Here is a 112,256-nt window from a genome sequence, read left to right on the forward strand (position 1 = left end):
GTAGTCGACGTAGCGCTTGTCGTCTTCATCGATCACATAGGCGCCTTCGGCGTGCTTGATGAACAGCGGCGCGCCGCCGACGCTCTTGAAGGCGCGCACCGGCGAGTTGACGCCGCCGGGGATGTGTTTCTGGGCGTTGCTGAAGAGAATTTCGGAACGGGACATGAGGGGCCTCGTAAAGGGCCGGCGGACATTATCGTCTGCCGGCTCAGGATCAGGGGGTCGCAAACAAAGCGGAAAACGCACGGGCGCGGCGTTCGACTTCAATGGCCGAATCGGCGCTGAACAAGGCATTGATCACCGCCAGCCAGTCGGTGCCGTGCTCAATCAGCAAGGGTGCGGTGGCCAGAGTAATGCCACCGATGGCCACGATCGGCGCGTCGAAACGCTCGCGTGCCTGCTGCAGCAGCTCGAGGGTGGCTGTGACCTCGCCGGGCTTGGTCATCGACGTGAAGAAGCGGCCGAACGCAATATGGCTGGCACCTGCTGTAAGGGCCTGCTCCGCCAGTTCAAGGCTGGCATGGCAGCTGGAGCCCAGGTGCAGGCCGGCACCGAGGCGGGCGCGCGCCGCGCTCAGCGAGCCGTCTTCCTGGCCCAGGTGCAGACCGACGCCCAGGCGTTCGGCCAGCGACAGGTCATCGTTGATGATGAGTTCGGCGCCGTAGCGACGGCACAGCTCCAGCAAGGCGCTGGCTTCATCGAAGCGCCGCGCCTGGTCGCGTGATTTCTCGCGGTACTGCAACAGCCTGGCGCCGCCTTCAAGGGCGGCTTCGACGTAGGTCAGCAGGCGTCCATCGGCGAGCAGCGTGCTGTCGGTGATGGCATAGAGACCGCGTGTCATCGTGCCCTCCATTACTGGGCATCCAGCGGCAGGCGACGAGGAATGTATTGGCCATGGCCGGGCGCTTCAGCGTCGCGCAGGCAGCGCCAGGTGTAATCCAGAGCGGTTTTTACCGCGCTGACCATGTTTTCACCCAGCGCCAGGCGACCCGAGAGGGCGCTGGCCAGCGTACAGCCGGAGCCGTGATAGCTGCCCGGCAAGCGCGCGCAGCTGAAGCTGTGTTGGCTGCCGTCGCGGCAATACAGGCGGTTGACGACTTCTTCTTCATCGCCATGGCCGCCAGTGATCAGCAAGTTGTGAACGTAAGGCAACAATTTTTCGGCACATTCGTCGGCCGTGCCGTTGGGCAGTTCGGCGAGGATCTGTGCTTCCGGCAGGTTTGGCGTGGCAATGGTCGCGACCGGGAACAGTCGTTCGCGCATGGCGTAGCCGACTTCATCCTTGCCCAACGTACCGCCGCCCCCGGCGCGCAGCACCGGGTCGCAGACCAGCGGCACGCCAGGTAGTTTTTGCATGATTTCCAGCACGGTTTCGACCATCTCCACCGAGCCGAGCATGCCCAGCTTGACGGCCGAAATCGGCAGGTCGGCGATTACCGCATGGGCCTGGGCGAGCACCCACTCGCGGTCGAGTACGCGGAAATCGGTAACGTCGACGGTATCCTGCACCGTCAGCGCGGTGACGGTCGGTGCAGCGTGGCAACCCTGGGCAATCAGGGCTTCGATGTCCGCCTGCAGACCGGCACCACCACTGGGATCGTGGCCGGAAAGACAGAGGACGACGGGGCGAGAGTTATGTCTGTTCATGGCGCGCGAGCTTAGCATTTTTCGCCGCGACAGGCTCTACGCCACGGCTGGCTCGTCAGACTGATGGGGAGGGTAAGGAGTGCTGTTCAGCTTGCAGGATCTTCGCGTTGCAGCCCGCTTCACGTCCCATCTGCCCTCGCTTTTGTCCGCTTTCCCGCTCCCGGCCGGCTGATCAGCCATGCTTCACTCAGGTGCATTGCTGATCGCCTTGCCACAGGAGCCCGCGATGAATCCGCATCACTATGCCGAAACCCATGAGGTGTTCAACCAGGTGCCGCCGATGGACGGCGCCAACCTCTATCGTCTCGACCTGCCCCTGCAGGAGTGGATTCGCCGTTACCACGGCAGCTGGGGCGAGACGCGGCTGAATGCCTACGGCGCCCTGGCCGGCGGCCCGTTGATGGCGGCAGGGTTTTTGGCCAACGAACACAAGCCGGAGCTGCGCACCCACGACCGCTACGGCCACCGCATCGATCAGGTGGATTTCCATCCGGCGTATCACCAACTGATGCAAACCGCCATTGAACATGGCCTGCCATCGCTGCCCTGGACCGATCCCCGCGATGGCGCCCATGTGGTGCGTGCCGGTCTGACCTACCTGCACAGTCAGGTTGAAGCGGCCAGTGGCTGCCCGCTGACCATGACCTTCGCCAGCGTGCCGGCGCTGAAAATACAGCCGGATATCGCCGAGCAGTGGCTGCCGAAAATCCTCGCCACCACCTACGACCCGCGCAACGTGCCGATGGAGCAGAAGGCCGGGGTGACCATCGGCATGGCCATGACCGAGAAGCAGGGCGGCACCGACGTGCGCGCCAACACCACGCGCGCCTATCCGGTTGGCGCTTCCGGGCCGGGGCAGGCCTACGAGCTGGTCGGCCACAAGTGGTTCTGTTCGGCACCGATGTGCGATGCCTTCCTTACCCTGGCGCAGACCGACAAGGGCCTCAGTTGCTTCCTGTTGCCGCGCCATCGCCCGGACGGCACACGCAATCAGTTCTATATCCAGCGCTTGAAGAACAAGCTCGGCAACTGGGCCAACGCCTCGAGCGAAGTCGAGTATCGCGGCGCCCTGGCCTGGATGCTCGGCGAGGAAGGCCGCGGCGTGCCAACCATCATCGAAATGGTCGCCATGACCCGGTTCGACTGCATGGTCGGCTCCAGCGCGTTGATGCGCCAGGCGCTGACCCAGGCCACGCACCACTGCGCGCACCGCAAGGTCGGTGGCAAGTTGCTGATCGACCAGCCGCTGATGCAGAACGTGCTTGCTGACCTCGCACTTGAAAGCGAAGCCGCGCTGGCCCTGACGATGCGCATGGGCCGCGCGCTCGACCATCCCCGGGATGCGCACGAGGCGAAATTCGCTCGCCTGGTTACTGCCATCGGCAAATACTGGATCTGCAAGCGCGCCCCGGAAATGATCTACGAAGCCAGCGAATGCCTGGGCGGCGCCGGCTACGTGGAAGAAACCATCCTGCCGCGCCTGTACCGCGAGGCGCCGGTCAACTCCATCTGGGAAGGCTCCGGTAACGTGCAGTGCCTGGACGTGCTGCGCGCCCTGTCCAAGGAGCCCGGGGTGCTCGATGCGCTGTTCCACGAACTCGGCGACAGCCATGGTGACGTGCGCCTCAAGGCGCATATCGAGCGCCTCAAGGCCGGTTTCTTGGACACCGCCGATATCCAGTTCCGCGCCCGCCAACTCACCGAGGACACGGCTATTGCCCTGCAAGCAACGCTGCTGCTGCAAGCCGGCAACGTGACGGTGTCCGACGCCTTTATCGCCAGCCGGCTGGAAGGGCATGGCCGGGTGTACGGCACCTTGCCGCGTGGTGTGGATGTGGAGGCGCTGGTGGAGCGCAGTGCGCCGCACGCGGAATAGGCCCGCCTTGTTAGTTTCCTGCCGAGGCGGCCGATAACCGGTTACATCGCAAGGAGTGCAACCATGATCGTCCGCCTCGATTCCATCCCTGTTTTGCCGAAGCTGCCTGACGCCCGACGCTTTGATGAAGCCGAGCGTGAGGTGGCGACGCGTGGTACTGCGTTGACCGCTGCGCCTGTCGAGGCGAAGACTTCTACGCAGCAGAGCCTCGGCGCCGTTTTGAAGAAAGCCGGCGAGGAGGCTCGCGCGTTTGGCGATTCGCTGACTGCGCGCTTCGACGAAGCCCGCAAGAACAGCGCCCGAGAACAGGTCGCGCAGATCCGCGAACGCATCAAGATGCTTAAGCAACTGATCCTGCTGTTCGGCGGCTCCAAAGCGCTGCTGCGGGAACTCAAGCAACTGGCCGGAACACTCGCCTCGGCCGCCGATGTGCTCAAAGAGGGCGGCGGTGGCGGTTCGGCCGCCTCCAGGGCGGAGGGCTTTTTGTACACCGAAACGGGCGTACCTGCCGAAACCGGCAAGACAGGCGTACCGGCCGACGGCGGCTCGCAAACTTACATGAACGAGGCGCAATCGGAGCCCGAACAGCAGGCCGCCCAGGTCCTTGCGGCGCAGGCCAAGAGCGAACTGGTCAGCCTGAAGGCCGAACCGCAGTCACCGGTCGAAGCGACAGACGAACCGCAGGTCTTCGACCCGCAACCCACCCTGGCCTTCGCCCCGGTATCTGGCACCCAGCAGGATGCCCAGCGCCGCGCCGATGCCGAGCAGCTCGCCAAGGCGCTGAGCGAACTCAAGGCTCTGGTCACCGCCGCCAAGGCCGCCCAACGCAAGCGCGACCGCGACGACCAGAAGCGCTTCGCGGAAATCGACGAACACCTGGAGCAGATCGGCGCGGCGGTGCACGCCCTGAGTGAGCCGGCGCCGTTAGTGGAGGGTGGGTTTTCGGTGCGGGCATGAGCTGGGCGGCGCGCAGTAGCACCGTCACTGGGCTGCCATCGTGGATGCGCTCCCCAGGAGTCAGGCAGGTGGATGCCGGGCGGTTTCAGCCTTGGCCTAAACATGACCCTGCTCCTGAGGCAAAAGAGCGGGCTCTGTGGGATTAGCCCAAGAGGCGTCGGGCCAGGAGCCTCTGCATGTCGCGGCGGCCATCGGCAACCAGGTAAATCGGCACGTGTCGGTCGAGAGTCTGGTAGATGAAACGATACGGTTTGTAAAAGACCTGCCGGTAATCGTGAATACCTAGTTCGGCCAGTTCATGGGGATGAGTCCCGCGCTCCGGTTGGGTCGCCAGACTGCGGATGTTTTGCAGAAGCTGGCTCAGCACGTGGTCCGCGTTGGTTGGCGAATCCTGTTGAGCGATGTAGTCGTAAATCGAAGCGAGATCCCGCTCGGCGCCAGCGGGTTACCAACACCTGGTACGACTTCCCTTCATGCTCGAGTCTTGTTCCTGGCGAGAAGGCGAGCCTCTACTTCATTTAATGGGCTGAGTTTGCCGGCTTCCACTTCTTGGGTGCCAAGTGCAAGGACTTTCAGCAGGGCCAGCGTTTCCTGTGTTTGCTCATAGAAGTGCACATCCTGGAGGACCGCTTTGGCTTCACCATTCTGCGTGATGACCAGTGGCTCCTGTTCCTCGGCTAGCTGCTTGAGCACCTCGGCGGCATTGGCCTTGAGATAGCTGATGGGTTTGATATTGGAGGAACGCATGCCAGTCTCCATGATTTTGGCGGAGACTAAATATAGTCCTTAAAAGGCTATCGTTTGGGGTTGTCCGCCGGAGCGTCCAGCTAACCTCATGAACTCCTGCACGCTGAGCTAAGTTGGGCAAATCGACTATCCAGAGCTCCTGAACCGGGCGTTTACTCGCCTATCCTGCGTTGACCATTATGCGACCCTGTTCCCCTGTCATGCCTTCGCCACCCAAAGCAGGCAAGATACGCGCATGCGAACTGCCAGGAAGCCACTGTTGTGAATACCGACTCCGCACACTTCATCGTCACCGCTACGCCTGAAGAGGCGGTCAATCGCCTTGCCGCATTGCATCAGCGCGCCACTTCGTCGCTGAGTCAAGCGCTCAAGCGTTATCTCAAGGCACGCACCCTGCCCACCGCAGAGGAGCGGGCGCTGTTTCGTTATCCGGCGCTGCGCCTGACCTACCGCTGTCAGGGCGGGGAAGTGCCGACCAGTACACGGGCCTATGCCAAGGTGCAGGTGCCGGGCACCTACAGTGTGACTGTTACCCATCCCCAGGCCTTTCGCGAGTATCTGCTCGATCAGCTGCGGCCATTGATGAGTGAGTTCAGCGTGGTGGTCGAGGTCGGCGTCAGCGAGCAGAACATTCCCTACCCCTATGTGGTGGAGCAGGGCGATGAACTGGCGGGCTCGGGGGTGACGGCCGCCGCTCTGGCGCGAGTGTTCCCCAGTACGGACTTGTCTGCCGCCTCCGATGGCGTGGCGGATGGCTTGTACGAGTGGGAAAACCTCGATCCCATGCCGCTGGCGCTGTTCGACGCGGCGCGGGTGGATTTCTCCCTCAAGCGTATCCAGCACTACACCGGCAGTGACTGGCGCCATGTGCAGCCGTGGATATTGCTGACCAACTATCACCGCTACGTTGACCAGTTTATCCGTCACGGCATTGATCAGCTGTTGGCCGACACGCGCTTCGTGCGCATGGTGTTGCCAGGCAACGTGGTGATCGAGCGGGGCATGCAGGAAGGCGAGATGCAGGCGATCCTCGAAGGGGTGATCTGGCACCGCTACCAGATGCCGGCCTATCACCTGATCGCCGATGATGGCCATGGCGTGACGCTGGTCAATATTGGCGTCGGCCCGTCCAACGCAAAGAACATTACCGACCACCTGGCCGTATTGCGCCCGCATTGCTGGCTGATGATCGGCCACTGCGGCGGCTTGCGTCAGTCGCAGACCATCGGCGATTACGTGTTGGCCCACGCCTATATGCGCCGCGACGGGATTCTCGACCGCGTGCTGCCGCCGAACATTCCATTGCCGGCCTTGGCCGAAGTGCAGCAAGCCCTGCAGGAAGCCGCGGCGGAGATTACCGGCGACAAGGGCGAGGCACTGAAGAAGCGCCTGCGTACCGGCACAGTGCTGACCTACGACGACCGCAACTGGGAGCTGCGCTGGGCGCAGGAACGTCCGCTGATCAACCTGGCCCGCGCGGTAGCGGTGGACATGGAAAGCGGCACCATCGCCGCCCAGGGCTATCGCTTGCGGGTGCCCTACGGCACCTTGTTGTGCGTGTCGGACAAGCCGCTGCACAGCGAGATCAAGCTGCCTGGCGCGGCCAATGCGTTTTACGAGCGGGCGGTGAGTCAGCATTTGCAGATCGGCATTGCGGCGCTGGATCTGTTGCGTGGTCAGCTCGATTCGCTGCACTCGCGCAAGCTGCGCAGCTTCGACGAGCCGCCGTTCCGCTGATCGCTACCGCTTGGTATTGGTTCAGCGCAGCTGTTGGCGGCGCCAGGTTTTTGGGCTGACCCCCTGCCACTGACGGAAGGCGCGGCTAAAGGCGCTTTGTTCGGAGTAGCCGAGCAGCGCGGCGATCTCCCCGAGCGGCAGGTGCGGATCGCGCAGGTAACCCGTAGCCAACTGGCGGCGGGTTTCCTCCAGCAAGACGTGAAAGTTCAGGCCTTCGTTGGCGAGGTGACGCTGCAGGCTGCGCGGTGAGCGATGCAGGCGATTGGCCAAGTGTTCCAGGCTCGCCTCGCCGTTGCGCAGCAGCGGAATCAGCACCTGTTGGCACTGCTCCACCAAGGTGCTGCGCCGCTGTAGCAGGAAACGCTCGGCCTGGTCATCCATCAGCGCCAGCAGAGCGGGATCGGCTTGGCGCAGGGGCAACTCAAGGTACGCCAGGGGCAGCATCAGGCGCGTGCTGGGTTGCGCGAAGCGCACGGGGCCGCCGAAAAAGTTCTCGTAGGGGGCGAGGTCCGCGGGCGCTGGATTGACGAAATCCAGCCCCAGCACCGCCAGCGGTTGTTCGGTCATGTTGCGCGCCAGTTGCACCAGCGCGGCAAGGCCGGTTTCGTCCACCAGTTGGCCAGGACGGCCATGGGCGATGCGCCATTCCACCACCAGTCGGTCGTCTTCATGGCGCAACTGCACGGGGTTCACGTCGTAGACCAGCGCGTGATAGCGCTCCAGTCGTTGCAGGGCTTCACCCAGGGTGGTGCAGGCCAGAGCCGCGTAACCGACCACACCAAAATGGCGCGGGTTGATGCCTTCAGCGATGCGTAGCCCCAATGCCGGCACACCCAGGGCGGCATCGGCACGCTGCAACAGCTGTTGCCAGAGCTGCATGGGCAGCAGGCCCGTTTCGTTGACTGTCAACGGGCCGAGCAGGGCCTCGGCATCCAGCTCCTGGCGGGTCAGGAATTCATAAAGCAGCGGAGCATAACTGGCAGCGATTCGCATGGCGTACCGAGTGGCGTGTTTTGTCAAGAAGTTAGCCGGGTCGGTCAAGCCTGGCTAGAGGGCAGAGGCCATCATTAATGGAGGACTGACCGGAGGAATACCATGGAAATGCTTTCCAGTCTGTGGGCGACGGTGGATCTGCGCCGCGACGTGCTGCTGATTCTAACGCCGTTATTCGTCGCCACCCTGGCGGTGGAGTGGTTGGCCATGCGCAACCGTGGCGTCTATCGGTTGAGTGACTCCCTGGCCAGCATCGGCCTGGGCAGTCTTTACCTGGTGGTGGACGCTGTTCTGGTGGTGGCACTGGTGTTGCCGATTTACCACGCGGTGTACGGCCTGACGCCCTGGCGCCTGGAAATGACGCCGCTGATGTTCGGGCTGCTGTTTCTCGGCGTCGAATTGTGCTACTACCTGTTCCATCGCGCCAGCCACCGCATCCGCTGGTTCTGGGCCGCCCATGTGGTGCATCACAGCTCCGAGCAGATGAACATCACCACCTCTTCGCGCCAGAGTCTGTTCTATGGATTCTCTGGCAACTGGCTGTTTTACCTGCCGCTGGTGGTGCTGGGCTTCGCCCCGGAGTGGGTGCTCTTCATGCTGTCGGTCGATCTGGCCTACCAGTATTTCATCCATACCCAGGCTGTAGGCCGGCTGCCACGGCCGATCGAGTGGCTGTTCAATACGCCGTCTCATCACCGTGCCCACCACGGACGCAACCCGCAGTACATCGATCGCAATTACGGCGGCGTGCTGATTGTTTTCGACCGACTGTTCGGCACCTTCGTCGAAGAGCGCGAGAAGCCGGAATATGGCATCCCGCGTCAGCCGAAGGGTTTCAACCCACTGTGGCTGAATCTGCATGAGTGGGTGGATCTCGTGCGCGACATGACTCGGCCAGGACCGTTGTGGCTGCGGCTCAAGCACCTCTGGGCGCCGCCGGAGTGGGAACGGCCGGCCAGTGAGGCGGCGCAGCAGCCGATTGGGGTGCGCAGGACGGACGCGTGATGCCAACGACCCGATTCGAGCATCGCCTGCTTGGGATGCGATTGGACGGTTTGCCGACGATACTCCAGTGACCCGTTACTGTGTCGCTGGAGGTACTCATGGAACTGTCGGTGCATCCTTTCCACAGCCTGTTCGAACAGTTGGGCCTGCCCAACGATAACGACTCGATTCGCCAGTTCATCGAGCAGCATTCGCCCTTGCCCGAAAACGTCCTGCTCGCCGATGCGCCATTTTGGACGCCAGCCCAGGCGGCTTTCCTGCGCGAAGAAATTCTCGATGACGCCGACTGGGCGGTGGTAGTCGACAATCTCAACGTCGCGCTGCGTAAGCCGGACCCCTCTGGGGCGGGGTATTGAGCCAACAGCATGCGGCGCCAACAGTCCGACGGCGACGATATTTTGGCTTCGGCAGACCAGCCAAAGGCGCTCCGTTATGGTGCGCCTGTGGTTAAACGGTCATGTTCGTGGTGTTTTATGGTGCAGGCGAGCTGCCGGTCGCGCTGCGAGGTGCGACTTGCGCTGTAAATGTGTCGGCAAGCTGTTTGCATGCCTCAAAGAGTTGTATGCAATGCCTTTTTTCTCAAGGACGAGTTGGCTTGTATCCGCAGCCTTATCTGCTTTATCACGAGAAGAATAAACATGCATAGAGTTTCACCCACACGCCTGCGTGAGGCCTTTCGCGCCCTATTGAAGTCGGACGCCTGTTATCACTGCGCGTCCGTCTTTGATCCCATGTCCGCCCGCATGGCCGGTGACCTCGGGTTCGAGGCGGGCATTCTGGGTGGCTCAGTGGCCTCCCTTGAGGTGCTGGGCGCCCCGGATATCGCGTTGATTACCCTGACTGAATTCGTCGAACAGGCCACCCGTATTGGCCGGGTCGCCAGCCTGCCAGTGATCGCCGACGCCGACCACGGCTACGGCAATGCGCTCAACGTGATGCGCACGGTGACCGAGCTGGAGCATTGCGGTATCGCCGCGCTGACCATCGAAGACACGATTCTGCCGGCCCGCTTCGGCGGCAAGGCCGTTGACCTGATCGGCATCGACGAAGCCGTCGGCAAGTTGCGCGCGGCACTGGAGGCGCGTATCGATCCGACCTTCAGCATCCTGGCGCGCACCAATGCCGGCAGCGGCCTGGAAGAAACCATCGCCCGCGCCCAGGCCTACCAGGCCACCGGGGTCGATGGAATTTGCCTGGTCGGCATCGAGGATTTCGATCACCTGGAGCAGATCGCCCCACACATCGACGGCCCGTTGATGCTGATCACCTATGGCAACCCCAAGCTGCGCGACAGCGACCGCCTGGCGAGCCTCGGCGTGCGCATCGTGGTCGACGGTCACACCGCCTACTACGCCGCGCTCAAGGCGACCTACGACTGTCTGCGCGAACAGCGCCAGATCGCCACGGGCGAGCTCGGCCCCAAGGCCCTGGTCGCCAAGTATTCCGACGCTGACCAATATCGGGCCTGGGCCCGGGACTTTCTGCATCTCAAGGACTGAGCAGTCCACAAGGCCAGGAGTAGACCCGGCAGAAGAGTTGGCGGAGCGAGTGCGCGGGTTCGGCGCTCGCTCCGCCTTGCGGCCGGACCTGGGTGTCGGTCGAATCGGGTTGCCGCTGAGTTTGGTGCACTCGACTTTAGGTGAAGAACATCTCCGGGTCGGCTTTTGCCGATTGAATGCGTGATAGCCCTGGGCCACTATCACGCATAATAATAAAAATAAGGAATGGCCATGCGGCTGAACACTCCCATCACGGACCGTGAATGCAGCTTTCCGGCCGATCAACGGCTAATTTCAGCCACTGATACCCAAGGCACCCTCCATTACTGCAACGACGAATTCGTCCGTGTCAGCGGTTTTTCCCGCACGGAACTGTTGGGCAGTCCGCATAATATCGTTCGCCACCCAGACATGCCGGAAGCGGTGTTCGCCCACATGTGGAGCTATCTCAAGGATGGTCGGCCGTGGATGGGCATCATCAAGAATCGCTGCCGCAATGGTGATTTCTACTGGGTGAGCGCTTATGTAACGCCCATGCTCGAGGAGGGGCGTGTCGTCGGCTATGAATCGGTGCGGGTCAAGCCGGAAGCCGAGCAGGTGCGTCGGGCCATCGCACTGTATGCCAGCATGCAGGGCGGGGGCGCTCAAGTCAGATCGCAACGCCGCTGGAAACCCATGCTCGCGCCGTTACTGGCCTGTGTGCCGGCCTTGTTGGCCTGGCAACTGGGCGGGCCGGCCCTGGGGATGGGCGTGGCCTTGACCCTGCTGTTTTTGCTGCATGGCTGGCAAGCCTCCCGTCAGGCGCGCCTGCTCGATCAACTGCAGGCCAGCATGCAGGGTGCGTTCGACAGCGAACTGGCGGCTCGGGTCTTCAGCACGATGCACGGCCGACCGGCGCAGATGCAGATGGCGCTGATCAGCGAACAAGCGCGTCAGCGGACCTTGCTCAGCCGTCTCGACGATTATGCCGACCAGGCCGCTGGGCTGGCCGAGCGCAGTGGTGGTTTGACCCGCGAGACCGAGGCCTGTCTGCAGGTCCAGCGCAGCGAAGCGCATCAGGCGGCGGTCGCCATGCAGGAAATGTCTGCGTCGATCGGCGAGGTGTCGGCCATGGTGCAGCGTTCGGCAAACGATGTCGGCCGCGTCAATACGCTGGCCGAGCAAGGCGCGGAGGAGGCGGAGAAGACCCATGGATTGATTGATCGGCTGGCGCAGCGTGTGGCGGGCATCAGCGATACGGTCGAGCGCCTGGCTCGGGAAACCCAGTCCATTGACCAGGCCGCGACAATGATCCGCAGTATTTCTGAACAGACCAACCTCTTGGCGCTTAATGCTGCCATCGAAGCGGCGCGAGCCGGCGATCAGGGCCGCGGCTTTGCGGTGGTGGCTGGTGAAGTACGGGAGCTGGCCTTGCGTACGCGCGAGGCCACCGAGGCGATACAGTCCGTTTTGAAAATCTTGCATACCGGTGCCGGTGAGGCGGTGGCCATTGCCCGCAGCGGTCGCACGGAAGCTGACGCGGGGCTGACCCAGGTAGTTGCCGCACAGCGGGCGCTGCACGACATTCGTCAGGCGATGGGCAGTCTCCGCGACATGGGTTTGCAGATGGCGACCGCGACTGAAGAGCAAACGCGTGTCGTGGAGGAGGTGGCGCGGCAGATCGGCACCATCGCTCAATCCGCCGAAAACAACGCAGCGCTGGCGGTGGAATCCGCCCAGGCCGGGCACGAGCTGGCCGACACCGCGCGCGCCATGCATGCGTTGGTGGAACGCTTTAATCGATAGATGACGTTCCGATGCGTGGCCAGAGTTTTCTGGCCATGCAAAACGGTGGTGGCGCTCGCAGTCTAGGCGTCTTGAAGACCTGATGGGGTACACTGCGCCCCCCCGCTCGTAGCCACAGATCCCGTCATGTCGCGCCCCTCACGTCCCGCTGCTTCCCGTCGTCCCGCCAAGCCCGCACCACGCCGGGTGGCCAAGGCGCCGCCAGCTGAGCCGCGATTGATCCTGCTCAACAAGCCATTCGACGTGCTGACCCAGTTCAACGACGATCAAGGCCGCGCCACACTCAAGGACTTCGTGCCGGTGCCGGGTGTCTATCCGGCGGGGCGACTGGATCGTGACAGTGAGGGCCTGTTGCTGCTGACCAACGATGGACGCCTGCAGGCGCGCATCGCCGACCCGAAACACAAGCTGGCGAAAACCTACTGGGTGCAAGTGGAAGGCGAGCCGAGCGAGGAGCAGCTGCAGCGTCTGCGCGACGGTGTGACATTGAACGATGGGCCGACTCTGCCGGCTGAAGCGCGGCAGATCGAGACGCCGCATTTGTGGGAGCGCCATCCGCCGGTGCGTTTTCGCCAGAGCATTCCCACCGCCTGGCTGGAGCTGGTGATTCGCGAAGGGCGCAACCGTCAGGTACGGCGCATGACCGCCGCCGTGGGCTTGCCGACGCTACGCCTGGTGCGGGTACGCATCGGCCCTTGGGAACTGGAGGGCTTGCAGCCCGGCGAGTGGCGAGAAGTGCCGGCGCAGCTGAGTCGCAACTGAAAGCAGCGGTCTGTCAGGTCTCCAGCATCAACTCGAGAACGTAGCTGATCATCGGCTTGGCCAGAAAGGCGAACAGGCACAGGCCCAGTCCCAGGAACAGGATGGCGGTGCCCAGGCGGCCGGCTTTGGAAGTCTTGGCCAAGTCCCAGATGATGAAGAACATGAACAGAATCAGCCCGCCAACCAGGACGTACATCATCAGGGCTTCGAACTGTTCGGTTTCCATGGGGACCTCGTATAGGGAATAGGATCGGGACGGCGCGGATTATACGCCTCTTGTTCAGCGCCGGGGCAGGCAGCCCCTCTGCCCGCCACCATGGGCTTGGGCATTCAGCCGCGCAAATGGTTGAGCGGCATCTCGGTGCTGCTCACCACCTGCTCGAGAACAAAACTGGAGCGCACGCTGGTCACCCCTTCAATACGTGTCAGCGTGCCGAGCAGGAATTTCTGATAGTGGTCCATGTCCGGTATCACTACCTTGAGTTGGTAGTCGGCATCCATGCCGGTCACGAGGCTGCATTCGAGCACCTCCGGGCACTGGCGGATGACCTCCTTGAAATGATCGAAACGTTCCGGCGTGTGCCGATCCATGCCGATCAGTACATGAGCGGTGAGGGACAGGCCGAGCTTCTTGCGGTCCAGCAGGGCAACCTGGCGCAGGATGTAGCCGTCGTCTTCCAATTGCTTGACGCGTCGCGAGCAGGGCGAGGGGGACAGGCCGATGCGTTCGGCCAGTTCCTGGTTGGAGATGCGCGCGTCGCGTTGCAGTTCGGCGAGGATGCGCAGGTCGTAGCGGTCGAGGGTACTCATGATGGGTCGGTCCTTGGGGCAAATTGCTCGAAATGGTGTGATATTCAACAAATATTGCGCAATAGACCGTTTGTCGCGCAAGGTTTGCAATCACTTTGTGCGGCCGAGGGCGTAAGCTTGTTCTCACATTCAAAGCCCGGACCGTCCAGCAGCGTGCCCAATCAGGCGCGCCGTAGCCACCGATCCTTACCGGATTAGATGTGGCAGCCGGGTGCGCATCGCCCAACCAGGTGAGCGGAACGAGCGGCGTTACCCACGCCCGAAGCGGACCAGGATTCCCAAAAAGGGAGGCCGGAGTCATTCCGGCCTCCCTTTTTGGGTTTTAGAGGCTGTGATTTAACGGCGCTAGACTTGTGCCGACTCTTGACCCACTTCCTCCGGGTCGGCATGCACCAGCACTTCGGCACGCGGGTACTGGCTGTGGATGGCTTGTTCTACTGCGACGCATAAGTCGTGGGCGCGGGACAGGGGCAGGTCGCCGGGCAGCTCCAGATGCAGCTGGACGAACCAGTGGGTGCCGGACACCCGGGTGCGCAGGTCGTGGGCACCAAGGACGCCGGGCACGGCGCACGCCAAGGCATGCATATGTTCGCTGATAGTCGGCGGCAGCTCTTCGTCCATCAGCACGGAGGCGGCTTCGCGAACGATGCTGTAGGCGCTCCACAGGATGTACAAGGCTATACCGACACCAAACAGCGCATCGGCGCGCTGCCAGCCTACGGCGGCGAGTATCAGGGCGAGCAGGATACTGGTATTGAGCAGCAGGTCGGAACGGTAGTGCAGCGAGTCGGCCTGGATGGCGGTTGAGCCGGTGATGCGTACCACGCGCCGCTGAAAACGCAGCAGCACGCCGGTCAGTACCAGTGACAGGACAATGACCGCGATGCCCAGGTGGGTGTGTTCCAGTGGCTGGGGATGCAGCAACCGGTCGATCGCCTGGCCGCCCACCAGCAGCGCGCTGGCGCCAATGAACAGCGCCTGGCCGAGACCGGCCAGGGCTTCGGCCTTCCCGTGACCGTAGCGGTGGTCATCATCAGCGGGTCGCAACGCGTACTGCACGGCCAACAGATTGAGCAGCGAGGCGGCGCCATCCAGCAGCGAGTCGGTCAGCCCCGCCAGCAAGCTGACCGAGCCACTCTGCCACCAGGCCAGCGCCTTGGCCGCCGCCAGGAACAGGGCGGTCGCCAGCGCGGCGCGGGTGGCCAGGCGCATCAGCCGGGCATGATCGTCACGTACGGCCATGGCAGCGCGAGCTCCTAACCTTACGCCGCCGGAGACAGGCCGTAGGCGGCCAGCTGTTCCGGGCCGCCGCGCGATTCGATCAGCCGCGGATGGTCCAAGGGCAGATCATGACCGGTAGCCTCGAGTATCAGCGCGCGCAGTTTGGCTTTGTCCACCTGGCCATCGGCATCAAGGGTGTCCTGCAGGGACTGCGGTGCCAGGGAGTAGGTGCCGTCCGGGAGGTAAATGGCGCCGGTGGCGAAGTCGACACCCAGGGCGATCAGCCCCGGCAACACATAGAACAGAATGCCGACGGCATCCAGAAGGAAGATCGCCGGATCGATCTTGCCATCGATCTGCCCGCGCCGCTCCGGATAAAACAGCGTGCCGCAGGCTGTGAGCTGGGTGAACAGGGCACCGGCCAGGGCACCGCATAACAGGCGAGAGGGAATACGCATGGAACCTCCAGGGCGAAGTGGCGCCACTCTATCGCAAGCGGCGCAACAATATCGGGATGCGGTCAAGATCCGCCAGTAATAGACCGGCGCGGAGCAAGGAAGGTTGTGCACAGGGTTGGCTCGCGCCGTCTCCTTTATAATCGCCGCCCCGAACACGAGCCCTGATCCATGCAGTCGTTACCCATCGATGCCGTATTGCCTAACCTGCGCGCCGCGCTGGCCACCCGAGACGAAACGGTACTGGAAGCGCCGCCCGGCGCCGGCAAGACCACACGCGTGCCACTGGCCTTGCTCGATGAACCCTGGCTGGCAGGGCAGAGCATCCTGATGCTCGAGCCGCGCCGGTTGGCTGCCCGTGCCGCCGCCGAGCGGCTGGCCAGCGAACTGGGCGAAGCGGTTGGCGAGACGGTGGGCTATCGCATTCGCCTGGACAGCAAGGTCGGGCCGCGCACGCGGATCGAGGTGGTCACCGAAGGGATTCTCACTCGCCGGCTGCAGAGCGATCCGGCGCTGGAAGGCGTTGGCCTGGTGATCTTCGATGAATTTCACGAACGCAGCCTGGATGCCGACCTGGCCCTGGCGCTGTGCCTGAACGGCCGCGCGCTGCTGCGCGACACGCCGCTGAAAATCCTGGTGATGTCCGCGACCCTGGAAGGCGAACGCCTGGCCAGACTGCTTGACGACGCGCCCATCGTGCGCAGCGAAGGGCGCATGTTCCCGGTGGCAATGCGCTGGAGTCGCGCAACCCAGCCTGGCGAATTCATCGAGCCGCGGGTGGTGTCCACCGTGTTGCAGGCGGTGGATGAAGAAAGCGGCAGCCTGTTGGTGTTTCTGCCGGGCCAGGCGGAAATTCGCCGAGTCGCCGAGCAGTTGGCCGACAGCCTGGCGGGTTACCCGGACGTGTTGCTCTGTCCGCTGCATGGCGAACTCGAATTGAGCGCCCAGCGCGCCGCCATCGAACCGGCGCCGGCCGGCAAGCGCAAAGTCGTGCTGGCCACCAATATTGCCGAAACCAGCCTGACCATCGACGGCGTGCGCGTGGTGATCGACGCCGGGCTGGCGCGGGTGCCGCGCTTTGATCCGGGCACCGGCATGACCCGCCTGGCGACCCAGCGCATCTCGCGGGCCAGCGCCACCCAGCGCGCCGGACGCGCCGGACGTCTGGAGCCGGGCGTGTGCTACCGGTTGTGGAGCGAAACCCAGCATGAGCAGCTGAGCGCCCATGACAGCCCGGAAATGCTCCAGGCCGATCTGGCCGGTCTGGCCCTGCAACTGGCGCGCTGGGGCGTTGCGCCACAGGAGTTGAGCTGGCTGGATGCCCCACCCGGCGCCGCGTATGCCCAGGCCCGCGAACTGCTGGCGCGCCTCGGCGCCTTCCAGGTCAACGGCAGCCTGAGCAGTCATGGCCAGGCGCTGGCCGAACTGCCGGCGCACCCGCGTATTGCCCATCTGTTATTACGTGGTCACGAATTGGGGTTGACGGAGCTGGCCTGCCAGCTGGCCGCGCTGCTGGGCGAGCGGGACATCGTTCGCGGCGCCGGCGCCGATCTGCACAGCCGCCTGGCGCTGTTGAGCGGCGAAGTGCGCGGCGGCAGTCGCGGCGGGTTGCAGCGCATTCGTCAGTTGGCCCGCCAATACCGGCAACAGCTGCGCGGCACGCCCGGCGAAGCCGTGGCCAACCCCGAGCATCCGCGCTGGCCCGGCGCGCTGCTGGCCTTTGCCTACCCGGATCGCGTCGCCCATCAGCGCCGCGCCGGGGGCGGTGATTACCGCCTGGCCAACGGCCGCGCCGCGCAGTTCGGCGAGCCGGATGCGCTGATGAAGCACGAGTGGCTAGTGATCGCCGACCTGGGCAGTCGTCAGGGCCAGCGCGAAGAACGCATCTACTTGGCCGCCGAGCTTGATCCGACGTTGTTTGAATCGGTGCTTGGCGAGCTGGTGAGCGATCAGAACGTGCTCGACTGGGACGAACGTGAAGGGGTGCTGCGCGCCGAGCGCCAGCGACGGATCGGCGAGCTGGTGCTCAGTCGCGAACCGTTGAGCGGTCTGGATGAGGCCGCGCGGGTGAGTGCCCTGGTCGAGCTGGTGCGCCGCAAGGGGCTGGAGCTGTTGCCCTGGACGCCTGAGCTGCGCCAGTGGCAGGCGCGGGTGATGCTGTTGCGCGGCCTGGACCTTGATCAAGGAGGGGAAAACCCGTGGCCGGATGTGTCCGATGCGGCGCTGCTGGCAAGCCTGGCGGACTGGCTGGGGCCATATCTGGGCAAGGTCAGCCGCCTCAGCCATTTCGCCAACCTCGATCTGTCATCGATCTTGCACAATCTGCTGCCCTGGCCGCTGCCGCAGCGCCTCGACGAACTGGCGCCCAAATCGCTGACGGTGCCCTCCGGCTCGCAGATCCGTATCGACTACAGCGAGTCGCCGCCGGTGCTGGCGGTGCGGCTGCAAGAGCTGTTCGGCCTGGCCGCCACGCCGCGTATCGCCGGGGGCCGGCTCGGCCTCAAGCTGCACCTGTTGTCGCCGGCGCGCCGCCCGGTGCAGGTCACCCAGGATCTGGCGAGCTTTTGGGCCAACACCTATGTCGAGGTGAAGAAAGACCTCAAGGGGCGTTATCCCAAGCATTATTGGCCCGACGATCCCCTGATCGCCGAACCCACGACGCGGGCCAAGCCGCGGCGGTAGGGGCTGAAGTCCCTACCTCGGGCCGAACCTTTTGCCCGGACACGCCCAGATCGGCGCGCCTACCATGCTTCGTGTCACCTACCAATGCCTTGTCTATGCTGCTGGCAAGCCAATAGCCGAGGTGGCGCGCATGTACCGCAAGGTGTTTGCCAGCAAGGTTTTCGAGCGCAAGGTGGTGCTGATTACCGGGGGTTGTTCGGGCATCGGCCGGGCGCTGGTGCTGCGTTTTGCTCAGGCGGGTGCGCGGCTGGTGATTGTGGATATCGACAGCGAAGGGCTGGAGGCGCTGCTCCAGTACTTGCGCGATCACCACAACTGCGATGCGGTGGGGCTGCACTGCGATGTCGCCGATGCCGGCGCGGTGGAGCGGGTGATGGCCCAGGTGCTGGAGCGCTGCGGCGGCATCGATGTGCTGATCAACAACGCCGGTATCACCCAGCGCAGCCGGTTTGCCGACACGCCGCGCGAGGTGTTCGAGCGCGTCATGGCCGTTAACTATTTCGGCGCGCTGTACTGCACCCAGGCGGCGTTGCCCAGCCTGCTGGCGCGGCGCGGGCAGATCATCGTCTTGAGCTCACTGTCCGGCTTCGTGCCGCTGCACTACCGAGCCGCCTATAACGCCAGCAAGCATGCCCTGCACGGTTTGTTCGACACCTTGCGCCACGAGCTGGAAGGCTCCGGGGTCAATGTCATGCTGGTCTGCCCGGGTTTCACCGCCACCGACATGCACCGCAATGCCTTGGAAGGCGACGGCGCGGTCCAGGCGCAACCAGCATTGAGTATCGGCAAGGTGGCCTCGGCCCAGGATGTGGCCGAAGCGATCTACCGGGCAGCACTGAAACGTCGGAGCCTGCTGGTGCTGTCCAATGTGGGCTGGCGCGGCCAGCTGCTGGCGCGCTGGTTTCCCCGGCTGTTTGAGCGATTGGTATTGCCGGAACCGAGTCGTTTGCGCTGAGTCCGGCCCTCGTCAGTCCGCGCTGTTCACCGTTTCGCTGCAGACCATGAAGCAGCGAAACATCACCACGCCGGCAAACAACTGGCCCAGGCCGGTGACGCAGCCGAGCAGCACCTGTGGCGCGCCGGAAGATTCGCCAAGCCTGCCGAACAGCCAGGCCTCCAGGCTCCATACCGGAATGAGGATGCACAACTGCAGCAGCAGAATGGGCCAGAACTGTCCCGTGGTCAGGCGCAGGCTTTCCCGCAAGGCGGCCAGGGGTCGCAGGCCACGCAGCACCAAGAGGTATTCCGCGAACGCCAGTTTGACCATCAGCCACACGCCGGGCAGCACGAACAACGACACGCCGAGCATGATCAGCAGGCTGCTCAGCGCTGTGAGCAACGCCAGCGTTGGCCACAGGCGCAGGGCCATGTTCCAGAGTGCCGGCAAACCGGGCGCCAGTCCCCGGGTGCGCGTATCGAGGTAGAGAATCAGCGCGGCGCTGTAGAGCGGGTAGAACAGCAGGCCGCTGATCAGGTCTCCAGCGCCCTGCAATTGTGCGCTGTAATGCTCGGCCAGCAGCAGTTGGGTCAGGGTTTCCAGGATGATCAGGGGCAGGCAGAGCAGGGCAATGGTGCCCAGATGACGGCTGAAGAAATACCAGGCGTCACGCAGGATCGAAAGCGGGTTCATGTTGATTCGGGACCAGAAAACGAGGGCGGTACTGTAGCCCAGGCCGATGGGCCGCTCCAAATGCCTGGCAATGACGCATAATCCCCATGCCAGCCTTGGGAGGCCGATGTGAAGAAAATCGCGGTATTCGTCGATGTCCAGAATCTCTATTACACCGTGCGTCAGGCCTATGGCTGCCACTTCAACTACAGCGTGCTCATGCAACAACTGCGCACGCGGGGCGAGGTCGTCGAAGCCTACGCCTACGCCATTGAGCGTGGCGATGCCAAGCAGCAACAGTTCCAGCAGATCCTGCGCAATCTGGGCTTTACCGTGAAGCTCAAACCGTTTATCCAGCGCAGCGACGGCTCGGCCAAAGGCGACTGGGACGTGGGGATTACCATTGATGTGCTCGACGCCGCCAACCGCGTGGAGGAGATCGTGCTGGCGTCGGGCGATGGCGATTTCGACCTGCTACTCGATCGGGTGCGCGATTTTGGCGTCGAGGCCAGTGTCTATGGCGTGCCGGCCCTTACCGCGCAGTCGTTGGTTCGCGCCGCCACGCGCTTTGTGCCGATCGACGGCGAGCTGTTGCTGCGGGGCTGACACGCTGGCTGCATAGCTTTGTAGGGTGGATGCCGTTTTCCACCATGGCCCTGCTCGGTGGACAAGAAAAACGTCGTCCACCCTACCTGTTCGATTCGCCCTACTCCGACGGATTGACCCTTGCGGGCTGTTCGCGAATGCATTGTGTCTGGGCGCTTTCGGCTAAACTGTCGCCCCGTTTTTCCCGCCGGTTACCCTGCCCATGACCTTCGCCACCCTCGGCCTGATCGATCCGCTGTTGCGGACCCTGGACGCCCTCGATTACCGCACGCCCACGCCGGTGCAGAAAGAGGCGATTCCTGCCGTGCTCAAGGGGCGTGACCTGCTGGCCGCCGCGCAGACCGGTACTGGCAAGACCGCGGCCTTCGCGCTGCCGTTGTTGCAGCGCCTGACGATGGAAGGCCCACGGGTGACGAGCAATGCGGTGCGCGCGCTGGTACTCACGCCGACCCGCGAGCTGGCCGAGCAGGTGCAGCAAAGCATCCAGACTTATGGCCAGGACCTGCCGCTGCGCAGCTACGCGGTGTACGGCGGGGTCAGCATTAACCCGCAGATGATGGCGCTGCGCAAAGGCATCGATGTGCTGGTCGCCACACCGGGCCGGCTGCTGGACCTGTACCGGCAGAACGCAGTGAAATTCAACCAGCTGCAGGTACTGGTGCTCGACGAGGCTGACCGCATGCTTGACCTGGGTTTTTCCCAGGAGCTGGACGAGCTGTTTGCTGCCCTGCCGAAGAAGCGTCAGACGCTGCTGTTCTCCGCGACTTTTTCCGACGCGATCCGCCAGATGGCCAAGGAGCTGCTGCGCGACCCGCTGTCCATCGAGGTCAGCCCACGCAATGCCGCGGCCAAGAGCGTCAAGCAGTGGCTGATCCCGGTGGACAAGAAGCGCAAGGGTGAGCTGTTTTTGCACCTGCTGGCCGAGAAACGCTGGGGCCAGGTGCTGGTGTTCGCCAAGACCCGCAAGGGCGTCGATCAACTGGTCGAGGAGCTGCAGGCCGCCGGCATTGCCGCCGATGCCATCCACGGCGACAAGCCGCAACCGTCGCGCCTGCGCGCCCTGGAGCGTTTTAAAGCGGGTGAGATGCAGGTGCTGGTGGCCACCGATGTGGCCGCGCGCGGGCTGGATATTCACGACCTGCCGCAGGTGGTCAATTTCGACCTGCCCATCGTCGCCGAGGATTACGTGCACCGTATCGGCCGTACCGGCCGGGCCGGCGCCACGGGCGAGGCGATCTCGCTGGTAGCTGCCGATGAAGTTGATCAGCTGGCGGCGATTGAAACGCTGATCGGCCAGGTGCTGGTGCGTCATGACGAGCCGGATTTCATCCCCGACCACCGCGTGCCGCAGACCACCCTGGGCGGTCAGGTAGTGAAAAAACCGAAGAAGCCGAAAAAGCCCAAGGATGTCCCTGGCAAGGGCAAGATCCACTTGGGCAACTGGTTCGATGCCAGCGAGAAGCCCAACGCCACGCCGATCCGCAAGGTGCCGAGCCTGAGCGGTGGCGCAGCGGGCAAAAAGAAGCGTTGAGAGATCGGGAACGCTTAGGCCTGACCGGTCCCGGTAAATATCCCAGCCCCGCTTCTATTGACGCGCCACGAAAACGGCCGCTATCCCGAAGGATGGCGGCCGTTTTTTATCCGAGTTCAGCGAGTGGGTGGCGCTTAGCCCAGCGACTGCATCAGGATATAAGTCAGCGCACCGGCGCTGTAGCCGGTGAAGGCGAGCAGGCTGACACGCTTGACGTACCAAAAGAAACCGATTTTCTCCATGCCCATCGCGGCAACGCCGGCCGCCGAGCCAATGATCAGGGCACTACCGCCCGTTCCGGCGCAGTAGGCGAGGAACTCCCAGAACCGACCGTCGGTGACGAACTGGCTCGCCCAGCCCGCTTCTTCAGCGGCCGTGGCGGCGAGCATGCCATCACTGAACAGCGGGTACATCTTCATGGCGCCAGCCACCAGTGGCACGTTGTCCACCACGGCGGACAGCAGGCCGATGGCGTAGTTGATGGCAAAGATGTTGCCCAGGCTGTCACGCAACAGGCTGGCGACCTGAGTCAGGTGCCCAGCGGTGGCCAGGGCGGACACTGCCAGCAGGATGCCCAGGAAGAACAGGATGCTGGACATGTCGATGCGGTGCAGAACCCCGACCACTGACAGCGGATGCTTGAACTCGGGCTTCTTGTCACTGTGCAGGAGTTCGGTGACGACCCACATCACGCCCAGGCCGAACAGGATGCCCATGTACGGCGGCAGGCCGGTTACGGTCTTGAATATCGGCACGAACAGCAGGGCACCAATCCCCATGGCCAGCACCATATTGCGCTCGAATGCCGTGGTGGTGGGCGGTATGCGCTCCCCCAGGTGCGTTTGGGTGCGCGGGCGCGGTGCTTCACCACGTAAGCGGAAACTGAGGATCGTCAAGGGGACCAGCAGGCACACCAGGCTGGGGACGAACAGCTGGGTGATCACTCCGGTGGCGGTAATCTGGCCGCCGATCCACAGCATGGTGGTGGTCACGTCACCGATCGGCGACCAAGCGCCGCCGGCGTTGGCGGCGATTACCACGATGCCGACGTACAGCCAGCGCTCGGGACGGCCGCGTATCAGTTTGCGCAGCAACGAGACCATCACGATGGTTGTGGTCAGGTTGTCCAGCACAGCGGAGAGGAAGAAGGTCAGCAGGCCGACGATCCACAGCAGGGAAACCCGTTTGCGGGTGTGAATGCGGTCGGTGATCACCTTAAAGCCGCCATGGGCATCGATCAGTTCCACGATGGTCATCGCGCCCATCAGGAAGAACAGGATCTCAGAGATTTCACCCAAGTGATGGCGCAGCTCGCTGACCACCACAGCGGCAGAATTTGCCGGATCATTAGTGCCCGGTTCCAACAGCGGGAGCAACTGATCGGCTCCCAGTACGAGCACGGCCCAGGTGAGCGCTGCGGTGAGAATCGCAGAAGCAGCTTTATCGAGCTTCAAGGGGTGTTCGAGCGCGATGCACAAATAGCCAACTACGAAGATGGCCGCCATCAGGACGTACATGGACATGACTCTCCAAAGATGAGGAAGCTGCTAGGGAATGGCACGAGCGAGGGCGTGGCCTGGCTGGATCCGCAAGCGGACGGCATGATAGCAGGGTGCCATTCACCTTACGTATAGATTGTCTACTGCCAAAGAGGGTGGGGGATTGTCGCGGGTCAAGATTGCTGCCAGAGCGGGCCGGATCGCGTTGCACGATCCGGCCCGGTGCAGATCAGAGGCTGGCGATACGTCCGCGCTGTTCGGCCAGCTTGGCCAGCGCCTGTTCGGCTTCGGCGAGCTTGGCGCGTTCTTTCTCGATCACCTCAGCCGGGGCCTTGTCGACGAAGCTGGCATTGGACAGCTTGCCGCCGACGCGCTTGACCTCGCCCTCCAGGCGGCCAATTTCCTTGTCCAGGCGGGCCAGTTCGGCGTCCTTGTCGATCAGCCCGGCCATCGGCACCAGCACCTGCATGTCGCCGACCAGCGCGGTGGCGGCCAGCGGCGCGACGGCACCGGCGTCCAGCACGCGGATCGATTCGAACTTGGCCAGCTTGGCCAGTAGCGGTTCGAAGTCGGCCAGGCGGCGCAGGTCATCGGCGTTGGCGTTGGCGAGGATCACGTCGATGCGCTTGGCCATGGAGATGTTCATCTCGCCACGGATCTGCCGCACGCCGAGCATCAGTGTCTTCACCCAGTCGATGTCGGCCTCGGCGGCGGCATCGACCTTGGCGCTTTCGGCTTCCGGCCAGGGTTGCAGCATGATGGTGTCACCGGACGTGCCGGCCAGCGTCTTGATGCGCTGCCAGATTTCCTCGGTGATGAACGGCATGAACGGGTGGGCCAGGCGCAGGATGGCCTCCAGCACGCGCACCAGGGTGCGACGGGTGCCGCGCTGGCGTTCAATGCTGGCGTTCTCGTCCCAGAGCACCGGCTTGACCAGCTCCAGGTACCAGGCGCAGTACTCGTCCCAGACGAACTCATAGAGCGCCTGGGCCGCCAGGTCGAAGCGGAAGTTGTCCAGTTGGCGGGTGACTTCGGATTCGGTGCGCTGCAGTGCGGAGACGATCCAGCGATCCACCGCCGACAGGTCAACGGGCTCCTCGTTGACGCCGGTGTCCTTGCCGTCGGTGTTTTCCAGCACGAAGTTGGTGGCGTTCCACAGCTTGTTGCAGAAGTTGCGGTAGCCTTCGACGCGGCCCATGTCGAACTTGATGTCGCGGCCGGTGGACGCCAGCGAGCAGAAGGTGAAGCGCAGGGCGTCGGTGCCATAGCTGGCAATGCCGTCGGGGAACTCGGCGCGGGTCTGCTTGGCGATCTTTTCCGCCAGCTTGGGCTGCATCATGCCGCTGGTGCGTTTCTGTACCAGGGTTTCCAGGTCGATGCCGTCGACGATGTCCAGCGGGTCGAGCACGTTGCCCTTGGACTTGGACATCTTCTGGCCCTGGCCATCGCGCACCAGGCCATGGACGTAGACGGTCTTGAAGGGGATCTCACCCATCAGGTGGGTGGACAGCATGATCATCCGGGCAACCCAGAAGAAGATGATGTCGAAGCCGGTGACCAGCACGTCGGTGGGGTGGAAGGTTTTCAGGAAGTCGGTCTGCTGCGGCCAGCCCAGGGTGGAGAAGGTCCACAGGCCGGAGCTGAACCAGGTGTCCAGTACGTCTTCGTCCTGACGCAACGCTTCGTCGCTGCGAATGTTGTGCTTGGCGCGCACTTCATCTTCGTCGCGGCCGACGTAGACGTTGCCGGCTTCGTCGTACCAGGCCGGGATGCGGTGGCCCCACCACAGCTGGCGGCTGATGCACCAGTCCTGGATGTCGCGCATCCAGCTGAAGTACATGTTTTCGTACTGCTTGGGCACGAACTGGATTTCGCCGCTTTCCACCACCTTGATGGCTTTTTCGGCCAGCGGCTTGGTGGAAACGTACCACTGGTCGGTCAGCCAGGGCTCGATGACGGTGCCGGAGCGGTCGCCCTTGGGCACTTTCAGCGCGTGGTCGTCGACCTTTTCCAGGAGGCCCATGGATTCGAATTCGGCGACGATGGACTTGCGTGCGGCAAAGCGGTCCATGCCGGCGTAGCTGCCGGGCAGGCTGGTGTCGACGTGGTCGTTGACGCTGCCGTCGATGTTGAACACCTGGGCCTGGGCCAGCACGGCGGCATTCTTGTCGAAGATGTTGATCAGCGGCAGGCGGTGGCGCTTGCCCACTTCGTAGTCGTTGAAGTCGTGGGCCGGGGTGATCTTCACGCAGCCGGTGCCGAACTCGCGGTCGACGTACTCGTCGGCGACGATGGGAATCAGGCGATTGACCAGCGGCAGCAGCACATGGCGACCGATCAGGCCACTGTAGCGCTCATCTTCCGGGTGCACGGCGACGGCGGCGTCGCCCAGCATGGTTTCCGGGCGGGTGGTGGCGACGACCAGGTAGTCCAGGCCGTCGGCGGTCTTGGCGTCATCAGCCAGCGGGTAGCGCATATTCCACAGGTGACCCTTCTCGTCGTGGTTTTCCACTTCGAGGTCGGAAATCGCCGTGTGCAGCTTGGTGTCCCAGTTGACCAGGCGCTTGCCGCGGTAGATCAGGCCGTCTTCGTGCAGACGCACGAAGGCTTCCTTGACCGCTTCGGACAGACCTTCGTCCATGGTGAAACGTTCGCGCGACCAGTCCACGGAGGAACCGAGGCGACGGATCTGGCGAGTGATGTTGCCGCCGGATTCTTCCTTCCATTCCCAGACCTTGTCCAAGAACTTGGCGCGGCCAAGATCGTGGCGGCTGAGGTTTTGCGCGGCCAGTTGACGCTCCACCACCATCTGCGTGGCAATGCCCGCGTGGTCGGTGCCCGGCTGCCACAGGGTGTTGCGGCCCTGCATGCGGCGGAAACGGATCAGCGCGTCCATGATCGCGTTGTTGAAACCGTGGCCCATGTGCAGGCTGCCCGTCACGTTCGGCGGCGGCAGGGCAATGGTGTAGGACTCGCCGCTACCCTGCGGGGCGAAGTAGTTCTTGGCCTCCCATTCGGAGTACCAACGGGATTCAATGGCGTGCGGCTGGTAGGTCTTGTCCATGCGGCGGGACCCTTAACGGCTGATCGGGGAAAAACCGGGGAGTATAAAGGCAAACCGCGCTGTTGAGTGGATTGGCTGGGGGCCGAGGCGCGGAGCCGGGCGCGTGGAGCGTCTGTAGGGTGGACAACGTTTTTATTGTCCACCGAGCGGGGGTGGTGGATGTGAAAAGCGACATCCACCCTACGAAACTGGCTGATGTGCTCATGCCGGGGGCTGCGGCTGTCAGGGCTTGGGTGTACGAATCAGGTGCGCCATGCGCTCCTTGAGGCGCCGCTTGAACTCGAATTCGATTTTGGGCATGTACTCGCGGACCACTTCCTGCAGCACCAGGTCGGCGGCGGCGCGCAGTTCGTCATTGTCGCGGCGTTCGGCGGGCGGCCTTGGCGAGGTGGGTGCGGCCGGGGTTTTGCCGGGTAGGGCATCGGCCGTGCGAGGCGGGGCGGCGGGCGGCGTCTTGGCCGGTCCAACAACATCCGAGAGCAGGGGAATGGTGTCGCTATCCAGGACATCGGTCAGCAGCGGAGGCTCGGTATTTTTATCATCGAGCAGGTCGCGGATCGATTCCAGATCATCGAGAAGGGGCGCGGGGCGATGCGGCGGCTTGCGGTCCATGGGCGTTCCGGCGGGATCAGAGTTCGACACGTTGGGGAGAATAGTCGCGCCGGCGGTATTCGCGAAAGTTGTCGCGGCACAGGGTGAGCAGTTCCGGGGCCTGGTTGACGATTTCGATGACCCGGCTGAACTGGTCGAGATGGGCAGACAGCTGCGGGTGCAGGTTGATCAGCAGACCCTGGTTGGTGGCGGGCGGCGAGTCGATGCCGATCACGACAGGCGCGTGCGGATTGTCGTCGTACAGGTCGTGGGGCACGAAGCTGGCATCGCGAAAGTGCCAGAGCAGGTCGTCCAGCGTGGCGCAGGTCGCGTCGTCCGCGCAGCGCATGAATACCGGCAGTCCCGCTTGCCACGCCTTGCGCGCCAGCTGGCAGGCGGCGCTCAGGCGGCGCTCAGGGCTGGTGTCGGGAAGCACGTAGAACTCGATGCGGGGCATGCTGTTTCCGGTAAGTGAAGTGGTGAGACGTGGCCCTGGTGCCCGCGCGGGGCGGACACCAGGGTCGCAACTATTGAATGGCCAGGTGGCGCATTCAGGCTCCGCTGCGCTCCAGCAGGTACTGGGTCAGCAGGGGCACCGGGCGACCGGTAGCGCCTTTGTCCTTGCCGCCACTGATCCAGGCGGTGCCGGCGATATCCAGGTGCGCCCACGACAGCTTCTTGGTGAAGCGCGCCAGGAAGCAGGCGGCGGTGATGGTACCGGCAGGACGCCCGCCAATGTTGGCGATATCGGCGAACGGGCTGTCCAGCTGTTCCTGGTAGTCATCGAACAGCGGCAGTTGCCAGGCGCGGTCGTCGGCGGCGACGCCAGCGCTCAACAGTTGCTGCATCAGCGCGTCGTCATTGCCCAGCAGGCCCGAGGTCTGATGACCCAGGGCGATGATGCAGGCGCCGGTCAGGGTGGCGATGTCGATCACGGCGCGCGGCTTGAAACGCTCGACGTAGGTCAGTGCATCGCACAGCACCAGACGGCCTTCGGCGTCGGTGTTGAGGATTTCCACGGTCTGCCCGCTCATCGTGGTGACGATGTCGCCAGGACGGGTGGCACCGCCGCTGGGCATGTTTTCCGCGCAGGCCAGCACGCCCACCAGGTTGATCGGCAGTTGCAGTTCCAGCACGGCGCGGAAGGTGCCGAGCACGCTGGCGGCGCCGCACATGTCGTATTTCATTTCATCCATGCCGGCGCCGGGCTTGAGGCTGATGCCGCCGGTGTCGAAGGTGATGCCCTTGCCCACCAGGGCGTAGGGCTGCTCGCTCTTCTTAGCGCCCTGGTAGTTGAGGACGATCAGGCGCGGCGGCTGGTCGCTGCCCTGAGCCACGGCGAGGAACGCGCCCATGCCGAGTTCCTTGAGCTGCTTTTCATCCAGCACCTCGACCTTGAGGCCCTTGTGCTCCTTGGCCAGCGCCTTGGCTTGTTCGGCGAGGTGAATCGGATGGCACAGGTTCGGCGGCAGGTTGCCCAGGTCGCGGGTCAGCGCCATGCCGGCGGCGATGGCCTGGCCCTGGCTGACGGCACGTTCGATATCGGCCTGGCGCGTTTTGTCGGTGAGCAGGGCGATTTTCTGCAGCTTGCCCGGCTTGGCTTTTTCGCTCTTGAAGCGGTCGAAGACATAACCGCCATCGGCCAGGCACTCCACCGCCAGGCGCGCGCGCCCATAGGCGTCACGGTCCTTGACTGTTACATCATCCAGGGCCAGGGTGGCATCGTTGCCACCGAGCTGCTTGAGTGCGCCGAGGGTGGCGCCGAGCAACGTGCGGAACTGCTTCGGGCTGAGGGAGTCTTCCTTGCCTCGGCCTACCAGCAGGATACGTTCGGCCTTCAGGTTGGGCAGCCCCTGCAGCAACAGGGTCTGGCCCAGCTTGCCGCTCATGTCGCCGCGCTTGAGTACCGCGCTCAGGGCGCCTTCGGTGAGGGTATCGACCGCCTGAGCCTGTTCGCCCAGTGGGCGCCCTTCGCCGATGGTGAGCACCAGGGTGGCGGTTTTCAAGGTTTCCGGACGGGCGTTTTTGACAAGGAATTCCATGCAGTGGTGTCCCCAAGACAAAGAACCGGCTTTGCAGGATAATAGCCGGCTGTTTTCAGTGGTCCGCCTGCCGGCGGGCTGGCCATAAAGCGGCTAGTGTGAGCGTTGCCGCCCGAGCCTGACAACCCTGGAGTGTGCGGTTTGATCGTCTTCCGCTATTTGTCCCGCGAACTGTTGGTCACCTTGAGCGCGGTGAGTGCCGTGCTGCTGGTGATCATCATGAGCGGTCGCTTCATCAAGTATCTGGCTCAGGCGGCCCAGGGCATTCTCGACCCTGACGTGCTGATGTACATCATGCTTTACCGCATGCCCGGCTTCTTGCAGCTGATCCTGCCGCTCGGCCTGTTCCTGGGCATTCTGCTGTCTTATGGACGGCTGTACCTGGAAAGCGAAATGACCGTGCTGTCGGCCACCGGCATGAGTCCGCAACGCCTGCTGCTGTACAGCTTCGGCCCGGCCACGCTGGTGGCCCTGCTGGTCGCCTGGCTGAGCTTGGGGCTGGCGCCGCAAGGGGTCACGGCGTCCTGGCGCATCTTCAATACTCAGGACTCGCTGACCGAATTCGATACCCTGGTGCCGGGGCGCTTCCAGTCTATGCGCGGTGGCAGTTCGCGGGTGACGTATGCCCAGGAGCTGTCGGATGACCGCAGTGAACTGGGCGGCATCTTCATCAGCGAAAAACGCTTTTCCGGCGACAGGTCGAAGGAGAAGGGCATTACCGTGCTGGTTGCCGAGAGCGGTCGCCAGGAAATCCAGCCCGACGGCAGTCGCTACCTGATTCTGGAGAATGGCTATCGCTACGATGGCAACCCAGGGGAGGCGGATTACCGGGCCATTCAATACGACACCTATGGCGTGCTGATGCCCAAGCCGGAAATTCGCCAAGAGGTCACGGCCATCGAGGCGGTGCCCACCGCACAACTGTTCAACAGTAATAACCCCAAATATGTGGCCGAGCTGCAGTGGCGCTTCTCGCTGCCGCTGCTGGTGTTCGTGGTAACGCTGTTGGCGGTGCCGCTGGCCAAGGTCAATCCGCGCCAAGGTCGCTACCTGAAACTGTTGCCGGCCATCTTGCTGTACATGAGCTACCTGGCCTTGCTGATCGCGATGCGTGGCTCGCTGGAAAAGAACCGGATTCCGGCCTGGCTGGGCCTTTGGTGGGTGCATGGCCTGTTCCTGTCCATCGGCCTGGCCTTGCTGTACTGGGAAGCGATGCAGCTGAAATGGGCGTCCTGGCGCGCGGCAAAACGGGAGGTGGCGCGTGGTTAAGCTGGACCGCTACATCGGCAGCAGTGTGCTGTTCGCAATCATTGCCGTGCTGGGGATCATCGTTGGCCTGGCCATCTTGTTCGCCTTTATCGACGAGCTGGGCGACATCTCCGAAACCTACACGCTGCTCGATGCGCTCAGCTATGTGTTGCTGACCTCGCCGCGTCGGCTCTACGAAATGCTGCCCATGGCCGGTCTGATTGGCTGCCTGGTCGGCCTCGGCACGCTGGCCAGCAACAGCGAGCTGACCATCATGCGCGCCTCCGGCGTCTCCCTGGGACGGATCGTCTGGGCAGTGATGAAGCCCATGCTGCTGCTGATGATGCTGGGTGTGGTGATTGGCGAATACGTCATGCCCTGGACAGAAACTGTCGCCCAGGCTAATCGCGATCTGGCCCAAGGTGGCGGAGAGGCGCAAACCTCCAAGCACGGGCTCTGGCACCGTCAGGGCGACGAGTACGTGCACATCAACGCTGTGCAGCCCGGTGGCGTGCTGTTGGGCGTGACGCGTTACCGCTTCGACGATGAGCGCCGTCTGGAAACCGCCAGTTTTGCCCGCCGTGCGCAATACCACGACGATTACTGGCAGCTGGATGATGTGGTGACCACCGAGTTTGCCGAGCGTGAAACCCGCGTGAACAAAACCGCCAGCGAGCGCTGGGATGTTGAGCTGACGCCGCAACTGCTCAGCACGGTGGTGATGTCACCGGACGCCTTGTCGATCACTGGACTGTGGAATTACGCCCGCTACCTCAATGAGCAAGGCCTGAACAGCGGCCGCTATTGGCTGGCCTTCTGGGTCAAGGTGCTGCAGCCTCTGGTCACGGCCGCGCTGGTCTTGATGGCGATTTCCTTCATCTTTGGGCCACTACGCTCGGTTACCTTGGGTCAGCGGATTTTCACCGGCGTGCTGGTGGGTTTTGTGTTTCGTATTGTCCAGGACCTGCTCGGACCTTCGAGCCTGGTGTTCGGTTTTCCACCGTTGCTCGCCGTGGTGTTGCCGGCCATGGTGTGCGGAATTGCCGGGGTGTGGATGCTGCGTCGCGCGGGCTGACCGGCCGTTTCAAATTACTTGCGTTGTCGCCGCCAGGCACGGGCGGCGACGATCAACAGGGTCACGATGGTCAGCGGTACGGCATAGCCGAGCATGGCAGTGGCGAATGTGCGTGCCAGCGGTTGGCCCGTGGTAAACAGCGCCAGATAAAGGATGTAGGCCAGGTAATAGCCGAGAAACAGCAGTCCTTCCCAGCGGCTGATGCGGTAGCCGGCAAAGAACACCGGCAAGCAAGCCACCGCCACGGCGGTCATTACCGGGAAATCGAACGCCAGAGCGTTAGGCGAAACCGACAAGCCCGGCGCGGCCAGCGCACTCAGGCCCAGCACACCCAATAAATTGAATAGATTACTGCCAACGATGTTGCCGACGGCGATGTCGCGCTCGTTCCTGAGCGCGGCAAACACCGAGGTGGCCAGCTCTGGCAACGACGTGCCGGCTGCCACCAGGGTCAGGCCGATGATCAGTTCGGACAGGCCCAAGGTCCGTGCCAGCGCCACGGATCCAGTGATCAGCCAGTCAGCGCCGACCACCAGCAAGCCCAGCCCGGCCAGCATGCTGAGCACAGCCTTGAGCGCCGAGGCGTGGGTTTCTTGCGCGGCAGGTGCAGACGCCGGCTGCGGCTGGATGGCGGCGCCTTTGCGAGCATGCACATAGAGCGCCGCCAGGTAGCCCAGCAGGCAGGCGAACAGCACGAGTCCGTCAAGCAGGCTGTAATGCTGGTCCAGGGCGAGCAGCCAGGCGAGCAGGCTGGCTCCGATCATCAGAGGCACGTCGAGGCGTACAAGCTGTCGGCGAACCTGCAGGGGCGCAATCAGTGCGCACAGACCAAGAATCACCAGTACGTTGAAGATGTTGCTGCCCAGCACATTGCCGACGGCGATATCGCCTTGCCCATTGAGGGCCGAGCGCAGGCTGACGGTCAGCTCCGGGGCGCTGGTGCCGAAGGCCACCACCGTCAGGCCAATCACCAGCGGCGGAATGCGCAGCCACCTGGCCAGACGGCTGGCGCTGCTCACCAACAGGTGGGCCCCGACCGCCAGCAGCAGCAAGCCCGCTGGGATAAGCATCAAGAGCGTCAAGGGCATGGGCAAAAAGACTCCAGGCCTGGGCGCGCTGCGCCGCGAGGAGAAAAGAAGGGGTTAGGGGTGCGTCAACGAAGCGACGACCGATCCAAGTCTAGTGGCCTGTACGCGAGTTGATTAATTCAGTTCGGATAATCGGGTTCTAAGAGCACGGCGCTGCGATGAGTCAAAGCAGGCTATGGCGAAGATGCAGCGCAATATCGGACCTTGGGCGCCGAAAATTTAGCCAATTGAACTAACCAGACAGGCTGCTAGTGGTTCAGGCGCTGTAGGCGCACCGGCGCCACGCCCCGGTCGAGCATGCCGAGCTTTTCGGCAGCCTTGCGCGATACATCAATGACTCGGCTGCCGACATAGGGACCGCGATCGTTGATGCGCACCACCACACTGCGCTTGTTGGCCAGGTTGGTAACCCGTACCAGCGTGCCAAACGGCAGGCTGCGATGGGCGGCAGTCAGTGCATGTTGATTGAAGGGTTCACCGCTGGCGGTTTTCTTGCCGTGGAAGCGCTTGCCGTACCAGGAGGCTTTGCCTTCGCGGGTCTTCAGCTGGCCTTTGATGCCTGTGGCATTCGCCTCTGGGGGGAACAGGGAGCCGTGCATGGGGTTGGAGCAGGCAGCAAACAGAGAGAGGGTAAAGAGCAGAACTAAACGCATGGAAACTCCGGGGGCGGCACCGAGGCGGCGCCCTGCACGTCGCAAGCCAGTCAGGCTTAGCGACGTGCAGTCGACGCGCATATGGGCCGCATGCGGCTGAGGTATCAGCTTTCGAGCTTTTTCTTCAGCAATTGGTTCACTTGACCGGGGTTGGCCTTGCCTTTGGAGGCTTTCATGGCCTGGCCGACGAAGAAACCGAACATCTTGCCACGCTTGGCTTCGTCGCTGGCCCGGTACTGCTCGACCTGTTCAGCGTTGGCGGCCAGTACCTCATCGAGCATGGCCTCGATGGCGCCGACGTCGGTGACCTGCTTGAGGCCCTTGTTCTCGATGATCTCATCGGCGGAGGCGCCCTCACCGGCAGCCAGTGCCTCGAACACCATCTTGGCCAGCTTGCCGCTGATGGTGTTGTCCTGGATGCGCTGGATCATGCCGCCCAGCTGTGCGGCGGAGACCGGGGACTGTTCGATATCCAGGCCTTCCTTATTGAGCAGACTGGACAGCTCGCCCATCACCCAGTTGGCGGCCAGCTTGGCGTCGCCGCAGACTTGCTGGACAGCTTCGAAGTAGTCAGCCAGCTCGCGGCTGGCGGACAGCACCGAAGCGTCGTAGGCGGAGAGGCCGAATTCGCGCTCGAAGCGTTCGCGCTTCTGCGGCGGCAGCTCGGGCAGCTCGGCGCGCAGCTCATCGAGGAAGCTTTGCTCGATCACGACCGGCAGCAGGTCAGGGCAGGGGAAGTAACGGTAGTCGTTGGCTTCTTCCTTGCTGCGCATCGAACGGGTTTCGTCCTTGTTCGGATCGTACAGGCGGGTTTCCTGCACCACGGTGCCGCCGTCCTCGATCAGCTCGATCTGACGCTGCACTTCGTGGTTGATGGCCTTTTCGATGAAGCGGAACGAGTTGACGTTCTTGATCTCGGCGCGCGTGCCGAATTCGGCCTGACCTTTTGGGCGCACCGAAACGTTACAGTCGCAGCGCAGCGAGCCTTCGGCCATGTTGCCGTCGCAAATGCCCAGGTAGCGCACCAGGGAATGCATGGCCTTGACGTAGGCGACGGCTTCCTTGGCCGAACGGATATCTGGCTCGGAAACGATTTCCAGCAGCGGCGTGCCGGCACGATTGAGGTCGATGCCGCTCATGCCGTGGAAGTCTTCATGCAGGCTCTTGCCGGCGTCTTCTTCCAGGTGCGCGCGGGTGATGCCGACACGCTTGATCGTGCCGTCTTCCAGGGTGATGTCCAGGTGGCCCTTGCCGACGATAGGCAGGTCCATCTGGCTGGTCTGGTAGCCCTTGGGCAGGTCCGGGTAAAAGTAATTCTTGCGTGCAAAAACGTTCTTTTCGGCGATCTCGGCGTCGATGGCCAGGCCGAACTTGCACGCCATGCGTACCGCTTCGGCATTCAGCACCGGCAGGGTGCCGGGCATCCCCAGGTCAACCAGGCTGGCCTGGGTGTTGGGCTCGGCCCCGAAGGTGGTGGCACTGGCGGAGAAGATCTTCGACTGGGTGCTGAGCTGGGCGTGGATTTCCAGCCCGATCACGGTTTCCCATTGCATCTGTTTAGTCCTCAAAAACCTTCGGGAGCGCGCTGGTGCCAGTCGCTGACCTGTTGATACTGATGCGCCACGTTGAGCAGGCGAGATTCCTGGAAGTAGGGCGCCAGCAGCTGCACGCCCACCGGCAAGCCATCGACGAAGCCGGCCGGCATCGACAGGCCGGGAATACCGGCCAGGTTGGCGGTGATGGTGTAGATGTCTTCCAGATAGGCCGACACAGGATCGTTGGTTTTCTCGCCCAGCTTCCAGGCCGGGTTGGGCGTGGTCGGGCCGAGAATCACGTCGACCTCGTTGAAGGCGGCGACGAAGTCGTTCTTGATCAGGCGGCGAATCTTCTGCGCCTTGAGGTAGTAGGCGTCGTAGTAGCCGGCCGACAGGGCGTAGGTGCCCACCATGATGCGGCGCTTCACTTCGGCGCCAAAGCCTTCACCGCGCGAGCGCTTGTAGAGGTCTTCGAGATTGACCGGGTTCTCGCAGCGGTAGCCGAAGCGCACGCCGTCAAAACGCGACAGGTTAGAGCTGGCCTCGGCTGGGGCGATCACGTAGTAGGCAGGAATGGCGTGCTGCATGTTCGGCAGGGAGATGTCCTTCACCGTGGCGCCAAGTTTCTTCAGCTCCTCGACCACGGCCATCATCTTTTCGGCGATACGCGCATCCAGGCCAGCGCTGAAATACTCCTTCGGCAAGCCGATGCGTAAACCGGCCAGCGGCTGGCTAAGGGCCGCGAGGTAATCGTCCAGCGGCTGCTCGACACTGGTGGAATCCTTGGTGTCGAAACCGGCCATGGCCTGCAGCAGCAGGGCGCAGTCCTCGGCGGTGCGGGCAATCGGGCCGCCCTGGTCGAGGCTGGAAGCGTAGGCAATCATGCCCCAGCGGGAGACGCGGCCATAGGTGGGCTTGAGGCCGGTGAGGTTGGTCAGCGCTGCCGGCTGGCGGATCGAGCCGCCGGTGTCGGTGCCGGTAGCGGCCGGGACCAGGCGCGCCGCGACAGCTGCGGCGGAACCGCCGGACGAGCCGCCGGGCACGCGTTCCAGGTTCCAGGGATTTTTCACCGCGCCATAGAAGCTGGATTCGTTGGAGGAGCCCATGGCGAACTCGTCCATGTTCAGCTTGCCGAGGGTCACGGTGCCCGCGGCGGCGAGTTTCTCCACCACGGTGGCGTTATAGGGCGCCTGGAAGTTGTCGAGCATCTTCGAGCCGCAGCTGGTGCGAATGCCCTGAGTGCAGAACAAGTCCTTGTGGGCAATCGGAGCGCCGAGCAAGGTACCGGTTTCACCGGCGGCGCGCCGGCTATCGGCGGCTTTGGCTTGCTCCAGAGCCAGGTCTTCGGTAACCGTGATGAAGCTGTTCAGTTGTGGGTCGAGTTGCCGGATGCGGGCCAGCAGGTCGCGACTCAGCTCTTCGGCGGAGAATTGCTTGGCGGCCAGCGCACGGGCGATTTCGGCCAGGGTCAGTTGGTGCATGGGAAACCCTTATTCGATGACTTTTGGCACGAGATACAAGCCGCTTTCCACGGCCGGGGCGATCGCCTGGTAAGCGTCGCGGTGGTTGTCTTCGGCGACCAGGTCGGCGCGCAGGCGTTGCGTGGCCTCCAAGGGGTGGGCCAGCGGCTCAACGTCTTGGGTATCGACGGCCTGCATGGCATCGACCAGGCCGAGAATGCTGTTGAGGGTCTCAGTGGTGCGGGGAAGTTCCGCCTCATCCAGGCCTAAACGGGCCAAATGGGCGATCTTTTCCACGTCGGAGCGTTCGAGCGCCATCGGGAGTCTCCAGATAAAGCAGCAAAAAAGTCAGACTAGAACGAGCAGCGGTTTCGTCTGGCAGAGTGTTCGATACAGGTGCGGCGTCGCCTGGCTGATCCGCCAATGCACCGTGTGAAAAAAGGTTTCTGGGGTGCATTGTTAGGGGCGGGACGGGGGACTCTAACAGGTCGCCTTGTCCCGGTTTGCCTTGCCTGAAGCGCTCGAGCCTCTGCTAAAAGCCGTGTTCGCAGGCCCTGCGGCCTGATATGGCCTGGCAATCTAACACAGAGGGAGCCTTGCCCAAAATCCTCGTCATTGTTAGAGTCGGCGCTCTTTTCCCCACGCGTTGCCCTAGGGTCCCTGTCCAATGTTCAAGAAACTGCGTGGCATGTTTTCCAGCGATCTCTCGATCGACCTGGGCACAGCCAATACCCTGATTTATGTGCGCGAACGCGGCATCGTGCTTGACGAACCCTCTGTCGTAGCCATTCGCAGCAGCGGCAATCAGAAAAGTGTGGTTGCAGTGGGCACCGAAGCCAAGCGCATGCTCGGTCGTACGCCGGGCAACATCAATGCCATCCGCCCGATGAAGGATGGGGTGATCGCCGACTTCAGCGTCTGCGAAAAAATGCTCCAGTACTTCATCAACAAGGTGCATGAAAATAGCTTCCTGCAACCCAGTCCGCGTGTGCTGATCTGCGTACCGTGCAAATCCACTCAGGTCGAGCGCCGCGCGATTCGTGAGTCGGCCCTGGGTGCCGGCGCGCGCGAAGTATTTCTGATCGAGGAACCGATGGCCGCTGCCATCGGTGCCGGCCTGCCGGTTGAAGAAGCCCGTGGTTCGATGGTCGTCGACATCGGTGGCGGCACCACCGAAATCGCCCTGATTTCTCTGAACGGGGTGGTCTACGCCGAGTCCGTGCGTGTCGGTGGCGACCGTTTCGACGAAGCCATCGTCACCTACGTGCGCCGCAACTACGGCAGCCTGATCGGCGAATCGTCCGCCGAGCGCATCAAGCAGGAAATCGGCACGGCCTTCCCGGGCGGCGAAGTGCGCGAAATGAATGTGCGTGGCCGTAATTTGGCTGAAGGTGTACCGCGCAGCTTTACCCTCAACTCCAATGAAGTGCTCGAAGCACTGCAGGAGTCCTTGGCGACTATCGTCCAGGCGGTGAAGAGCGCGTTGGAGCAATCCCCGCCGGAACTGGCTTCGGACATTGCCGAGCGCGGTCTGGTGCTGACTGGCGGTGGCGCGCTGTTGCGCGATCTGGACAAGCTGCTCTCCCAGGAAACCGGGCTGCCGGTGATCATCGCCGAAGAGCCGCTGACCTGCGTGGCGCGGGGCGGTGGTCGTGCGCTGGAGATGATGGATCGTCACTCCATGGACCTGCTGTCCACGGAATAAGGCTCCACGCCGCGCCGGCGGTTTCAGGCTTGCTCTGCCTTGCCTGAGATTCGCCGCCTGGAGCCTGCCGTTGTGAGGAGCGAGCCATAAAACCATTATTCGCCAAGGGTCCGTCGCTGAGTGTACGCCTGCTGGCGTTCACCGTGCTTTCGGCTGTGCTGATGGTGGTGGATGCCCGTTTCGATGCGCTCAAGCCGGTGCGCAGTCAGCTGGGCCTGATTCTCACGCCGGTCTACTGGATTACTGACTTGCCGTTGCGCGCCTGGGAAGGCATCAGCGAGCAATTTGCAAGTCGCAGCGAGTTGCTGGCGGAAAACCAGAAGCTCAAGGCTGAAGCCTTGCTGCTGCAACGCCGACTGCAAAAGCTGGCCACGCTCACTGAGCAGAACGTACGACTGCGTGAACTGCTCAACTCCTCCGCGCTGGTGGACGACAAGGTCATCGTTGGCGAACTCATTGGCCTGGACCCTAATCCTTTCACCCAGCGCATCATTATCGACAAAGGCGCCCGCGATGGTGTGTTTGTCGGTCAGCCAGTGCTGGATGCCAGTGGCCTGATGGGGCAGGTGGTGGAGGTGATGCCCTATTTTTCACGGGTGTTGCTGATCACCGATGTCACACACAGCATTCCGGTCCAGATCAACCGCAACGGCTTGCGGGCCATCGCGTCCGGCACCGGCAACACCGAATACCTGGAACTGCGCCATGTTGCGGAAACCGCGGATATTAAAGTGGGCGACTTGCTGGTGAGTTCCGGGTTGGGCCAGCGCTTCCCGGCCGGCTACCCGGTGGCGCAGATCAAGGAAGTCAATCACGACAGCGGTCAGCCTTTCCTGCAGGTACGTGCGGAACCTACAGCGATGCTTAACCGCAGCCGCTATCTGTTGCTGGTTTTCAATGACTCGCGCAGCCCGGAGGAGCGCGCCAGCGCCGCAGCGGAAGCCCAGTTGCGGGCGGATGGCAAACTCTCCGAGCCGGTCGCGCCAGAGCCTGCAGGCTCCAAGCCCGCAGAGCCTGTGGCCGATGACCAGGAGCCTCAACCATGATGTCCGAGCGCCCCAACAATGGCTGGGTGATCTGGACGACCATGGTGCTGGCCCTGCTGCTGAGCATGGCGCCGCTGCCCAGTACCCTGGATCTCGCCCGTCCTCTATGGTTGGCCTTGGTAGTTGCGTACTGGGCGTTGGCCTTGCCCCATCGCGGCGGCATGGCGATGGCCTGGGGCTTTGGCCTGGCGGTGGATGTGCTCTCCGGCTCGTTACTCGGGCAGCACGGCCTGCCGCTGGTGCTGGTGGTGTTTCTCGTGCTCAGCTTGCAGCAGCGGCTGCGCATGTTTCCCCTCTGGCAGCAGGCAACCGTGCTGTTGGTCATTTTCGGTCTGGCGCAGTTGGTGCAGTTGTGGCTCAACACGCTGACCGGCAATCGCCCGCCGACCTTGCTGTTCCTCATTCCTGTCTTGGTCAGCGCAGTGCTCTGGTTCTGGTTGTTCCTGGCCATGCAATGGCTGCGGCTGCGCTTTAACGTACGCTGAAGTTCCTCCGTAATCTGGCCGATATAGCCCGCTGAACCCTGGAAGTTGCGCTTTGCGGGTTCCGGCACCCCCAGGGATATGCGACCCTTGGTCGCGAAATTCGCGCGCCTGATTTCAGCGCAATCCAACCTCAACTGTTTTTAAGGATTCGGCATGCCTGCGCTGATTCTTGCCTCGGCGTCGCCCAGGCGCCGTGAACTGCTCACCCAGATCGGCGTGCCGTTCTCCGTCCTGTCCGTCGATATTGATGAAACCGTCTTGCCGGGCGAAGAAGCGCGAGCGTACGTGCAGCGCTTGGCGCACGCCAAGGCGCTGGCCGCGCTGGCGCGTAGCGAAGATCCCAAGGCTTGTGTGCTGGGGGCGGATACCACGGTAGTGCTGGATGGGCGAATACTGGGCAAGCCGGCTGATCGAAAGCAGGGCCTGGAGATGCTAGGCGCTTTATCGGGACGTGAGCACCGCGTCTTGACGGCCATCGCGCTCGCCGACCGTGCGCGCTGCGAGGTGCGCCTAAGCGAGAGCCGAGTGTGTTTTCGTCCCGTTTCGACTGTCGAAGCCGAACGGTACTGGGACAGCGGTGAGCCGGCCGACAAGGCCGGCGGCTATGCCATTCAGGGATTGGGCGCCGTCTTTGTCCGAGAACTGCAGGGCAGCTACTCGGGTGTGGTGGGCTTGCCGCTCTGCGAGACCGCACAACTGTTGGAAGAATTCGGTATGCAATGCTGGAGCGACACGCGCTGAAGGCGATAGGCTGGCAATGGAAATGCGCAACAGGGCCGGGCGCGACAAGACCGACCTTGAATGTTTTTAACGGGAAACGGCCATGAGCGAAGAAATACTGATCAACATCACGCCAATGGAGTCGCGCGTTGCGGTGGTGGAAAATGGCGTGCTGCAGGAAGTGCACGTCGAGCGCACACAAAAGCGCGGCATCGTGGGCAATATTTACAAAGGCAAGGTTGTCCGGGTGCTGCCCGGGATGCAGGCGGCGTTCGTCGATATTGGCCTGGAACGTGCGGCGTTCATCCATGCCTCGGAAATCTCCACCCGCGAAGGCAGCGCGGTCGAGCCGATCAGCGCGCTGGTGCATGATGGGCAGAGCCTGGTTGTGCAGGTCACCAAGGATCCTATCGGCAGCAAAGGCGCACGGCTGACCACCCACCTGTCGATTCCCTCGCGCTACCTGGTGTACATGCCGCGTACCAGCCATGTCGGCATATCCCTGAAGATCGAGGGGGAAGACGAGCGCGAACGCCTCAAGCAGGTGGTGGCCGATTGCGTGGCGATTGAGGGCATTCAGCAAAGCGGCGGCTTCATCCTGCGCACCGCTGCGGAAGGGGCCGGAAGCGATGAGATCCTCGCGGACATCCGCTACCTGCACCGGTTGTGGGACCAGATCGGCGGACAGACGCAAACCGCCTCGGCGCCGTCAGTGATCTACGAGGATCTACCCCTGGCGCTGCGCACCCTGCGCGACCTCGTGCACCCACGCATCGAGAAGATCCGCATCGACTCGCGGGAAACCTTCCAGAAGGTGAGTCAGTTCGTGGTTGAGCTGATGCCGGAAATTGCTGACCGTCTTGAGCATTATCCCGGTGAGCGACCGATCTTCGATCTGTATGGGGTCGAAGACGAGATTCAGAAGGCCTTGGAACGCAAGGTCCTGCTCAAGTCCGGCGGTTATCTGATCGTCGACCCGGCCGAGGCGATGACCACCATCGACGTCAATACCGGCGCCTTCGTCGGTCATCGTACCCTGGAAGAAACGATCTTCAAGACCAACCTCGAAGCAGCCATGTCCATCGCCCGTCAGCTGCGCCTGCGCAATCTGGGCGGGATCATCATCATCGACTTCATCGACATGGAGGACGAAGAGCATCGTCGCCAGGTGTTGCGCACCCTGGAGAAGCAGGTGGAGCGCGATCACGCGAAGACCAACATCATCGGCATCACTGAGCTGGGTCTGGTACAGATGACGCGCAAGCGCACCCGCGAAAGCCTCGAACAGATTCTTTGTGAACCCTGCGCCAGCTGTCAGGGGCGTGGCAAGCTGAAAACCCCGGAAACCATCTGCTACGAGATTTTTCGGGAGATTTTACGCGAGGCGCGCGCGTTCCAGGCCGAAGGCTATCTGGTGCTGGCCGAGCAGAAAGTAGTTGATCGACTGCTTGATGAGGAGTCGGGCAATGTCGCCGATCTTGAAGCCTTCATTGGCCGCACAATCAAGTTTCAGGTCGAGGCCATGTATTCGCAAGAGCAATACGATGTGGTCCTGCTCTGAAGGTGGCTGAGCCGTCATGATGCTACTGTTGCGACTGTTCACCGGGCTGCTGCGCTGGGGTCTGGTGATATTTGCCGTACTGCTGGTGCTGGCGGCGTTCTACGTCAGCCTCGGCCGGGAACTGATGCCACTGGTGGCCGAGTACCGCGACGAGCTTCAGGACCGCGCCGAAGAGGCACTGCACATGCCGCTGAGCATAGGCCGCCTGGAGGGACATTGGCGAAGCTTCGCGCCGGAGCTGGTGGCTCGCGATGTGGTCGTTGGCGTGCCAGGACAGGAAATTCGCCTGGACAGTGTACGGGTACGTCCGGATCTGCTTGGCAGTCTGTTGAATTGGCAGCCACGCCTGGCCGGTCTCACCGTGGGCGGTCTGCAACTGATCGTACGTCAGGATACCGAGGGTCGCTGGCGGCTGCAGGGCCTGCCCCATCAGGAAAGTACCGGCGTGCTGGATCCGGAACCCTGGTTGCGCCAGCTGCGGCGCTTTCCCCAGGTCACAGTGATGAACAGCCAAGTGGTGCTGCACGCCCAGGGCGAACAGCCGCTCAGCCTTAATTATCTGAATCTCAGCCTGACTGATAGCGGCGGTGGGCGTAAGCGGTTGGATGGACGCGTGCTGTTACCTGATGGCCAGCCGCTGACCTGGCAACTGAACAGCCGGCTGCGACCTGCAACCTGGCGCGATGCCCAACTTGATCTGTACCTGCGTTTGCCGCAGAGCGATTGGTCGCGCTGGTTGCCTCGCGCACTTACCGCGCAGTGGCACGCACAGCAGCTGCGCGCCGGAGGGGAAATCTGGCTGAACTGGGCCGAGCGGGATCTGCAGCATGCGGTGGTCCGCTGGCATGCGCCGAGCGTGGTGGCCGGCTATGCAGAACATCCTGCGCTGCACCTGGAGGACCTGAGCTTCAACCTGTACATGCAGCGCACCGAGCAAGGCCGTCGGCTGTTGATCGATTCGCTGGCGGCTACCCTGGATGGTACGCGCTGGGGGCCGGCGAAACTGTTGATCGACCAACAGGCGCAGGCCCTGCGGATGTCCGCTGATCGTCTGGATCTCGCGCCATTGGTGCAAAGCGTGCGTGCCCTGGCGCCATTGCCCGAGGCCGTGACCGTGGCGCTGGAGGCCTTGCAGCCACGTGGGCGCTTGCACAATCTCCAGGTCACCTACCAGTCCGACGCCGAGCCGCATGCCCGCTGGCGCTATGCGGCCAACCTGACAGATGTCGCGTTTGACCCTTACCACGGCGCACCGGGAGCGGAACAGGTCAGCGGTAGCGTAGAAGGCGACCTGCGTGAGGGCGAGCTGCGCCTGAACAGCGATGGGTTTGCGCTGCATCTGGACCAGCTGTTCAGCGAGCCGTGGCGCTACCGTAAGGCCCAAGCCCGGCTGAACTGGCGTTTCGACGACGAGGCGTTGAGCCTCTGGTCACCGTATCTGCGCGTCGTTGGCGAGGAAGGCCGGCTGGCGGGTGATTTTCTGATCCGTCTGCAGCGTGACCCCGAGGCCGAAGACTACATGGATCTGCGCATCGGGCTGAGCGACGGCCATGCCCGCTACGCCGGCAAATACTTGCCCTCGCGCAGTCCGGCGCTCAGTCCGGCATTGACCACCTGGCTGCAAACGGCGATCCGTGCCGGGAGCATTGAGCAGGGATTCTTTCAATACCAGGGCTCGCTAAACAAGGGCGCTGAAGCTGCGGCCCGAACGCTCAGCCTGTATTTCAAGGTGCGCGATGCTGAACTGGACTACCAGCCGGGCTGGCCAGTCCTGAAGCAAGCACGTGGCGAAGTGTTCGTCGAAGACAGCGGTGTGAACGTCACCATCAGCGATGGACGCTTGCTGGACAGCCAGGTGCTGGAGGCTCAGGCGCGGGTGCCACGGGCCGAGCCTGGCCAGGCGGCGCATCTGCTGCTCGATGCCCATCTGCACAGCAGCGTCGAGGATGGACTGAGAATCCTCCAGGACGGACCTTTGCCCACCGCTGAAACCTTTGCCGGCTGGTCGGGTGACGGCGCGGTGGATGCCCAGCTGCATCTGGATATCGCCTTGGGCGAAGGTCCCGCTCCACATGTGCGCGTCGACTTCGCCCCGCAAAGCGCCAGGCTCAGGTTGCCGCAACCCGAGTTGGAACTCAGCGAAGTAACCGGCGCGTTTCGCTTTGATACCAAGGCCGGCCTGAGCGCGAGCAATGTTCGAGCCCAGGCACTGGGGCAGCGGCTGAGCGGCAAGATCAGCAGCGAAGGACCTGAGCGAACCCTGGTGGATGTGCAGGGGCAGATTCCGGTCAAGACCTTGAGCGACTGGCTGGGTGTGGATCGGCCCTTGCCGGTCAGCGGACGGTTGCCGTATCGCCTGCGCCTGCAGCTGGCCGGTGAACGCAGCCAGTTGCGCGTCGACTCCAGCTTGCAAGATGTAGCCATCGACCTGCCGGCGCCGTTTGGCAAGACCGCCCGCGAGAGTCGCTATGCCGACTGGCGCATGAGCCTAGGTAGTCAGGAACGTCAATACTGGCTGGATTACGCCGATGCCAGTCTGGCTGTGACGCTGCCGGACAATGATCTGCAGCGGCTGCGTGGCGAAATGCGTCTGGGACTCGGGCCGGCGCGGATGATGGCGCAGTCCGGTTTCGTGTTGCGCGGGCAACTGGCCGAACTGGATGTAAGTGCCTGGCAAGCGGTACGCGAGCGTTACTTTGACGAGGCGACCGAACAGGGGGGACAGCTGCCTCTGCAAGTCGAATTGTATGTCGAGCGTTTTATCGGCTTTGGGCAGGAGCTGCAGGATCTGATGCTGCGCCTCAAGCGTGATGGCGCCGCCTGGGGCGTGGAGATGGACAGTCGACGCATTGCTGGCAGCATCCGTCTGCCGGATTCACCGCAGGCGCCGATCGGAGTCAACCTGCAGCATCTGCGCCTACCGGCGGCGAGTGGTGAGACGCAGCGGCGCGATCCGCTGGCGGACATCGACCCGCGCAACCTGCCTGCGCTGGACCTCATGATCAGTCAGGTGATGCTAGGCGATTCCCCGTTGGGTGCCTGGGCATTCAAGGCTCGCCCCACGTCCAGTGGGCTGCGCTTGCAGGAGCTGGATCTCAACCTCAAAGGCCTGAAAATTGGCGGCGATGCGGGCTGGGAAATGGCGGCCGGTGCACCGCGCACCTGGTACAAGGGCCGTCTGCAGGGCGAGGACCTGGGACGCGTGCTGCTGGCCTGGGGGTTTGCACCCACCGCCAGCAGTGAACGTTTCCGGCTCGATGCGGATGCTCATTGGCCAGGGTCGCCCGCGGCCTTTAGCATGAATACCCTATCCGGGACCTTGAACGCCGATTTGCGCAAAGGACAATTTTCCGAAGTGCAGGGCTCGGCTTCCGCGCTGCGCGTGTTCGGCTTGCTCAATTTCAACGCCGTTGGCCGGCGCCTGCGTCTGGATTTCTCCGATCTGCTCGGTCGAGGTCTCAGCTATGATCGGGTCAAAGGCGTATTGGCGGTGCGCAATGGGGTCTATACCAACATAGAGCCACTGACGATGACAGGGCCTTCTGCCGGCCTGGAGTTCACCGGTACGCTGGACATGCCCCGTGATCGCATAGACGGCACGCTGCTGGTGACCTTGCCGCTGACCAATAACCTGCCCCTGGCCGCGTTGATCGCGGGTGCGCCGGCCATTGGCGGCGCCCTGTTTCTGGTGGACAGGCTGCTCGGCGACCACGTCGCACGCTTTGCTGGCGTGGAGTATGAGGTCAGCGGCTCGGTGCAGTCCCCGCAAATCACCTACGGCAAACCCGTCGATCGCAAATCAGGAACGCCATGAAGGAGCCGCTAAGCCTTGCCGTAATTCAAATGGTCAGCCAGGCCGAAGTGTCGGCCAATCTGGTCGTTGCACGGCGCTTGCTTGAGCAGGCGGCGGAGCGGGGCGCACGCCTGGCCGTGTTGCCGGAAAACTTTGCCTGCATGGGCCATCCCGACCTGGCGTCGCTGGCACGCGCCGAACATGCAGGCCACGGGCCGATTCTGCCCTGGTTGCGACAGACAGCCCGCGACCTTGGTTTGTGGGTGGTCGCTGGCACCTTGCCGCTGCCGCCCGACGATCGGCCCGGGGATAAGCCGCGTGCTTGTTCACTGTTGGTCGATGACCGCGGCGAACGGGTGGCCCGTTACGACAAATTGCACCTGTTCGATGTCGATGTGGTCGATAATCGTCGACGCTATCGTGAGTCGGATGACTATGCCGCCGGTGATCAGGTGGTAGTCGCGGACACGCCCGTTGGACGGCTGGGGATGACGGTGTGTTATGACGTGCGGTTTCCCGAACTGTATGGCGCGCTGCGTGCCCAAGGTGCTGAACTGATCAGCGTGCCGGCCGCCTTCACCGCGGTAACCGGCGCCGCGCACTGGCATGTGCTGATTCGCGCGCGGGCAATTGAAACCCAGTGCGTCATGCTGGCCGCCGCGCAGGGCGGTGTACATCCTGGGCCGCGTGAAACCTTTGGCCATTCGGCGATCGTCGATCCTTGGGGTAGCGTGCTCGCCGAGCAGGCCCAGGGTGAGGCAGCGCTGGTGGCCGAGCGCGATGAAAGCGCGCAGGCGCAAGTGCGCCAGAGCATGCCGGTGCAGGCGCACCGGCGAATTTCAGTGGCGTGCGCAGTGACGCGGGCGCATCTCTCGGAGTGAATATGAGCGACCTCTTGCTACCCGTAAGCGAACACCTTCTGTCTCCCGGCGGATTGAGCGTGGATGACTTGCCGGGCATTCTCGGCGAGCTGTCCGGGCCGGGCATCGATGCTGCCGACTTGTATTTCCAGGGGCAGATCTCCGAGTCCTGGACACTGGAGGACGGCATCGTCAAGGAAGGCAGCTTCCACCTTGATCAGGGGGTGGGCGTACGGGCCCAGTCTGGCGAAAAAACCGGCCTGGCCTACAGTAACGCGATCAGCGCCCAGGCCCTGGCCGACGCTTCGCGAGCGGCGCGCTCCATCGCCCGTGCCGGCCAGCAGGGCCGCGTGCAAGCCTTTGCCGGCGTGCCGCTGAAGCGCCTGTATATCCGTGACAACCCGCTGGATGTGTGGGACCGGCCCGCCAAGGTCGAGCTGCTCAAACGCATCGACGTCGCCACCCGTGCGCTGGATTCGCGTATTAAGCAGGTCACAGTAAGTCTCGCCGGTCTTTGGGAACATATCCTGATCGCCGCCAGCGACGGCAGCCTGGCGGCGGATATTCGTCCGCTGGTGCGTTTCAATGTCAGCGTCATCGTCGAGCACAACGGTCGTCGTGAACGCGGCAGCCAGGGCGGCGGCGGACGTACCGACTATGACTATTTCCTGCAGCCAGGCAACACGGGCGAAGAACGCGCCATGAGTTACGCCCGTGAGGCGCTGCGCCAGGCGCTGGTCAACCTGGAGGCGGTGGCCGCTCCGGCGGGAACCTTGCCGGTGGTCCTGGCGCCCGGCTGGTCCGGCGTGCTGCTGCACGAGGCGGTGGGGCACGGCCTGGAAGGCGACTTCAACCGTAAGGGCAGTTCCGCGTACAGCGGCCGCATCGGTGAGCGCGTCGCTTCCCATCTGTGCACCATCGTCGATGATGGCACGCTGGCCAACCGTCGCGGCTCGCTGAGCGTGGACGATGAAGGCACGCCGACCCAGTGCACCACCTTGATCGAAAACGGCGTGCTCAAGGGTTACATGCAGGACAAACTCAACGCCCGCCTGATGGGTGTGGCTTCCACCGGCAACGGTCGTCGCGAATCCTATGCGCACCTGACCATGCCGCGCATGACCAATACCTACATGCTGGCTGGGGAGAGCGACCCGGAAGAGATCATCCGTTCGGTGAAAAAAGGCATCTTCTGCGCCAGCCTGGGTGGTGGCCAAGTGGACATCACCAGCGGCAAGTTCGTGTTCTCCACCAGCGAGGCTTACCTGATCGAGGACGGCAAGATCACCACGCCGGTCAAGGGCGCGACGCTGATCGGCAACGGCCCGGAAGTGATGAACAAGGTGTCGATGGTCGGCAACGACCTGGCGCTGGACAGCGGCGTCGGCACCTGCGGCAAGGAAGGCCAATCGGTGCCGGTGGGCGTGGGTCAGCCGACGCTGAAGATCGACGGGATTACCGTGGGTGGGACGGGAGCTTGAGGGCAGATACAAGCGGCAAGCTGCAAGCGAAAGCCATAGCGTGCTTGAGGCTTGCAGCTGCTGTTAGCGTAATCCGCGCTGGGTTTCGTCCATTTCGCGGATGTATTTGAAGATTTTGCGCGCGGCGGTTGGAACCTTGTTACGAGCCGCTTCGTGCTGGGCATGACGAATAAGGCCGCGCAGGTGCTGGCGGTCGGTGTCGGGGTAGTCGTTGACGAAGGCTTCCAGGACTTCATCGTCACCCGCGATCAAGCGGTCGCGCCAGCGCTCCAGGGCGTGGAAGCGCTCGTTGTACTGGCGGGTGGAGGCGTCCAGTTGATCGATCAGGGCGGTTATCCCTTCGATGTCCTGCTCGCGCATCAATTTGCCAATGAACTGCATGTGGCGTTTCTTGGCGGAGTTGGCGGTGTGCTTAGGGGCTTCAGCCAAGGCGCGGCGCAGGACGTCAGTCAGGGGCAGCTTGTCCAGTACGTCCGGCTTGAAGGTCGTCAGGCGCTGACCGAGATCCTGTAAGGCATGCAGTTCGCGTTTGATCTGGGATTTGCTTTTCTCTTCGGAGAAATCGTCGAGGAATTCAGACATGGGGCGGGTCCAATGGATAATGCCGCCATGATAACAGCAGCGGTGTGCCGGGGCTTCCACGGGCGATAGTCGTGAGGTGCACGCTGAATCACTTGTTTACTTGCAAGCCGTTGCTTGCAGCTTAGGAGTAGCCATGAGTTCAGTCGATAAGGTCGGTCCGCAAGCCTTGCCGCACCTGGAAGAAAAGGTCGAGCGCATCCTGGCCGAGGCCAAACGCCAAGGCGCCAGCGCGTGTGAAGTGTCGGTTTCGGCCGGGCAAGGGTTGAGCACCACGGTGCGCCAGGGCGAGGTGGAAACCGTCGAGTTCAATCGTGATCAGGGCTTTGGCATCATTTTGTACAACGGTCAGCGCAAAGGCGCAGCAAGTACCTCGGCGGGTGGCGACGAGGCGATTCGCGAAACCGTGGCCGCCGCACTGGCCATCGCTCAGCATGCGTCTGAAGATGAGTGTGCGGGGCTGGCCGATGCAGCACTGATGGCCCGTGAGCTGCCAGATTTGGACTTGTATCATCCGTGGGCTATCGAGCCGGATCAGGCGGTGGAACTGGCGCTGCGTTGCGAAGCGGCGGCGTTTGCCAGGGATTCGCGCATTCGCAATGCCGATGGCGCCAGCCTTAACAGCCATCAAAGCTGCCGGGTGTATGGCAACAGCCATGGTTTCATAGGCGGCTACGCCAATACGCGGCACAGCCTCAGCTGCGTGATGATTGCTGAGGCAGACGGCCAGATGCAGCGCGATTATTGGTATGACGTCAGTCGCCGTGGCGAAGATTTGAAAGACGGCGTATTTATCGGCCAGCGCGCCGCCGAGCGTGCTGTCAGCCGACTGGGCGCCCGTCCGGTACCTACGTGCGAGGTCCCGGTGCTGTTTGCAGCCGAACTGGCGACTGGATTGTTCAGTCATTTCCTCGCGGCGATTTCCGGAGGCAACCTGTATCGCAAGGCGTCCTTTCTCGAAGGTGCACTCGGTCAGCGTCTGTTCCCTGAGTGGCTGAGTCTCGATGAACAGCCGTTGCTGGCCCGCGGCCTGGGTAGCGCGAGCTTCGATAGCGATGGCCTGGCCACTTATGCAAAACCCTTCGTACTCAATGGCGAGCTGGTGTCCTATGTGCTGGGCACCTATTCCGGACGCAAGCTGGGCATGCCAAGCACGGCCAATGCCGGTGGTGTGCACAATCTTTTCGTTACGCATGGTGAAGATGATCAGGCTGCACTGATCAAGCGCATGGGTCGTGGACTGCTGGTAACCGAGTTGATGGGGCAAGGGTTGAATCTGGTCACCGGCGACTATTCACGCGGTGCGGGGGGCTACTGGGTCGAGAACGGTGAAATTCAGTTCCCGGTGCAGGAGGTAACTATCGCCGGCAACCTGCGCGATATGTTCCGGCAGATCGTCGCGGTGGGCAGCGACCTGGAGACCCGCAGCACTATCCGGACCGGGTCGGTGCTGATTGAAAAAATGACGGTGGCTGGGAGCTAAGCGCTCAAGCCGCGCCGGTGCAGCAGGGAGAATCTAAGGTGACCTCCCTGCTGTTTATTCCCCTTCGCCAAAGCAATCGTTGATCAAGTCGCTCAGCGCGTCGAGGGCTTCGTCATCCTGTTCGCCTTCGGTATGCAGGTGCAAAGGCGTACCCTTGCCGGCGGCAAGCATCATGACCGCCATGATGCTCTTGCCATCGACCAGGCTATCTGGAGCGTGGCCAACGCGCACCTGACAGGGATAACGCCCGGCAGTGCCTACAAATTTGGCAGCGGCGCGGGCGTGCAAGCCCAGTTTGTTGACGATGGTGATATCGCGGCAAGGCATTGCAGGTCCCTATGGCAGATCGCGGTGGCGAACCTGGACGTTCTTCAATTGCGTCTTGAGCGTGGCACCGAGTCGTTCAGCCAGATAGACGGAGCGGTGATGGCCGCCCGTGCAGCCGATGGCGATCGTGACATAGGCACGGTTGCTGGCGGCAAAGCGTGGCAACCATTTTTGCAGGTAGCCGCGGATATCCTGATACATCTCTTCGACATCGCTCTGTGCGTCGAGGAATTCGATGACGGGCTGATCTCGGCCGGAGAAGTCACGCAGATCAGGCCGCCAATACGGGTTGGGCAGGCAGCGCACGTCGAACACCAGGTCGGCATCGACGGGCATGCCGCGCTTGAAGCCGAAGGATTCGATCAGAAATGCGGTACCCGGCTCGGGTTTGTCCAGCAGGCGCAGTTGAAGGCTGTCGCGCAGCTGATAAAGATTCAGGTGGGTGGTGTCGATTTTCAGATCGGCCAGGTCGCTGATCGGGCCGAGCAGTTGGCTTTCGTCACGTATGGCCTCGGCCAGCGAGCGGGTATCGTTGGTGAGCGGATGGCGGCGGCGAGTTTCCGAGAAGCGTTTGAGCAGTGTTTCCTCGTCAGCATCCAGGTACAGAACATCACAGAGGATGTGCCGCGAGCGGACTTCCTCCAGCAGATCAGGGAAGCGTTGCAGGTGGCTGGGCAAATTGCGGGCATCGATGGATACGGCCACTTGCGGGTGCTGCAATTCGGTGTGGATCAGCGCACTTTGGGCCAGCTCAGGTAGCAGACCTGCGGGCAGATTGTCGATGCAATAAAAACCGTTGTCCTCAAGGACGTTTAGCGCTGTGCTCTTGCCCGAGCCGGAGCGACCGCTGACGATGATCAGGCGCATTTCAGTTCCCGTTCTGAACGTCCAGCACAACCTGGTACAGGGCTTGGTTAGTCTCGGCTTGACGCAAGCGGGCACGCACATCGTCGCGATCCAGCATGTGGGCGATCTGGCGCAGAAGCTCCAGGTGCGCATCGGTGGCCGATTGCGGTACCAGCAGCACGAACAGCAGATCCACCGGAACGGCATCGATGGCGTCGAAATCCACCGCAGCATCCAGGCGTAGTAGCGCGCTGATGGGTGCAGTGCAGCCGGCCATGCGGCAATGGGGAATGGCGATGCCATTGCCAAAACCGGTGGAGCCGAGTTTTTCGCGGGCGATCAAGGCTTCAAAGATCGTGCCGGCATCGAGCTCGGGCTGTTCCCGGTCGAGCAAGTGGGCGATCTGTTCCAGGACGCGTTTTTTACTGCCTCCCGGCACGTTCACCAAGGAACGGCCGGGGGTCAGGATATCTTCAAGTCGGATCATGGTGTGGAATCAGCGGACGGTTGCGCCCTGCTCGCGTTCGAGCTGCTTTTCCTTGTATTTGATTAATTGGCGATCCAGCTTGTCGACCAAGAGGTCGATGGCTGCGTACATATCATCGTGTTCGGCAGTGCCCACGATTTCGCCACCGGCAACATGCAGTGTGGCGTCGATTTTTTGCTTCAGTTTTTCCACTTGCAGTATCACCTGTACGTTGGTGATACGGTCGAAGTGGCGCTCCAGTCGGGTGAATTTGTCGTCGATATAATCGCGCAGGGCGTCGGTCACTACCAGTTGGTGTCCACTGATGTTGACTTGCATACCGTATTCTCCTTCTTGCCGCGTGGATGGCGCAGACCAAGGGCCTGCAGCCGGAACACTGTGGCTTGGGCGACTTGCGCAGACATGGACGGTTGTCGGTCCTGCACCAGCCTGTCCCCCAAGAGCTTGCTACATCAGTCGCTTGCGTTCACTGGACGGTGCGATCCCCATGGATTCGCGGTACTTGGCTACCGTGCGCCGGGCGACTTGAATACCTTGTGCTTCCAGTAGACCAGCGATCTTGCTGTCACTCAATGGCTTTTTGGCGTTTTCCGCCGCGACCAGCTTTTTGATGATGGCGCGGATCGCGGTGGATGAACATTCTCCGCCTTCGGCGGTGCTCACGTGGCTGGAAAAGAAGTATTTCAGTTCGTAAATACCACGCGGGGTGTGCATGAATTTTTGTGTGGTGACCCGCGAGATGGTCGACTCATGCATGCCCACCGCTTCGGCAATGTCATGCAGGACCAGGGGCTTCATCGCTTCGTCGCCGTATTCGAGAAAGCCGCGCTGATGCTCGACGATCTGCGTGGCCACTTTCATCAAGGTTTCATTGCGGCTTTGCAGGCTCTTGATGAACCAGCGCGCTTCCTGCAATTGGTTGCGCATGAAGGTGTTGTCCGTACTGGTATCGGCGCGCCGCACGAAGCCTGCGTATTGCGGGTTGACGCGCAGACGCGGCACGGATTCCTGATTCAGCTCCACCAGCCAGCGATCGTTGTGCTTGCGCACGATCACGTCCGGCACGATGTATTCCGGTTCGCTGGCTTCGATTTGCGAGCCGGGACGCGGGTTGAGGCTCTGGATCAATTCAACTACCTGGCGTAGCTCATCCTCCTTGAGCTTGAGGCGGCGCATCAGCAGGGCATAGTCGCGGCTACCCAGCAGCTCGAGGTGATCGCCGACCAGGCGCTGGGCTTCGACAAGCCAGGGAGTGCTGTTCGGCAATTGGCGCAGTTGCAGCAGCAGGCATTCGCGCAGGTCGCGCGCGGCCACACCGGCGGGCTCGAAGTGTTGCAGACGACGCAGAACGGTTTCGATTTCATCGAGCTCGATGTCCAGCTCCGGGTCGAAGGCGGCGAGCACTTCCTCCAGGGATTCCTCCAGATACCCCTGGTCGTTGATGCAGTCGATCAAGGTTTCGGCGATCAACCGGTCGGTATTGGACATGGGCGCCAGGTTGAGCTGCCAGAGCAGGTGCGTTTGCAGGCTTTCGCCTGGCGCGGTGCGCGAGGTGAAGTCCCACTCTTCGTCATCATTACTCGGCAGGCTGCTGGCGCTGGTCTGGTAGACGTCTTCCCAGGCGGTATCCACAGGCAGCTCGTTGGGAATCCGTTCATTCCACTCGCCACCGTCATCAAGGTTTTCAACCGTGGGAATGCTGCTTTCCTGAAGGGCTATTTCCTGGCTGCCAGGGTTGGGCAGTTCGTCGCCGTCGGCCAGCGGGTCGGCGTTGTCAAAATCCTCCCCCTCCTCCTGACGTTCGAGCATCGGATTAGATTCCAGGGCTTCCTGGATTTCCTGCTGGAGATCCAGAGTAGACAGTTGCAGAAGTCGTATGGCCTGTTGCAGCTGCGGGGTCATCGTCAGCTGCTGGCCCATCTTGAGAACGAGCGATGGTTTCATGGCAGACCTTGATTGCCGGCGTCTAAGCGCCATCCACTAGCGGGCGCCGCAGCGCCATGGAAGCAAATTATATGCCTGATATTTCTTGGGAATTCCAGTATCTGATATTACGGACTGAGCACGGCATCAATCAGAGTCGGAATTCGTGGCCCAGATAGACTTCCTTAACCAACTGGTTGGCCAGGATGCTTTGCGCATCGCCCTCGGCGATCAGGCGACCGTCGCTGACGATATAGGCGGTTTCGCAAATGTCCAGCGTTTCGCGAACGTTGTGATCGGTGATCAATACGCCGATTCCCTTGGCCTTGAGATGGTGAATAATTTGCTTGATATCGCCCACCGAGATCGGGTCGACGCCGGCAAACGGCTCGTCGAGAAGGATGAACTTGGGCGCTGTGGCCAGCGCGCGGGCAATTTCCACACGCCGCCGTTCTCCACCGGAAAGGCTCATGCCCAAGCTGTCGCGGATGTGGGTGATGTGGAATTCTTGCAGCAGGCTCTCCAGCTCCTCTTGCCGGCCCTGGGCATCGAGGTCCTTGCGGGTTTCCAGGATGGCGAGAATGTTATTGGTCACGGTCAGCTTGCGAAAGATCGATGCTTCCTGTGGCAGATAGCCGATCCCGGCACGGGCGCGGCCGTGCATGGAATGATGGCTGACGTCACGGTCGTCGATCAGCACGCGGCCCTGGTCGGCGCGCACCAGGCCGACGATCATGTAAAAAGTGGTAGTCTTGCCGGCGCCGTTGGGGCCGAGCAAACCGACGATCTGGCCGCTGTTGATGGTCAGGCTGACATCGCGAACCACTTGGCGCTTCTTGTAACTCTTGGCCAGATGCTGGGCGGTGAGGGTGGCCATTATTCGGACTGCTCTCCAGGAGTTTTCTTGCGCGGCTGGATGACCATGTCGATCCGGGGCTGCGGGGTGGTGATGGTATCGCCGGTGGCGCGCCCGGCATTGACGACCTGGGTTGCCGTGTCATAGATGATCTTTTCGCCTTCGAAGGTGTTGCCTTCCTGGATGACCTTGGCCTGGTCGATCAGCACGATGCGCTCGTTGCTGGCGAAGTACTGAATAGTGCGACCGTAGGCTTGCACGATGGACTTGCCGGCCTCAGGCAACTGCTCATAGTAGGCAAGCTTGCCGACGGCAGTGAAACGCTCGATATCGCCCAGTGTGTTCTGGTTGATGGTTACGGTGTCGCCGGTGATCTTCAGCGTGCCCTGGGTAATCACCACATCACCCCGGTAAATCGCCACGCCTTTTTTGTCATCCAGCTCAGCGCTGTCAGCCTGGATGTGGATGGGCTGGTCACGGTCCGAGGGCAGTGCCCAGGCTGCTGTGCTGCCCAGCGCGGCGGACAGGCAAAGCAGGAGGTGGAGAGGGTTAACGAACCTCATGTTGGCCTCTTACGTTGGAGAGCAGGAGCATCCTGCCTTCATTCAGATACGCTTTCATGCCTTGTCCCGTGGTGACGCCATTGGCGGCCTCGATTCTGACAGCTTGTTGGGTTTCGGCGTATTCCCGCTCCGGAAAGACGGTCATGCGGCTGGTGGTCAGCAGGGTATGGCGGCCCTTGGCATCGGTGCGCTCAGTGCGTACGTTGTCGATCAACTCGACCTCGGTGCCCTGCGGGCTGACTTCGCCCCGCTCGCTGCGTACGTGCCAGGGCAGTTCGCCGTCGCGGTACAGCAACAGGTCGGGCTTCTCCAGCAAGGTGATGTCGCTGATCTTCAAGTGATCAAGGCGCACGCTGGTCATTTCGTAACGCAGGGTGCCGTCGGCATGGAACTGTTGCGACCTGGCATTCTCGACGAAGAAATCGATGGGATTCTCTTCGGTGTCGGTCACCGGTTGGTCGAGAAACTGGTGGGGAACGATGTTCCAGTACCCCACGGCAGCGAGCAGCAGGGCAGCGATGATCAGGGGCAGAAGATTACGCAGCTTGCGCAGCATGGTGTTCCCTACAGGTAGGCTGACTGGGCGGCTTCGAGGCTGCCCTGGGCGCCCATGATCAGTTCACAGAACTCCCGCGCCGCACCTTCGCCACCGCGTGCCCGGGTTACGCCGTGGGCATGTTCGCGAACGAAGGGATCGGCGCTGGCCACGGCCATGCCCAGGCCGACACGTCGAATCACCGGCAGGTCGGGCAGGTCGTCGCCCAGATAAGCGACCTGCTCATAATGGAGTCCCAGTTCGCCGAGCAGTTCATCCAGCACTGCCAGTTTGTCTTCACGGCCCTGGTAGAGGTGGGGGATGCCCAGGTCCCGTGCGCGGCGTTCGACTACCGGTGTGGTGCGGCCGGTAATGATCGCGGTGCGTACGCCTGACTTCATCAGCATCTTGATGCCATGCCCGTCGAGGGTGTTGAACGTCTTGAATTCGCTGCCGTCGGTGAGGAAATACAAACGGCCATCGGTGAGCACGCCGTCGACATCAAAAATCGCCAGCTTGATGCGTTGGGCGCGTTGCTGCAGATCAGCGTTCATTACAGTACTCCCGCACGTAACAAGTCATGCATGTTCAGGGCGCCGATGGGCATGCCCTGGGCGTCGATGACCACCAAGCCATTGATCTTGTGGTCTTCCATGATTTTCAGCGCTTCGGCGGCGAGCATGTCGGCGCGAGCGGTCTTGCCAGGGCTGGTCATCACTTCGTCGATGCCGGTATTGCGCACATCGATGCCCTTGTCCAGGGTGCGGCGCAGGTCGCCGTCGGTAAAGACTCCAGCCAGACGGCCACCGGCCTCAAGCACCAGGGTCATGCCCAGGCCTTTCTGCGTCATTTCCAGCAGCGCTTCGCGCAGCGAAGTGCCTCGCTGTACGCGAGGAAGTGCGTCGCCGGAATGCATTACATGCTCGACCTTGAGCAGCAGACGACGGCCGAGGGCGCCGCCTGGGTGTGAAAACGCGAAGTCTTCGGCGGTAAAACCCCGGGCTTCCAGCAAGGCGATGGCCAGGGCGTCGCCCAGGACCAGGGAAACGGTAGTCGACGAGGTAGGCGCCAGATTCAACGGGCAGGCTTCCTGGGTGACGCTGGCGTCGAGGTTGACCGCGGCGGCTTGGGCCAGCGGCGAATCGGCTTTGCCGGTCATGCTGATCAGGGTGATACCCAGGCGTTTGATCAGCGGCAGCAAAGTAACGATTTCGGTGGTGCTGCCGGAATTGGACAGGGCCAGGACCACGTCATCACGGGTGATCATGCCCATGTCGCCGTGACTGGCTTCGCCAGGATGAACGAAGTAGGCCGTGGTACCGGTGCTGGCCAGGGTGGCGGCGATCTTGCGACCGATATGCCCAGATTTGCCCATGCCGACCACGACGACCCGGCCCTTGCAAGCCAGAATCAAGTCGCAGGCGCGAGTGAAATCGCCATTGATGCGGGCCAGCAGGGCTTCGATGGCTTGCAGTTCGAGGCGGATGGTGCGCTGGGCGGACTGAATCGGCGTGCTGGTATGAGTCATGGCAGGTCAGGTTGCGAATGAAAAGGCGGGGATTATAGCGACAAAGGTAAGGCGCCTCACGCTTTCAGGATGACAAAAGGTGTTACCTGGATTGCGTCGAGAAAAAATGTTCAATGGTATAGTGCGCACCGTTTCGCCCATTCTGTGGGCTGCTGTCCCACTTTGCGATACAGTGGCCCGCGTGAAACAAGGTCGTTTGCTAAGGAGGTTCGATGAGTGAGGCCAGTGCCTACGCGGTCGAGTTGCGTGAAGTCACGTTCAAGCGCGGAGCCCGGAGTATCTTCGATAAAGTGGATATCCGCATTCCTCGTGGCAAGGTTACCGGCATCATGGGGCCTTCCGGGTGCGGCAAGACGACGTTGCTGCGGCTGATCGCCGCTCAGCTGATGCCCGATAGCGGCGCCGTGCAAGTGAATGGCGTCAACCTGCCGGACCTGTCCCGCAGCGAACTCTTCGATATGCGCAAGCAGATGGGCGTGCTGTTTCAGAGCGGCGCTCTGTTTACCGACCTCGATGTGTTCGAGAACGTCGCCTTCCCCTTGCGTGTACATACGCAGCTACCCGAAGAAATGATCCGCGACATCGTCCTGATGAAGTTGCAGGCGGTTGGCCTGCGTGGCGCCATCGACCTGATGCCTGACGAATTGTCCGGCGGCATGAAGCGCCGGGTGGCCCTGGCCCGGGCCATCGCCTTGGATCCACAGATTCTCATGTATGACGAGCCTTTCGTTGGCCAGGACCCGATCGCTATGGGCGTATTGGTGCGCCTGATCCGCCTGCTCAACGATGCGCTGGGCATCACCAGTATCGTGGTCTCCCATGACTTGGCCGAGACGGCGAGCATTGCCGACTACATCTATGTGGTGGGCGATACCCAGGTGCTGGGCTTCGGCACGCCGGACGAATTGATGAAGTCCGATAACCCGCGTATTCGCCAATTCATGCAGGGCATCCCCGACGGGCCGGTGCCTTTCCATTACCCGGCGGACGATTACCGCGACGCATTGCTGGGGGGGCGCTCCTGATGCGCAAGGTCTCCGCTCTGGAGCGTATCCGCCTGCTTGGTAAAGCCGGCTTCGATGTGCTCGCTTCCCTGGGGCGTTCAACGCTGTTTTTAGTGCGCGTGCTGTTCGGGCGTGACGGCTTGGGCAACGGCTTTCAATTGCTGGTCAAGCAGCTGTATTCGGTGGGGGTGATGTCGCTGGCGATCATCGTCGTCTCCGGGGTCTTCATCGGCATGGTGCTGGCGCTGCAGGGCTACAACATTCTCAGCAGCTACGGCTCCGAGCAGGCGGTCGGGCAGATGGTCGCCCTGACTCTGTTGCGCGAACTGGGGCCGGTGGTCACCGCGCTGCTGTTTGCCGGCCGCGCCGGTTCGGCCTTGACCGCCGAGATTGGCAATATGAAGTCCACCGAGCAGTTGTCCAGCCTGGAGATGATTGGCGTGGATCCGCTCAAGTACATCATTGCGCCGCGCCTGTGGGCAGGTTTCATCTCCATGCCCTTGCTGGCCATGATCTTCAGCGTGGTGGGCATCTGGGGTGGCGCGCTGGTAGCGGTGGACTGGCTGGGTGTGTATGAAGGCTCCTACTGGGCCAACATGCAGAACAGCGTGCAGTTCGTCGACGATGTGCTCAATGGAGTGATCAAGAGCATCGTATTTGCCTTTGTGGTGACCTGGATTGCGGTGTTCCAGGGCTATGACTGTGAACCCACTTCCGAAGGTATCAGTCGTGCCACCACGCGTACTGTGGTGTATGCCTCGCTGGCCGTGCTCGGCCTCGATTTCATTCTGACTGCTTTGATGTTTGGAGATTTCTGATGCAAACCCGCACTCTGGAAATCGGTGTCGGCCTGTTCCTGCTGGCCGGCCTGTTGGCCTTGTTGCTCCTTGCGCTGCGCGTCAGCGGCCTGTCTGCCTCTGCGGGTGGAGACACCTACAAGGTGTATGCGAACTTTGACAATATTGCCGGCCTTACCATTCGCTCCAAGGTAACCATGGCCGGCGTGACGATCGGCAAGGTTACCGCCGTTGATCTGGATCGCGACAGCTACACCGGGCGCGTGACCATGGAGCTGGACAGCTCGGTGAACAACCTGCCGGTCGATTCCACCGCGTCTATTCTCACCGCTGGATTGCTGGGTGAAAAATACATTGGCATCAGTGTCGGTGGCGAAGAGGACGTGCTCAAGGATGGCGGTCGGATTCACGACACCCAGTCCTCGCTGGTGCTTGAGGATTTGATCGGCAAGTTTTTGCTCAACTCGGTAAACAAAGAGGCCAACTGATATGTCCGCCATGATTTCTGTCTTGCGTCGCGGTGCAGTGGTTCTGCTGGCTTGCCTGCCCCTGTGGGCCACGGCCGCGCCCGATGCGCAACAAGTCGTCCAGCAGACCGTGGATGAATTGCTGAACGATCTTAAGACCAACAAGCAGCAGTATCTGGGTGATCGCGAGGCCTTCTACCGTTCGCTGAACGATATTCTCGGTCCGGTCGTGGATGCTCGTGGGATCTCCCGCAGCATCATGACCGTGAAATATTCCCGCAGTGCCTCACCGGAGCAGCTGCAGCGCTTCGAAGACAACTTCAAGCGCAGCCTGATGCAGTTCTACGGCAATGCCCTGCTCGAATACGACAACCAGGGCATCCGCGTTTTGCCCAGCCGGCAAGCCAATGACGACCGCGCCAGCGTTGGCATGGAAGTGATCGGCAACAATGGCGCCGTCTACCCGGTGTCCTACACCATGGTCAAACAGGGCGATACCTGGCTGCTGCGCAACGTGATCATCAACGGCATCAACGTCGGCAAGCTGTTTCGCGATCAGTTCGCCGATGCCATGCAACGCAACGGTAACGACCTGGACAAAACCATCGACGGCTGGGCGGCTGTGGTCGAGCAGGCCAAGGACAGCGCCACCGGTCAGCAGGCAGGCGGGCAATGAGCAGCGCCAGTCTGCGCGAACACGCCGCAGGCGAGTTGCTGCTGGGCGGGGTGCTCGATGCCGACAGCGGACCGACCTTGCGTGCGCAGGGGCTGGCGCTGATCAAGGGCACCTCGGCAACGACAGTCACCGTTGATTGCTCCAGTGTGGAAAAGTCCAGCAGCGTTGGTCTTGCCTTGCTGCTGGCATTTATGCGCGATGCGGCGCAGCACGGCAAGGAGCTGCGTGTTCGCGCGTTGCCCGACGACATGCGCCAGATTGCCGAGGTGTGCCAGTTGCTGGAATTGTTGCCGCTGGAGGCGTGACGGCCTGACGCGAGTGAAACAGTACGGGCGGGCGGCGGAAGGGTTCGTCAGCCACCGCCGTAGCGGCCGTCCTTATGGACAGAGCCTTTTCGATGGACTGATGATCCCACCGTTGGGGTGCTCGGGGTTCGCAGCCCGTGGCCTTTTTTTGTATGATGCCCGACCGACGAGCCCAGGCTCCCCGCTATCAATGCAGAACACCAAACGAGGTTGAGCATGCAGGCCTTAGAAGTGAAGAGTTTCCTGGAAGCCCGACTGCCTGGTGTCCAGGTGGATGTGGAAGGGGAAGGCTGCAATTTTCAGCTGAACCTGATCAGCGACGAACTGGTGGCCTTGGGCCCGGTGAAGCGCCAACAGCAGATTTATGCACACCTCAATCCCTGGATTGCCGATGGCAGCATTCATGCCGTCACCATGAAATTCTTCAGCCGCGCCGACTGGGCCGAGCGTTCCTGAGCCTAACGGCGTCGAGAGACCTATGGACAAACTGATTATTACCGGCGGCCACCGTCTCGACGGCGAGATCCGCATTTCCGGTGCGAAGAACTCCGCGCTGCCGATCCTGGCTGCCACCTTGCTGGCCGAAACGCCGGTCACCGTATGCAACCTGCCCCACCTGCACGACATCACCACGATGATCGAGCTGTTCGGCCGCATGGGCGTGCAGCCGGTGATCGACGAGAAACTCAGCGTCGAAGTGGATGCCTCGAGCATTCAGACTCTGGTCGCGCCCTATGAGCTGGTCAAGACCATGCGCGCCTCGATCCTGGTGCTCGGTCCGATGGTCGCCCGTTTCGGGGAGGCCGAAGTGGCACTGCCCGGCGGTTGCGCCATTGGCTCGCGTCCGGTGGATCTGCACATTCGTGGTCTCGAAGCCCTGGGTGCCGAGATCGAAGTGGAAGGCGGCTATATCAAGGCCAAGGCTCCGGCCGGCGGTCTGCGTGGCGGGCGTTTCTTCTTCGATGTGGTGAGTGTCACCGGCACTGAAAACATCATGATGGCCGCCGCGCTGGCCAATGGCCGCAGCGTGCTGGAAAACGCCGCACGCGAGCCGGAAGTGGTCGACCTGGCCAACTTCCTCAACGCCATGGGCGCCAAGGTCAGCGGCGCGGGTACCGACACCATCGTCATCGACGGCGTGAAGCGCCTCGGTGGCGGTCGTTACAGCGTGATGCCCGACCGCATCGAGACCGGGACCTATTTGGTGGCTGCCGCTGCGACCCGTGGCCGGGTCAAGCTCAAGGATACCGATCCGACTCTGCTGGAGGCCGTGCTGGTCAAGCTGCAAGAGGCGGGCGCGCATATCAACACCGGCAAGGACTGGATCGAGCTGGACATGAAGGGCAACTGCCCGCGCGCGGTCAATGTGCGCACCGCGCCGTACCCGGCGTTCCCCACCGACATGCAGGCCCAGTTCATTGCCATGAATGCGGTGGCAGAAGGGGTTGGCACCGTGATCGAGACGGTGTTCGAAAACCGTTTCATGCACGTGTACGAGATGAATCGCATGGGCGCGCAGATCCTGGTGGAAGGCAATACCGCTATTGTGACCGGCGTGCCTGTCCTCAAGGGAGCTCCGGTGATGGCCACCGATCTGCGGGCGTCCGCCAGCCTGGTAATCGCCGCGCTGGTCGCTGAGGGCGAGACGTTGATCGATCGCATCTACCACATCGACCGTGGCTATGAATGCATCGAGGAAAAACTGCAGCTGCTCGGCGCCAAGATTCGCCGCGTTCCGAACTAACGCCGCATAGCGGGGGCCGCGCTCCCGCTTTTCGCTTTCAAGGATTGCTTTTCCATGCTCACCATCGCGCTGTCCAAAGGCCGCATTCTCGATGATACCCTGCCGCTGCTGGCAGCCGCCGGCATCGTGCCCACCGAGAACCCGGACAAGAGCCGCAAGTTGATCATCCCCACCACGCTGGACGATGTGCGTCTGCTGATCGTGCGTGCCACCGATGTGCCGACTTATGTCGAGCAGGGTGCCGCCGACCTGGGTGTGGCGGGCAAGGACGTGCTGATGGAGTTTGGTGGTCAGGGACTGTACGAGCCGCTGGACCTGCGGATCGCCAATTGCAAGCTGATGACCGCAGGCCGCATCGGCGCGCCTGAGCCCAAGGGGCGCCTGAAGGTGGCCACCAAGTTCGTCAATGTCGCCAAGCGCTACTACGCCGAACAAGGCCGCCAGGTGGATATCATCAAGCTGTATGGCTCCATGGAACTGGCGCCGCTGGTCGGCCTGGCCGACAAGATCATCGACGTGGTCGACACCGGCAACACGCTGCGTGCCAACGGGCTGGAACCCCAGGATCTGATTGCCATGGTCAGTTCGCGCCTGATCGTCAACAAGGCGTCGATGAAGATGCAGCATGCTCGTATCCAGGCGCTGATCGACACCCTTCGTGAGGCAGTCGAGCGACACCAAGGCTGATTTTTTACGACTTCCGGGTCGTGTGTCCGCCAGAAAGGGCGGATTGCCGAGAACGCAGGATGCACTCTTGGCCAGCCTATCCGTGTCATAGCCACTTTCTCGGGCGTCGATGCGGCGGGCTTGATAATGTGGTGGCCTGTTTGGTCAGTTCAATTGTTCAATTTCGGCGCCCGAGGCTCCGATACGGCGTTGCCGCTCCTTGCCATAGCCCTGCTATGACTCGTCGCGGCGCCTTGTCTCGGAACCTCGTGCATCCGAACTTGATTCAATCAACTAACCGCACAGGCCACTAACGACGTCCGAGCAATTGCCATTTATGAGGCCCGCCATGACCGATGCACTTTCCCTTCGCCGACTCAACGCTGCCGATGCGGACTTCAGCCGCCATCTGGATCATCTGTTGAGCTGGGAAAGCGTTTCCGACGACTCGGTCAACCAGCGAGTGCTGGAGATCATCAAAACCGTACGCGAGCGCGGCGATGCCGCCCTGGTGGAGTACACCCAGCGTTTCGATGGCCTGCAGGTCGCCTCCATGGCCGACCTGATCCTGCCCCGCGAACGACTCGAAGAAGCGCTGACCCGCATCACGCCAGAGCAGCGCCAGGCGCTGGAAACCGCTGCTGATCGCGTACGCAGCTACCACGAAAGACAAAAGCAGGACTCCTGGACCTACACCGAGGCCGATGGCACGGTGCTCGGCCAAAAGGTCACACCACTGGATCGCGCCGGTCTCTACGTGCCTGGCGGCAAGGCCTCCTATCCGTCCTCGGTATTGATGAACGCGATTCCCGCCAAGGTCGCCGGCGTGCCGGAGGTGGTCATGGTGGTGCCGACCCCGCGTGGCGAAATCAACGAAATGGTCCTGGCCGCGGCAGCGATTGCCGGTGTCGATCGGGTGTTCTGCATCGGCGGCGCCCAGGCCGTCGCTGCGCTGGCCTATGGCACCGAGAGTGTGCCGCCAGTGGACAAGATCGTCGGGCCGGGCAACATCTACGTGGCCACTGCCAAGCGCCACGTGTTTGGCAAGGTGGGCATCGACATGATCGCCGGCCCGTCGGAGATCCTTGTCGTCTGTGATGGCCAGACCGATCCGGACTGGATCGCCATGGACCTGTTTTCCCAGGCCGAGCACGACGAAGATGCGCAGGCGATTCTGGTCAGCCCGGATGCCGAGTTTCTTGATCGCGTGGCGGCTAGCATCGAAAAGCTGCTGCCGACCCTCGAGCGTGAGGCCATCGCGCGTACCTCGATCCAGGGCCGTGGCGCGCTGATCCAGGTGGCCGACATGGCTCAGGCCATTGAAGTGGCCAACCGCATTGCTCCCGAGCACCTTGAGCTGTCGGTGGAGAACCCCGAGCAGTACCTGCCGTTGATCCGCCACGCCGGGGCGATTTTCATGGGGCGCTACACCGCCGAAGCCCTGGGCGATTACTGTGCTGGCCCGAACCACGTGTTGCCGACCTCGGGTACCGCGCGCTTCTCCTCGCCGCTGGGCGTGTACGACTTTCAGAAACGCTCGTCGATCATCCATTGCTCAGCCGTAGGGGCTTCGGAGCTCGGCAAGGTGGCCTCGGTGCTGGCGCGCGGCGAGTCGCTGACCGCCCACGCGCGAAGCGCCGAATACCGGATCAAGAATTAAAAACGAAATAAACGCTGGAGGCTGGAGGCTGGACAAGGCACGCGCTGCTTCGTCCGACCTCCAGTCTCCCGCTTCTAGCGATTTCTGAGAGGAGACAAGGGCGTAATGAGCAAATTCTGGAGCCCCTTCGTCAAGGACCTGGTGCCTTACGTGCCGGGTGAGCAGCCCAAGCTGGCCAAGCTGGTCAAGCTCAATACCAACGAAAACCCTTACGGCCCGTCCCCCAAGGCGCTGGCCGCCATGCAGGCCGAGCTGAATGACAGCTTGCGCCTGTACCCGGACCCCAACGGCGAGCGCTTAAAAAACGCAGTGGCCGAGTACTACGACGTGCAAGCCAACCAGGTGTTCGTTGGCAACGGCTCTGACGAGGTGCTGGCGCACATCTTCCACGGCTTGTTTCAACACGACCAACCGCTGCTGTTCCCGGATATCACCTACAGCTTCTATCCGGTGTACTGCGGCCTTTATGGCATCGATTTCCAAACCGTGGCGCTGGACGATGAGTTCCAGATCCGCGTCGCGGACTACGCACGGCCCAACGGCGGCATCATTTTCCCCAACCCGAATGCGCCGACCGGACGTGTTCTCGCTCTGGAGGCCATTGAGCAGATTCTGCAGGCCAGCCCGGATTCCGTGGTGGTGGTGGATGAAGCCTACATCGATTTCGGCGGACAGAGCGCCGTTGCATTGGTGGAGCGTTACCCGAATCTGCTGGTAACCCAGACCTTGTCCAAGTCGCGCTCGCTGGCTGGGATGCGCATCGGCCTGGCCATCGGCAATGCCGAACTGATCGAGGCGCTGGAACGGATCAAGAACAGCTTCAACTCATTTCCGCTGGATCGCCTGGCCATTGTTGGCGCCGCTGTGGCCTTCGAGGACCGTGAGTATTTCGAAACCTGCCGGGAGAAGGTGATCAGTAGTCGTGAGCACTTGATCAGTGAGTTGAGTGGCCTGGGCTTCGACATCCTGCCCTCGGCTGCCAACTTCATCTTCGCTCGCCATCCGCTCAAGGATGCCGCCGAATTGGCCGTTGGCCTGCGCCAGCAGGGCGTGATCGTGCGGCACTTCAAGCAGGCGCGCATCGAGCAGTTCCTGCGCATCTCCATTGGGACGCCGGAGCAGAATCAGGCGTTGGTGGACGCGCTGCGGGAGCTGTAACGCAATGCACCCGACCGGTACCGCAAGGTTGCGGTGCCGGTCGGAACTGGCTAGTTATTGCTGTTGGTCGACACCGGTGGGCGCATGCCGATTTCGGCCGTCATTTTCATCGGCTGGCCATTGCGAAGCACGTCAATGCGCAGCTTTTGACCCGGCTTGGCGCGAGCCACCTGGTTCATGGCGCTGCGTCCATCGCTGGCGGGTTGGCCGTCGATACTGAGGATAAGATCGCCTGGCTGCAGGCCGGCGCGTTGCGCCGGACCACCGCGATACAGGCCGGCGACCACAACGCCAGGACGGCCTTCCAGGCCAAAGGATTCGGCCAGCTCAGGCGTCAGGGGCTGCACTTCGATGCCCAGCCAGCCACGGATGACCTGGCCGTTTTCGATAATGGCCTGCATCACCTCCAGCGCGAGTTTGACCGGGATGGCGAAGCCAATACCCTGAGAACCGCCTGATTTGGAAAATATCGCGGTATTGATGCCAATCAGATTGCCATGGGCATTGACCAAGGCGCCGCCGGAGTTGCCAGGGTTGATCGCTGCGTCGGTCTGTATGAAATCCTCGTAGGTATTCAGGCCCAGCTGGTTGCGGCCCGTGGCGCTGATGATACCCATGGTCACGGTCTGGCCGACGCCGAACGGGTTGCCGATGGCCAGGGTCACGTCGCCGATGCGGATGTCGTCGGAGCGCCCCAAGGTAATGGCCGGCAGGTTGGGCAAGTCGATCTTGAGGACTGCAAGGTCGGTCTCAGGATCGCTGCCGATCACCCGAGCCACCGTCTCGCGACCATCCTTGAGAGCCACCACGACCTGGTCGGCACCTGCGCTGACATGGTTGTTGGTCAGCAGGTACCCTTCCTTGCTCATGATCACCGCCGAGCCCAGGCTGGACTCCAGGCGGCGCTGACGCGGCAGGTTATCACCGAAGAAGTGACGGAACATCGGGTCCTGAATCAAGGGATGATCGGGCTTGTTGACCAGCTTGGTTGTGTACAGGTTGGCCACCGCGGGGGCCGCGCGGTCCACAGCAAGGGCGTAGGAAACCGGCCCTTCGTTGGGGCGTGTCGAGAGCGGCGCCTGGCTGAGACGTACGTCCTGTGTCGGCAGGCCCACCCATTCCGGGTTGCGTTCGATCAGCAGCAAAGCCAGCAGAACCCCGGCGAGCAAGGGCCAGCCGATATACCCGAGGGTTGTGGGCATTGCTGCGGCATCTGGGCGTCGCCAGACCGAAGAAGCTCGCAGCGTGACATTTCGCCAAGAGGCGGGCATCCACCGTCTGGGGTCAAGAGTTGCCTGAAGCCAGGCAAGGCGTTTCAAGGCAACTGAATGCAGCGGCGGTAGACTTCGCTTTCTCAATACACGCGACCTTGTTTAGAGCAGGGTAAAGGGCAAGCATTATACGGAGGCGCCTGAAAAGAAGGAGCCGCCCGTCTATTAAAAGGAACTGGAAATGACAATAGAACTCAGCGCCCTGGTCAAACGGGCCGACCATTATCTCAATGCGGCGAAGATAGCTGATTACTGCCCTAATGGACTGCAAGTTGAGGGGCGCGGTCACGTGCGCAAGATAATCAGCGGGGTAACCGCCAGCCAGGAGCTGATTGATGCAGCGGTGGCCGCCGAAGCCGACCTGATCCTTGTCCATCATGGCTACTTCTGGAAGGGTGAAAACCCCTGCGTGGTGGGCATGAAGCAGCGCCGGCTGAAAACCCTGCTGCAGCATGATATCAGCCTGCTGGCTTACCACCTGCCGCTGGACGTACACCCCCTGGTGGGCAACAACGTGCAGTTAGCCGAGCGCCTGGGCATCGCTGTCGAGGGGCCGCTGGAGCCAGAGAATTCACGCAATGTGGCGCTGGTGGGCAGCCTTCCTGAAGCGCTGAGTGCGGCAGAGTTTGCGGCCCGGGTGGCGAGCGTGCTGGGACGCGAGCCGTTGCTGGTGGATAGTCAGAAGCCGATTCGCCGGGTTGGCTGGTGCACGGGGGGTGGCCAAGGCTACATCGACCAGGCCATCGCCGCGGGGGTCGACCTGTACCTGACCGGCGAAGCGTCGGAGCAAACCTTCCACAGTGCAAGGGAAAATGGCGTGAGTTTTATCGCTGCTGGCCACCATGCCACTGAGCGTTATGGCGTGCAGGCGTTGGGCGATTACCTGGCGCGGGAGTTCAATATCGAACACGTGTTCACCGACTGTCCGAACCCCATATGAGTGATATATAGCTATATCGTTTTGTTCTAATTGCTCTTTTTGTTAGAAGAGTTGCCTGTGATATCGTGCGGCCTCGTCCACGGCCCGCTGGCCGTAACTGCAATTCGTGAGTAGCCATGGTCGATAAACTGACGCACCTCAAACAGCTGGAAGCGGAAAGCATCCATATCATTCGTGAAGTGGCCGCCGAATTCGATAACCCGGTAATGCTGTATTCCATCGGTAAGGATTCCGCGGTCATGCTTCACCTGGCGCGCAAGGCGTTTTTCCCCGGAAAGCTGCCGTTTCCGGTGATGCATGTCGACACGCAATGGAAGTTTCAGGAGATGTACCGTTTCCGCGACAAGATGGTTGCCGAAATGGGCTTGGACTTGATTACCCACGTCAATCCGGACGGCATCGCCCAGAACATCAATCCTTTTACCCACGGCAGTGCCAAGCACACCGACGTAATGAAGACTGATGGCCTCAAGCAGGCACTGGACAAGTACGGCTTCGACGCCGCGTTCGGTGGCGCGCGTCGCGATGAAGAGAAGTCCCGAGCCAAGGAACGCGTGTATTCCTTCCGCGATAGCAAGCACCGCTGGGATCCGAAGAACCAGCGGCCCGAGTTGTGGAGCATTTACAACGGCAAGGTGAAGAAGGGCGAATCGATCCGCGTTTTCCCGCTGTCCAACTGGACTGAGCTGGATATCTGGCAGTACATCTATCTGGAAGGGGTCCCGATCGTGCCGCTGTACTTCGCCGCCGAGCGCGACGTGATCGAGAAAAACGGCACGCTGATCATGATCGACGACGAGCGCATTCTTGAACACCTCAGCGACGAGGAAAAGACGCGTATCCAGAAGAAAATGGTGCGCTTCCGTACCCTGGGTTGCTACCCGCTGACCGGCGCGGTGGAATCTAGCGCCAGCTCGCTGCCCGAAATCATCCAGGAAATGCTCCTGACCCGCACTTCCGAACGCCAGGGCCGGGTCATCGACCATGACGGCGCTGGGTCGATGGAAGAAAAGAAACGTCAGGGCTATTTCTAGGGGTTCCGCACCATGTCGCATCAATCCGAATTGATTAGCGAGGACATCCTCGCCTACCTGGCCCAGCATGAACGCAAGGAACTGCTGCGCTTTCTCACCTGCGGCAACGTCGATGATGGCAAGAGCACGCTGATCGGGCGTCTGCTGCACGACACCAAGATGATCTATGAGGATCATCTGGAAGCCATCACCCGCGATTCGAAGAAAGTCGGCACCACCGGCGATGACGTCGATCTGGCGCTGCTGGTCGACGGCCTGCAGGCCGAACGCGAGCAGGGCATCACCATTGATGTTGCCTACCGTTATTTCTCTACCGCCAAACGCAAGTTCATCATTGCCGACACGCCTGGTCACGAGCAGTACACGCGCAACATGGCCACCGGCGCCTCGACCTGCGACCTGGCAATCATCCTCGTCGATGCCCGCTACGGCGTGCAGACCCAGACGCGCCGGCACAGCTTCATCGCCTCCTTGCTGGGCATCAAACATATTGTCGTGGCCATCAACAAGATGGACCTGATGAACTTCGATGAGGGTGTGTTCGAGAAGATCAAGGCCGACTACCTGGACTTCGCCGAGCGCATCAATCTGAAAACCGGCTCGCTGCACTTCGTGCCGATGTCGGCGCTCAAGGGCGACAACGTGGTCAACCGGTCCGAGCGCTCGCCCTGGTATACCGGTCAGTCGCTGATGGAAATCCTTGAAAGCGTCGAGGTGGCGGGCGACCGCAACCTGACCGACATGCGCTTCCCGGTGCAGTACGTCAACCGTCCGAACCTCAACTTCCGCGGCTTCGCCGGCACCTTGGCCAGCGGCATCGTGCGCAAGGGCGATGACGTGGCGGTGCTGCCGTCCGGCAAGACCAGCCGGGTCAAGTCAATCGTCACTTTCGAGGGCGAGCTGGAGCAGGCGATTCCCGGCCAGGCGATCACCCTGACTCTGGAAGATGAAATCGACGTGTCCCGTGGCGACATGCTGGTGCATGCCGACAATCGTCCGCCGATCAGCGACGGCTTCGACGCCATGTTGGTGTGGATGGGCGAGGAGCCGATGCTGCCGGGCAAGAAATACGACATCAAGCGCGCCACCAGCTATGTGCCGGGCTCGATTGCCAGCATTGACCACACGGTGGATGTGAATACCTTGGAGAAAGGTTCGGCCAGTGCGTTGCAACTGAACGAGATCGCCCGGGTCAAGGTCAGCCTGGATGCTTCCATCGCTCTGGATGGCTACGAGGATAATCGCACCACCGGCGCCTTCATCGTCATCGACCGTTTGACTAACGGCACGGTTGGGGCCGGCATGATCATTGCGTCGCCTGCCGGCGGGCATGGCGGTGGACAGCATGGCAAGCGCGCTCACGTGGCCACTGAGGAGCGCGCAGCGCGCTTTGGTCAGCAGCCGGCTACTGTGCTGTTCAGCGGCCTGTCCGGCGCGGGGAAGAGCACCCTGGCCTATGCCGTGGAGCGCAAGCTGTTCGACATGGGCCGCGCCGTGTATGTGCTGGATGGCCAGAATCTGCGCCATGACCTGAACAAGGGCCTGCCGCTGGATCGCGCAGGGCGTGCCGAAAACTGGCGCCGGGCTGCACACGTGGCTCGCCAGTTCAACGAAGCGGGCATGCTGACCCTGGCCGCCTTCGTTGCGCCGGATGGCGAAGGTCGCGAACAGGCCAAGGCCCTGATCGGAAGCGAGCGGCTGATCACCGTCTATGTGCAGGCCTCGCCCCAGGTGTGCCGTGAACGCGATCCCCAGGGGCTGTACGCCGCCGGGGAGGACAACATTCCGGGCGAATCCTTTCCCTACGACGTGCCGTTGAATGCCGACCTGGTCCTCGACACCCAGAGTCTGAGCGTCGATGAAGGGGTGCGTCAGGTGCTGGCCCTGCTGCGTGAACGCAACGTGATCTAGCCCAAGAAGACAGGAAGGCTCGCTCTCCTTTCTCACAGGCACAAAAAAACCCCGGGGAACCGGGGTTTTTTATGCAAGGCGCGTGGCGAATCAGAAGCGGTTGCGCACGCCGAAGTCTTCATCCAGGGTGCCAGGCGAGCCGGCCGGCTTGGGAGCGTAATCTTTAGGCGGTTCGGTACTGCTGGGTGCCTGCAGGCGATCCCGCGAACCCACGTAGTCATTGCCGTTCTGTACGGCAGCGAGCAAACGCTGGCGGGTGAGTTCATCGAGGGCCAGCTGGTCAGCGCCGTCAGCCAGGTGCTGCTGAACGTCGTTGTAGCTCTGGGTAAGTTTCTTCACCAGGCTGGCTGTGGTGTTGAAGTGGGTGATCACTTCACTCTGATAGGTATCGAAACGCTCCTGCAGCTCATCGAGTTGACTCTGGGTGCGGCTGGGCGCAGCGCCGGGGGCCAGGCGAGCAATCAGAAAACCGATAGCAATCCCGACGAGCAGGGTAAAGGCTGGTACTAACCAGACCAAGATCGACTGTTCCACGAGTCCTTCCTCTATAAGCAGCTTTGCTTTACGTTAACGGCTCCAGCCTGCCCTGTATAGGCGTATGCGCAGCCGTGACGCGCAACGCGGGCATTGTTGACGACGTGCGGAGTATCCCGCGCTGTGATCGAGCAGTTGCCCGAACCTAAACCAAGACGAGTCGACCCCGAGCGGGGTCACGGAGTTCCAGCCTTGCTTATCCGCGAAACCCCCCACATGCTCGAAGGTCCCTGCGGCCCGCTCGAAGCCCTGTACTTGCCAGTGCCCAATGCGCGGGGGATGGCGTTGCTGTGCCATCCCAATCCGGTGCAGGGCGGCACCATGCTTAACAAAGTGGTCTCCACCTTGCAGCGTACGGCGCGAGATGCGGGCTACAGCACGCTGCGCTTCAATTATCGCGGCGTAGGCAGCAGCGCCGGCAGCCACGATATGGCCCAAGGCGAAGTGGACGACGCCGAAGCCATGGCCGACTGGTTGCGTGCGCAGCACGCCGATCTGCCGCTAAGCGTGCTGGGATTCTCTTTCGGCGGCTTCGTTGCCGCTACCTTGGCTGGGCGCATCGAGGCGCGCGGACAGGCGCTGGACAAACTGATTATGGTCGCGCCGGCGGTGATGCGCCTGGATGCCGACGTGCGCTTGCCGCAGCAAGGCAGCCTGACGCTGATCCAGCCCGAGCAGGATGAAGTGATCGACCCTGCGCTGGTGTATGCGTGGTCCGAGGCATTGCCGCGCCCCCATGAGTTGTTGAAAGTGGCAGAATGCGGACACTTTTTCCACGGCAAGCTGACCGATCTGAAAGAACTGGTCAGCGCCCGCCTCTGACCCCGGGGCGGTACCACTCGTTTACGGACTTAAGATTTATGAGCACTCGCGTCCTCACCGGCATCACCACCACCGGTACCCCTCACCTGGGCAACTACGCTGGTGCGATCCGCCCGGCAATTGTTGCCAGCCGTGACGCCAACGTTGATTCGTTTTATTTCCTGGCCGATTACCATGCGCTGATCAAGTGTGACGATCCGGCGCGCATCCAGCGTTCAAGACTGGAAATCGCCGCCACCTGGTTAGCCTGTGGTCTGGATGTGGATCGCGCGACGTTTTATCGTCAATCGGACATTCCTGAGATTCCCGAGCTGACCTGGCTCTTGACCTGCGTGGCTGGCAAGGGCCTGCTCAACCGCGCTCATGCTTACAAGGCGTCGGTGGACAAGAACGTCGAGACCGGTGAAGACCCAGATGCAGGCGTGACCATGGGGCTGTTCAGTTATCCGGTCCTGATGGCCGCCGATATCCTCATGTTCAACGCCCACAAGGTGCCGGTTGGTCGCGATCAGATCCAGCACGTGGAAATGGCGCGCGATATCGGCCAGCGTTTCAATCACCTGTTTGGCCAGGGCAAGGAGCTATTCACCCTGCCCGAAGCGGCGATTGAGGATGACGTGGCCACCTTGCCTGGCCTGGACGGTCGCAAAATGAGCAAGAGCTACGACAACACCATCCCGTTGTTCGGCAGTGCCAAGCAACTCAAGGACGCCATCGCGCGCATCGTCACCGATTCACGTCTGCCCGGCGAGCCGAAGGATCCCGACAGCTCGCACCTGTTCACCCTGTACCAAGCATTCGCGACGGTGCAGCAGCAAGCCGACTTTCGGGCCGAGCTGTTAGCCGGCCTGGCCTGGGGCGAGGCCAAGCAGCGCCTGTTCGAGTTGCTCGATAACGAGCTGGGCGAAGCTCGTGAGCGCTACCATGCGCTAATCGCCAAACCGGCGGATCTCGAGGATATTCTTCTGGCCGGGGCCGCCAAGGCGCGCACGATCGCCACGCCGTTCCTTGGCGAGCTGCGCGAGGCAGTGGGCTTGCGCTCATTCCGCGAGCAGGTGCATGTGTCGGGTGCCGGCAAGAAGAAGGCTGCCAAGACGGCGCGCTTCGTGAGCTTTCGCGAACAGGATGGTAGCTTCCGTTTTCGCTTCCTGGCCGCCGACGGAGAAGAGCTGCTGCTCTCGCGGCCATTCCGTGATCCGAAGAAGGCCGGCGTAGTCAGTCAGCAACTGATTGCCCAAGGAGCCGACGCCCTGGAATTGCGCGCCGATGAAGGCGCGCGTTTCACTCTCTGGCTCGATGGTGAATGTTTGGCCGACAGCCCAGCATTTGCCGAGCCCGAGGCACTGGACGCGGCCATGCTGCGCCTGCGCGAAGCCGTGGCCAGCCTGGCCGAGTAACTCATCCCTGCCGCCGGGCGGCTTGCCCGGCGTTTCTGACGTTTCGGGGGCTTTACCGTTGAACGATTTGAGCAAATTGCCAAGTATCGAGGGCGCCGCTAAAGTGGCGACCCCGTTCCATTATCCAGACTCCGCCATGACCCCTCTCGAGCGCTATCAGGCCGACCTGCAACGCCCCGAATTCTTCCATGACGCGGCCCAGGAAAATGCCGTTCGCCACCTGCAGCGGCTGTACGATGATCTGGTCGCTGCCGACAAGAGCAAGTCCGGCCTGCTGGGCAAGTTGTTTGCCAAGAAGCAGCCCGAGCCGATCAAGGGCATTTATTTCTGGGGGGGAGTAGGTCGCGGCAAGACCTACCTGGTCGACACCTTCTTTGACGCGCTGCCGTTCAAGCAGAAGATGCGGACCCACTTCCACCGCTTCATGAAGCGCGTGCACGAAGAAATGAAAACCCTCAAAGGCGAGAAGAACCCTCTGACCATCATCGGCAAGCGTTTTGCCGACGAGGCGCGGGTGATCTGCTTCGATGAGTTTTTCGTCTCTGACATTACGGATGCGATGATTCTGGCCACCCTGCTCGATGAGCTGTTCAAGAATGGGGTCAGTCTAGTGGCGACGTCCAACATCGTGCCGGACGGCCTGTACAAGGACGGTTTGCAGCGGGCGCGCTTCCTGCCGGCGATCGCCCTGTTGAAAAAGCACACCGAGATTGTCAACGTCGACAGCGGTATCGACTACCGCTTGCGTGCCCTGGAGCAAGCCGAGCTGTACTACAGCCCGTTGGGCGACGGTGCTGATGCGAGCCTGGAGAAAAGCTTCAAGAGCCTGCTAACGGAAAACTGCGTTGTGCAGGAGAACGAGGCGCTGAGCGTCGAAAATCGGGTGATCCGTGCGTGCAAGGTCGCCAACGATGTCGCCTGGTTCGAATTCCGCGAACTGTGCGACGGCCCGCGCAGCCAAAACGACTACATCGAGCTGGGCAAGATCTATGAAGCGGTGCTGGTGTCCAACGTCGAGCAGATGGATGTGTACAAGGAGGATATGGCGCGGCGCTTCATTAATATGGTCGATGAGTTCTATGACCGTAACGTCAAGCTGATCCTGTCCGCCGAGGTAGAACTCAAGGACCTGTATACGGGCGGGCGTTTGACGTTCGAGTTCCAGCGTACCCTGAGCCGGTTGCTGGAAATGCAGTCCCATGAGTTCCTGGCCCGACCGCACAAACCCTGAGCACCGCAGTTGCTGCTGAAACAAAAACGCCCCGCAGATGCGGGGCGTTTTGCATTGCCGCGCTGGTTACCGGTTGGACGCTTGATTTTGCGCGTTCAGCAGCCTCTTGGCGTGGGCAATTTCCAACGCTTCCATGGCATTGGCCGGTTGCAGACTGACGGCGCGCTGCAAATGCTCGAGGGCTTTTTGCTCCTCATCATCGCCGTAGACATAATTCAGGGCGTTGGCATATTCATAGTGGCCGATGGGCAGGTCGTCCGACTGCTGGAAGGAGCGCTGGAAGTACAGCTCCATCTTGTCGGCGGTGGCTCCGTAGGTCATGCGTCCGACCATTTTGCCGACCTTGCGGATCACGCCGGCATGGTAGCCGCCGTATAGCGCCAGGGCATAGGGATGCTTCGGATGCGCGCTGAGCAGGGCGTCCAGTTCCTTGGGGATTTGCGTGGTGTAGCCGCGTTTGAGCACCACCGGTACGGACAGCTCTTCACCCAGGCGTGCCTTGGCGTAGGCGCCACCGAACAGGGCGACGGAGTCGGCCTTGGCCAGATCGCCGGCATTTTTCGTGTGGGTGACAACCTCCTCGAGCAGACGGTGTTTTTCCTCGCGATTGCCCGCCAGGAACATGGCGTAAATCACTTGGGCATACATCGCAGGCACCTGACCGCCAACGCCAAGCGCCATGCCTTGCGCCTTGGCCGCGGCGAAATCGCCACGGAAGACAGCGCGCCAGACACCTTGCAGGCGCTCGGCATACTGTTGGGCTTCGCCTGGTTGGTCGCTGAAGCCGGTGTCGCCGTCCAGGGTCTGCTGCAGCGCTTCAGGGTAGGTGCTGGCCATCTGTTGGACCCAGGCGGCATCCGGGAACGGATAATCGCCAAAGCCGCGAGTCAGGCGTGGCCAAGCCTCACGCAGCTTGTCGCCGGAATAATCGAACGTGCTCTGGTCATGGGGGAAGGGCTTCCAGCCAGGGTCGGCCAGGACACCAAGGCTGAACAGCGAGAATAGGGCGAACAGAAGGACGCGCATGGAGGGAACCCGTTTATTGTTGTGATGATGGGCCAGCATAGAAGAGCGAGCACCAGGCGGGCCCCAAACCTACGAATGGCCGGGTTCAGGGCTCTTGCGTTGTGACTGCAGGCGGTACTCGTTGGGTGACAGTCCTGTGTGCTGACGAAACAGACGGGCGAAGAAACTGGCATCGTCGTAACCCACCTCGTAGCTGATGGTCTTGATGCTCTTGCGAGACGTGGAAAGCAGTCCCTTGGCCGTTTCAATGCGCAGGCGTTGCAGGTAGTGCAGTGGTTTGTCGCCCGTCGCCGCTTGAAAACGGCGCATGAAGTTGCGGATGCTCATGCCGTGAGCACGGGCGACCTCTTCAAAACGAAATTTATCGGTGTAATGCTCTTCCAGCCAGTGCTGGACCTGGAGGATGGCCACATCGCGGTGCAGTTTCTGTCCGCCAAAACCGATTCGCCCTGGCGTATAGCTGCGCTGCACTTCGTGAAGAACATCCCGGGCCACTGCATGGGCGACATCGATGCCGCAGAAATTCTCGATCAGGTACAGGTACAGATCGCAGGCGGAGGTGACACTGCTGGCGCAATACAGCCGATCGGCATCGGTCAGGTGCTTGTCCTGATTCAGCTGTACGCGAGGAAATCGTTCGGCAAACTCGGCGAAGAAGCGCCAATAGGTAGTTGCTTCCTTGTCGTCGAGTAAGCCGGCCTGGGCCAGCCAGAATACGCCGCTGGCCTCGCCGCACAGCGTGCTGCCTTCGCAGTGGCGCTGTTGCAGCCAGCCCGTAACCTCGGGGTAACGCTGGCATAGCTGGTCGAAATCGCCCCAGAACGCCGGCAGGATGATGATGTCGGCGGCGTCCAGCGCGCCCTCCACCGGAAGCATGATGCCGCTGAAGCTACGCACGGGCAGGCCATCCGGACTGACCAGGCGGGTAGCAAAGGCGGGTGTTAGGCCGCGCCCTTGAAGCTTGCCCAGGCGCAGGCTGGCCATGTGAAAGAGGTCGCTGGCCTGCAGCAGGGTGGAGGCGAGTACGCCGTCGCAAGCCAGAATGCTCACGTGGCGCAAGGGGGGCTGAGTGGTCAAAGTCATTATTCTTATAAGGGTGAATTAGCCAGTTGGCGGCCGGATCGTCTTATTTTTTGGCGTAACTGTCCAGTGTGCTGCGCTCGGAACTTGGCTTACAGTCAAGGACTGCGCCACTTCTTCCAGGTGAATAACAATGATTCCAAGAACCCTGTTCAGCTCCGATCACGAACTGTTTCGCGACAGCGTGCGCAAATTTCTCGAGCAGCATGCAGTGCCGCACCATGCCCAATGGGAAAAAGACGGTCATATCGACCGCGCGCTGTGGAACCTGGCGGGTGATGCGGGGATGCTCTGCTCACACATTCCGGAAGAGTACGGCGGCATGAGTGCCGATTTTCTCTACAGCACGGTGGTGATCGAGGAAGTTGCCCGGCTGGGGCTGACCGGTATCGGCTTTTCGTTGCATTCGGACATCGTGGCGCCTTACATCCTGCATTACGGCTCCGAAGCGTTGAAGCACAAATACCTGCCGCGCATGGTCAGTGGCGAACTGGTGACGGCCATCGCGATGACCGAGCCAGGCGCTGGCTCCGACCTGCAGGGGGTAAAAACCACCGCCGTGCTGGATGGCGATGAGTATGTGATCAACGGCTCGAAAACCTTCATCACCAATGGCTATCTGGCCGACCTCGTGATCGTAGTGGCCAAGACCGATCCGAATGCCGGGGCCAAGGGCACCAGCCTGTTCCTGGTCGAGGCGGGCACGCCAGGGTTCGCCAAAGGCAAGCGACTGGAAAAGGTTGGGATGAAGGCCCAGGACACGTCCGAACTGTTCTTCCAGGATGTGCGGGTCCCCAAAGAAAACCTGCTCGGCCAGCCGGGCATGGGATTCGCCTATCTGATGCAGGAGTTGCCCCAGGAGCGTCTAACCGTCGGTATCGGCGCGCTGGCGTCGGCCGAGGCCGCGCTAAAATGGACGTTGGACTATACCCGTGAGCGCAAGGCGTTCGGCAAGGCCGTGGCGGACTTCCAGAATACGCGTTTCAAGCTGGCCGAGATGGCCACTGAAATCCAGGTTGGCCGCGTGTTCGTGGACCGCTGCCTGGAGCTGCATCTTCAGGGTAAATTGGATGTCCCGACTGCCGCGATGCTCAAATACTGGGGAACCGATCTGCAATGCCGGGTTCTCGATGAGTGCGTGCAGTTGCATGGAGGCTACGGCTTCATGTGGGAATATCCGGTGGCGCGTGCCTGGGCCGATGCCCGAGTGCAACGCATCTATGCCGGGACCAATGAGATCATGAAGGAGATCATTGCCCGGGCACTGTAGAAATGGGGAGCTGCTATGCCTGTGATGTTCGCAACTGACGCGGAGGTTTTTCCCGGTTGGGATGGCACCGTTGCCGGGGCGCGCGACTTGCAGAAGCAGCTCGCTACCCAGGTGCGACTCCAGGACGATTTCGTTTCACCGCTGCGGCTGATTGCCGGCGTGGATGTGGGTTTCGAAGAGGGCGGCACAGTGACACGTGCCGTTGCCGTGCTGCTGGATGCGCAAAGTCTTGAAACGCTTGCCGAGGTGCTGGTGCGTCGACCTACCAGCATGCCCTACGTGCCCGGCCTCCTGTCGTTTCGCGAGCTGCCTGCGTTGCTGCAGGCGCTGAGTGAATTGCCCGAGGTGCCCGACATGCTGTTCGTGGACGGCCAAGGTATCGCCCACCCCCGACGTTTGGGTATCGCGGCGCATCTTGGGGTGGCCACTGGTCTGCCGAGCATTGGAGTGGCTAAGCAGATTCTGGTCGGTGAGCATGGCGAGCTCGGTCCACAGCGTGGCGCCCAGGTTGAGTTGTATGACAAGGATGACTGGATCGGCACCGTGTTGCGCAGCAAGGACAGCGTGCGACCGTTGATCGTTTCGCCGGGCCATCGGGTCAGCTTGGTGACTGCACCGCAACTGGTGTCGCGTTACCTGACTCGTTACCGACTGCCAGAGCCGACACGTCTGGCCGACCGGCTGGCTTCGCGGCGCGGGCCTGGTATGCGCTGAAAGGTTCGCGTGTGCTTGGACCCCGGCTTGCATTTTTCGTGGAGTTCGGCATAATCCCGCAACTTTCTCGATGGGACCGCCTAGCTTGTCGAGGAAACAGGTGGGGATGCCTAGCCTGCCGAACCTTGTAAGTCCCGCCGTAGCGGACGCGCTGACCCGAGCCCCCGATAGCGTCTGTTTCCGGCTGCCTGACCTTGTCAGGAAAAGCACTATTCAGTATGATTCGCCGTCTTATTTTCAGGGCGGCCCCTGAGGCTTATAACGAATGAAAACTTATACTGCGAAACCGGAAACCGTTAAGCGCGACTGGTTTGTCGTCGACGCTGCCGGTCAGACCCTGGGTCGTCTGGCCACTGAAATCGCGAGTCGTCTGCGTGGCAAGCACAAGCCCGAGTACACTCCGCACGTCGATACCGGCGACTACATCGTCGTGATCAACGCCGAGCAAGTACGTGTTACCGGTGCTAAAACCACCGATAAGATCTACTACTCGCACTCCGGCTTCCCGGGTGGCATCAAAGAGATCAACTTCGAGAAGCTGATCGCCAAGGCTCCCGAGCGCGTGATCGAGACCGCGGTCAAAGGCATGCTGCCGAAGAACCCGCTGGGTCGCGACATGTATCGCAAACTGAAGGTGTATAAGGGGTCTGCGCATCCGCACACCGCTCAGCAGCCTCAAGAACTGAAGTTTTAACGGGATAGCTTATTATGTCGGCGACTCAAAATTACGGCACTGGCCGTCGTAAGACCGCTACCGCTCGCGTCTTTCTGCGTCCGGGTACTGGCAAGATTTCCATCAACAACCGCACCCTGGAGAACTTCTTCGGTCGCGAAACTGCCCGCATGGTGGTTCGTCAGCCGCTGGAGCTCACCGAGAACACTGAAAAGTTCGACGTGTACGTCACCGTTCTGGGTGGCGGCGTCACTGGCCAGGCCGGTGCAATCCGTCACGGTATTACCCGTGCGCTGATCTCCTACGACGAAACCCTGCGCAGCGCTCTGCGCAAGGCCGGTTTCGTGACTCGCGATGCTCGCGAAGTGGAGCGTAAGAAGATTGGTCTGCGTAAGGCGCGTAAGCGTCCTCAGTACTCCAAGCGTTAATCGACGCTGGTTTCAAAAAGCGCCCAGTTCCCCATGGAACTGGGCGTTTTTGTGTTAGCCAAGATTCTTGTGCGACAACATGCCACAGGCTTGAAAAGCCCGCGCCATAAGGCTTGCACCGACTTTGTATCAGGCTTTTGCCTTGTCATAAGTGGGGGTTTTCTTTACCATTTGGCGAATTTTTTTGCGCGGCTCGATTTTTACTTAGTAGAGGCCTGACCAACAGGCCACAAAGCTGATGGGAGACGACTGAATGAGCAATGACGGCGTGAATGCTGGCCGGCGTCGCTTCCTGGTTGCAGCTACCTCTGTGGTAGGTGCGGCAGGAGCGGTGGGTGCCGCGGTCCCGTTTGTGGGGTCCTGGTTCCCGAGCGCCAAGGCCAAGGCCGCAGGTGCACCGGTGAAGGTGAATATCAGCAAGATCGAACCGGGCCAGCAAATGGTGGCGGAATGGCGCGGTCAGCCGGTGTTCATCCTTCGTCGTACCGAAGAGATCCTGAACAATCTGGGCAATCTTGAAGGTGTAGTGGCCGATCCGGAGTCGCAAGCTTCCGATCAGCCAGACTATGTAGATGCCAAGACCCGTTCGATCAAGCCCGAGGTCCTGGTTCTGGTTGGCCTGTGCACCCACTTGGGTTGTGCGCCGTCCTTCCGTCCCGAGGTCGCTCCGGCGGACCTGGGCGCAGACTGGGTTGGCGGTTACTTCTGCCCCTGCCACGGTTCCAAATACGATCTCGCCGGCCGCGTCTACAAATCGCAGCCTGCCCCGTTGAACCTGCCGGTGCCGCCACATTCGTACGAGTCGGATGACGTGATCATCGTTGGCGTGGATCAGGAGAACGTCTGATGAGCAAATTCATGGAATGGGTCGATGCGCGCTTCCCCGCGACTAAGATGTGGGAAGACCATCTGTCCAAGTACTACGCCCCGAAGAACTTCAACTTCTTCTATTTCTTCGGCTCCCTGGCGCTGTTGATACTGGTCAACCAATTGCTGACCGGCATCTGGCTGACCATGAGCTACAACCCGAGCGCTGAAGGGGCCTTCGCCTCCGTCGAATACATCATGCGTGATGTCGAGTACGGCTGGATCCTGCGTTATCTGCACTCCACCGGCGCTTCGGCGTTCTTCGTGGTGGTCTATCTGCATATGTTCCGTGGACTGCTCTACGGTTCCTATCAGAAGCCGCGCGAGCTGGTGTGGATCTTCGGCATGCTGATCTATCTGGCGCTGATGGCCGAAGCCTTCATGGGCTACCTGCTGCCCTGGGGCCAGATGTCCTATTGGGGGGCTCAGGTAATCATTTCGCTGTTTGGTGCCATCCCGGTCATCGGGGCTGACCTGACCGAGTGGATCCGTGGCGATTACCTGATTTCCGGCATTACGCTGAACCGCTTCTTCGCGCTCCATGTCATCGCATTGCCGGTCGTCCTGCTGGGGCTGGTGGTGTTGCACATCCTGGCACTGCACGAAGTGGGTTCGAACAACCCGGACGGTGTCGACATCAAGAAAACCAAGGATGCCAATGGTATTCCGCTTGATGGCATTCCGTTCCATCCCTATTACACCGTCAAAGACATTGTCGGCGTCGTGGTCTTCTTGTTTGTGTTCTGCGCGGTTGTGTTCTTCTTCCCGGAAATGGGTGGTTATTTCCTCGAAAAACCCAACTTCGAAGAAGCCAACGCACTGAAGACGCCTGAGCACATTGCTCCTGTCTGGTACTTCACACCGTACTACGCGATTCTGCGTGCGGTTCCGGACAAGCTGTTTGGCGTTATTGCGATGGGCGCGGCTATCGCTGTGCTGTTTGTCCTGCCCTGGCTCGACCGTAGCCCGGTCAAGTCCATGCGCTACAAGGGTTGGATGAGCAAGATTTGGTTGGTCATCTTCTGCATCTCCTTTGTCATCCTGGGCGTACTGGGCGTTCTGTCGCCAACCCCGGGGCGTACGTTGCTGTCGCAGGTGTGCACCATTCTGTACTTCGCCTATTTCCTCCTGATGCCGTTCTACACCAGGATGGAAAAGACCAAACCGGTTCCGGAAAGGGTGACTGGCTGATGAAAAAGCTCTTTGCTGCATTGATTCTTTCTGTACTGCCTGTCGCCTCGTTCGCGGCTGCGGTCAACGTCCAGCTGGATAAAGTGGATATTGACCTGACCGACAAGGCGGCACTGCAGGATGGTCTGCGTACCTTCAGCAACTACTGCATGGGTTGCCATAGCGCTAAGTTTCAGCGCTATGAGCGGGTCGCCAATGACCTTGGCATCCCGGACGAAGTGATGATGGACAACATTGTGTTCTCCGACGCCAAGATTGGTGACCACATGAACATCGGCATGCAGCCGGCTGATGCCAAGGTATGGTTCGGCGCAGCGCCGCCGGATCTGACCCTGGTGGCTCGCGTGCGTGGTGAAGATTGGCTGTACAGCTACCTACGCAGCTTCTACGAAGATCCGAGCCGCCCGCTGGGCGCCAACAATACGGTATTCCCCAACGTGGGCATGCCTAACGTGATGGCGGACCTGCAGGGTCGTCAGGTCATCGGCTGCAAGCAGGTGCAAGTGGTCGAGGATGGTAAGAAAATCTACGATCCGCTGACGGGCACTCCGGTGACTCACGAAGCGTGCGATCAGCTGACTGTGCTGCCCAATACCGGGTCGCAAAGCGAGGCGGAGTTCGATGAGACGGTCAAGAATCTGGTGACCTTCCTGTCCTACTCGGCCAACCCGGTCAAGCTTGAAAGCCAACGCATCGGTACTTACGTACTGCTGTTCCTGGCATTCTTCTTCGTATTTGCCTATCTGCTCAAGCGCGAATACTGGAAGGACGTACACTGATCCTCGCCTGATCAGTCCAAAGCGCGCGCGCCCTATTTGGGTGCGCGCGCTTTGCTATTTCTGAAAAACCTAAAGGAGGGACGCTATGGCCGTGTTCAACAAGTTGGCCTGCTTTTCCGATCCCGCCGACCATTACTGCCATCGTGTGCGGCTGGTGCTGGCTGAAAAGAACGTAACAGCGGACATCATCGATACAGTAGGTGGGGAATGTCCGACCGATCTGAGTGACGTTAACCCTTACGGTAATGTACCGACTCTGGTCGATCGGGATTTGGCGCTTTTTGAGCCAACGGTGATTATGGAATATCTGGAGGAGCGTTATCCCCATCCGCCGTTGATGCCGGCCTACCCGCTGGCCCGCGCCAATACCCGATTGCTGATGTACCGTATCCAGCGTGACTGGTGCGTACTGGTCGATCAGATTCTCGATTCGCGCGCCAAGGAAGCGCAGAAAACCCAAGCCCGCAAGGCGCTGCGTGAGAGTTTGACTGGCGTGGCGCCGCTGTTCGAAAGCAAGGCTTTTTTCCTCAGTGACGATCTGTCGCTGGTGGATTGCTGCCTGCTGCCGATTCTCTGGCGTTTACCGCAGCTGGGGGTAGAATTGCCAGCCCCTGCCAAGCCGTTGCTCGACTACATGGAGCGGGCTTTTGCCCGTCCGGCCTTTCAGGCTAGCCTGTCCTCCGTTGAGCGCGACATGCGCTGAAGCACAATGAGGAGCCTTGCATGAACTCCAGTAGGCCTTATCTGATCCGGGCGTTGTACGAGTGGATCGTGGACAATGACTGCACGCCGCATTTTCTGGTGGATGTCGAGTATCCGCAGGTGCAGGTGCCAAGCGGTTATGCCAATGACGGTCAGATTGTGCTCAATGCGTCGCCCAGCGCGGTGCGCCACTTGCACATGGACAATCAAGCGGTGAGCTTTGAAAGCCGTTTTGGAGGCGTGCCGCACAGTCTGCATTTGCCTATTGGTTCGATCATGGCCATTTACGCACGGGAAAATGGCCAGGGAATGGTGTTCGAGCCGGAGCCGCCACAGGATGACTCCGATAGCATCGATGATATTGGCCCAGATGGAGATGAGGGGCCGGACCCCGAGCCGCCGCGACCGAGTGGTCGGCCCAGCTTGAAAGTGGTCAAGTAAGCTTCAGAACAAAGAAAGGGCGCCTATGGCGCCCTTTCTTGTTTGCGTATTTCTCGCGGCCTACTGGTCAGTCGGTATATTGAAACAGGCGCACGATACGCTGTACGCCGGACACCTTCTGGATCGCAGCCGTGGCCTGGTTGGCTTCTTCGCGCGTGACCAGGCCCAGCAGGTAAACGATGCCATTCTCGGTCACGACCTTGATGTCAGCGAACGGCACGCCAGTGCTAGCCAGCATCCGCGTCTTGATGCGCGTGGTCAGGAGTGCATCGTTGGTGCGCGCCATGCCCGACGAAGGTGCCTGTACCTGGATTTCGTTATGAACCTTCTTGACGCCGACAACGCGACGCGCAGCCACCTCGGCTTGATCGCGCAGCTCCGGGCGGGGCGTCTGACCAGCGAGCAGGATGACGCCGTTATAGCTGGTGACCACGATATGCGAGGTGGGCGAGGTCAAGTCAGCGTGGGCGGTCTGGATCTGGCCCGCGACCTTGGGCTCGAGGAATTGGTCGTCGATCTTATTGCCAATGCTGCGATTGCTGCAGCCGCCCAACAGCAGCGTCATGGCCAAAAAGGCCAGAATCAGCGGATTGCGTGTCATTCTTCACTCCCAAACAATTGACAGTCGATTTGGTCGCACAAGCAGTGAATCACCAAGAGGTGGACTTCCTGAATGCGCGCGGTGACTTTGGCGGGGACGCGGATTTCAACGTCTTCTGGCAGTAACAGCGAAGCCATGTCGCCGCCGTCGCGGCCGGTCAGGGCAACCACGGTCATTTCCCGGTCATGGGCCGCCTGAATGGCCTGGATGACGTTGGCCGAGTTGCCGCTGGTGGAAATGGCCAGCAGCACATCGCCAGGTTGACCGAGGGCGCGAATCTGCTTGGAGAAGATTTCGTTGTAGCTGTAGTCGTTGGCGATCGAGGTGATGGTCGAGCTGTCGGTGGTCAGGGCCATGGCCGGCAGGCTGGGACGCTCGCGCTCGAAACGGTTAAGCAGCTCGGAAGAGAAATGCTGTGCATCGCCCGCTGAGCCACCGTTCCCGCAGGAAAGAATCTTGCCCTCGTTGAGCAGGGCTTGAACCATGACTTGGCTGGCCTGCTCGATGTAGGGGATGAGAACTTCCTGCGCGCGTTGCTTGGTTTCGATGCTGGCCAGGAAGTGCTGGTGAATACGGGATTGCATGTCCATCGGATGGTGACCTTTACAAGGGCGGCGGTTCAGGTATCGAACGCGTTACGGATCCAGTTCAGGCGCTGGTCCGGGTTGCTGGCGCTGTTCATGGCAACCACATCGAAACGACACGGATGCGCAGCCCAGCGTTTTTCCTGCTGTAAAAAGTGTTCTGCGGCCAGACTCAGTTTGGCGCGCTTGCGAGCATCGATACTCTCCAGCGCACCACCCCAAGCGGCATGCAGACGGTAGCGTACTTCAACAAATACTACTGTATCGCCATCAAGCATGACCAGATCGAGTTCGCCGCGTCGGCAGCGCCAGTTCTGTTCAAGCAGACGCAGGCCATGCTGTTGCAAATGCTGACAGGCCAGAGCTTCGGCTTGCGGCCCGCTGAGCCTGACGTCGGTATTCATTAGAGGTTGTAATCCGGCAGGCGGCGTATGGTGCCGCCCTGAAATTCAGCCCAGGGCAATTCGCGCTCGATACGCTGCTGAGAATTCAGGCTCAGACGCCCCGAATAACCATCGATACGGGTCTCCGGCAAAGCCTTCAGTTGGGCCAGGCGTGGCGCCAGTAGGTACGCGTCGATACCCATGGCATAGAGACGCCCCAGGCTGCCGCCGGCTTGCGGCCATTGCTGGATGACTTGTTCGCGAAGGGGATTGTTTTCGTCGAGCAGCCAAGGTGTTTCGCAGAAACGAATGCCGCTCAAGTCACGGTATTGGGCGGGGTTGCTGTCGCCGGAATAGAGGTGCGATGTGGCGTAGACCGGCACATCCCCTGCGTATTGGAACGTCAGGGTGGGTTTGATTTGCTGGGCTTGCAAAGGCGTGGCGGCGAGGAAGATGAAGTCGACATCGGCACGACGCGCAGGCTCGGCGGCCAGTTCCACGCCCAGCGTTTGCTTGAGTCGTTGGGCACGGGCTTCGCTTTGGCGAAGTTGGAAAAGGTCGGCAATCTGGCCCGCCAACTGTACGGGCTGGTCGATGTGTTTGGCGTCCAGCAGAGTGCCGCCTTCGGCCTGCCAGCTCTGGTTGAAGGCGGCCAGTACGCGGTCGCCCCACTCGCCGCGCGGAACCAGGGCGACGGCGCGGCGCATGCCGTCGTTCCAGGCGCGCCGGGCGGCCGAGCGGGCTTCGTCCTCGGCGGCCAGGCCGAATTGGAACAGTTGTGCCGGGCTGCCTTCGCCCGCATCATCATAATTCAAGGCCAGGGTGAGGATCGGCAGCTGCGGCAAATCACCCAGTTGCTTGACAAGGGGCTTTTCCAGTGGGCCGACGACCAATTGTGCGCCATCTGCTTGGGCCTGACGGTAGAAGGCTTCCAGTGACTCTATTTGCGTACTGTCATACAGGACAATTTCAGGCGGATTGAATCCGGCTTGCTGGGCCTGGTAATGGGCAGACATAAAGCCGTCGCGTAGGGCTCGAGCCACGCTCGCCAGTTGGCCTTCCTGGGGCAGTAGCAAGGCAATCTTGCTTAAGGGCTGGCTGGGCAGGGCGCGTAATTTGCTCAAAGGCTCTGGCAGGCGAAGCGCTGCGGGGTGATCGGGGTTGGCGTTGCGCCAGTTGTCGATGGCGGCCTGCTGAAGTTCAAGGGTAATGGCGTCGCGTACGGCAACACCCAACGCAAGCCAGGCGCCCAGCTCGCCGTCGGCCGGGCTGGTTGCTTCATCGGTGGGCAGGCGGGCGATCAATGCCCAGATTGTCTCGTGATTGTCCTGAGCGGCGGCACCGGTCAGCTGCGGGGCGATCGATACGCGCTCGCGCACGGCGGGCAGCAGTTGATTGTCCGCCTCAAGCGCCTGGGCGCGGACCAGCCGCGTTCGCACCTGCTGTTCGGCAGGCAGTTCGCCCAGACGCTGCAGGCTGGGGTGCTCCAAGGCTTGCAGTGCGCTCTGCGGGCGGCTGCGCAACAGCGCCAACTCAGCCTGCAAGGTGCTGGCTAAAACCTGCTCGGCCGGGCTCAACTGATCCAGCGATACCTGTTGGAGGATTTGCCCGGCGCGCGCCGGGTTGTTCAAGGTAAATGCTTTGTCGGCAGCAGCCAGGCGTAATTGCGCGGCCAGGGCCGGCGGGCTTTGCTCTGCCTTTTGTAGCAATTGCTCAACGCTTGCCTGGGGCGTACGCGGCAATTCGCCCAGTGTGGACGTTGGGGTGCCGGAGCAGGCCGCCAAAAATCCGACGAGGCACAGAACGGAGAGCAGGCGAGCGATCATGGGAGTCTTCCCGTTGCACAGGCGAAAGGAACCCTGGATTGTACCCAAGCCTTGCCGGCTGTGCGATGCCGAAACGGTAAACGGGATACAATGGGTAAATTTGAAGGTTCTTGAGGTGTTTCGTGGCCGATTTCGGTGCTCAGAATGTGTCTGCAGGCACGCTTTACGTGGTGGCCACGCCCATCGGCAATCTGGAGGACATCAGTGCGCGAGCTTTGCGGGTGCTGACGGAAGTCTCGTTGATCGCGGCGGAAGATACCCGGCATTCGCAGCGGCTTTTGCAGCATTTCGGCATCAGTACGCCGCTGCAGGCCTGCCACGAGCATAACGAGCGTGACCAAGGCGGACGTTTTATCGCCCGCCTGTTGGCAGGTGATGACGTTGCGCTGATTTCGGACGCTGGTACGCCGCTGATCTCGGATCCGGGTTTCCATCTGGTGCGCCAGGCGCGCGTCGCAGGAGTGCGGGTGGTGCCTGTCCCAGGCGCGTGCGCCCTGGTTGCCGCGCTCTCCGCGGCTGGCCTGCCGTCGGACCGGTTTATTTTCGAGGGTTTCCTGCCTGCAAAAGCTACAGCCCGTTGTGCGCGTCTGGAATCGATCAAAGAGGAACCGCGCACGCTGATCTTTTATGAAGCGCCGCATCGCTTGCTGGAATCCTTGCGCGATATGGGAAAAATTTTCGGTGCCGATCGCCTGGCCGTGTTGGGGCGAGAGCTGACCAAGACCTTTGAGACACTCAAGGGATTGCCGTTGGGTGAGTTGAGTGACTGGGTCGCGGCGGATGCCAACCAGCAACGGGGTGAGTGTGTCCTGCTGGTCGCCGGCTGGCAGGCGCCTGAGGGTGAGAGCGCTGTCACGGCTGAGGCCTTGCGCGTCCTGGATCTGTTGTTGGAAGACCTGCCGGTCAAGCGAGCCGCTGCCGTGGCGGCAGAAATTACCGGTGCTCGCAAAAATGTGCTGTACCAGATCGCGCTGGAGCGCAAAGGCTGATTGGTCAGGATTCATGAAGATGGGACCGTTTTGTCTTGCAGCTTGCCGGTGGCGGCCCTATCCTTGCCGCCGGAGAGTCGATCGGACAGTCGCTGTTCTCTTTTGTTCGCAAAAGAGGAGGGAGGAAAGTCCGGGCTCCATAGGGCAGAGCGCCAGGTAACGCCTGGGAGGCGCGAGCCTACGGAAAGTGCCACAGAAAATAACCGCCTAAGCACGCAAGTGCCGGTAAGGGTGAAAAGGTGCGGTAAGAGCGCACCGCACGGCTGGCAACAGTCCGTGGCTAGGTAAACCCCGCTCGGAGCAAGACCAAATAGGGTTCCATTGGCGTGGCCCGCGCTGGAACCGGGTAGGTTGCTAAAGGCGTGCAGTGATGTACGTCGTAGAGGAATGACTGTCCTCGACAGAACCCGGCTTATAGATCGACTCTCTTCCTTTATTCCCCGCTTGTCTTGATGAAGTAAAAACAACTTCTCCTCACGTATTACGTTAACTCTCTGAGCCAGCTCTTTGATGCATTTCTCTTTCCGTCGCAATTGCTTGTTGCGCTTCGTCTCAAATCTGGCCATTCGTCGCTAAATCACGGTCCTGTAAGGGTTTTCCATTTGTGAGCAGCCTTGACGCTGAGGGACGCGCATTCCTATAGTGTGCCCAAGTGGTAGAAAGTGGCGGGAAGTGGGAATTAGGAATGTAACAGCCAGCCAAGCGGGGAAGTGCCAACGTGTTTCGCGGAGCCAATGCCGTCAGCCTTGATGCGAAAGGGCGACTCGCGATGCCGAGTCGGCACCGTGACGAGCTGCTCTCGCGTTGTGCCGGCCAGCTCATCGTCACCATTGATGCTCTTGATCCCTGCCTAAGCCTCTACCCCCTGCCTGAATGGGAACAGATCGAAACCAAGCTGCGTGCCTTGCCACCGTTGCGAGAGGAAAACCGCCGCTTGCAACGCTTGCTGATTGGCAATGCGGTCGATCTGGAGCTGGATGCCAGTGGGCGTCTGCTGATTCCGTCTCGCTTGCGCGAGTACGCCAAGCTCGACAAGCACGTCATGCTGGTTGGCCAATTGAACAAGTTTCAACTGTGGGATGAAGACGCCTGGACCTCCATTTCGATGGACGATCTTGAGGCTATTAAAGCGCCCGGCGGAATGCCGGAAGAATTGCTCGACCTGACCTTGTGATTATGACCAGCACCTTTCGCCACATCACCGTTTTGCTCGAAGAAGCCGTTGCCGCCCTCGCGATACAGCCTGACGGCTGCTACCTGGACGGCACCTTCGGGCGAGGCGGACACAGCCGCTTGATCCTGCAGCATCTCGGTGCGCGCGGGCAGTTGCTGGGGTTCGATAAAGACCCTCAAGCCATTGCCACAGGGCAAGCACTGGCGGCCGAAGATGGCCGCTTTGTAATTGTGCAGCGCAGTTTTGCGGAGTTGGGCCAGGAGATAACCGGCCGCGGCCTGGAAGGCAAGGTGAGCGGTGTGCTGCTCGATCTGGGGGTGTCTTCGCCGCAGCTTGACGATCCCGAGCGGGGCTTCAGCTTTCTTAATGATGGCCCGCTGGATATGCGCATGAATCCGGGGGTCGGCATGAGTGCCGCTGAATGGATTGCGAGCGCGACTGAAGATGAAATCGCCCGGGTCTTCAAGGAATACGGCGAGGAGCGTTTTGCCAAGCGCATGGCTCGTGCGGTGGTGCTGCGGCGTGCTGAGAAGCCTTTCACCCGTACCGCCGATCTGGCTGCGGTGCTCACCGAGGCCAATCCGGCATGGGAGAAGGGCAAGAACCCGGCCACCCGCGCCTTCCAGGGACTGCGCATCCATATCAATAATGAACTGGGCGATCTCGAGCGAGGCCTTGAAGCGGCTCTCGATGCGCTGGAGGTCGGTGGCCGGTTGGTGGTGATCAGCTTCCATTCCCTGGAAGACCGCATCGTCAAACAGTTCATGCGCCGTCAGGCCAAAGGCGAAGCCGATAACCTGCCGCGAGATCTGCCGATCATCCCCAAAGCATTTGAGCCTCGCCTGAAAGTGCTGGGCAAGCCGCACTATGCCTCCGAAGCCGAGCTCAAGGCCAACCCACGATCACGCAGCGCGGTCATGCGCGTGGCGGAGAAGGTGCGGTGAGCCATTTGGCCATTAGGTCAATACCCGGCGGCGGGCTGCTGCTGGTGGTTGTGTTTGTCGCTGTGCTGGCGTCGGCGATTGCGGTGACGTATTCCGCGCACCTGAGCCGACAATTGGTCAACGACTTGTACGGTGAGTTGCACGAGCGCGACAAGATACAAGCCGAGTGGGGACGCCTGGTGCTGGAGCAAAGCACTTGGATGGCGCATAACCGGATCGAGGCCTTGGCCAGCGAGCGGTTGAAAATGCGCATTCCCGAAGCGGCCGATGTCCGGCTGGTGACGCCATGAATTTCTTGAGGCGAGTATTCGAGCACGGCCGGTTCGGCTTTGTGCTGCTTTTGTTCGTCCTGATGGTCAGCATGCTGGGCTGGAAGATTGTTGACCTGCATGTGTTCGATCACGATTTTTTGCAGGGTCAGGGCGATGCACGCAGTGTGCGGCACATCCCGATCCCTGCGCACCGTGGGGTGATTACCGATCGCAACGGTGAGCCGCTGGCCGTAAGCACGCCGGTGACGGCCATATGGGGTAACGGACGCGAACTGCAGGCCGTGCGCGATCAATGGCCAGTGCTGGCCGAGGCGTTGGGGCAAAAACCCGGCAGGCTGAGCGAGCGACTGGAGCAGGCTGCTAACCGTGAATTTATCTACCTGGCCCGCGGCCTTACACCGGAGCATGGCCAGCAAGTACTCGACCTGAATGTTCCCGGTGTAAACGCCTTGGAAGAGTTTCGCCGCTTTTATCCGGCCGGCGAAGTGGCTGCTCATGTGGTCGGTTTCACCGATATCGACGACAAGGGGCGCGAGGGCATGGAGCTCGCCTTCGACCAGTGGCTGGCAGGGGTGCCAGGCGAACGTCAGGTACTAAAGGACCGCCGCGGTCGGGTGATCAAGGATGTCCAGGTGCTCAGCAATGCCAAGCCGGGTGGCGAGCTGGAACTGTCCATTGACTTGCGCTTGCAGTATCTGGCGCACCGCGAGTTGCGGAACTCCTTGCTGGAATTCGGCGCCAAGGCCGGCAGCCTGGTCATGATCGACGTGCGTACCGGTGAAATCCTCGCCATGGTCAATCAGCCCGTCTACAACCCCAACAACCGTCGTGTGCTGCAGCCGGGCGTCACCCGTAACCGGGCCATGATTGATGTCTTCGAGCCGGGTTCCACCGTAAAGCCTTTCACTATTGCCGCTGCGCTGGCCACAGGTAAATGGCGGCCGGAATCGGTGGTGGATACCACGCCGGGCTGGATGCGCATCGGCCGTTACACCATTCGCGACGTCTCCCGTGGCGGCCAGCTTGACCTCACCGGCATTCTCATGAAGTCCAGCAATATCGGCATCAGCAAGATTGCACTGGATATCGGCGCCGAGCCGCTCTATTCGATGATGCATTCCGCTGGCTTTGGGCAGTCCACCGGGCTGGGCTTTCCGGGTGAACGGGTCGGCGTGCTGCCCAATCATCGTGTCTGGAAAGAAGCGGAAATCGCTGCCCTGGGTTACGGCTACGGCTTGTCGGTGACTGCTGTGCAGCTTGCCCATGCCTTTGCGACACTGGGCAATGACGGTAAAAGCGTGCCGCTCTCATTGATTCGCCGCGACCGTGCCCAGGAAGGCCACCAGGTGATGGAGGCCGAAATAGCCCATCAGGTGCTGCGCATGCTGCGTGCCGTAGTCGAGGAGCCGGGCGGCGGTGGTTCGCGTGCCAAGGTGCCGGGCTATCACGTCGGCGGCAAAAGCGGCACCGCCAAGAAAGTTTCCACGTCTGGCGGTTATACCGATGACGCCTACCGCTCCTTTTTTGCCGGGCTGGCGCCGCTGAACAACCCGCGTATCGCCGCCGTGGTGGTGATCGATGAACCCAGCAAAGGTGGCTATTACGGCGGCCTGGTAGCCGCGCCGGTTTTCGGCCGGGTCATGGCTGGAGCCCTGCGTCTGATGAATATTGCCCCTGACAACCTGCCGGTTGAGACCAAGACCGCTGCCGTCGTCCCTGGAAAAGGAGGGCGCAGCTGATGCCCATGCCACTCAACCAACTGCTCGCCCAGGCCGATAACGCTGCGCTGGTGCGTGAACTGACCCTTGACAGTCGAAAAGTGCGGCCCGGAGACCTGTTCCTGGCCGTGCCCGGCGCCAGTCATGATGGGCGCGCGCACATCGCCGACGCCATCGCCCGCGGTGCCGTGGCTGTGGCCTATGAAGCCGAAGGAGCTCCACCGCTGCCGGACAGCCAGGCGACCTTGTTGCCGATCAAAGGGTTGAGCAAGCAGCTCTCGGCGATAGCCGGGCGTTTCTATGGTGAACCCAGTCGCGGTTTGCATCTGGTTGGGGTAACGGGTACCAACGGCAAGACCAGCGTCAGCCAATTGCTGGCCCAGGCACTGGATCGCCTCGGCGAACGCTGCGGCATTGTCGGCACCTTGGGCACGGGATTCCATGGCGCTCTGGAAAGCGGACGTCACACCACCCCCGATCCGCTCGCCGTACAGGCGACGTTGGCGCTGCTCAAGCATGCCGGAGCGCGTGCGGTGGCCATGGAAGTGTCGTCCCATGGTCTGGCTCAGGGCCGTGTCGCCGGGCTGGATTTCGATGTGGCGGTATTTACCAATCTGTCCCGCGACCACCTGGATTACCACGGTTCGATGGAAGCCTATGGCGCGGTCAAGGCCACGCTGTTCGCCTGGCCCCAATTGCGCTGCCGGGTCATCAACCTGGACGATCCGTTTGGCCGCCAGCTGGCCGGCCTAGAGGGTGCGCGACTGATCGATTACAGCATCAATGATGCTGCTGCCGATGTGCATTGCCGGCAGGTGCGCTTCGACGACCACGGCGTGCGCGCCGAGCTGATCACGCCGCAGGGGCAGGGGCTGTTGCGCAGCCCGCTGCTGGGGCGTTTTAACCTGAGCAACTTGCTGGCGGTGATCGGTGCTTTGCTGGGCATGGACTATTCGCTGGACGATGTCCTGCGTGTGCTGCCCGATCTGCAAGGTCCGTCGGGACGGATGCAACGCCTGGGGGGCGGCGCTGCGCCCTTGGTAGTGGTGGATTACGCCCACACCCCCGATGCCTTGGAAAAGGTTCTCGAAGCACTGCGCCCGCATGTGCGTGGCCGTTTGCTGTGCCTGTTTGGATGCGGCGGTGATCGGGACCGCGGCAAGCGCCCGCTGATGGCTGAAGTGGCCGAGCGGCATGCCGACGGCGTACTGGTCACTGATGACAACCCGCGCAGCGAAGATCCGCTGGAGATCCTTGCCGAGATTCGTGCCGGCTTCACCCGACCTGAAACGGTGCAGTTCATGTCCGGACGTGGCCAGGCGATTGCCTCGCTGATTGCCGGTGCCCGCGCAGATGACATTGTGCTGCTGGCCGGCAAGGGACACGAGGACTATCAGGAAATCAACGGCGTTCGTCAGCCTTTCTCAGACCTGGACGAAGCCAGCAAGGCACTGGCGGCCTGGGAGGTTGAGCATGCTTGATGCATTGCACCTCAGCGCCATCGCCGCCCCGCTGCAAGGTCGCCTGTCTGGCGGCGATGCCGTTTTTTCCTCGGTCAGTACCGACAGCCGCTCAATCGCGCCTGGACAACTGTTCGTTGCCCTGGTCGGGCCGAATTTCGATGGCCACGCTTATCTCGCTGATGTTGCTGCCAAGGGCGCGGTGGCGGCCCTGGTGTCGCGCGAAGTTGCAGGTGTCGATCTGCCGCAACTGGTGGTTGACGATACCCGTCTGGCGCTGGGACGCCTCGGTGCGCTGAACCGCCAGGCCTACCATGGCCCGCTGGCCGCCGTGACGGGTTCCAGTGGCAAGACCAGCATCAAGGAAATGCTCGCCAGCATCCTGCGTGCCGGCCTTCATGGTCCCGTTCTGGCCACGCGCGGCAACCTGAATAATGAGCTCGGTGTGCCGCTGACGCTGCTGGAGCTTATGCCTGAACATGTGGGTGCGGTGATTGAGCTGGGCGCTAATCATGTGGGTGAAATCGCCTACACCGTGAGTCTGGCACGCCCACAGGTAGCCATCATCAGCAACGCGGGCAATGCCCACGTGGGTGAATTTGGCGGCCCGGAGAAAATCGTCGAAGCCAAGGGCGAGATCATCGACGGTTTGCCCGCCGAGGGCGTGGCTGTGCTCAACCGCGACGATGCGGCATTCACCCTTTGGCAAACGCGAGCCGCAGGGCGGCCTGTGGTGAGCTTTGCCCTGCACGATACCCAGGCCGATTTCCATGCACGCGATGTGCAGCGCGACGCTCGCGGCTGCATGGCCTTTATTCTGTGTTCGCCGCTCGGCGAGTGGTCTGTCCAGCTCAATTTGCTAGGCACCCACAACGTTGCCAATGCCCTGGCCGCTGCCGCTGCGGCCCATGCCCTGGGGCTTTCGGGCGCAGCCATTCAGCATGGCCTGCAGGCCTTGCAGCCTATGCCAGGACGCGCCGCGGCGCAGCTGACGGACCGCGGTCTGAGAATTATTGATGACAGTTACAACGCCAATCCGCTCTCGATGTGTGCCGCGGTCGATATACTCGCGGCCTTCTCCGGGCGCACCGTTTTGGTGTTGGGGGACATGGGCGAGCTGGGCGATTGGGCCGAACAGGGCCACCGCCAGGTCGGTGCCTATGCGAGCGGCAAAGTCGATTGCCTGTATGCCGTTGGGCCGCTAATGACCCACGCGGTAGCAGCTTTTGGAAAAAATGCGAAACATTTTGCCGATCAAGCCGGTCTGATCGACGCCCTGCGTCACGAGCAGGGCGATACCACCATTCTGATCAAGGGCTCGCGAAGTTCGGCGATGGACAAGGTTGTCGCTGCGTTGTGCGGGTCCGCCGAGGAGAAACACTGATGCTTCTGCTGCTAGCAGAGTACCTGCAACAGTTCCATAAAGGCTTTGCGGTCTTTCAATACCTGACCCTGCGCGGCATCCTGGGCGTGCTGACCTCACTGATCCTGGCCCTATGGCTGGGGCCCTGGATGATTCGCACCCTGCAGACCCTGCAGATTGGCCAGTCGGTGCGCACCGATGGTCCGCAATCACACCTGTCCAAGAAGGGCACGCCCACCATGGGCGGCGCGCTGATCCTCTCGTCCATCGCCATCAGCACCCTGTTGTGGTCCGACCTGAGCAACCGCTACGTGTGGGTTGTGTTGGCCGTGACCCTGCTGTTCGGTGCGATCGGCTGGGTCGACGACTACCGCAAGGTGATCGAGAAGAATTCCCGTGGGTTGCCGAGCCGCTGGAAGTATTTCTGGCAGTCGGTGTTCGGTCTGGGCGCGGCGATTTTCCTGTTCATGACTGCGCAAAATCCGATTGAAACCACGTTGATCGTGCCCATGTTCAAGGACGCCGCCTTGCCGCTGGGCGCTGCCGGTTTCATCGTGCTGACTTACTTCGTCATTGTCGGTTCGAGCAATGCGGTGAACCTCACCGACGGTCTCGACGGTCTGGCGATTATGCCCACCGTGCTGGTGGGCGGCGCACTGGGCGTCTTCTGCTACCTGTCGGGTAACGTGCGCTTCGCCGAATACCTGTTGATTCCTTATGTTCCGGGCGCCGGCGAGCTGATCGTGTTTTGCAGCGCGCTGATTGGTGCCGGCCTGGGTTTCTTGTGGTTCAACACCTACCCGGCGCAAGTGTTCATGGGCGACGTCGGTGCGCTGGCCCTGGGTGCGGCGCTGGGCACCATCGCGGTGATTGTCCGCCAGGAAATCGTGCTGTTCATCATGGGCGGGGTGTTCGTCATGGAAACCCTCTCGGTGATAGTCCAGGTCGCCTCCTTCAAGTTGACCGGCAAGCGGGTGTTCCGCATGGCGCCAATTCACCACCACTTCGAACTCAAAGGCTGGCCCGAGCCGCGCGTCATCGTGCGCTTCTGGATCATCACGGTGATCCTCGTGCTGATCGGTCTCGCCACCTTGAAACTGCGTTGAGGCGAAAAATGACATGAGCCTGATCGCTTCTGACCAATTCCGCATCGTTGTCGGCCTCGGCAAGAGCGGCATGTCCCTGGTGCGCCATTTGGCGCGCCGGGGATTGTCGTTTGCGGTGGCTGACACGCGCGCCAATCCGCCTGAGCTGGCCACCCTGCAGCAGGAATTTCCCGACGTTGAAGTGCGCTGCGGCGCGCTGGATGTCGAGTTTCTTTGCCAGGCCGATGAGCTTCTGGTCAGTCCGGGCCTGGCTATTGCCTCCCCGGCGTTGCAGGCAGCGGCGCAGCGCGGGGTGAAGCTTTCCGGCGACATCGAGCTGTTCGCCCGCGAAGCCAAGGCGCCGATCATTGCCATCACCGGCTCCAACGCCAAGAGCACCGTGACCACCCTGGTGGGCGAAATGGCCGCGGCGGCCGGCAGGAAGGTCGCCATTGGCGGCAACCTGGGCACGCCGGCGCTGGATCTGTTGGCCGATGACGTTGAGCTGTATGTGATCGAGTTGTCCAGCTTCCAACTGGAAACCACCGAGCAGCTGAATGCCGAGGTGGCGACTTGCCTGAACGTCAGCGAAGACCACATGGACCGCTACACCGACCTGCAGGCCTACCACCTGGCCAAGCACCGCGTCTTTCGTGGCGCCCGGCAGGTGGTGATCAATCGCGATGATGCGCTGTCACGCCCGCTGGTGGCCGATCAGCTGCCGTGCTGGAGCTTTGGCCTGGGCAAGCCGGATTTCAAGGGCTTTGGTCTGACCGAGCTGCACGGCGAAAAATGGCTGACGTTCCAATTCGAGGCGCTGTTGCCGGTACGCGCGTTGAAAATGCGCGGCGCCCACAATCAAAGCAACGCGCTGGCTGCCCTGGCCCTCGGCCATGCCGTAGGGCTGCCGCTGGAGCCGATGCTGGCTACCCTGAAAACCTTTGCCGGCCTGCCGCATCGCTGCCAATGGGTGCGTGAATTGCGCGGCGTTCAGTATTACGACGACTCCAAGGCGACCAACGTCGGGGCTGCGTTGGCGGCGATCGAGGGTTTGGGCGCGGATATTGACGGCAAGCTGGTGCTAATTGCCGGTGGCGATGGCAAAGGGGCGGATTTCTCGCCGCTGCGCGTCCCAGTGGCCCGCTACTGCCGGGCGGTGGTGTTGCTCGGTCGCGATGCCGACCAGATTGCCGGCGCCCTGGGGGATGCCGTACCGCAGGCTAAGGTCGCAACCCTGGACGAGGCGGTGCAGCGCTGTGCCGAAATGGCTGAGCGCGGTGATGCCGTGCTGCTGTCGCCGGCGTGCGCCAGCCTCGACATGTTCAAGAACTTCGAAGAGCGTGGTCGCCTGTTCGCCCGTGCAGTGGAGGGCTTGCCACAATGATCGCCTTCCTGCGCCCGTACCCGTCGCCGTTGTTCAGTCGGCGCGGCCTCGACCTGGACCTCCCGCTGTTGCTGGGGTGCCTGGCGTTGCTCGGGCTGGGATTGGTGATGGTAGCGTCGGCGTCTTCGGAAGTGGCGGCCGCGCAACTGGGCGATCCGCTTTATCACATGACCCGCCAACTGGTGTACATGGTCATCGGCCTAGTGGCCTGTGCCGTGGTGCTGATGGTGCCCATGGCCACGTGGCAGCGCCTGGGCTGGATGTTGCTGGCCGCAGCCTTCGCCATGCTGGTCTTGGTGCTGCTGGTCGGACGCGAGGTCAACGGTTCGATTCGTTGGATCAGCTTGGGCATGATCAACGTGCAGCCCTCGGAAATCGCCAAGATCTTCGTGGTGATCTATCTGGCCGGGTACCTGGTGCGTCGCCAGGAAGAGGTACGCGAAAGCTGGATGGGCTTCCTCAAGCCGATTTTCGTGTTGATCCCCATGGCGGTGCTGTTGCTGCTAGAACCGGACTTCGGCGCCACCATCGTCTTGTTCGCCGCGGCGGCGGCCATGCTTTTCCTCGGCGGCGTGGGCCTGCTGCGCTTCGGGCTGTCGGCAGGGCTGGCAGTCGGTGCGTTGTACCTGCTGATCAAGACCCAGCCGTACCGCATGGCGCGTCTGACCACCTTTACCGATCCCTGGGCCGACCAATTCGGTGCGGGCTACCAATTGACCCAGGCGCTGATTGCCTTTGGCCGTGGCGAATGGTTTGGCGTCGGCCTGGGCAACAGCATTCAGAAGCAGTTCTACCTGCCCGAGGCGCACACCGATTTCGTTTTCGCCGTGTTGGCCGAGGAGCTGGGCATGGTGGGGGCCCTGATCACCTTGGCCTTGTTCGTGTTGATCAGCGTGCGCGCTCTGTACATCGGTCTATGGGCGCAAAAGGCCAAGCAGTTCTTCTCGGCGTATGTCGCCTATGGCCTGGCCTTTCTATGGATCGGCCAGTTTCTGATCAATATTGGCGTGAACGTCGGCTTGCTGCCGACCAAGGGCCTGACCTTGCCATTCCTGAGCTACGGCGGCAGTTCGCTGGTGATCTGCTGCGTAAGCCTGGGGTTGTTGTTGCGTATCGAGTGGGAACGACGTTCCCAGCTCGGCAACGAAAATTTTGAATTCAGCGAAACGGATTTTGCCGAGGAGGACGTGCGACATGCGCGGTAATGTCCTGATCATGGCGGGTGGCACAGGCGGCCACGTATTCCCGGCGTTGGCCTGCGCGCGCGAATTCCAGGCGCGTGGCTATCGTGTTCACTGGCTGGGTACTGCACGCGGCATTGAAAACCGCCTGGTTCCTGACGCCAATCTGCCCCTGCACCTGATTGAGGTCAGCGGCCTGCGTGGCAAGGGTCTGCTGGCGCTGCTCAAGGCGCCTGTGCAGTTGTTCAAGGCGCTGATGCAGGCCCGCGACCTGGTGCGCACGGTGCGTCCGGTGTGCGTGCTCGGCATGGGTGGTTATGTGACGGGACCCGGCGGGCTGGCGGCGCGCCTGTGCGGCGTGCCCCTGATCATCCATGAGCAGAACGCCGTGGCCGGTACTGCCAACCGCAGCCTGGCGTGGTTTGCCCAGCGCATTTGCGAAGCCTTCCCTAACACCTTTACACGCAGCGCCAAGCGCCGTACCACGGGTAATCCGGTGCGCAGTGAGTTGTTTCTCGACACCCCCCGCGCGCCACTGGCAGGGCGTCCGGCCAATCTACTGGTGTTGGGCGGCAGCCTGGGTGCCGAGCCCTTGAACAAGCTGGTGCCAGCGGCACTGTCGCACCTGCTCGAAGAGGAGCGTCCGGCCGTGGTGCATCAGACCGGTGCTCAGCATGCCGAAATCACCCAGCAGCGTTATGCCGAGGCCGGCCTCAAGGCCCATGTCGCGCCCTTCATCGATGACATGGCCGGGGCTTATGCCTGGGCCGACCTGGTGATCTGCCGCGCTGGCGCGCTGACTGTCAGCGAACTGGCCGCCGCCGGGCTGCCGGCTTTTCTGGTGCCGCTGCCCCATGCCATAGATGACCACCAGACGCGCAATGCCGAATTTCTGGCCCGGGAGGGCGCTGCCATCCTGTTGCCGCAAGCCACTACAGATGCGGCCGAGCTGGCTGCGCAGCTGAACGAGGTGCTGATGCAACCGCAACGACTCGAGGCCATGGGCGCCACCGCCCGCGATCTGGCTATGCCCGATGCCACCCGCCGGGTGGTGGATATTTGCCTGGAGGTGGCCCGTGGCTAAATCGCCCGCTGCTGCAAAGGCTGAAACCCGGCGCATGCGCCGTATCCGGCGTATCCACTTTGTCGGTATCGGCGGAGTCGGCATGTGTGGCATCGCCGAGGTGCTGCTCAACATGGGCTATGAAGTCTCCGGCTCGGATATCAAGGCCTCGCCGGTCACGACGCGGCTGGAAAGCTTCGGCGCCCATGTGTTTATCGGCCACCACGCGCATAACGTCGTAGAAGCCGACGTGCTGGTGATCTCCAGCGCCGTCAATGAGAGCAACCCGGAAGTCGCCCACGCCCTGGAGCGCCGGATCCCCGTGGTACCGCGGGCCGAGATGCTCGCCGAGCTGATGCGCTACCGGCACGGCATCGCCGTGGCCGGCACCCATGGCAAGACCACCACCACGAGCCTGCTGGCGTCGGTGTTTGCCGCCGCCGGCCTGGACCCCACCTTCGTCATCGGCGGTCGCCTGAATGCCGCCGGCACCAATGCGCAGTTGGGCGGCAGCCGTTTCCTGATCGCCGAGGCGGATGAGAGCGACGCCAGCTTCCTGCACCTGCAGCCGATGGTGTCGGTCGTGACCAATATCGACGCCGACCATATGAGTACCTACGAGGGTGACTTCAACAAGCTGAAGCGCACCTTTGTCGATTTTCTGCACAACCTGCCGTTCTACGGCCTGGCCGTGCTGTGTATCGATGACCCGGTGGTGCGCGACATTCTTCCGCAGATCGCCCGACCAACTCTGACCTATGGCTTTACCGAAGACGCCGATCTGCGCGCCGTGGGCGTCCGCCAAGAAGGCATGCGTACCCACTTCACCGTGCTGCGCCATGGTCATGAGCCGCTGCCGGTAACAGTCAACATGCCCGGCAATCACAACGTCCTCAACGCCCTGGCCACCATTGCCATCGCCACCGATGAAGGTATCGGCGACGAGGCTATTGTCCAGGGCCTGTCCGGGTTTCAGGGGGTCGGCCGGCGCTTCCAGGTGTATGGCGAGCTGCCGGTCGAGGATGGCAGCGTGATGCTGGTGGACGACTACGGGCATCACCCACGCGAAGTGGCAGCGGTGATCAAGGCCGTGCGCGGCGGCTGGCCGGAGCGCCGGCTGGTGATGGTCTATCAACCCCATCGTTTTTCCCGTACCCGCGATCTGTACGAGGATTTCGTGCAGGTGCTGGCCGAGAGCAATGTGTTGCTGCTGATGGAAGTCTTCCCGGCCGGCGAAGAGCCGATTCCCGGTGCCGACAGCCGCAATTTGTGCCACAGCATTCGCCAGCGCGGGCTGCTCGATCCGATTTACGTCGAGCGTGGCAGCGACCTCGCGCCTGTGCTCAAGCCGCTGCTGCGTGGCGGCGACATTCTGTTGTGCCAGGGCGCCGGTGACATCGGCGGGTTGGCGCCGCAACTGTTCAATCACCCGTTGTTTGCCGCAAGCGGCCAAGGAAGTGCGCAATGAGTGCCGCAGTGCAGTCCACTCTCGATCCGCAGGTGTTCGGTCGTGTTGCCGTGCTGTACGGCGGCAAGAGCGCTGAGCGTGACGTCTCCCTGAAATCGGGCACCGCGGTGCTCGCCGCCCTGCAGCAGGCTGGCGTGGATGCCTTCGGAATTGATGTCGGCGAGGACTTTCTGCAGCGTTTGGGCAGCGAGACGATCGACCGTGCCTTTATTGTGCTGCACGGTCGCGGCGGCGAAGACGGCAGCATGCAGGGCCTGCTGGAATGCCTGGACATTCCCTACACCGGCAGTGGCGTGCTGGCCTCGGCACTGGCCATGGACAAGCTGCGCACCAAGCAGGTGTGGCAGAGTCTGGGCCTACCGACGCCGCGCCATGCGGTGCTGCGCAGCGAGGATGACTGTCGTGCTGCCGCTGAGGAGCTGGGCTTCCCGCTGATCGTCAAGCCGGCCCATGAAGGTTCCAGCATCGGGATGGCCAAGGTGACGGATGTCGAGGGCCTCATTGGCGCCTGGCGCGCTGCCAGTGTGTATGACAGCCAGGTGCTGGTCGAACAATGGATCCAGGGTCCGGAGTTCACCATCGCCGTGTTGCGCGGCGAAGTCTTGCCGCCAATCGCGCTGGGCACCCCCAATATATTTTATGACTACGAAGCGAAATATATCTCCAACGACACCCAGTACCGCATCCCTTGCGGCCTCGATGCCGAAAAGGAAGCCGAGCTGCGCGAACTGACTACCGAGGCGTGTGCGGCGGTGGGCACTCAGGGCTGGGCCCGGGTCGATGTCATGCAGGATGCCGAGGGGAATTTCTGGCTGTTGGAAGTCAACACCGTACCGGGCATGACCGACCACAGCCTGGTGCCCATGGCCGCCCGGGCGGCAGGTCTCGACTTCCAGCAACTGGTCCTGGCCATCCTGGCCGACAGCTTGGAAGCAAGGGGCTGACATGGGCGCTTTCCAGCTTCGTCATCAGCCCCCCGCAACCGGCCGCAAGCCGGCCCCCCGAGGCGCCAGTCGCCCGGTGGCCCGCGAGCCGCTGCGGGCGCGTTTGCCGAAGCTGGCACCGCAAACCCTCAAGCGCCTCGGCTGGGTCCTGGTGCTGGCGGGATTGCTGTGGAGCGGCCATGAACTGGCCCCGCGCCTGTTGCCCTTTATCGACCAGCCGATTGCCAAGATCGGAATCAACGGGGAACTCAACTACACCAGCGCGCAGACCGTGGAGCAACGCATCGAGCCTTTTGTCGAGAGCAGTTTCTTCAGCCTGGACCTGGCAGGGATGCGCGCCGCCCTGGAAAGCATGCCGTGGATCGCCAGCGCGGACGTTCGGCGCATCTGGCCGGATCAGGTGCAGATCCAGTTGCATGAATACCTGCCGATCGCCCGCTGGGGCGAAGAGGCGCTGCTCAACAACCAGGGCGAGGCGTTCGTACCTCGTGAATTGAGCACTTATCACTACCTGCCGCAGTTGCACGGCCCGGAGCGGGCCAAGCAGCGGATCATGCAGCACTACCAGGTACTGAGCCAAATGCTGCGCCCGTTGGGGTTCAGCATCCGCCGCCTGGAATTGCGTGAGCGCGGCAGCTGGTTCGTGTCGCTGGGGTCGGGTGAGGCGGGGCAGTCCCTTGAGCTGCTGCTTGGACGCGACCATATCGTTGAAAAAATGCATCGCCTGGTGGCCATTTATGACAAGGCCCTGAAATCGCAGATAGCCAACATCGAGCGCATCGATCTGCGTTATGCCAACGGCCTGGCCGTGGCGTGGCGCGAGCCGGTGAGCGACACGGCCGCCTCCGGGCGAACCGTGAATTGAGGAGAAGACAGCAGATATGTCAACTGTGCAGAGCGGCAAGATGATCGTCGGCCTGGACATCGGCACCTCCAAGGTGGTGGCGTTGGTCGGTGAGGTCGGCGATGACGGCCAACTGGAGATCGTCGGGATCGGCTCGCACCCTTCCCGCGGCCTGAAAAAGGGTGTGGTGGTGAATATCGAGTCCACCGTGCAGTCCATCCAGCGAGCGGTGGAAGAAGCCCAGCAAATGGCGGGCTGCTACATCCACTCAGCATTTGTCGGCCTGGCCGGTAACCATATTCGCAGCCTGAACTCCCACGGCATCGTGGCCATTCGTGATCGCGAAGTCAGTACTGCGGACCTCGAGCGCGTGCTGGATGCCGCACAGGCCGTCGCCATTCCAGCCGACCAGCGCGTATTGCACACGCTGCCGCAGGATTACGTGATCGACAACCAGGAGGGTGTGCGCGAGCCGTTGGGCATGTCCGGCGTACGCCTGGAGGCCAAGGTGCATGTGGTCACCTGTGCGGTGAATTCCGCGCAGAACATCGAAAAATGCGTGCGTCGTTGCGGCCTGGAAGTCGACGACATCATCCTCGAACAACTGGCCTCGGCCTATGCGGTGCTCACTGAGGATGAAAAAGAGCTGGGCGTGTGCCTGGTGGACATTGGCGGCGGCACTACCGACATCGCGATTTTCACTGAAGGGGCGATTCGCCACACCGCCGTAATTCCCATTGCTGGCGACCAGGTCACAAACGACATCGCCATGGCCTTGCGCACACCGACGCAGTATGCCGAAGAGATCAAGATTCGATATGCTTGCGCGCTTGCCAATCTGGCGGGCGCCGGGGAAACCATCAAGGTGCCCAGTGTCGGCGATCGACCGCCGCGGGAATTGTCCCGTCAGGCATTGGCAGAAGTGGTCGAGCCGCGCTACGACGAACTTTTCACGCTGATTCAGGCCGAACTGCGGCGTAGTGGCTATGAGGACATGATCCCGGCAGGCATCGTCCTCACCGGTGGGACCGCGAAAATGGAAGGCGCAGTCGATCTGGCCGAAGAAATCTTTCACATGCCGGTACGTCTAGGCGTGCCACATAGCGTCAAGGGACTGGCCAACGTGGTGCGCAACCCCATTTATTCAACGGGCGTGGGCCTACTGCTCTACGGGCTGAAGAAGCAGGCCGACGGCTTCATCATGCCCAGCCCCGGTACGTTTGGCGAAGACGCCAGGATACCTGTTCTGGAGCGGATGAAGCGGTGGTTCCAGGGCAACTTCTGACAAGCAGTAGCAGTAAGGTAAAACGAGAAGAGAGAGGAGAGGGAATCATGTTCGAGCTCGTAGATAACGTTACGCAAAACGCGGTCATCAAGGTGATCGGCGTCGGTGGCGGTGGTGGTAATGCCGTCAATCACATGGTCCGCAGCAACATCGAAGGCGTCGAGTTCATCTGCGCCAACACCGATGCCCAGGCGTTGAAAAACATTGGTGCGCGCACCGTGTTGCAACTGGGCCGCAGCGTGACCAAGGGCCTGGGTGCAGGAACCAATCCGGAGATCGGTCGCCAGGCGGCACTCGAAGACCGTGAGCGCGTGGCCGAAGTACTGCAGGGCGCGGACATGGTGTTCATCACCACAGGCATGGGTGGCGGTACCGGTACCGGTGCGGCGCCGATCATTGCGCAGGTGGCCAAGGAAATGGGCATCCTGACCGTTGCGGTGGTGACCCGTCCATTCCCCTTCGAAGGCAAGAAGCGCATGCTGGTGGCCGATGAAGGCATTCGCCAGTTGGCCGAATGCGTCGACTCGCTGATCACTATCCCCAACGAAAAATTGCTGACCATTCTCGGCAAGGACGCAACCCTGCTGTCCGCCTTCGCCAAGGCTGACGACGTGCTGTGCGGTGCGGTACGCGGTATCTCCGACATCATGCTGCGTGAAGGCCTGATGAACGTCGACTTTGCCGACGTGAAAACCGTGATGGCGGAAATGGGCATGGCGATGATGGGCACCGGCAGTGCCAGCGGCCCGAATCGTGCCCGTGAGGCTACCGAGGCGGCGATCCGCAATCCGCTGCTGGAAGACGTCAATCTGCAGGGCGCTCGCGGCATTCTGGTCAACATCACGGCGGGTCTGGACCTGTCCCTGGGCGAATACGCCACCGTGGGCGAGATCGTCAACGCCTTTGCATCCGACAATGCCACCGTTAAGGTGGGGGCGGTGGTCGATCCGGATCTGCGCGATGAGTTGCATGTGACCGTGGTCGCCACAGGGCTTGGCCCGGCCAAAGCCGAGAAGCCTGTCAAGGTGATCGATAACACGCTGCAGACCAACGCTACCGCAGCCACCACACCGGTCGCCGCGACTCAGCGGGGCGAGCCGGCGGCTGTTAACTATCGGGATCTGGAGCGGCCTACGGTCATGCGTAATCAGGGGCAGGCCTCCATGGCGCCCAAGCATAATCCGCAGGAAGATCTGGATTACCTGGATATTCCAGCATTCCTTCGTCGTCAGGCCGATTGACGGAGCTTATCAGGATGATTTGCGTGTTCGGTATTCAGCAAAGGCCGGGTCTGCTATGATTTCGGCCTTTGTTGACAAGAAACGCATTCGCGCATAAAGCAGCCACTGTCATGATCAAACAACGCACTCTAAAGAACATTATCCGCGCCACTGGCGTGGGCTTGCATTCTGGGGAAAAGGTATACCTGACCCTGAAGCCTGCACCCGTGGACACCGGCATTGTGTTCCGCCGCGTCGACCTCGATCCCGTCGTGGAAATCTGCGCACGGGCTGAAAACGTCGGCGAAACCACCATGTCCACCACGCTTTATAACGGCGATGTCAAGGTAGACACCGTGGAACACCTGCTCTCGGCGATGGCCGGACTGGGCATCGACAATGCTTATGTCGAACTGTCCGCCTCGGAAGTGCCGATCATGGATGGCAGTGCGGGACCCTTCGTCTTCCTGATTCAATCTGCTGGCCTGCAAGAGCAGGACGCACACAAGAAGTTCATTCGCATCAAGCGCGAGATCACCGTGCAAGACGGCGACAAGCGTGCGACCTTCGTGCCTTTCGAGGGCTTCAAGGTCAGTTTCGAAATCGATTTCGACCATCCGGTTTTTCGTGGACGCACCCAGACGGCAAGCGTGGACTTCTCCAGCACGTCGTTTGTCAAGGAAGTCAGCCGTGCGCGGACCTTTGGGTTCATGCGTGATATTGAATTCTTGCGCTCTCACAACCTGGCTCTGGGCGGCAGCGTCGAGAACGCCATCGTGGTCGATGAGAACCGCGTCCTTAATGAGGACGGTTTGCGCTACGAGGATGAATTCGTCAAACACAAGATACTGGATGCCATTGGTGACCTTTATCTGCTGGGCAACAGCCTGATTGGCGAGTTCCGTGGCTACAAGTCCGGCCATGCCTTGAACAACCAACTGTTACGTGAGCTGATCGCGCAAAAGGACGCTTGGGAAGTCGTAACCTTCGATGATACGAAGGATGCCCCCATTTCTTATATGCGTCCGGCTGCTGCTGTCTGATTCACCGAACTCTTCTCTTCTCTTTTCTTTTTTCAGGCCACCTTTGGGTGGCCTTTTTTTTGCCTGCAGCCTCGCCCACATCGGCATGTGGCGTGGACGAAGCATCTTGGTGCCTCGTAATGCAGTGCTCCGCCTGTTTCGGCGTGTGCTCATCTTTGCCTCCCAACAGGGCCTCGTTGCCCAGGCGATGCCGCCTATAAACGAGGTCCAGCCGATGACTGCGCTTCGGCGCCGCTGGGCTGCCCATGAGGCAACAATGGGCCGCTAATTGCCGCAAGCGGTGAGACATTGCCTCCTGCAGCCATGCGACAGACGGTAGCGCCAACTGAAATGCCTAATTGCCACCATGGTCTTTTTCTTGCATGATCGTATTGTGCTATCACGGCCGGTCGGGTTTTTTGACACGACTTGCCAGGCGTTCCAAGGCCTCTCGCAATTTTGGGTCATCGATAGCTGCTGCGGTTTCCTGAATGTTGCGTGCGGCAAAAGGAGTCAGTTCCGGTGTGTGACTGGGAGCACGGTTCGAGGTGTGAGGTGGTTGCACCTTGAACAGGATTCTCGTTAGGTTCGCGAACTCTTCGCACGCCTGCAATTGGCGCAGCAATCGGCGTTGTTGATAACGCAAGCGAGTGGCCCAGTGGCCGTCGGTGACGATCAGCAACAGGCAGCCCTCTCGCCAAGAAGCAACACGGCAATGTTCGCGGGCTGCGGGTTGTAATTGGCTTTCCAGGAGACGCTGAAGGATGGAGAGCCGTTGGGCCTCGCCAAACAGCGCTTTCAAGGGTTTCGCTTCGCGCAGGAGTGCAGCGGGAGCCCGGGCCGGTAAGGGACGAAAAGTCATGGCAGGACGCCTGATGTTGACAAAGGCGCATGGTAACAAAGCCAGGCAGCCGTATGCGTTACCAGGGGGATATATGCAAGTCATTCTACTCAGCCGGAGCCAGGGCGCGGCGCGCTCGTTCAGTCTCGATTCTCGAGTGCTCGCGGCGGGTATAACCACGTTGGCGATTGTGGTGCTGGCATCCGGCATCGCGCTGGGGGGGTACTTGCAGCCTTTTTTCAGTGACAAGGCGGCCAAGGTTGAGGCTAACCTTCAGCAGCAGCACGCTACCTTGAGCGAAGCGCGACGTGACGCACAACGTCAGTTAGATGCCTTTGGCGTCCATATTGCCGAGCTGCAGGCGCGCCTGACGCGGCTTGATGCGCTTGGCGAACGCTTGACAGAGCTGGCCAAGCTGGACGCACGCGAGTTTGATTTCTCTCTTAATGTAGGGCAAGGCGGTCCTGAAGAACTGATTGATAGCGCTGCATTCGCGCCGCCACCCTTCCTGCAGACGCTAGATGAATTGCTGGAGCGACTGGATAGCCGCGAACAGCAACTTGAAGTGCTTGAAGATGTGCTGGCTGAGCGCCGCTTGAGTGAAGCGGGCAGCGTTTCCGGGCGTCCGGTACGCCAAGGGTATTTGTCCTCTCCCTTCGGGCGTCGCACGGACCCGTTCAACGGTACGCCCCGTATGCACAAGGGGGTCGACTTTGCGGCCCGCGAAGGCACCGAGGTCGTCGCGGTCGCGGCAGGAGTCGTGACGTGGTCGGGCCGCAAGAGTGGTTATGGCACCACAGTGGAAATCAGTCACGGCGATGGCTACAAGACGCTTTATGCCCACAATAGGGAAAACCTCGTGCAGTTAGGTGAGTTGGTCAAGCGTGGCCAGGCCATCGCCAGAGTGGGCAGCTCCGGACGTTCCACAGGGCCTCATGTGCACTTCGAGGTCATCAAGAATGGCCGTCAGGTCAACCCGTACAGCTTTATCGCCAACGCGAAAAGTGCCAAGTAAGCGCTGATAAGGGCGCTTTCTTGATCTTCGTTTCCGGGTAGAATGCTGTCTTTCGTGTGCGATCAACAGGTCGCGCGGGCGGCTGTCTGGTCGTCCTCCATTCCTATGTGTGGAAGAACTAGTCGATATGTTTGCGCCTTTGTTGAGAAAACTCTTTGGAAGCAAGAACGAACGGGAAGTCAAACGCATGCTCAAGACGGTGCAGGCCGTCAATGCGCTCGAAGAGCAGATGCTGGCACTGTCTGATGAGCAATTGCGGGACAAGACCCTAGAGTTTCGAGCCCGGCTCGGCAAAGGCGAAACCCTTGATCAGTTGTTACCCGAAGCCTTCGCCGTGGCACGCGAGGCGGGCAAGCGGGTCATGGGTATGCGCCACTTCGATGTCCAGCTGATTGGCGGCATGACGCTGCACGATGGCAAGATTGCCGAAATGCGCACCGGCGAGGGCAAGACCCTGGTCGGCACCCTGGCGGTGTACCTCAATGCACTGGAAGGCAAAGGCGTGCATGTGGTTACGGTCAACGATTACCTGGCCCGCCGCGATGCCAACTGGATGCGTCCGCTGTATGAATTCCTCGGCCTGAGCGTGGGAATCGTCACTCCCTTCCTGCCGCCGGAAGAAAAGCGCGCTGCATATGCCGCCGATATTACTTACGGCACCAACAACGAATTCGGTTTCGACTACCTGCGCGACAACATGGCGTTTAGCCTGGAAGAAAAATTCCAGCGCGAACTGAATTTCGCCGTGATCGACGAAGTCGACTCTATTCTGATCGACGAGGCGCGTACTCCGTTGATCATCTCCGGCCAGGCCGAGGACAGTTCCAAGCTGTATCAGCAGATCAACCAGCTGATCCCGCGTCTCAAACGCCAGGTCGAGGAAGTCGAAGGGCAGGAAACGCGAGTTATCCAGGAAGGTCACTACAGCATCGACGAGAAGACCCGCCAGGTCGAACTCAATGAAGCTGGCCATCAGTTTGTCGAAGAACTGCTCAGCCAGGTCGGCTTGCTGGGCGAAGGGGAAAGCCTCTATTCGGCGCATAACCTGTCGCTGCTGACCCATGTCTATTCCGGCCTGCGCGCTCACAAGCTGTTCAATCGCAACGTCGAATACATCGTGCAGAACGATCAGGTCCTGCTGATCGACGAACACACCGGTCGTACCATGCCAGGGCGTCGCCTATCCGAGGGTCTGCATCAGGCCATCGAGGCAAAAGAAGGTCTGCCGATTCAGGCGGAGAGCCAGACCCTGGCCTCGACTACCTTCCAGAATTACTTCCGCCTCTACAAGAAGCTGGCCGGCATGACCGGCACGGCCGATACCGAAGCGTTCGAGTTCCAGCAGATCTATGGCCTGGAAGTGGTGGTGATCCCCACCAACAAACCAGTGGCGCGCAAGGACTTCAATGACCTGGTCTATCTCACCCAGGAAGAGAAATTCCAGGCCATCATCGCCGACATCCAGGAATGCCAGGCTCAGGGCCGCCCGGTGCTGGTGGGTACGGCCTCGATCGAAAGCTCCGAGTACGTCTCTCAGCTGCTCAATCAGGCCGGCATTCAGCACAACGTGCTTAACGCCAAGTTCCACGAAAAAGAAGCCGAGATCGTCGCCCAGGCGGGCCGGCCGGGTGGCCTGACCATTGCGACCAACATGGCCGGCCGGGGTACCGACATCGTGCTGGGCGGCAACTGGGAAGTTGAAGTCGCCGCGCTAGAGCTAGCCAGCCAAGTACCGCCGACCGCAGAACAGATTGCGCAGATCAAGGCTGACTGGCAGAAGCGCCACCAGCAGGTGATCGAATCCGGCGGTTTGCATGTGATTGCGTGCGAGCGACACGAATCGCGGCGCATCGACAATCAGCTGCGTGGTCGTTCCGGACGCCAGGGTGACCCAGGTTCCAGCCGTTTCTACCTGTCGCTGGAAGACAGCCTGATGCGCATCTTCGCCTCCGACCGCGTGAAGAACTTCATGAAGGCGCTGGGCATGCAGTCCGGTGAGGCCATTGAGCATCGCATGGTCACCAACGCCATTGAAAAGGCCCAGCGCAAGGTCGAGGGCCGGAACTTCGATATTCGTAAGCAATTGCTGGAATTCGATGACGTAGCCAACGAGCAGCGCAAAGTGATCTACCACATGCGCAACAGCCTGCTGGCCGCCGCCGATGTGGGGGACACCATCAGTGAATTCCGCGATGAGGTGCTGGACAGTGCCATTAACCAGCACATGCCGCCGCAATCGCTGCCCGAACAATGGAATATCAAGGGTCTGGAATCCACGCTGAAAAGCGACTTCGCCTTGGATCTGCCGTTGCAGGAGTGGCTCGACGAAGACGACAAGCTCTACGAAGACACGCTGCGTGAGAGGATCCGCGAGGCGCTGTTGGCCGCTTATGCGCAGAAGGAAGAACTGGCTGGTGCCGAGACGATGCGCACCTTCGAGAAGCAGATCCTGCTGCGTGTGGTCGACGATCTATGGAAGGATCACCTGTCCACCATGGACCACTTGCGTCACGGGATTCACTTGCGCGGTTATGCGCAAAAGAACCCCAAGCAGGAATACAAGCGCGAGTCCTTCAACCTGTTCCAGGAACTGCTGGACACCATTCGCCGCGACACCATTCGTGTTCTGTCGCACGTTCAGGTGCGCCGCGAAGACCCGGCCGAGGAAGAGGCGCGTCTGCGTCGCGAAGCCGAAGCGCTGGCCCAGCGCATGCAGTTTGAGCATGCCGCTGCCCCGGGACTGGAACCCGAGCGACCGGAACCGGTCCCAGCTCAGGCGCCTGCCGTGACAACCGTGCGGACCGAGCCGAAGATCGGCCGGAACGAGCCATGCCCCTGTGGTTCCGGTAAGAAGTACAAGCACTGCCACGGGCAGGTTAGCTAACGCCACCTCGTTCATTGCTGATCAGCGCCGCGACCGGATCTTCCGCTCGCGGCGTTTTTCCTTACACTGCAACGCCGTTACGGCGACTTTCACTTTCTGATTTAGGAGCGCTTCCATGGCTGTTGGTCTTGGCCCTCTGCCCACCCTGCATCCGGTTCCCGGTTTTGAACTCGGCATCGCCTCTGCTGGCATCAAGCGCGTCGGACGCAAGGACGTGGTGGTGATGCGCTGTGCGGAAGGTTCGCGCGTAGCCGGGGTGTTCACCTTGAATGCCTTCTGCGCCGCGCCAGTGATACTCGCCAAGCAGCGTGCCCAGGGTGAGGTGCGTTATCTGCTGACCAATACCGGCAACGCCAATGCGGGAACCGGCGAGCCGGGCCTGCGCGCCGCCGAGCGCACCTGCGCCAAGCTGGCGGAGCTGACTGGTGTGGCCGCCAGCGCCGTGCTGCCTTATTCCACGGGCGTGATCGGTGAGCCGCTGCCGGTAGAGAAAATCGAAGCTGCGCTGCCCGCGGCCCTGGCCGATCTGGCCGAGGATCATTGGGCCCAGGCTGCTGAGGGCATCATGACCACCGACACCCTGCCCAAGGGTGCCAGCCGCCAGTTCCAGCATGACGGCGTGACCGTCACCGTCACCGGCATTTCCAAGGGTGCCGGGATGATCCGGCCGAACATGGCCACCATGCTCGGTTACATCGCCACCGACGCCAAGGTTGCCCGTGATGTGCTGCAGGATCTGGTGCGCGATGCGGCGAACAAATCCTTCAACCGCATCACCATTGATGGCGACACCTCGACCAACGATTGCTGCATGCTGATCGCCACTGGCAAGGCTAACCTGCCGGAAATCACCGCGGCCAGCGGCGAGCTGTTCGCCAAGCTCAAGCAAGCGGTGTTTGAGGTGTTCATGGAAGTCGCCCAGTCCATCGTGCGTGACGGCGAAGGCGCGACCAAATTCGTCAC

The 112,256-nt window shown here is 61.6% G+C and carries 107 protein-coding genes, 1 other RNA gene and 2 pseudogenes (2 of these 110 cut by a window edge); 69 read left to right on the forward strand and 41 right to left on the reverse strand.

What is annotated here, in order from left to right; translation table 11 throughout:
- The 3 genes in view from hemL to ACTV8E_RS12710 are tightly spaced (at most 49 nt apart) and all read right to left on the reverse strand, a layout consistent with a single transcriptional unit that may run on beyond the window.
- Positions 1-165, reverse strand: partial view of a glutamate-1-semialdehyde 2,1-aminomutase gene (gene hemL, locus ACTV8E_RS12700; protein ID WP_443199720.1) — the 5' portion only. Its footprint begins 1,119 nt before the window's first position; the window shows 165 of its 1,284 coding nt (coding positions 1-165); its start codon is at positions 163-165; the stop codon falls past the left edge of the window.
- Positions 166-214: 49 nt separating this feature from the next.
- Complete coding sequence (thiE, locus tag ACTV8E_RS12705) at positions 215-853, reverse strand: thiamine phosphate synthase (protein ID WP_443199721.1); 639 nt, start codon at positions 851-853, stop codon at positions 215-217.
- The gene (locus ACTV8E_RS12710) at positions 853-1,647 is read right to left on the reverse strand and encodes a hydroxymethylpyrimidine/phosphomethylpyrimidine kinase (protein ID WP_273536561.1); all 795 of its coding nucleotides are present in this window, start codon (positions 1,645-1,647) and stop codon (positions 853-855) included. Before ACTV8E_RS12710 ends, thiE begins: the two co-directional genes overlap by 1 nt.
- Positions 1,648-1,873: 226 nt before the next feature.
- Between ACTV8E_RS12710 and ACTV8E_RS12715 the strand changes: the two genes are divergently transcribed.
- Together ACTV8E_RS12715 and ACTV8E_RS12720 are read left to right on the forward strand one after the other, a co-directional pair.
- The gene (locus ACTV8E_RS12715; RefSeq protein WP_273536562.1) at positions 1,874-3,523 is read left to right on the forward strand and encodes an acyl-CoA dehydrogenase family protein; all 1,650 of its coding nucleotides are present in this window, start codon (positions 1,874-1,876) and stop codon (positions 3,521-3,523) included.
- Positions 3,524-3,586: 63 nt separating this feature from the next.
- Positions 3,587-4,480 carry a hypothetical protein gene (locus ACTV8E_RS12720; protein WP_443199722.1) on the forward strand — a complete coding sequence of 298 codons (894 nt, stop codon included), beginning with the start codon at positions 3,587-3,589 and terminating at the stop codon, positions 4,478-4,480.
- 142 nt (positions 4,481-4,622) lie between these two features.
- Here ACTV8E_RS12720 and ACTV8E_RS12725 read toward each other — a convergent pair.
- Positions 4,623-4,904 (reverse strand): annotated as a pseudogene (locus tag ACTV8E_RS12725) (type II toxin-antitoxin system RelE/ParE family toxin); the annotation flags it as partial.
- A 47-nt stretch (positions 4,905-4,951) separates the two neighbouring features.
- Complete coding sequence (locus ACTV8E_RS12730) at positions 4,952-5,227, reverse strand: type II toxin-antitoxin system Phd/YefM family antitoxin (RefSeq protein WP_443199723.1); 276 nt, start codon at positions 5,225-5,227, stop codon at positions 4,952-4,954.
- Positions 5,228-5,462: 235 nt separating this feature from the next.
- On the opposite strand from ACTV8E_RS12730, the pseudogene amn reads away from it, so the two are divergent.
- Positions 5,463-6,964: pseudogene (gene amn / locus ACTV8E_RS12735) on the forward strand (AMP nucleosidase).
- A gap of 21 nt (positions 6,965-6,985) precedes the next feature.
- On the opposite strand, the gene ACTV8E_RS12740 reads toward amn, so the two are convergent.
- On the reverse strand, positions 6,986-7,957 hold the full coding sequence (locus ACTV8E_RS12740; RefSeq protein WP_273536569.1) for an AraC family transcriptional regulator: 972 nt from the start codon (positions 7,955-7,957) through the stop codon (positions 6,986-6,988).
- 102 nt (positions 7,958-8,059) lie between these two features.
- Between ACTV8E_RS12740 and ACTV8E_RS12745 the strand changes: the two genes are divergently transcribed.
- The 5 genes from ACTV8E_RS12745 (at position 8,060) to ACTV8E_RS12765 (ending at position 13,008) form a co-directional block, all read left to right on the forward strand.
- Positions 8,060-8,962, forward strand: a complete 903-nt coding sequence (locus ACTV8E_RS12745; RefSeq protein WP_273536570.1) for a sterol desaturase family protein — start codon at positions 8,060-8,062, stop codon at positions 8,960-8,962.
- Between the two features lie 98 nt (positions 8,963-9,060).
- The gene (locus ACTV8E_RS12750) at positions 9,061-9,318 is read left to right on the forward strand and encodes a DUF2789 domain-containing protein (RefSeq protein WP_251834811.1); all 258 of its coding nucleotides are present in this window, start codon (positions 9,061-9,063) and stop codon (positions 9,316-9,318) included.
- Positions 9,319-9,600: 282 nt separating this feature from the next.
- On the forward strand, positions 9,601-10,461 hold the full coding sequence (locus ACTV8E_RS12755) for an isocitrate lyase/PEP mutase family protein (RefSeq protein WP_251834812.1): 861 nt from the start codon (positions 9,601-9,603) through the stop codon (positions 10,459-10,461).
- Positions 10,462-10,692: 231 nt separating this feature from the next.
- Complete coding sequence (locus tag ACTV8E_RS12760; RefSeq protein ID WP_443199724.1) at positions 10,693-12,246, forward strand: methyl-accepting chemotaxis protein; 1,554 nt, start codon at positions 10,693-10,695, stop codon at positions 12,244-12,246.
- Positions 12,247-12,432: 186 nt separating this feature from the next.
- Complete coding sequence (locus tag ACTV8E_RS12765) at positions 12,433-13,008, forward strand: pseudouridine synthase (protein WP_273537313.1); 576 nt, start codon at positions 12,433-12,435, stop codon at positions 13,006-13,008.
- Positions 13,009-13,021: 13 nt separating this feature from the next.
- Here the strand turns inward: ACTV8E_RS12765 and ACTV8E_RS12770 are convergent, their stop codons facing one another.
- The 4 genes from ACTV8E_RS12770 to ACTV8E_RS12785 form a co-directional block, all read right to left on the reverse strand.
- Entirely contained in the window at positions 13,022-13,234 is a 213-nt protein-coding gene (locus tag ACTV8E_RS12770) for a DUF2788 domain-containing protein (protein ID WP_251834813.1), read from the reverse strand.
- A 104-nt stretch (positions 13,235-13,338) separates the two neighbouring features.
- Entirely contained in the window at positions 13,339-13,818 is a 480-nt protein-coding gene (locus ACTV8E_RS12775; protein WP_273536572.1) for an Lrp/AsnC family transcriptional regulator, read from the reverse strand.
- A gap of 345 nt (positions 13,819-14,163) precedes the next feature.
- Positions 14,164-15,060 (reverse strand): cation diffusion facilitator family transporter, encoded by an 897-nt coding sequence (locus tag ACTV8E_RS12780; RefSeq protein ID WP_443199725.1) that lies wholly within the window; start codon positions 15,058-15,060, stop codon positions 14,164-14,166.
- A 20-nt stretch (positions 15,061-15,080) separates the two neighbouring features.
- Complete coding sequence (locus tag ACTV8E_RS12785; RefSeq protein ID WP_443199726.1) at positions 15,081-15,497, reverse strand: polyribonucleotide nucleotidyltransferase; 417 nt, start codon at positions 15,495-15,497, stop codon at positions 15,081-15,083.
- A 168-nt stretch (positions 15,498-15,665) separates the two neighbouring features.
- Between ACTV8E_RS12785 and hrpB the strand changes: the two genes are divergently transcribed.
- Together hrpB and ACTV8E_RS12795 are read left to right on the forward strand one after the other, a co-directional pair.
- Positions 15,666-18,176: an ATP-dependent helicase HrpB gene (hrpB, locus tag ACTV8E_RS12790; RefSeq protein ID WP_443199727.1), complete on the forward strand. Its 2,511-nt coding sequence runs from the start codon at positions 15,666-15,668 to the stop codon at positions 18,174-18,176.
- Between the two features lie 130 nt (positions 18,177-18,306).
- Positions 18,307-19,131: an SDR family oxidoreductase gene (locus ACTV8E_RS12795; RefSeq protein WP_443199796.1), complete on the forward strand. Its 825-nt coding sequence runs from the start codon at positions 18,307-18,309 to the stop codon at positions 19,129-19,131.
- 12 nt (positions 19,132-19,143) lie between these two features.
- On the opposite strand, the gene ACTV8E_RS12800 is transcribed toward ACTV8E_RS12795, so the two are convergent.
- A complete protein-coding gene (locus tag ACTV8E_RS12800) occupies positions 19,144-19,806 on the reverse strand; it encodes a hypothetical protein (protein WP_443199728.1) in 663 nt (220 codons plus the stop codon).
- 108 nt (positions 19,807-19,914) lie between these two features.
- Between ACTV8E_RS12800 and ACTV8E_RS12805 the strand changes: the two genes are divergently transcribed.
- Both ACTV8E_RS12805 and ACTV8E_RS12810 read left to right on the forward strand, forming a co-directional pair.
- Positions 19,915-20,391, forward strand: a complete 477-nt coding sequence (locus ACTV8E_RS12805) for a LabA-like NYN domain-containing protein (RefSeq protein ID WP_273536578.1) — start codon at positions 19,915-19,917, stop codon at positions 20,389-20,391.
- A 202-nt stretch (positions 20,392-20,593) separates the two neighbouring features.
- The gene (locus tag ACTV8E_RS12810) at positions 20,594-21,922 is read left to right on the forward strand and encodes a DEAD/DEAH box helicase (RefSeq protein WP_443199729.1); all 1,329 of its coding nucleotides are present in this window, start codon (positions 20,594-20,596) and stop codon (positions 21,920-21,922) included.
- Positions 21,923-22,056: 134 nt separating this feature from the next.
- Here ACTV8E_RS12810 and nhaD read toward each other — a convergent pair whose 3' ends face one another.
- The 5 genes from nhaD to ACTV8E_RS12835 form a co-directional block, all read right to left on the reverse strand.
- A complete protein-coding gene (gene nhaD, locus ACTV8E_RS12815; RefSeq protein WP_251835347.1) occupies positions 22,057-23,439 on the reverse strand; it encodes a sodium:proton antiporter NhaD in 1,383 nt (460 codons plus the stop codon).
- Positions 23,440-23,650: 211 nt separating this feature from the next.
- Positions 23,651-26,485, reverse strand: coding sequence for a valine--tRNA ligase (locus ACTV8E_RS12820; RefSeq protein ID WP_443199730.1), 2,835 nt, complete (start codon positions 26,483-26,485; stop codon positions 23,651-23,653).
- Between the two features lie 222 nt (positions 26,486-26,707).
- Positions 26,708-27,097, reverse strand: a complete 390-nt coding sequence (locus tag ACTV8E_RS12825; protein ID WP_443199731.1) for a DNA polymerase III subunit chi — start codon at positions 27,095-27,097, stop codon at positions 26,708-26,710.
- 16 nt (positions 27,098-27,113) lie between these two features.
- Complete coding sequence (locus ACTV8E_RS12830; protein WP_443199732.1) at positions 27,114-27,533, reverse strand: DNA polymerase III subunit chi; 420 nt, start codon at positions 27,531-27,533, stop codon at positions 27,114-27,116.
- Between the two features lie 94 nt (positions 27,534-27,627).
- Positions 27,628-29,118: a leucyl aminopeptidase gene (locus ACTV8E_RS12835; RefSeq protein ID WP_443199733.1), complete on the reverse strand. Its 1,491-nt coding sequence runs from the start codon at positions 29,116-29,118 to the stop codon at positions 27,628-27,630.
- 141 nt (positions 29,119-29,259) lie between these two features.
- Here ACTV8E_RS12835 and lptF point away from each other — a divergent pair, with 141 nt between their 5' ends.
- Together lptF and lptG are read left to right on the forward strand one after the other, a co-directional pair.
- Positions 29,260-30,387 carry an LPS export ABC transporter permease LptF gene (gene lptF / locus ACTV8E_RS12840; protein ID WP_443199734.1) on the forward strand — a complete coding sequence of 376 codons (1,128 nt, stop codon included), beginning with the start codon at positions 29,260-29,262 and terminating at the stop codon, positions 30,385-30,387.
- Complete coding sequence (gene lptG / locus ACTV8E_RS12845; RefSeq protein WP_251834826.1) at positions 30,380-31,441, forward strand: LPS export ABC transporter permease LptG; 1,062 nt, start codon at positions 30,380-30,382, stop codon at positions 31,439-31,441. Before lptF ends, lptG begins: the two co-directional genes overlap by 8 nt.
- A gap of 14 nt (positions 31,442-31,455) precedes the next feature.
- Here the strand turns inward: lptG and ACTV8E_RS12850 are convergent, their stop codons facing one another.
- From ACTV8E_RS12850 to gatC, 5 genes are all read right to left on the reverse strand, one after another.
- On the reverse strand, positions 31,456-32,529 hold the full coding sequence (locus ACTV8E_RS12850) for a calcium/sodium antiporter (protein ID WP_443199735.1): 1,074 nt from the start codon (positions 32,527-32,529) through the stop codon (positions 31,456-31,458).
- Positions 32,530-32,777: 248 nt separating this feature from the next.
- Complete coding sequence (locus ACTV8E_RS12855; protein ID WP_443199736.1) at positions 32,778-33,182, reverse strand: septal ring lytic transglycosylase RlpA family protein; 405 nt, start codon at positions 33,180-33,182, stop codon at positions 32,778-32,780.
- Between the two features lie 104 nt (positions 33,183-33,286).
- The gene (gene gatB, locus ACTV8E_RS12860; protein ID WP_251834829.1) at positions 33,287-34,735 is read right to left on the reverse strand and encodes an Asp-tRNA(Asn)/Glu-tRNA(Gln) amidotransferase subunit GatB; all 1,449 of its coding nucleotides are present in this window, start codon (positions 34,733-34,735) and stop codon (positions 33,287-33,289) included.
- An 11-nt stretch (positions 34,736-34,746) separates the two neighbouring features.
- Positions 34,747-36,198, reverse strand: coding sequence for an Asp-tRNA(Asn)/Glu-tRNA(Gln) amidotransferase subunit GatA (gene gatA, locus ACTV8E_RS12865; RefSeq protein ID WP_443199737.1), 1,452 nt, complete (start codon positions 36,196-36,198; stop codon positions 34,747-34,749).
- A gap of 9 nt (positions 36,199-36,207) precedes the next feature.
- Positions 36,208-36,495: an Asp-tRNA(Asn)/Glu-tRNA(Gln) amidotransferase subunit GatC gene (gene gatC, locus ACTV8E_RS12870; protein WP_443199738.1), complete on the reverse strand. Its 288-nt coding sequence runs from the start codon at positions 36,493-36,495 to the stop codon at positions 36,208-36,210.
- A gap of 349 nt (positions 36,496-36,844) precedes the next feature.
- Here gatC and mreB point away from each other — a divergent pair, with 349 nt between their 5' ends.
- From mreB to tldD, 8 genes are all read left to right on the forward strand, one after another.
- Complete coding sequence (gene mreB / locus ACTV8E_RS12875) at positions 36,845-37,882, forward strand: rod shape-determining protein MreB (protein WP_251834832.1); 1,038 nt, start codon at positions 36,845-36,847, stop codon at positions 37,880-37,882.
- 116 nt (positions 37,883-37,998) lie between these two features.
- Positions 37,999-38,928 carry a rod shape-determining protein MreC gene (mreC, locus tag ACTV8E_RS12880; RefSeq protein WP_443199797.1) on the forward strand — a complete coding sequence of 310 codons (930 nt, stop codon included), beginning with the start codon at positions 37,999-38,001 and terminating at the stop codon, positions 38,926-38,928.
- Positions 38,925-39,413, forward strand: coding sequence for a rod shape-determining protein MreD (gene mreD / locus ACTV8E_RS12885; protein WP_251834833.1), 489 nt, complete (start codon positions 38,925-38,927; stop codon positions 39,411-39,413). The genes mreC and mreD overlap by 4 nt, the downstream gene beginning before the upstream one ends.
- Positions 39,414-39,566: 153 nt before the next feature.
- Positions 39,567-40,154 carry a Maf family protein gene (locus ACTV8E_RS12890; RefSeq protein ID WP_443199739.1) on the forward strand — a complete coding sequence of 196 codons (588 nt, stop codon included), beginning with the start codon at positions 39,567-39,569 and terminating at the stop codon, positions 40,152-40,154.
- A gap of 82 nt (positions 40,155-40,236) precedes the next feature.
- Positions 40,237-41,694: a ribonuclease G gene (gene rng, locus ACTV8E_RS12895; RefSeq protein WP_251834835.1), complete on the forward strand. Its 1,458-nt coding sequence runs from the start codon at positions 40,237-40,239 to the stop codon at positions 41,692-41,694.
- A gap of 16 nt (positions 41,695-41,710) precedes the next feature.
- A complete protein-coding gene (locus tag ACTV8E_RS12900; protein ID WP_443199740.1) occupies positions 41,711-45,508 on the forward strand; it encodes a YhdP family protein in 3,798 nt (1,265 codons plus the stop codon).
- Positions 45,505-46,368 (forward strand): carbon-nitrogen hydrolase family protein, encoded by an 864-nt coding sequence (locus ACTV8E_RS12905; protein WP_443199741.1) that lies wholly within the window; start codon positions 45,505-45,507, stop codon positions 46,366-46,368. Before ACTV8E_RS12900 ends, ACTV8E_RS12905 begins: the two co-directional genes overlap by 4 nt.
- 2 nt (positions 46,369-46,370) lie before the next feature.
- Positions 46,371-47,828, forward strand: coding sequence for a metalloprotease TldD (gene tldD, locus ACTV8E_RS12910; protein WP_443199742.1), 1,458 nt, complete (start codon positions 46,371-46,373; stop codon positions 47,826-47,828).
- A gap of 63 nt (positions 47,829-47,891) precedes the next feature.
- Here the strand turns inward: tldD and yjgA are convergent, their stop codons facing one another.
- Positions 47,892-48,410, reverse strand: a complete 519-nt coding sequence (yjgA, locus tag ACTV8E_RS12915) for a ribosome biogenesis factor YjgA (RefSeq protein ID WP_251834839.1) — start codon at positions 48,408-48,410, stop codon at positions 47,892-47,894.
- Between the two features lie 133 nt (positions 48,411-48,543).
- On the opposite strand from yjgA, the gene pmbA reads away from it, so the two are divergent.
- A complete protein-coding gene (pmbA, locus tag ACTV8E_RS12920) occupies positions 48,544-49,890 on the forward strand; it encodes a metalloprotease PmbA (protein WP_443199743.1) in 1,347 nt (448 codons plus the stop codon).
- 54 nt (positions 49,891-49,944) lie between these two features.
- On the opposite strand, the gene ACTV8E_RS12925 is transcribed toward pmbA, so the two are convergent.
- The 10 genes from ACTV8E_RS12925 to ACTV8E_RS12970 all read right to left on the reverse strand — a co-directional run bounded on the left by ACTV8E_RS12925 (position 49,945) and on the right by ACTV8E_RS12970 (position 56,955).
- Positions 49,945-50,217 (reverse strand): HPr family phosphocarrier protein, encoded by a 273-nt coding sequence (locus tag ACTV8E_RS12925; RefSeq protein WP_443199744.1) that lies wholly within the window; start codon positions 50,215-50,217, stop codon positions 49,945-49,947.
- Positions 50,218-50,226: 9 nt separating this feature from the next.
- Positions 50,227-51,084 (reverse strand): RNase adapter RapZ, encoded by an 858-nt coding sequence (gene rapZ, locus ACTV8E_RS12930; RefSeq protein ID WP_251834842.1) that lies wholly within the window; start codon positions 51,082-51,084, stop codon positions 50,227-50,229.
- Between the two features lies 1 nt (position 51,085).
- Positions 51,086-51,550, reverse strand: coding sequence for a PTS IIA-like nitrogen regulatory protein PtsN (gene ptsN / locus ACTV8E_RS12935; protein WP_273536613.1), 465 nt, complete (start codon positions 51,548-51,550; stop codon positions 51,086-51,088).
- 9 nt (positions 51,551-51,559) lie between these two features.
- Entirely contained in the window at positions 51,560-51,868 is a 309-nt protein-coding gene (gene hpf / locus ACTV8E_RS12940) for a ribosome hibernation-promoting factor, HPF/YfiA family (protein WP_251834844.1), read from the reverse strand.
- A 129-nt stretch (positions 51,869-51,997) separates the two neighbouring features.
- Complete coding sequence (locus ACTV8E_RS12945; protein ID WP_443199745.1) at positions 51,998-53,494, reverse strand: RNA polymerase factor sigma-54; 1,497 nt, start codon at positions 53,492-53,494, stop codon at positions 51,998-52,000.
- A 130-nt stretch (positions 53,495-53,624) separates the two neighbouring features.
- Positions 53,625-54,350: an LPS export ABC transporter ATP-binding protein gene (lptB, locus tag ACTV8E_RS12950; RefSeq protein ID WP_443199746.1), complete on the reverse strand. Its 726-nt coding sequence runs from the start codon at positions 54,348-54,350 to the stop codon at positions 53,625-53,627.
- Entirely contained in the window at positions 54,350-54,892 is a 543-nt protein-coding gene (gene lptA / locus ACTV8E_RS12955; protein WP_251834847.1) for a lipopolysaccharide transport periplasmic protein LptA, read from the reverse strand. Before lptA ends, lptB begins: the two co-directional genes overlap by 1 nt.
- Positions 54,879-55,448 carry an LPS export ABC transporter periplasmic protein LptC gene (gene lptC / locus ACTV8E_RS12960; protein ID WP_251834848.1) on the reverse strand — a complete coding sequence of 190 codons (570 nt, stop codon included), beginning with the start codon at positions 55,446-55,448 and terminating at the stop codon, positions 54,879-54,881. Before lptC ends, lptA begins: the two co-directional genes overlap by 14 nt.
- Positions 55,449-55,456: 8 nt before the next feature.
- Complete coding sequence (locus tag ACTV8E_RS12965) at positions 55,457-55,981, reverse strand: KdsC family phosphatase (RefSeq protein WP_251834849.1); 525 nt, start codon at positions 55,979-55,981, stop codon at positions 55,457-55,459.
- Complete coding sequence (locus ACTV8E_RS12970) at positions 55,981-56,955, reverse strand: KpsF/GutQ family sugar-phosphate isomerase (RefSeq protein ID WP_443199747.1); 975 nt, start codon at positions 56,953-56,955, stop codon at positions 55,981-55,983. The genes ACTV8E_RS12965 and ACTV8E_RS12970 overlap by 1 nt, the downstream gene beginning before the upstream one ends.
- Positions 56,956-57,167: 212 nt before the next feature.
- Here ACTV8E_RS12970 and ACTV8E_RS12975 point away from each other — a divergent pair, with 212 nt between their 5' ends.
- From ACTV8E_RS12975 to hisC, 10 genes are all read left to right on the forward strand, one after another.
- Positions 57,168-57,980 (forward strand): ATP-binding cassette domain-containing protein, encoded by an 813-nt coding sequence (locus tag ACTV8E_RS12975; RefSeq protein WP_273536616.1) that lies wholly within the window; start codon positions 57,168-57,170, stop codon positions 57,978-57,980.
- Positions 57,980-58,777, forward strand: coding sequence for a lipid asymmetry maintenance ABC transporter permease subunit MlaE (gene mlaE / locus ACTV8E_RS12980; RefSeq protein WP_443199748.1), 798 nt, complete (start codon positions 57,980-57,982; stop codon positions 58,775-58,777). Before ACTV8E_RS12975 ends, mlaE begins: the two co-directional genes overlap by 1 nt.
- A complete protein-coding gene (gene mlaD / locus ACTV8E_RS12985) occupies positions 58,777-59,244 on the forward strand; it encodes an outer membrane lipid asymmetry maintenance protein MlaD (protein WP_251834853.1) in 468 nt (155 codons plus the stop codon). Before mlaE ends, mlaD begins: the two co-directional genes overlap by 1 nt.
- 10 nt (positions 59,245-59,254) lie before the next feature.
- The gene (locus tag ACTV8E_RS12990; protein WP_251835349.1) at positions 59,255-59,899 is read left to right on the forward strand and encodes an MlaC/ttg2D family ABC transporter substrate-binding protein; all 645 of its coding nucleotides are present in this window, start codon (positions 59,255-59,257) and stop codon (positions 59,897-59,899) included.
- On the forward strand, positions 59,896-60,204 hold the full coding sequence (locus tag ACTV8E_RS12995) for an STAS domain-containing protein (protein WP_251834854.1): 309 nt from the start codon (positions 59,896-59,898) through the stop codon (positions 60,202-60,204). The genes ACTV8E_RS12990 and ACTV8E_RS12995 overlap by 4 nt, the downstream gene beginning before the upstream one ends.
- A 216-nt stretch (positions 60,205-60,420) precedes the next feature.
- A complete protein-coding gene (locus ACTV8E_RS13000) occupies positions 60,421-60,660 on the forward strand; it encodes a BolA family protein (protein WP_251834855.1) in 240 nt (79 codons plus the stop codon).
- A 22-nt stretch (positions 60,661-60,682) separates the two neighbouring features.
- Positions 60,683-61,948, forward strand: coding sequence for a UDP-N-acetylglucosamine 1-carboxyvinyltransferase (murA, locus tag ACTV8E_RS13005; protein ID WP_251834856.1), 1,266 nt, complete (start codon positions 60,683-60,685; stop codon positions 61,946-61,948).
- Between the two features lie 54 nt (positions 61,949-62,002).
- A complete protein-coding gene (gene hisG, locus ACTV8E_RS13010; protein ID WP_251834857.1) occupies positions 62,003-62,635 on the forward strand; it encodes an ATP phosphoribosyltransferase in 633 nt (210 codons plus the stop codon).
- Positions 62,636-62,963: 328 nt separating this feature from the next.
- A complete protein-coding gene (gene hisD, locus ACTV8E_RS13015; protein WP_443199749.1) occupies positions 62,964-64,274 on the forward strand; it encodes a histidinol dehydrogenase in 1,311 nt (436 codons plus the stop codon).
- Between the two features lie 105 nt (positions 64,275-64,379).
- Positions 64,380-65,432, forward strand: a complete 1,053-nt coding sequence (gene hisC / locus ACTV8E_RS13020) for a histidinol-phosphate transaminase (RefSeq protein ID WP_443199750.1) — start codon at positions 64,380-64,382, stop codon at positions 65,430-65,432.
- Between the two features lie 50 nt (positions 65,433-65,482).
- Here the strand turns inward: hisC and algW are convergent, their stop codons facing one another.
- Positions 65,483-66,634, reverse strand: a complete 1,152-nt coding sequence (gene algW / locus ACTV8E_RS13025; RefSeq protein ID WP_251834860.1) for a Do family serine endopeptidase AlgW — start codon at positions 66,632-66,634, stop codon at positions 65,483-65,485.
- A 250-nt stretch (positions 66,635-66,884) separates the two neighbouring features.
- On the opposite strand from algW, the gene ACTV8E_RS13030 reads away from it, so the two are divergent.
- The 3 genes from ACTV8E_RS13030 (at position 66,885) to cysN (ending at position 70,588) form a co-directional block, all read left to right on the forward strand.
- A complete protein-coding gene (locus tag ACTV8E_RS13030; RefSeq protein ID WP_443199751.1) occupies positions 66,885-67,643 on the forward strand; it encodes a Nif3-like dinuclear metal center hexameric protein in 759 nt (252 codons plus the stop codon).
- 116 nt (positions 67,644-67,759) lie between these two features.
- The gene (cysD, locus tag ACTV8E_RS13035; protein WP_443199752.1) at positions 67,760-68,677 is read left to right on the forward strand and encodes a sulfate adenylyltransferase subunit CysD; all 918 of its coding nucleotides are present in this window, start codon (positions 67,760-67,762) and stop codon (positions 68,675-68,677) included.
- Positions 68,678-68,689: 12 nt separating this feature from the next.
- Positions 68,690-70,588 carry a sulfate adenylyltransferase subunit CysN gene (gene cysN / locus ACTV8E_RS13040; protein WP_443199753.1) on the forward strand — a complete coding sequence of 633 codons (1,899 nt, stop codon included), beginning with the start codon at positions 68,690-68,692 and terminating at the stop codon, positions 70,586-70,588.
- A 90-nt stretch (positions 70,589-70,678) separates the two neighbouring features.
- On the opposite strand, the gene ACTV8E_RS13045 is transcribed toward cysN, so the two are convergent.
- Positions 70,679-71,122, reverse strand: coding sequence for a YhcB family protein (locus ACTV8E_RS13045; RefSeq protein ID WP_443199754.1), 444 nt, complete (start codon positions 71,120-71,122; stop codon positions 70,679-70,681).
- A gap of 198 nt (positions 71,123-71,320) precedes the next feature.
- Between ACTV8E_RS13045 and ACTV8E_RS13050 the strand changes: the two genes are divergently transcribed.
- From ACTV8E_RS13050 to zapE, 3 genes are all read left to right on the forward strand, one after another.
- Entirely contained in the window at positions 71,321-71,944 is a 624-nt protein-coding gene (locus ACTV8E_RS13050) for an alpha/beta hydrolase (RefSeq protein WP_251835350.1), read from the forward strand.
- A gap of 38 nt (positions 71,945-71,982) precedes the next feature.
- On the forward strand, positions 71,983-73,341 hold the full coding sequence (locus ACTV8E_RS13055; protein WP_443199755.1) for a tryptophan--tRNA ligase: 1,359 nt from the start codon (positions 71,983-71,985) through the stop codon (positions 73,339-73,341).
- A gap of 136 nt (positions 73,342-73,477) precedes the next feature.
- Positions 73,478-74,572 carry a cell division protein ZapE gene (gene zapE, locus ACTV8E_RS13060; RefSeq protein ID WP_443199756.1) on the forward strand — a complete coding sequence of 365 codons (1,095 nt, stop codon included), beginning with the start codon at positions 73,478-73,480 and terminating at the stop codon, positions 74,570-74,572.
- A 66-nt stretch (positions 74,573-74,638) separates the two neighbouring features.
- On the opposite strand, the gene ACTV8E_RS13065 is transcribed toward zapE, so the two are convergent.
- Complete coding sequence (locus ACTV8E_RS13065) at positions 74,639-75,598, reverse strand: hypothetical protein (RefSeq protein ID WP_443199757.1); 960 nt, start codon at positions 75,596-75,598, stop codon at positions 74,639-74,641.
- Between the two features lie 69 nt (positions 75,599-75,667).
- Positions 75,668-76,582 carry a GlxA family transcriptional regulator gene (locus ACTV8E_RS13070; RefSeq protein WP_443199798.1) on the reverse strand — a complete coding sequence of 305 codons (915 nt, stop codon included), beginning with the start codon at positions 76,580-76,582 and terminating at the stop codon, positions 75,668-75,670.
- A gap of 229 nt (positions 76,583-76,811) precedes the next feature.
- On the opposite strand from ACTV8E_RS13070, the gene ACTV8E_RS13075 reads away from it, so the two are divergent.
- The 9 genes from ACTV8E_RS13075 (at position 76,812) to ACTV8E_RS13115 (ending at position 83,743) form a co-directional block, all read left to right on the forward strand.
- Positions 76,812-77,948, forward strand: a complete 1,137-nt coding sequence (locus tag ACTV8E_RS13075) for an acyl-CoA dehydrogenase family protein (RefSeq protein ID WP_443199758.1) — start codon at positions 76,812-76,814, stop codon at positions 77,946-77,948.
- Between the two features lie 24 nt (positions 77,949-77,972).
- The gene (nfi, locus tag ACTV8E_RS13080; RefSeq protein WP_443199799.1) at positions 77,973-78,662 is read left to right on the forward strand and encodes a deoxyribonuclease V; all 690 of its coding nucleotides are present in this window, start codon (positions 77,973-77,975) and stop codon (positions 78,660-78,662) included.
- Between the two features lie 265 nt (positions 78,663-78,927).
- Positions 78,928-79,356 carry a 50S ribosomal protein L13 gene (rplM, locus tag ACTV8E_RS13085; RefSeq protein ID WP_251834869.1) on the forward strand — a complete coding sequence of 143 codons (429 nt, stop codon included), beginning with the start codon at positions 78,928-78,930 and terminating at the stop codon, positions 79,354-79,356.
- 14 nt (positions 79,357-79,370) lie between these two features.
- Positions 79,371-79,763 carry a 30S ribosomal protein S9 gene (rpsI, locus tag ACTV8E_RS13090; RefSeq protein WP_251834870.1) on the forward strand — a complete coding sequence of 131 codons (393 nt, stop codon included), beginning with the start codon at positions 79,371-79,373 and terminating at the stop codon, positions 79,761-79,763.
- A 253-nt stretch (positions 79,764-80,016) separates the two neighbouring features.
- Positions 80,017-80,610 (forward strand): ubiquinol-cytochrome c reductase iron-sulfur subunit, encoded by a 594-nt coding sequence (petA, locus tag ACTV8E_RS13095; RefSeq protein ID WP_251834871.1) that lies wholly within the window; start codon positions 80,017-80,019, stop codon positions 80,608-80,610.
- Positions 80,610-81,821 (forward strand): cytochrome b, encoded by a 1,212-nt coding sequence (locus ACTV8E_RS13100; RefSeq protein WP_251834872.1) that lies wholly within the window; start codon positions 80,610-80,612, stop codon positions 81,819-81,821. Before petA ends, ACTV8E_RS13100 begins: the two co-directional genes overlap by 1 nt.
- Complete coding sequence (locus tag ACTV8E_RS13105; protein WP_251834873.1) at positions 81,821-82,600, forward strand: cytochrome c1; 780 nt, start codon at positions 81,821-81,823, stop codon at positions 82,598-82,600. The genes ACTV8E_RS13100 and ACTV8E_RS13105 overlap by 1 nt, the downstream gene beginning before the upstream one ends.
- 85 nt (positions 82,601-82,685) lie before the next feature.
- Positions 82,686-83,303 (forward strand): glutathione S-transferase N-terminal domain-containing protein, encoded by a 618-nt coding sequence (locus ACTV8E_RS13110; RefSeq protein ID WP_251834874.1) that lies wholly within the window; start codon positions 82,686-82,688, stop codon positions 83,301-83,303.
- 20 nt (positions 83,304-83,323) lie between these two features.
- Positions 83,324-83,743 (forward strand): ClpXP protease specificity-enhancing factor, encoded by a 420-nt coding sequence (locus ACTV8E_RS13115; protein WP_251834875.1) that lies wholly within the window; start codon positions 83,324-83,326, stop codon positions 83,741-83,743.
- A 67-nt stretch (positions 83,744-83,810) separates the two neighbouring features.
- Here ACTV8E_RS13115 and ACTV8E_RS13120 read toward each other — a convergent pair whose 3' ends face one another.
- The 4 genes from ACTV8E_RS13120 to ACTV8E_RS13135 are packed head-to-tail and all read right to left on the reverse strand — an operon-like array spanning position 83,811 to position 87,137.
- The gene (locus tag ACTV8E_RS13120) at positions 83,811-84,344 is read right to left on the reverse strand and encodes a BON domain-containing protein (protein WP_251834876.1); all 534 of its coding nucleotides are present in this window, start codon (positions 84,342-84,344) and stop codon (positions 83,811-83,813) included.
- Positions 84,341-84,934, reverse strand: coding sequence for a phosphoheptose isomerase (locus ACTV8E_RS13125; RefSeq protein ID WP_251834877.1), 594 nt, complete (start codon positions 84,932-84,934; stop codon positions 84,341-84,343). Before ACTV8E_RS13125 ends, ACTV8E_RS13120 begins: the two co-directional genes overlap by 4 nt.
- Positions 84,935-84,963: 29 nt before the next feature.
- The gene (locus tag ACTV8E_RS13130; protein WP_443199759.1) at positions 84,964-85,332 is read right to left on the reverse strand and encodes a YraN family protein; all 369 of its coding nucleotides are present in this window, start codon (positions 85,330-85,332) and stop codon (positions 84,964-84,966) included.
- Positions 85,332-87,137, reverse strand: a complete 1,806-nt coding sequence (locus ACTV8E_RS13135) for a penicillin-binding protein activator (protein WP_443199760.1) — start codon at positions 87,135-87,137, stop codon at positions 85,332-85,334. Before ACTV8E_RS13135 ends, ACTV8E_RS13130 begins: the two co-directional genes overlap by 1 nt.
- Before the next feature lie 146 nt (positions 87,138-87,283).
- Here ACTV8E_RS13135 and rsmI point away from each other — a divergent pair, with 146 nt between their 5' ends.
- From rsmI to lpxC, 18 genes are all read left to right on the forward strand, one after another.
- Positions 87,284-88,126, forward strand: a complete 843-nt coding sequence (gene rsmI, locus ACTV8E_RS13140) for a 16S rRNA (cytidine(1402)-2'-O)-methyltransferase (protein WP_273537319.1) — start codon at positions 87,284-87,286, stop codon at positions 88,124-88,126.
- A gap of 73 nt (positions 88,127-88,199) precedes the next feature.
- Positions 88,200-88,557: RNase P RNA component class A (gene rnpB, locus ACTV8E_RS13145), an RNA gene on the forward strand.
- Between the two features lie 287 nt (positions 88,558-88,844).
- The gene (gene mraZ / locus ACTV8E_RS13150; protein ID WP_251834880.1) at positions 88,845-89,300 is read left to right on the forward strand and encodes a division/cell wall cluster transcriptional repressor MraZ; all 456 of its coding nucleotides are present in this window, start codon (positions 88,845-88,847) and stop codon (positions 89,298-89,300) included.
- 2 nt (positions 89,301-89,302) lie between these two features.
- Entirely contained in the window at positions 89,303-90,244 is a 942-nt protein-coding gene (gene rsmH / locus ACTV8E_RS13155; protein WP_443199761.1) for a 16S rRNA (cytosine(1402)-N(4))-methyltransferase RsmH, read from the forward strand.
- Complete coding sequence (gene ftsL, locus ACTV8E_RS13160; RefSeq protein WP_443199762.1) at positions 90,241-90,534, forward strand: cell division protein FtsL; 294 nt, start codon at positions 90,241-90,243, stop codon at positions 90,532-90,534. Before rsmH ends, ftsL begins: the two co-directional genes overlap by 4 nt.
- Positions 90,531-92,255 carry a peptidoglycan D,D-transpeptidase FtsI family protein gene (locus ACTV8E_RS13165; RefSeq protein ID WP_443199763.1) on the forward strand — a complete coding sequence of 575 codons (1,725 nt, stop codon included), beginning with the start codon at positions 90,531-90,533 and terminating at the stop codon, positions 92,253-92,255. Before ftsL ends, ACTV8E_RS13165 begins: the two co-directional genes overlap by 4 nt.
- Positions 92,255-93,715: a UDP-N-acetylmuramoyl-L-alanyl-D-glutamate--2,6-diaminopimelate ligase gene (locus ACTV8E_RS13170; RefSeq protein ID WP_443199764.1), complete on the forward strand. Its 1,461-nt coding sequence runs from the start codon at positions 92,255-92,257 to the stop codon at positions 93,713-93,715. Before ACTV8E_RS13165 ends, ACTV8E_RS13170 begins: the two co-directional genes overlap by 1 nt.
- The gene (locus ACTV8E_RS13175; protein WP_443199765.1) at positions 93,708-95,078 is read left to right on the forward strand and encodes a UDP-N-acetylmuramoyl-tripeptide--D-alanyl-D-alanine ligase; all 1,371 of its coding nucleotides are present in this window, start codon (positions 93,708-93,710) and stop codon (positions 95,076-95,078) included. The genes ACTV8E_RS13170 and ACTV8E_RS13175 overlap by 8 nt, the downstream gene beginning before the upstream one ends.
- Positions 95,078-96,163 (forward strand): phospho-N-acetylmuramoyl-pentapeptide-transferase, encoded by a 1,086-nt coding sequence (gene mraY / locus ACTV8E_RS13180; protein ID WP_443199766.1) that lies wholly within the window; start codon positions 95,078-95,080, stop codon positions 96,161-96,163. The genes ACTV8E_RS13175 and mraY overlap by 1 nt, the downstream gene beginning before the upstream one ends.
- Before the next feature lie 13 nt (positions 96,164-96,176).
- Positions 96,177-97,526, forward strand: a complete 1,350-nt coding sequence (gene murD / locus ACTV8E_RS13185) for a UDP-N-acetylmuramoyl-L-alanine--D-glutamate ligase (RefSeq protein ID WP_443199767.1) — start codon at positions 96,177-96,179, stop codon at positions 97,524-97,526.
- Positions 97,523-98,731 (forward strand): putative lipid II flippase FtsW, encoded by a 1,209-nt coding sequence (ftsW, locus tag ACTV8E_RS13190; protein ID WP_443199768.1) that lies wholly within the window; start codon positions 97,523-97,525, stop codon positions 98,729-98,731. Before murD ends, ftsW begins: the two co-directional genes overlap by 4 nt.
- The gene (gene murG, locus ACTV8E_RS13195; RefSeq protein ID WP_251834889.1) at positions 98,721-99,791 is read left to right on the forward strand and encodes an undecaprenyldiphospho-muramoylpentapeptide beta-N-acetylglucosaminyltransferase; all 1,071 of its coding nucleotides are present in this window, start codon (positions 98,721-98,723) and stop codon (positions 99,789-99,791) included. Before ftsW ends, murG begins: the two co-directional genes overlap by 11 nt.
- 34 nt (positions 99,792-99,825) lie before the next feature.
- The gene (gene murC, locus ACTV8E_RS13200) at positions 99,826-101,238 is read left to right on the forward strand and encodes a UDP-N-acetylmuramate--L-alanine ligase (protein WP_443199800.1); all 1,413 of its coding nucleotides are present in this window, start codon (positions 99,826-99,828) and stop codon (positions 101,236-101,238) included.
- The gene (locus tag ACTV8E_RS13205; RefSeq protein ID WP_443199769.1) at positions 101,235-102,182 is read left to right on the forward strand and encodes a D-alanine--D-alanine ligase; all 948 of its coding nucleotides are present in this window, start codon (positions 101,235-101,237) and stop codon (positions 102,180-102,182) included. Before murC ends, ACTV8E_RS13205 begins: the two co-directional genes overlap by 4 nt.
- A 1-nt stretch (position 102,183) precedes the next feature.
- Entirely contained in the window at positions 102,184-103,047 is an 864-nt protein-coding gene (locus ACTV8E_RS13210; RefSeq protein ID WP_273536652.1) for a cell division protein FtsQ/DivIB, read from the forward strand.
- A 16-nt stretch (positions 103,048-103,063) separates the two neighbouring features.
- Positions 103,064-104,311 (forward strand): cell division protein FtsA, encoded by a 1,248-nt coding sequence (gene ftsA / locus ACTV8E_RS13215; RefSeq protein ID WP_251834892.1) that lies wholly within the window; start codon positions 103,064-103,066, stop codon positions 104,309-104,311.
- 47 nt (positions 104,312-104,358) lie between these two features.
- On the forward strand, positions 104,359-105,552 hold the full coding sequence (ftsZ, locus tag ACTV8E_RS13220) for a cell division protein FtsZ (protein ID WP_443199770.1): 1,194 nt from the start codon (positions 104,359-104,361) through the stop codon (positions 105,550-105,552).
- 110 nt (positions 105,553-105,662) lie between these two features.
- The gene (gene lpxC, locus ACTV8E_RS13225; RefSeq protein WP_251834894.1) at positions 105,663-106,574 is read left to right on the forward strand and encodes a UDP-3-O-acyl-N-acetylglucosamine deacetylase; all 912 of its coding nucleotides are present in this window, start codon (positions 105,663-105,665) and stop codon (positions 106,572-106,574) included.
- A 379-nt stretch (positions 106,575-106,953) separates the two neighbouring features.
- On the opposite strand, the gene ACTV8E_RS13230 is transcribed toward lpxC, so the two are convergent.
- Entirely contained in the window at positions 106,954-107,415 is a 462-nt protein-coding gene (locus ACTV8E_RS13230) for a DciA family protein (RefSeq protein WP_251834895.1), read from the reverse strand.
- A gap of 73 nt (positions 107,416-107,488) precedes the next feature.
- On the opposite strand from ACTV8E_RS13230, the gene ACTV8E_RS13235 reads away from it, so the two are divergent.
- From ACTV8E_RS13235 to argJ, 3 genes are all read left to right on the forward strand, one after another.
- Entirely contained in the window at positions 107,489-108,409 is a 921-nt protein-coding gene (locus ACTV8E_RS13235; protein WP_443199801.1) for a M23 family metallopeptidase, read from the forward strand.
- A 127-nt stretch (positions 108,410-108,536) separates the two neighbouring features.
- Positions 108,537-111,293 (forward strand): preprotein translocase subunit SecA, encoded by a 2,757-nt coding sequence (gene secA, locus ACTV8E_RS13240; RefSeq protein WP_251834896.1) that lies wholly within the window; start codon positions 108,537-108,539, stop codon positions 111,291-111,293.
- A 115-nt stretch (positions 111,294-111,408) separates the two neighbouring features.
- Positions 111,409-112,256: the 5' portion of a bifunctional glutamate N-acetyltransferase/amino-acid acetyltransferase ArgJ gene (argJ, locus tag ACTV8E_RS13245; RefSeq protein WP_251834897.1), read on the forward strand. The gene runs 370 nt beyond the window's last position; only the first 848 of its 1,218 coding nucleotides appear in the window; the start codon lies at positions 111,409-111,411; its stop codon lies off the right edge, out of view.

The sequence above is a fragment of the Pseudomonas sp. B392_1p genome (assembly GCF_052245235.1).
In the GTDB taxonomy this organism is placed as follows: Bacteria; Pseudomonadota; Gammaproteobacteria; order Pseudomonadales; family Pseudomonadaceae; genus Serpens; species Serpens gallinarum.

Excerpts from the sequence above, each read along its gene's own strand:
- ptsN (WP_273536613.1), bottom strand. The coding sequence starts at position 51,550 with ATGATCCGACTTGAAGATATCCTGACCCCCGGCCGTTCCTTGGTGAAC.
- ACTV8E_RS12850 (WP_443199735.1), bottom strand. The coding sequence starts at position 32,529 with ATGCCCTTGACGCTCTTGATGCTTATCCCAGCGGGCTTGCTGCTGCTG.
- ACTV8E_RS12745 (WP_273536570.1), top strand. The coding sequence starts at position 8,060 with ATGGAAATGCTTTCCAGTCTGTGGGCGACGGTGGATCTGCGCCGCGAC.
- yjgA (WP_251834839.1), bottom strand. The coding sequence starts at position 48,410 with ATGTCTGAATTCCTCGACGATTTCTCCGAAGAGAAAAGCAAATCCCAG.
- petA (WP_251834871.1), top strand. The coding sequence starts at position 80,017 with ATGAGCAATGACGGCGTGAATGCTGGCCGGCGTCGCTTCCTGGTTGCA.
- hpf (WP_251834844.1), bottom strand. The coding sequence starts at position 51,868 with ATGCAAGTCAACATCAGTGGACACCAACTGGTAGTGACCGACGCCCTG.
- ACTV8E_RS12710 (WP_273536561.1), bottom strand. The coding sequence starts at position 1,647 with ATGAACAGACATAACTCTCGCCCCGTCGTCCTCTGTCTTTCCGGCCAC.
- ACTV8E_RS12750 (WP_251834811.1), top strand. The coding sequence starts at position 9,061 with ATGGAACTGTCGGTGCATCCTTTCCACAGCCTGTTCGAACAGTTGGGC.
- ACTV8E_RS12855 (WP_443199736.1), bottom strand. The coding sequence starts at position 33,182 with ATGCGTTTAGTTCTGCTCTTTACCCTCTCTCTGTTTGCTGCCTGCTCC.
- ftsZ (WP_443199770.1), top strand. The coding sequence starts at position 104,359 with ATGTTCGAGCTCGTAGATAACGTTACGCAAAACGCGGTCATCAAGGTG.
- ACTV8E_RS12785 (WP_443199726.1), bottom strand. The coding sequence starts at position 15,497 with ATGCGTATTCCCTCTCGCCTGTTATGCGGTGCCCTGGCCGGTGCCCTG.
- lptA (WP_251834847.1), bottom strand. The coding sequence starts at position 54,892 with ATGAGGTTCGTTAACCCTCTCCACCTCCTGCTTTGCCTGTCCGCCGCG.
- ACTV8E_RS13170 (WP_443199764.1), top strand. The coding sequence starts at position 92,255 with ATGCCCATGCCACTCAACCAACTGCTCGCCCAGGCCGATAACGCTGCG.
- ACTV8E_RS13135 (WP_443199760.1), bottom strand. The coding sequence starts at position 87,137 with ATGATCGCTCGCCTGCTCTCCGTTCTGTGCCTCGTCGGATTTTTGGCG.
- ACTV8E_RS13000 (WP_251834855.1), top strand. The coding sequence starts at position 60,421 with ATGCAGGCCTTAGAAGTGAAGAGTTTCCTGGAAGCCCGACTGCCTGGT.
- nfi (WP_443199799.1), top strand. The coding sequence starts at position 77,973 with ATGTTCGCAACTGACGCGGAGGTTTTTCCCGGTTGGGATGGCACCGTT.
- ACTV8E_RS13205 (WP_443199769.1), top strand. The coding sequence starts at position 101,235 with ATGAGTGCCGCAGTGCAGTCCACTCTCGATCCGCAGGTGTTCGGTCGT.
- ACTV8E_RS13110 (WP_251834874.1), top strand. The coding sequence starts at position 82,686 with ATGGCCGTGTTCAACAAGTTGGCCTGCTTTTCCGATCCCGCCGACCAT.
- ACTV8E_RS12975 (WP_273536616.1), top strand. The coding sequence starts at position 57,168 with ATGAGTGAGGCCAGTGCCTACGCGGTCGAGTTGCGTGAAGTCACGTTC.
- gatA (WP_443199737.1), bottom strand. The coding sequence starts at position 36,198 with ATGCACCAACTGACCCTGGCCGAAATCGCCCGTGCGCTGGCCGCCAAG.
- mreD (WP_251834833.1), top strand. The coding sequence starts at position 38,925 with ATGATGTCCGAGCGCCCCAACAATGGCTGGGTGATCTGGACGACCATG.
- gatB (WP_251834829.1), bottom strand. The coding sequence starts at position 34,735 with ATGCAATGGGAAACCGTGATCGGGCTGGAAATCCACGCCCAGCTCAGC.
- ACTV8E_RS13230 (WP_251834895.1), bottom strand. The coding sequence starts at position 107,415 with ATGACTTTTCGTCCCTTACCGGCCCGGGCTCCCGCTGCACTCCTGCGC.
- ACTV8E_RS13235 (WP_443199801.1), top strand. The coding sequence starts at position 107,489 with ATGCAAGTCATTCTACTCAGCCGGAGCCAGGGCGCGGCGCGCTCGTTC.
- pmbA (WP_443199743.1), top strand. The coding sequence starts at position 48,544 with ATGAGTTCAGTCGATAAGGTCGGTCCGCAAGCCTTGCCGCACCTGGAA.
- ACTV8E_RS12760 (WP_443199724.1), top strand. The coding sequence starts at position 10,693 with ATGCGGCTGAACACTCCCATCACGGACCGTGAATGCAGCTTTCCGGCC.
- hrpB (WP_443199727.1), top strand. The coding sequence starts at position 15,666 with ATGCAGTCGTTACCCATCGATGCCGTATTGCCTAACCTGCGCGCCGCG.
- rsmH (WP_443199761.1), top strand. The coding sequence starts at position 89,303 with ATGACCAGCACCTTTCGCCACATCACCGTTTTGCTCGAAGAAGCCGTT.
- murC (WP_443199800.1), top strand. The coding sequence starts at position 99,826 with ATGCGCCGTATCCGGCGTATCCACTTTGTCGGTATCGGCGGAGTCGGC.
- ftsA (WP_251834892.1), top strand. The coding sequence starts at position 103,064 with ATGTCAACTGTGCAGAGCGGCAAGATGATCGTCGGCCTGGACATCGGC.
- ACTV8E_RS12775 (WP_273536572.1), bottom strand. The coding sequence starts at position 13,818 with ATGAGTACCCTCGACCGCTACGACCTGCGCATCCTCGCCGAACTGCAA.
- ACTV8E_RS12900 (WP_443199740.1), top strand. The coding sequence starts at position 41,711 with ATGATGCTACTGTTGCGACTGTTCACCGGGCTGCTGCGCTGGGGTCTG.
- hisC (WP_443199750.1), top strand. The coding sequence starts at position 64,380 with ATGAGCAAATTCTGGAGCCCCTTCGTCAAGGACCTGGTGCCTTACGTG.
- ACTV8E_RS12995 (WP_251834854.1), top strand. The coding sequence starts at position 59,896 with ATGAGCAGCGCCAGTCTGCGCGAACACGCCGCAGGCGAGTTGCTGCTG.
- ACTV8E_RS12835 (WP_443199733.1), bottom strand. The coding sequence starts at position 29,118 with ATGGAATTCCTTGTCAAAAACGCCCGTCCGGAAACCTTGAAAACCGCC.
- ACTV8E_RS13055 (WP_443199755.1), top strand. The coding sequence starts at position 71,983 with ATGAGCACTCGCGTCCTCACCGGCATCACCACCACCGGTACCCCTCAC.
- ACTV8E_RS13125 (WP_251834877.1), bottom strand. The coding sequence starts at position 84,934 with ATGGACATGCAATCCCGTATTCACCAGCACTTCCTGGCCAGCATCGAA.
- zapE (WP_443199756.1), top strand. The coding sequence starts at position 73,478 with ATGACCCCTCTCGAGCGCTATCAGGCCGACCTGCAACGCCCCGAATTC.
- rapZ (WP_251834842.1), bottom strand. The coding sequence starts at position 51,084 with ATGCGCCTGATCATCGTCAGCGGTCGCTCCGGCTCGGGCAAGAGCACA.
- hisD (WP_443199749.1), top strand. The coding sequence starts at position 62,964 with ATGACCGATGCACTTTCCCTTCGCCGACTCAACGCTGCCGATGCGGAC.
- ACTV8E_RS13100 (WP_251834872.1), top strand. The coding sequence starts at position 80,610 with ATGAGCAAATTCATGGAATGGGTCGATGCGCGCTTCCCCGCGACTAAG.
- ACTV8E_RS12755 (WP_251834812.1), top strand. The coding sequence starts at position 9,601 with ATGCATAGAGTTTCACCCACACGCCTGCGTGAGGCCTTTCGCGCCCTA.
- ACTV8E_RS12720 (WP_443199722.1), top strand. The coding sequence starts at position 3,587 with ATGATCGTCCGCCTCGATTCCATCCCTGTTTTGCCGAAGCTGCCTGAC.
- ACTV8E_RS12925 (WP_443199744.1), bottom strand. The coding sequence starts at position 50,217 with ATGCCTTGCCGCGATATCACCATCGTCAACAAACTGGGCTTGCACGCC.
- ACTV8E_RS12965 (WP_251834849.1), bottom strand. The coding sequence starts at position 55,981 with ATGAACGCTGATCTGCAGCAACGCGCCCAACGCATCAAGCTGGCGATT.
- ACTV8E_RS12825 (WP_443199731.1), bottom strand. The coding sequence starts at position 27,097 with ATGGACCGCAAGCCGCCGCATCGCCCCGCGCCCCTTCTCGATGATCTG.
- murA (WP_251834856.1), top strand. The coding sequence starts at position 60,683 with ATGGACAAACTGATTATTACCGGCGGCCACCGTCTCGACGGCGAGATC.
- ACTV8E_RS13075 (WP_443199758.1), top strand. The coding sequence starts at position 76,812 with ATGATTCCAAGAACCCTGTTCAGCTCCGATCACGAACTGTTTCGCGAC.
- ACTV8E_RS13105 (WP_251834873.1), top strand. The coding sequence starts at position 81,821 with ATGAAAAAGCTCTTTGCTGCATTGATTCTTTCTGTACTGCCTGTCGCC.
- lptC (WP_251834848.1), bottom strand. The coding sequence starts at position 55,448 with ATGCTGCGCAAGCTGCGTAATCTTCTGCCCCTGATCATCGCTGCCCTG.
- lpxC (WP_251834894.1), top strand. The coding sequence starts at position 105,663 with ATGATCAAACAACGCACTCTAAAGAACATTATCCGCGCCACTGGCGTG.
- ACTV8E_RS13130 (WP_443199759.1), bottom strand. The coding sequence starts at position 85,332 with ATGAATACCGACGTCAGGCTCAGCGGGCCGCAAGCCGAAGCTCTGGCC.
- murG (WP_251834889.1), top strand. The coding sequence starts at position 98,721 with ATGCGCGGTAATGTCCTGATCATGGCGGGTGGCACAGGCGGCCACGTA.
- ftsW (WP_443199768.1), top strand. The coding sequence starts at position 97,523 with ATGATCGCCTTCCTGCGCCCGTACCCGTCGCCGTTGTTCAGTCGGCGC.
- ACTV8E_RS12810 (WP_443199729.1), top strand. The coding sequence starts at position 20,594 with ATGACCTTCGCCACCCTCGGCCTGATCGATCCGCTGTTGCGGACCCTG.
- ACTV8E_RS12820 (WP_443199730.1), bottom strand. The coding sequence starts at position 26,485 with ATGGACAAGACCTACCAGCCGCACGCCATTGAATCCCGTTGGTACTCC.
- ACTV8E_RS13115 (WP_251834875.1), top strand. The coding sequence starts at position 83,324 with ATGAACTCCAGTAGGCCTTATCTGATCCGGGCGTTGTACGAGTGGATC.
- hisG (WP_251834857.1), top strand. The coding sequence starts at position 62,003 with ATGCTCACCATCGCGCTGTCCAAAGGCCGCATTCTCGATGATACCCTG.
- ACTV8E_RS13165 (WP_443199763.1), top strand. The coding sequence starts at position 90,531 with ATGAATTTCTTGAGGCGAGTATTCGAGCACGGCCGGTTCGGCTTTGTG.
- mreB (WP_251834832.1), top strand. The coding sequence starts at position 36,845 with ATGTTCAAGAAACTGCGTGGCATGTTTTCCAGCGATCTCTCGATCGAC.
- lptB (WP_443199746.1), bottom strand. The coding sequence starts at position 54,350 with ATGGCCACCCTCACCGCCCAGCATCTGGCCAAGAGTTACAAGAAGCGC.
- mlaD (WP_251834853.1), top strand. The coding sequence starts at position 58,777 with ATGCAAACCCGCACTCTGGAAATCGGTGTCGGCCTGTTCCTGCTGGCC.
- ACTV8E_RS12830 (WP_443199732.1), bottom strand. The coding sequence starts at position 27,533 with ATGCCCCGCATCGAGTTCTACGTGCTTCCCGACACCAGCCCTGAGCGC.
- ACTV8E_RS12715 (WP_273536562.1), top strand. The coding sequence starts at position 1,874 with ATGAATCCGCATCACTATGCCGAAACCCATGAGGTGTTCAACCAGGTG.
- mlaE (WP_443199748.1), top strand. The coding sequence starts at position 57,980 with ATGCGCAAGGTCTCCGCTCTGGAGCGTATCCGCCTGCTTGGTAAAGCC.
- murD (WP_443199767.1), top strand. The coding sequence starts at position 96,177 with ATGAGCCTGATCGCTTCTGACCAATTCCGCATCGTTGTCGGCCTCGGC.
- algW (WP_251834860.1), bottom strand. The coding sequence starts at position 66,634 with ATGCCCACAACCCTCGGGTATATCGGCTGGCCCTTGCTCGCCGGGGTT.
- secA (WP_251834896.1), top strand. The coding sequence starts at position 108,537 with ATGTTTGCGCCTTTGTTGAGAAAACTCTTTGGAAGCAAGAACGAACGG.
- cysN (WP_443199753.1), top strand. The coding sequence starts at position 68,690 with ATGTCGCATCAATCCGAATTGATTAGCGAGGACATCCTCGCCTACCTG.
- ACTV8E_RS12905 (WP_443199741.1), top strand. The coding sequence starts at position 45,505 with ATGAAGGAGCCGCTAAGCCTTGCCGTAATTCAAATGGTCAGCCAGGCC.
- ACTV8E_RS12770 (WP_251834813.1), bottom strand. The coding sequence starts at position 13,234 with ATGGAAACCGAACAGTTCGAAGCCCTGATGATGTACGTCCTGGTTGGC.
- ACTV8E_RS12970 (WP_443199747.1), bottom strand. The coding sequence starts at position 56,955 with ATGACTCATACCAGCACGCCGATTCAGTCCGCCCAGCGCACCATCCGC.
- cysD (WP_443199752.1), top strand. The coding sequence starts at position 67,760 with ATGGTCGATAAACTGACGCACCTCAAACAGCTGGAAGCGGAAAGCATC.
- ACTV8E_RS12730 (WP_443199723.1), bottom strand. The coding sequence starts at position 5,227 with ATGCGTTCCTCCAATATCAAACCCATCAGCTATCTCAAGGCCAATGCC.
- ACTV8E_RS12800 (WP_443199728.1), bottom strand. The coding sequence starts at position 19,806 with ATGAACCCGCTTTCGATCCTGCGTGACGCCTGGTATTTCTTCAGCCGT.
- ACTV8E_RS12945 (WP_443199745.1), bottom strand. The coding sequence starts at position 53,494 with ATGAAACCATCGCTCGTTCTCAAGATGGGCCAGCAGCTGACGATGACC.
- ACTV8E_RS12990 (WP_251835349.1), top strand. The coding sequence starts at position 59,255 with ATGATTTCTGTCTTGCGTCGCGGTGCAGTGGTTCTGCTGGCTTGCCTG.
- nhaD (WP_251835347.1), bottom strand. The coding sequence starts at position 23,439 with ATGTACGTCCTGATGGCGGCCATCTTCGTAGTTGGCTATTTGTGCATC.
- ACTV8E_RS12780 (WP_443199725.1), bottom strand. The coding sequence starts at position 15,060 with ATGGCCGTACGTGACGATCATGCCCGGCTGATGCGCCTGGCCACCCGC.
- ACTV8E_RS13175 (WP_443199765.1), top strand. The coding sequence starts at position 93,708 with ATGCTTGATGCATTGCACCTCAGCGCCATCGCCGCCCCGCTGCAAGGT.
- rpsI (WP_251834870.1), top strand. The coding sequence starts at position 79,371 with ATGTCGGCGACTCAAAATTACGGCACTGGCCGTCGTAAGACCGCTACC.
- gatC (WP_443199738.1), bottom strand. The coding sequence starts at position 36,495 with ATGGCGCTCGAACGCTCCGACGTGGAAAAGATCGCCCATTTGGCCCGT.
- ACTV8E_RS12890 (WP_443199739.1), top strand. The coding sequence starts at position 39,567 with ATGCCTGCGCTGATTCTTGCCTCGGCGTCGCCCAGGCGCCGTGAACTG.
- ACTV8E_RS13210 (WP_273536652.1), top strand. The coding sequence starts at position 102,184 with ATGGGCGCTTTCCAGCTTCGTCATCAGCCCCCCGCAACCGGCCGCAAG.
- rng (WP_251834835.1), top strand. The coding sequence starts at position 40,237 with ATGAGCGAAGAAATACTGATCAACATCACGCCAATGGAGTCGCGCGTT.
- thiE (WP_443199721.1), bottom strand. The coding sequence starts at position 853 with ATGGAGGGCACGATGACACGCGGTCTCTATGCCATCACCGACAGCACG.
- ACTV8E_RS13030 (WP_443199751.1), top strand. The coding sequence starts at position 66,885 with ATGACAATAGAACTCAGCGCCCTGGTCAAACGGGCCGACCATTATCTC.
- tldD (WP_443199742.1), top strand. The coding sequence starts at position 46,371 with ATGAGCGACCTCTTGCTACCCGTAAGCGAACACCTTCTGTCTCCCGGC.
- ACTV8E_RS12795 (WP_443199796.1), top strand. The coding sequence starts at position 18,307 with ATGTACCGCAAGGTGTTTGCCAGCAAGGTTTTCGAGCGCAAGGTGGTG.
- ACTV8E_RS13070 (WP_443199798.1), bottom strand. The coding sequence starts at position 76,582 with ATGGCCAGCCTGCGCCTGGGCAAGCTTCAAGGGCGCGGCCTAACACCC.
- ACTV8E_RS13120 (WP_251834876.1), bottom strand. The coding sequence starts at position 84,344 with ATGACACGCAATCCGCTGATTCTGGCCTTTTTGGCCATGACGCTGCTG.
- mraY (WP_443199766.1), top strand. The coding sequence starts at position 95,078 with ATGCTTCTGCTGCTAGCAGAGTACCTGCAACAGTTCCATAAAGGCTTT.
- ACTV8E_RS12740 (WP_273536569.1), bottom strand. The coding sequence starts at position 7,957 with ATGCGAATCGCTGCCAGTTATGCTCCGCTGCTTTATGAATTCCTGACC.
- rplM (WP_251834869.1), top strand. The coding sequence starts at position 78,928 with ATGAAAACTTATACTGCGAAACCGGAAACCGTTAAGCGCGACTGGTTT.
- ACTV8E_RS13065 (WP_443199757.1), bottom strand. The coding sequence starts at position 75,598 with ATGCGCGTCCTTCTGTTCGCCCTATTCTCGCTGTTCAGCCTTGGTGTC.